The organism is Streptomyces humicola (assembly GCF_024436035.1).
In the GTDB taxonomy this organism is placed as follows: domain Bacteria; phylum Actinomycetota; class Actinomycetes; order Streptomycetales; family Streptomycetaceae; genus Streptantibioticus_B; species Streptantibioticus_B humicola.
The window spans coordinates 1-97,549 of the sequence record NZ_JANFNG010000023.1; the positions used below are offsets into that span (position 1 = coordinate 1).

The following is a 97,549-nucleotide window of genomic DNA, read 5'->3' on the forward strand; positions in this document are numbered from 1 at the left end:
GGAACGGAAGCTTCCATCGAGACCGTCTCACCGGCCCCTCCGGGCTTTCCCTTCGATGTTTCCGACTCTATCAGATTTCTCCGGCCGGAATTCCGCGCTGCTTCGACAGCCCTTTTGGCGCACGTCGCCGCCGGGCTCTCGTTCAGGCGGTTGGGACAACGTACTGGACGGGAGGGGCCGAAGCAAATCGCCTCGATCGGTCCGGCCGTGACGGCGCCGCTACGGCTCATCGAGCATCTTGGGTCCGGATGCGACCGGTTCCGGGCATGCGGAATCCGTAGTTGCCATGACTTAGGCTGCTCTAGCGGTACCGCCGTCCGGGACAGGTGGGGACGGCGCATCTGAACTCCGCATCTAGGAGGCTTCCCCCATGACGACGACTGTCACCTCCCCGTTGGCCGGGCGCGCCATCGGGCTGGCCGCGGTGCCCGATCCGGTGTTCGCCGGTGCGATGGTGGGCCCCGGCACTGCGATCGACCCGGTCCGCGAGCCTTCGACCGCGGTTGCGCCCGTGGACGGGGTGATCGTGTCGCTCCATCCTCATGCGTTCGTCGTCGTGGACGAGCAGGGCCACGGAGTGCTCACTCACCTGGGCATCGACACCGTGCAGCTGAACGGGGAGGGATTCGAGCTCCTTGTGAACAAGGGCGATACCGTCCAGCGCGGTCAGGGCATCGTCCGCTGGGACCCGAGCCGGGTGGAGGCCGCGGGCAAGTCGCCGATCTGCCCGGTCGTGGCGCTTGAGGCCGGCGCCGAGGCGCTCGGCGAGCTTGCGGAGGACGGCGACCTCAAGTCCGGCGACCAGGTCTTCCTCTGGAACTGACCCCTCACAACGGACCGGAGACTGGTGAGATGGAGACAACGCTGCGAGGCGTCGGCGTGAGCCACGGTGTGGCGATCGGCGAGGTACGGCACATGGGTACGGCCGTGCTGGAACCGCCGGCAAAGCAGATCCCGACCGATGAGGCGCCCCGTGAGCAGGCGCGTGCTCGGCAGGCTGTGGAGGCGGTGGCCGCCGATCTGATCGCGCGGGGCAATCTGGCGGGCGGTGAGGCGCAGGCGGTGCTCGAAGCGCAGGCCATGATGGCTCAAGATCCAGAGCTGATGGCGGATGTCGAGCGCAGGATCGCCGTGGGGAGTACGGCGGAGCGCGCGGTGTACGACGCCTTCGCCGCGTACCGTGCGCTGCTGGCGGGTGCCGGGGAGTATCTGGCCGGGCGCGTGGCCGACCTGGACGACGTGCGGAACCGGATCGTGGCGCGCCTGCTCGGTGTGCCGATGCCCGGGGTTCCGGACAGCGACGAGCCGTATGTGCTGATCGCGCGGGATCTGGCCCCGGCGGACACGGCGCTGCTCGATCCGGCGCTTGTGCTGGGTTTCGTCACCGAGGAGGGCGGGCCGACCAGCCACAGCGCGATTCTGGCGCGGGCGATGGGCGTTCCCGCCGTGGTGGCCCTCCCGGGCGCGAGCGAGCTGGCCGAGGGCATCGTGGTCGCGGTGGACGGCAGCACGGGTGAGGTGTTCGTCGAGCCCAGCGAGGAGCGGCGGGCGACATTGGAGGAGGTCGCTGCCGCGCGCAAGGCCGCGCTTGCCGCGTCGACCGGGCCCGGCGCCACCTCCGACGGGCACAAGGTGCCGCTGCTCGCCAATGTCGGCGGTCCCGGCGACGTGGCAGCGGCGGTCGCGGCGGGTGCCGAGGGCGTGGGTCTGTTCCGTACCGAGTTCCTGTTCCTGGACGACAGCAAGAACGCGCCGTCGGAGGAGAAGCAGGTCGAGGCCTATCGCAAGGTGCTCGAAGCGTTTCCCGAGGGCCGGGTCGTGGTGCGGGTGCTGGACGCGGGTGCGGACAAGCCGTTGGAGTTCCTGACTCCGGCTGACGAGCCGAACCCGGCGCTCGGTGTGCGTGGGCTGCGGACGCTGCTGGACCATCCCGATGTGCTGCGTACGCAGTTGCAGGCGCTGGCGAAGGCCGCCGCCGGCCTGCCGGTGTACCTCGAGGTGATGGCGCCGATGGTGGCGGACCGGATCGATGCCAAGGCGTTCGCCGACGCGTGCCGTGAGGCGGGTCTGCAGGCGAAGTTCGGTGCCATGGTGGAGATCCCGTCGGCGGCGCTGCGGGCGCGCTCAATCCTTCAGGAGGTCGAGTTCCTGTCGCTGGGGACCAACGACCTGGCGCAGTACACGTTTGCTGCGGACCGGCAGGTGGGTGCGGTGTCCCGGTTGCAGGACCCGTGGCATCCGGCGCTGCTCGACCTGGTCGCCACCTCTGCGGAGGCGGCCAAGGCCGAGGGCAAGAGCTGTGGTGTGTGCGGTGAGGCGGCCTCCGATCCGCTGCTGGCTTGTGTGTTGACGGGGCTGGGGGTGACCAGCCTGTCGATGGGTGCTGCGTCGATTCCCTATGTCCGGGCCACGCTGGCGAAGTACACGCTGGCGCAGTGCGAGCGGGCGGCGGCGGCCGCGCGCGCCGTGGACACGGCGGACGAGGCACGGCGGGCGGCACAGGCTGTGTTGTCCGGCGAGTGACGGCACCGGCCATGTTTGGCCTGTGGTCCGTGTGAGGGGCGTTCCGCGCGGGCGGAGCGCCCCTCCCCGCATGACGTCGTCCCTTCTTTACGGCTTTACGGCTTTTCTTTACGGCTTTGCGGCTTTATTGCTTTATGGCGCGTCGGGTGTGCAGGGCGGGATGTCCGTGCCCGCGGAGTAGACGACACCTGGTTCCGGCGGCACGGGTTCGCCGGTGTCGGCGTCGGTGCAGTAGGCGTTGAACACCTCGGCTTCGGTCAGCGGCTGGAGTCGGCCGTCGCGCAGGGTCCAGCCACGGACCCGGTCCGGCTCGTCGGGGCGTGACGTTCTCATCACCACGCCTCCGGGGCTGTCGATGGCCATGCCTGCGGCCAGCACGGTGCAGAACACCAGCGCCTCCGATTCGGCGAGCCGGACCGATCCGTGCTGGTCGCACTCGGCGTGCAGCACGCCGATCAGCTGCTGTTGTTCGGCCGGGATGCTGCAGACGATGTGGTGGATGCCCGAACCGACTGATTCGAGCAGTCGCATGAGCGCGTGCGATGCGCGTTCGAACATGTCATGCGGTTTTCTGCTGCTCCCATCACCACAGCGCTCACAGCGTTCGAAGCGGCCGTCGCGTGCGAGCAGCTGTGTGGCGCGCTCCCAGGTGGCTCGCCGTCCCGACTCGGTGACGAGTTCGGCGATGAGGCGGCCGACCGGCTGGCCCCGGTAGCGGACGGCGGCTCCGAGCGCCGCCACCTCGGCCGTGTAGCGCGTCCGCGTCGCGGGCGTGTCCGGCTCCTGGCCGGTGTCCTCGCAATAGTGGGCGTACTCGGCCGGGTCGAAGAGCGTCGCCGTGACGTGGATGCCCTGAGCGGTGAGCGACCGCATGAGCTGGTGCATGCGTTCGAGGTACTCGTCGTGGTCTGCGAAGGCGAAGGTGGTGTATCTGCGCATCGCGGCAAAGTCGTCCCCGTCCGCCAACAGGGCTACGGTGCTCGGGACTTCACGGCGCAGAGCGCGTGGTGACACGGTGCGGTGGTTCCTGCTGCGTGACATGGCTCCCCCTCGGCACAGCAAGTCCAGCCCTACGGTCGGTGACGACCTTCGGGACCCTTTACTCACTCACCGTAACCAGTGCCACTGACAACGGGCCTGCCGTCAGTCCTTGCCGTCAGCCCTGGGTTCGCCGGTCGGCGGCCATCTTCTCGTAGTAGCGCAGCAGTCCGATGTCGTCGACAGAGCCGGGGTTCACCGCCTTGTCCAGCGGCGTGCCCTGGAGCAGACGCTTCACCGGGACCTCGATGCGTTTGCCGGTGAGGGTGTGCGGTACACCGGGCACGGCGATGATCTCGTCGGGTACGTGCCGGGGCGAGAGTTCGGAGCGGATGGCCTGCTTGATGCGGTCGCGCAGTCCGTCGTCGAGTGCCGCGCCCTGCGTGAGCTGGACGAACAGCGGCATCCAGTATCCGCCGTCCGGCTGCTCGATGCCGATGACGAGGGATTCACGGACCTCCGGGAGCCGTTCGACCACCTCGTAGATGTCGGCCGAACCCATCCGCACACCCTGCCGGTTGAGGGTGGAGTCGGAGCGCCCGTGGATGATCACGGTGCCGCGTGAGGTGATCGTGATCCAGTCGCCGTGCCGCCAAGCGCCCGGGAACATCTCGAAGTAGCTCTCGCGGTAGCGGCTGCCGTCCGGGTCGTTCCAGAAACGGAGGGGCATGGACGGCATCGGCTGGGCGACGATCAGCTCGCCTACCTCGTCGACCAGCGGCTTGCCGTTCGGGTCCCACGCCTGCAGATCGGTGCCGAGACACGGCGCCTGCAGCTCGCCGATGTAGACGGGCAGCGTGGGCACACCGCCGGCGAAGCAGCTGCACACGTCGGTGCCGCCGCTGACCGAGGCGAGCCAGACATCCTCCTTGACGGCGTCGTGGATCCAGCGGAATCCGTCGGGGGGCAGTGGGGAGCCGGTGGTGGCGATGCACTGGACGGAGGACAGGTCGTAGTCGCGTGCCGGCGCGACCCCGGCCTTGCGGCAGGCCATGACGTATGCGGCGGAGGTGCCGAAGACGGTCGTCCCGGTGCGCTCGGCGACCTGCCACTGGGCGCCGGTCTCCGGGTAGCCGGGGCTGCCGTCGTAGAGCACCACCGTGGATCCGGCGAGCAGGCCGGAGACGAGGAAGTTCCACATCATCCAGCCGGTGGAGGTGTACCAGAAGAAACGGTCTCCCGGCCCGAGGTCCATGTGCAGGCCGGTCTGCTTGAGGTGCTCGATCAGGATGCCGCCCTGGGACTGGACGATGGCCTTGGGCAGGCCCGTGGTTCCGGAGGAGTACAGCACCCACAAGGGGTGCTCGAACGGCACCTGCTCATAGACCGGCTCCGGATCGCCGCCCGTGAGGGCGGACCACTCCAGGGCGCCATCGGGCGCCGGGTTGCCCAGCAGCGGGATGTGCACGACGGCACGCACGGTGGGCAGTTCGCGGCGCAGCTCCGCGACGATCTGTGTGCGGTCGTGCTCCTTGCCGCCGTAGCGGTAGCCATCGACCGCGAACAGGACGACGGGCTCGACCTGTTGGAAGCGGTCGAGGACGCTGCGCGCGCCGAAGTCGGGGGCGCAGGAGGTCCACACCGCGCCGACGGCGGCGGTCGCCAGGAGTGCTACGACGGCCTGCGGGATGTTGGGCAGGTAGCCGCTGACTCGGTCCCCGGGGGTGACGCCCATGCCGCGCAGCTGCGCGGCGAGGGATGCCACCTGCCGGCGCAGTTCGGCCCAGCTGATCTCCTGGATCTCATGGCGCTCGTCGAGGTGGAGCAGGGCGGCCTCACCGGCACGTGAGGCGTCCTCGGCGCTGCGCAGTGCATGCTCGGCGTAGTTGAGCGTGGCGCCGGGGAACCACACGGCGCCGGGCATCGACGCATCGGCGAGCACGCTGTCGTACGGGGTGGCGAACCGCACGTCGAACCACTCGGCGACGGCCTGCCAGAAGCGCTCCGGCTCGCGCACCGACCAGGTGTGCAGCGCCTGGTAGGAGGCGAGCGGCCCTGCCGGGTCCGCGGCGGGGGCGCCGAAGCGGCCGGCCGCCCAGCTCTGGAATCGGGTGACCTGGGCGCGCGCGATGCGGTCCGGGCCGGGCCGCCACAATGGCTCCTGGGGGCCCAGGCCTGGGGTGGACTGCGCTGCGCTGCTCATGTGACGGCTCCTGGCTCCCGAATACGCCTGTGTGCGTTGTACCGCGACCGGGCGGAATGTGCACGGGCACGGCTGGGCAGGACGATGCCACGTGATCGTTCGCGGCGCCAGGGGTGGCATGCCATATCCGGCGGCCGCGATATGTGCCCGAGCCACAGATGCGATGGGGAGACGGGTGAACACCGGTTGAACGTGCATCGTGGCGGGCGCGTCCAGTGGGAGGGTGAACGGCATGGAAACGCGGGAGCTGGGACGGTTCTTGCGCGTGGTCGGGACGAGCGGGGGGCGGCGGGAGCTGCGGGCCGCATGGCGCAGGCGGCGCGCGGACGCGCGTGATCTGCCGCGGCGCGGGTCTGAGCGGGCGCGGGTGCCGGGGCCGGCGCAGGGCGCGGAGCCGCTGCCGGGCGGAGGGGTCGTGCGGTTTGCGCGCTCGGCGCTGTGGATCCGTGTCACGATGGGCGGCGCGGTGTTCTGCGGGTGGGACGGCGCGGAGCCCGAGCCCTCGTACGCGTTGGCAAACGGCTGTCCCGACCCGGACGCGCGGACGACGCTGGAGCCCGACCCGGGCGGCGACGGCTGGCGGGTGGTGTCGGAACGGATCACGGTGGTGGTCTCGCACCACGGCGCCGTGGAGTTCCGCACGCCCGGTGGTGCGCTGTTGCGGCGCGAGTTGCCGCCGCGGTGGTGGGACTGCCCGGGGGACGAGTCGCGCTGGGTGCAGCGCTCGCAGACGCCTGCTGACGCCCGGGTGTTCGGCCTCGGCGGACGCGCCGCGGGGCCTCGTCTTGCGGAGGGCTCGTACCGTCTGTGGAACACCGACCCCCTGGGCTCCTTCGAGCCGGGGGACGATCCGCTGTCCATCACCATGCCCGTGCAGCTGGTGGTGGCCGATGCGGGGTGCCACATGGTCTTCCACGACAACACCTGGGACGGACGGGTGTGCCTGCGCGAGGGCGAGGAGGGGGCCGGTTCCGGGCACGACCGTCCGGGCAGCTGCGAGTTGCGCGTTGAGGGCGGTCCGCTGCGGTACTGGGTGATGGCGGGGGTGCCGGGACGGTTGCTGCGGACCTGGACGTCGCTGACCGGGCGTCCTGCGCTGCCGCCCCGCTGGGCGCTCGGCCACCACCATGCGCGGTGGGGTTTCGGGGACGCGCGCGAGGTGCGACGGGTTGCGGACGGCTACCGGGAACGCGGTCTGCCGCTGTCGGCGGTCCACCTCGACATCGACCATCTGGACCGGCACCGAGTCTTCACCGTCGACGAGGAGCACTTCCCGGATCTGCCGGGCCTGGCGGAGGAACTGTCGCGGTCGGGGACGCGGCTGGTGTCGATCGTCGACCCGGGGATTGCGGCGCAGCCGGGCCTTGCCGCATACGACAGTGGGACGGCTGCGGACGTTTTCGTGCGGGATGCGCGCGGCCGTGTGGTACGCGGGGTGGTGTGGCCGGGCGAGGCGGTCTTCCCGGACTTCACCGATCCGCAGGTGCGCAAGTGGTGGGCCGGGTTGTATGCGGAACGGCTGGGGAGGGGTTTCGCGGGGTTCTGGCACGACATGAACGAGCCCGCCTCGTTCGCCGCCTTCGGCGACAGGTCGCTGCCCCGCTCCGCGCGCCATGTACTGGAGGGGCGCGGCGGTGACCATCGTGAGGCGCACAACGTCTACGGTCTTGCGATGGCACGCGCCGGGTACGAGGGACTGCGGGAACTGCGGTCCGAGGCACGGCCGTTCCTCTTCTCCCGCTCCGGTTGGGCCGGTATGCAGCGTTACGGCGGCACCTGGTCCGGGGATGTGGCGACGAGCTGGGCCGGGCTGCGTGCATCGCTGTCGCTGGTGCTCGGGCTCGGATTGTGCGGTGTGCCGTATTCGGGGCCCGATGTGGGCGGGTTCAGTGCGGTGCCGAGCGCCGAGCTGTACGTGCGGTGGTTCCAGCTCGCGGCGTATCTGCCGTTCTTCCGTACGCACTCGGCGATGGGCGCGGGGCGCCGTGAGCCGTGGGAGTTCGGTGCGCAGGCACTTCAGTGCGCGCGGGCGGCGCTCGTGGAGCGGGTGCGGCTGATGCCGTACCTCTACACGCTGGCTCATCTCACGCATCGCACGGGTGCGCCGTATGTGCGGCCGCTGTGGTGGCACCACCCGCAGGACCGGGCGCTGCGTGATGCGGGGGATGCGTTCCTGCTGGGTGACGCGCTGCTTGTGGCGCCCGTGCTGGAGCAGGGCGCGCAGGTGAGGAGCCTGCAGCTGCCGGGCGGGCGCTGGTACGACACCGCGACGGGCACCGCGTACGAGGGGCCTGGGCAGGTGCTGCTCGATGCGCCGCTGCACCGGATCCCGGTGCTGGCACGGGCGGGCGCGGTGGTGCCGGTGGTCGGCGAGGACGGGCGGACGGAGCTCGATGTGTGGCGTCCGGCGGCAGGGCGGCAGGGGCGCGGTGTGCTGATCACCGACGACGGGGACGGCTGGGACGAGCCGCGCACCGAGCGCTTCACCGCGCGTTGGCAGGACGGTGAGGTGGTGGTGGAACGCGAAGGGGGTGTGGGTGAGCCGCTGGGCGAGCCCGGTCACCGGGTACGGCTGCACGGGGAGGTGCCCGGCTGACCGGCCCGTCCTGAGCAGCCCGGCCCATTCCCCGTTCACGGCGGACGTGGCAGACTTCTGACGGTTCGTCAGTTGTAGCTGTTCGGGGCGTGGAGGAGTGTGGCGGGTGGCGCGGGAGCGGGTGCCGGTGGTGGCCGGCTGGTTCGGCGGCGAAGGCGAGGAGTTCCGGCTGACCGGGACGCGATGCCGGTCGTGCGAGGCGGTGTTCTTCCCGAGGGAGGACGCCTTCTGCCGCAACCCTGAGTGCGGCGGGCGGGAGTTGGACGAGGTGCCGCTGGCGCGCCGCGGCCGGGTCTGGTCGTACACCGATGGCCGCTACCGTCCGCCTGCGCCGTACGTCTGCGACCCCGAGCGCGAGTGGCAGCCGTACACGCTGGTCGCCGTGGAGCTCGCGGCCGAGCGGATGGTGGTGCTCGGCCAGGCCGCACCCGGCGTCGGCGTGGCGGATCTCGCCGTGGGGATGGAGGTCGAGCTGGTGCCTGGGGTGCTGAACGAGGACGAGGAGCACCTCTGGATGACGTGGCACTGGCGACCGGTGACGGAAGGTGCGCTGTGAGTGCGCACGCGAGCAGGTGGAGGGGGGCGGCCGAGGCGCCCATCGAGGGGCGCCCCTCCGGCGCGACAGGCCGGCCGCGGAGATTGCGAGCGGGCGGAGAAGCGATTGCAGAAGCGATTGAGGAGGCCGAGTGAGCGACGATGTGGCCGTGCTCGGGGTGGGGATGCATCCCTGGGGGAAGTGGGGGCGGCGGTTCACTGAGTACGGGGTGGTGGCGGCCCGCGCGGCACTGGCCGACGCGGGGATCGACTGGCGGGCGGTGCAGTCTGTGGTGGGAGCCGAGACCGTCCGCGGGGGCTACCCCGGCTATGTCGCGGGCGCGAGCATCGCTCAGGCACTCGGCTGGCAGGGCGCGCGCGTGACCAGTGTGTACGCCGCATGCGCCTCCGGTGCCCAGGCGATCGGCACCGCACGCGCCCAGATCCTGGCGGGGCTGGCCGACGTCGTCCTCGTCGTGGGCGCGGACGCGGCGCCCAAGGGCTTCTTCGCACCGGCCGGGGGCGATCGGCCCGACGACCCGGACTGGCTGCGCTTCCGGGTACTGGGGGCCACCAACCCCGCGTACTTCGGGCTCTATGCGCGCCGCCGCATCGCCGTCCACGGCGACACGCCCGAGGACTTCGCACAGGTGAAGGTGAAGAACGCGGCCGCGGGCTCGCTCAACCCCAACGCCCGTTACCGGGCACGGGTCTCGGCCGAGGACGTCGCCCGCTCCCCGGTCGTCGCCGACCCGCTGCGGCTGCTCGACATCTGCGCCACGTCGGACGGGGCCGCGGCGCTCGTCCTGTCCGGCCTCGACTTCGCGCACAGTCACGGCGTTTCCGAGCCGGTGCGCATCCGGGCCGTCTCCACCGTCACCCCGCGCTACCCGAGGACGGAGCTCGATCTGCCGGACATCGCGACGGACTCGGCGGCGGCCGCCGCCCCGCCCGGGCTCGGCCTCCGTCCCTCGATCGCGGCCGCGGCCTACGAGGAGGCGGGCACGGGCCCCGAGGACCTGGACGTCGCGGAGGTATACGACCTGTCCACCGCGCTTGAACTGCAGTGGTACGAGGATCTCGGCCTATGCCCGGCCGGAGACGGTGCGAAACTCCTCCGGGAGGGAGCCACATCGCTCGGCGGGCGGATCCCCGTCAACCCCAGTGGTGGGCTGGCCTCCTTCGGGGAGGCGGTGCCTGCGCAGGCCATCGCGCAGGTCTGCGAACTGACGTGGCAGTTGCGCGGCCGCGCGGGCGATCGCCAGGTGGCGGGGGCCAGCTGCGGGATCTCGGTCAACCAGGGCCTGTTCGGACACGGCTCCGCTGTGATCGCGGTCCGCTGAGCGGGCGCTCGATATACCCGCGGGTCCCGCCCACCGCACCTCGCCCTCACGCACCGAAATCCTTCATGAACGATGCGTTAATCATACTCCGACGTAGCCAGGGCTTCGCCATTCTGGTCAGGTGCCCTCCTGGACGGACCAACTGCGCTTCGCCTTCCAGCCCGTGGTCAACGTGGTGACCGGTTCCATCGTGGCCCTTGAGGTCCTCGCCCGCCCGGAGGAGGGCGACATCCTGGGCAGAGCGCAGCGTCTCCCCGACCTTGACGTGGAGTTGGCGGCCCGCGCGGTGCGAGCCGCTGCCCCTCAGGAGACGCTGCTGCCGTTGCACGTCAACCTCTTCGCCGCCACCCTCGCCGGGCTGCCGGAGCCGACGGCGCTGCTGAAGGCGGTGCGGGAGGCGGGCCGCCGCCCATGGGAGGTCACGGTGGATGTGGGCGCGCCGTTCGCCGGGCTGTGGCACGACGCGCTGCGCGCAGGGGTGCGGGCGCTGCGGGACGAGGGGTACCGGATCTGCGTGGACGGCGTCGGGGACGGGGACGTGCCCATGCGTCTGCTCGCCGAACTCGCCCCGGACATCGTCAAGATCGATGCGTCGCTGACCCGCGCGCTGCCCGACGACGGGGCGCGCCGTGCGATGGTCTCCGGAATGCGGAGGTTCTGCGAGGCGTGCGGCGGGCGCCTTGCCGTCGAAGGCGTGGAGACCGAGCGGCAGTTCGCCGCCGTGCGGGAGCTGGGCGTGCATCTGGCCCAGGGCAACCTCTTCGCACCCGCGACCCGACGGGCCACTGCGGATGTGTACCGGCCGCCGGTGCCGCCGGCGGCGACGGCCGCGCCCTCGACCGCGCCGGCCGGGCCTTCCGTGGCGCAGTTCCTGCGGCCGGCGGCGCTGCTTCCGCTGACCGTCTCGGCCGACCAGGTGCGTGCCCTGTTGACCCGGACCCCCGACGCGTCGGGCGTGGTGCTCGTCGACGACGACGGGATTCCGGTGCGCACCATCGACCGGGACCGGTTCCTGCTGTCGCTGTCCGGGCGGTACGGGCACGCCCTCCACGCGGACCGTCCGGCGCTTCGCCTCGGCGACCTTCCGCGCACGATCGCGGTCGGCGCGACGGCGTGGGAGGTGCTCGACGTGGTGGCGGCCGATTCGACGCGGCGCACCGGCGACGACGTGGTCGTGGTCGACCCCTTCGGGCGGTGTGTCGGAGTGGTGCGGCTCGCCGACATCGTACGGTCGCTCGCCGAGAGCCGGGTCGAGGAGGCGGCGAGCCTCAATCCGCTCACCCGCCTTCCCGGTTCCGACGCGGTCAACTCCGAGGTGGAGCGGCGGATCCAGGAGGGGCTCGGCTTTGCACTGAGCTGGCTGGACGTCGACGGTTTCAAGCAGGTCAACGACGGTGCCGGCTTCGCGGCCGGGGACGAGCTGATCCGTGCGGTGGGACGTCAGCTGGCCGATGCGGCCGCCCGGCTGCCGGGGATCCGCGTCGGCCACATCGGGGGTGACGACTTCCTCGTCCTGTGCGACCCGGCTGAGGCGGAGCAAGTGGCGGCCGCAGTGCTCGACCGGCCGTGGTCGGCCGGCGGCCGCCCGGTGACGCTCTCGCTCGCAACGCTGGTCTGCGGCAGCGGACGAGTCGCCGATCATCACGAGGCCGCTGCGCACTTGGCCCCGCTGAAGAAGGAGGCGAAGGCGCAGAGCGGCTCCAGCTGGGTACGGGGGTATGCGGGTTCCGCAGGCCGTCACGTGCTGCGCGGCGGCACCGGCGAGTGCCTGTCCAGGGGTTAGCGGGTCGTGGCCGGCTCGCGCTGCGCCGAGGCGCGTTCCATTGCATGGGCGACCACAGTGACCAGTACCTCTTTCGCCGATTCGCGCTGCCTCGCGTCGCACAGCACGACCGGGACCTGCTCGTCGATGTCGAGTGCATGGCGTACCTCCTCGACGGGGTAACGCCGGGCGCCTTCAAAACAGTTGACGGCGACAGCGAAGGGCATCCCTCGCCGTTCGAAGTAGTCGATGGCACCGAAGGATTCCTGCAGCCTGCGGGTGTCGGCGAGCACCACCGCGCCGAGCGCGCCCTGCGCCAGCTCGTCCCACAGGAACCAGAAGCGGTCCTGGCCGGGGGTCCCGAACAGGTAGAGCACGAGGTCCTCGCGCAGGGTGATGCGGCCGAAGTCCATTGCCACGGTGGTGGTGTGCTTCGTCTCCACCCCGGCGATGTCGTCGAACGGCCTCCCCGCCTCGGTGAGCGACTCCTCCGTCCGCAACGGCCGTATCTCGCTCACCGCAGCCACCAGTGTGGTCTTGCCGACACCGAAGCCGCCCGCCACCAGGATCTTGAGCGCTACGGGCTCCGCGGTGACGGCCTTGCGCCGGCGGTCAGAGCGACCGAAGACCATGGATCTCTTCCTCCGATGTGCTGTTCATCCAGGCAGGATCACCCAATCGTGCTGGGGCGGCCGGGAACAGTCAGTATCGAAAAGATATCGGTACAGGATGCTCACAAAACGCACGTGACACCGGCCGATTCACGCCTGCTGAGTGACGAGCTCCTTGAGGAACTGGACGGTCTCGTCCGGGGTGGCCGATTCCGCACACAGGCGGTCCATGACCGCCAGATAGTTCTCCACGTCCTCCTGCTTGTCCATGTAGAGCGCGCTGGTCAGCTGCTCCAGGTAGACGATGTCGGGGAGGTCGCGCTCCATGAAGCGCAGGATGGTGACCGGGCCTCCGGCCGCGGCGAGGCCGCCGACGCTGAACGGCGCCACCTGCAGCGTGACATTCGGCCGCTCGGCCACCTTGAGCAGGTGTTCGAGCTGGGCACGCATCGCGTCCCGGTCGCCGAGCGGGCGGCGCAGAGCGGCCTCGTCCATCACGGCCCACAGCCTGGGCGGGTCCGGAGCCTCGAGCAGCTTCTGACGCGTCATGCGCAGGGCGACCCGGCGTTCGACCTCTCGGGGCACGGCGTTGGGATGGCCGAGTCTGGTGACGGCGCGTGCGTACTGCTCGGTCTGCAGCAGGCCGGGGATGAACTGGACCTCATAGGTGCGGATCAGGGAAGCCGCTTCCTCCAGGCCGATGTGCGTCTCGAACCAGTGCGGCAGGACGTCGCCGTACTGGTTCCACCAGCCGGGGGTGCTGGCCTGCCGGGCCAGCGCGAGATAGTCGGCCCGCTCCTCCTCGTCCACCACCCCGTAGAGGGTGAGCAGGTCGGCCACGTCGCGCTCTTTGAAACCCACACGTCCCAGCTCGAGGCGGCTGATCTTCGCGTGCGATCCGCGGATCGCCTCGCCGGCCGCTTCCCGGCTGATCCCGTTGGCCTCACGGAGCTTGCGCAGCTGGGTGCCCAGCACGATACGCAGGACGGTGGGCCCGCCCCGGGGCTGCTCGAGATAGCGCCTTATGGCCGGTTCGCCACTCGGCCGCATCTTGGCCGTCATGCCAACTCCCGTGAGTGACTGCGTGTGTACTCAGTCTCGCATTTGCGACCCCTCTTAGTACAGTCGCGTGCCTGTGCGGCGCAACACCTCAGCCGGCGATGTCTCCCACGAGGGCGTCGAAGTCGCCGTCCTTGGCGCCGCCGATGAAGGCGACCATCTCCTCGCGCGTGTAGATCAGCGCCGGGCCCGAAGGGAAGCGCGAGTTGCGGACGGCCGCGCCCCCGCCGGGCAGGGCTGCCACCTCGACGCAGTTCCCGCTCGGGTTGCTGCGGCGGCTCTTCCGCCAGACGACGCCGTCGATCCGGTCGGCCTGGATGCCGTTGTCGAACTGCTCCATCACAGCTGCTCCTTGCTGCCGTCGCGCGCGCATCCCGCTCAGCTGACATCTTATCAACTCTGCGTGCACGTGCATCCGTTCTTGCAGATGTGCTTACCGTTGCACTTACTGCTGTGCTTGCGACTGTAATTGCAGATGTGCTTGCAGCGCCAGCAACGCGCGGGGATAGTAGGTACCGGCAGGCCCCATTGGTGACGACCGCCCCTACAGGCTCCGCGGAGAGCGTGATGACAGCACATCCGGCCCCTTCACCCGGCTCCGGTGATGCACCAGCCGACGGTCCCGGCAAGCACTGGCTGTCGACGGCCGCGCACGGGGCCTTTCCACTCGACGGGGACGGCCGCGGCCGCTCCGGAGCCTCCGGGTTCGCCGCCTGCGCCCTTGAGGCGGACCTCCAAGCGGCGAGCGAGGCACGGCACTTCGCGCGTTCCACGCTCTACGCCTGGGGAATGGCGGAGTTGGTGGACAACGTCGCCGTCATCGTCTCCGAGCTGTTGAGCAATGCCATCCGCTACGGACTGGCCAGCCCGCGCCGCCTCCCGGCCTCACCGCACCCGGTGTGGCTGGGCCTGCTGCGCCGGGGGGAGACGACGGTGCTGTGCGCGGTCTCCGACCCCAGCAGTGATGTGCCGGTGCTCAGGGAACCCGATTACTTCGCCGAGTCCGGGCGAGGGCTCCACGTCATCGACTCGCTGAGCGACTCATGGGGATGGACACCGCCCGACCACGCCGGCAAGACGGTTTGGGCGGCGGTCTCCATCCCCGAGTGATCGTTTCCGCAAGCCCGGTCAGTAGGCCGAGTTCACGTTGTCGATCGAACCGTACTGGTGGTAGGCGTAGTTGCATGCGGCGACGATGTTGGCCACGGGATCGGTGATGCTCCAGGACGTGCCCGCGATGTGGTACGCCTCGAACGTCGGCTGGATGACCTGCAGCAGGCCCTGTGACGGGGTACCGGCGGTGGCGTTGGAGTCCGTCAGGTTGACGGCGTTGGGGTTGCCCGACGACTCGCGCATGACGTTGCGGTATATGCCGTCATAGGTACCGGGGATGCCGTGCTGCTGCATGATGGCGAGCGCGTGCCGGATCCAGCCGTCGAGGTCGTCGGCGTAGCTCGAGGCCGCGGCAGCGGCCTGGGCGCGCGCCTCGGCTGCGGCCTTCGCCTTGGCCTCCTCCGCGGCCTTGGCGGCCGCGGCCGCCTTGGCGCGGGCCGCGGCGGCCGCCCTCTGACGGGCCGCCTCGGCGGCCTTCGCCTTTGCCTCGGCGGCGGCCTCGGCCCTGGCGAGCGCCTCCGCCTTGGCCTTCGCGACGGCCTCGGCCTGCGTCTGCTGGGCGATGACCTGAGTGGAGAAGGTACGGACCAGGTTGTGCTGGTAACCTTCCGCCTGCGCAAGGCCGGTGTCGGCAACTGCGGTGGCCGACGAGGACGGCGTGTCGGCGGACGCCGCACCGGAGAGACTTCCCGCACCGGCGGCAGTCAGGACCGCGACCGAGGCCAAGGTGGGACGGGAGCGGGCGGAACGACGCGGGCGGCGGTGCTTGCCGCGGGCAGGGCTGTTCGACGCCATGGGCTGGCGCACTCCTTTCCTTCCCTCTCGCCTACCGGGTTAGCTGACGGGTTCGGAGCAGGAAGGTCTCCTACGGGCACACGGAAGGCCCGATTCACCCCAGGGACGTAGTGGGTCCCCGGCTCCCCTGGCTCGCGCCTGACGGGGACTCGGCGATGGCTGCCCGTGCCGCGGTTGCGGCGGGTTCTTGCAGGCAGCAGACATGGACGCTATTCGCTCCCCGTTGACATCAGCAAACACATGCCGCCACATGTAACGCACGCCACACACGGGTTTCCGACGAAGGGCGAGAGACTCAGGAAGACTTAGGACATAAGGGGATTCGCCATCAGCGACGCCACTTCGTTCTCGGCCCAGTGGCCGGCAGCACCAGGGCGGTCGGCGAGATATGCGGCGATCCGCCGCGCGCTCCAGGCTCCCGCTTCCTCCAGCCCCGACGCGATCTGCATCAGATACAGGGCGGACGGCTTGTTCCAGGCGACGTCGCCCATGCCCCACGGCGCGGTGAAGGTGAGCATCGGACGGCCCTCAAGCTCCCCCACGTACACCAGAGTTTCGTAGCGCCCGGGACCGAAACGGGTACGGCCACCCCCCAGGACCTCTGTGAGGTCGAGGTCGGCGTCGGCGCCGGGGTCGCGGTACATCTCCTGAGCGACGAGATCAGGGATTTGACCTGTCGCCAGCAGATGGGCGCGCGCCCAGACGGTCCCCGGTACGTCCGGGTCGTAGAAGGCACGGCCGCCGGTCCATACCTGCGATTCGAGCGCGAAGTACATCTCCCCGTCGAGTTCGACGGGCGCCGACCGCTGGGGCCCGCGGGGATCACGGCACCCCGGGTACGTCCTCGCACCACCGGGAGGGCAGCCGCCCGCCAAGTAGTGGCGCAACCGCGACAGGCGCATGTTGGAGCCGTAGGAGACGTACCAGACGAGGTCGCCCCCCTCGGGACCGCCCCGCCGGCCCGCCCCGCAGCTCTCCGACATCCGAGTCACCGCAGCCACCACCCGCATATGCCGTCCCGCCGAGCCTAGCGCGCAGCCGCCGTTCCCCCGACATGAACACTCAGCGTGAATTTGGTACAAATGGTCTCGTGACCACGCCCGCAGGGGATCCGATCCCGCTGCCGGTCGAGGTGATGCTGGCACGCCAGGTGGAGCACATCCCCGCTGCCGACCAGCTGCCGGGCGGGTGCGCCTACGAGCCGAAGTTCGACGGCTACCGGCTGATCATCCTCACCGGGCCGGTCCGGCTGCAGACCCGGTCGGGCCGGATCGTCACCGAGATCTTCCCCGAGGTGGCCGGCGCTGCGGCACGGCTCCCCGGCGGTTCGGTGCTCGACGGTGAGCTCGTCCTGTGGCGCGACGGCAAGGTGGACTTCGCCGCGCTGCAGCGCCGCGCGCTCTCCGCTGCCGACTCGCAGGAGATGCGGCTGCCCACGAACGTCGCGCTCTTCGACCTGCTGGCGTACGAGGGCACGGACTGGCGCGACCGGCCGTACGAGGAGCGCCGCAGCGGCCTGACCGCGCTGCTCGCGCCGATCGGGCCTCCGCTGCAGGTCACCCCGGTGACGACGGATCCGCAGGAGGCCGCCGACTGGTACCGGAACATGCACGCCGTCGGCATCGAGGGCCTGGTGGTCAAGGGGCTCGCCCAGCCGTACCGGCCGGGCCGGCGCGAGTGGCTGAAGCTGCGCCACGCCGAGCCACGGGAAGCGATGGCCATCGGGTTCACCGGGCCGCGCGCCCGCCCGGACGCGCTGGTGCTGGACCTGGGTGAGGGGCCAGTGGTCTCCGCGCCCCTGACGCAGCCGGTGCTCGGCCAGATCGCCCGCATCCTGGCGCGCGAGCCCGCGGCCGGCGCTGCGCTCTCCGGAGTGGCGATGGCGTACACACCGCTGCTCGAACCGCTGCCCGTCGAGGTACGGCAAGGCACCACGCGCTACACCCGCACCGTGGTGACCCGGCTGCGCCCCGACCTGTAGCAGCGGCTCAGTCACAGCGCGCGCAGCCCGCTGATCACCTCGCGCAGAATGCTCTCGTCGGGCAGCTCCGCCGGGGGGACGGGCCGGGTGACGCGGACCAGACCCGCGTCGAGCAGATCTCCGATGAGCACGCGCACCACGCCCACCGGCAGGTCGAGTTCCGCGGCGAGTTCCGCGACGGAGGACGGTTCGGCGAGACACTGCTCGACGATGGCGAGATGCTCGGGCGCCAGGGAGTGATCCATGGCGCCCGCGTCGTCCGGGTGTGCGTCGGCGATCACCAGCGCGATCAGATCGAGGCGGTCCTCTGCGGCGTGGCTCGTGCGACCGCGCGTCATGGCATACGGCCGCACCACCGGTCCCGCCGCGTCGTCGAACCACCGGTCCGCTTCGGAACTCATGCGTCCATTATCCCGTGGTGCGGGGAGCCGTTCCCAGGTGCGCTCCGACGCGCTTGACGAGCAGCGCCATCTCGTAGGCGATCAGGCCGACATCGGATTCCGCGTCCGCGAGCACGGCAAGGCAGCTGCCGTCCCCCGCCGCGGTGACGAAGAGGAACGCCTCGTCGAGCTCGACCATCGTCTGGCGGACCTGGCCGGCGTCGAAGTGGCGGCCGACGCCCTTGGCCAGGCTGTGGAACCCCGACGCGACGGCCGCCAGGTGTTCGGAGTCCTCCCGCGTCAGATCCTTGGACGCGCCCGTCGCCAGGCCGTCGCCGGAGAGCACAAGTGCCTTGCGGACACTGCCCACCCGGGCGACCAGGTCGTCCAGCAGCCAGTTCAGCTCGCCCGCAGTGCTCGATGGTGCGGTCATCGACCGTCCCCCTCCGATGTCGTTCCCTGTTGTTGCTCTATGGGGCCTTGCTCGATGGAGCATTGCTCACCGGGACCGCCGTCGGGGCGGTCCGCGGTCCTGGTGTCGTCCGTCTCGGCACGGCCGCGCTGCCAGCCGCGCTGCAACGAGCTCATGCGCGCGCGGACTTCGTCGGCGTCCCGGTCGTGGGCGGGTGCCGGCGCGGTCGCCGGTTCTCCGGGGCCTTGCGGGGCTCCGTCGCGGCCGGGGTCCTCGCAGCGCAACTGCGGGGCCAGACTGGCCTGGCGGACCCGGCGGGGCAATCCCTCGGATGTCTGATCCGAGGGAGAGGCCGCGGCTGCGCCTTCGGTACGGTGCCGGCGCGTGGTGTCCACCGTGCGGCCGCCGTCGGCGACCAGCACCGGGGTGCCGCGACGCCGGCGCGGGAGGGGCGCGGGCCCGTCGTCCGGCGGCGACGGCTGTGCCGGCCCGGCGTCGGGTGAGGCCTCGTCCGGGGCCTGCTGGTGCTGCTCGGCGAACTCGAACGGGCGTGGACGCGGCACGGGTTCGGGGTACGGTCCCGGCCGAGGTTCCCGCTCCCCCGCGCCCTGCGGGAGGGCCGGAAGGATCCCCCAGGCGCGGAATGCGTCATCGGGGTCGTTCTCTGCGGCGCCGACGAGGTCGCCGGGCGCCATCCGCATCGCGTCCGCTCCGGGTTCGCCGTCGGGGGCGTCAGCGGCGTCGCTCCCGTCGCCGACGAGCCGCTCGGCGGTGAGCCGTGCCAGCACCCCGGTTGCCGGCTGCTCGCCGGTGTCCGGCGGCTCCTGCCCGCCGCCGTCGGTGAGCAGCGCTGCGGGGACGAGCACGACGGCGGTGGTGCCGCCGTACGGGGAGTGGCGCAGCGAGACGCGTACGTCCTGGCGCTGGGCGAGGCGGCTGACGACGAAGAGGCCGAGCCGGTCGGTGTCGGAGAGTTCGAACTCCGGGGTTTCGGCGAGGCGCAGATTGGCGTCGAGCAGCGCGTCGGGCGTCATGCCGAGCCCCCGGTCGTCGATCTCGAGGACGAAGCCGTTGGCGACCCGCTGGCCGTGGACGTGCACGGTGGTGTGCGGGGGCGAGAACACGGTGGCGTTCTCGATGAGTTCGGCGAGGAGGTGGGTGAGGTCGGCGACGGCAGCACCCGATACCGACAGCCGCGGCAGCCGCCTGACCTCCACCCGTTCGTAGTCCTCGACCTCGGCGACGGCGGCGCGTACGACGTCCATCAGGGGAATGGGTTTGCGCCACTGGCGGGAGGGTGCCGCGCCGGAGAGGATGACGAGGCCTTCGGCGTGGCGGCGCATGCGGGTGGTCATGTGGTCGAGGCGGAACAGATCGGCGAGTTCCTCACCCGCCTCCGTACGGCGCTCCATGGCGTCGAGCAGGGTGAGCTGCCGGTGGAGCAGCACCTGGCTGCGGCGCGCGAGGTTGACGAAGACGTCGGAGACGCCCTTGCGCATGTCGGCCTGGCGCACTGCGGCCTCGACGGCCGCCCGTTGCAGAGTGTTGAGCGCCCGCCCGACCTGCCCGATCTCGTCGTCCGGGTACTCCAGGCGCGGCACTTCGGTCTCGACGTCGACGACGTCGCCGGCGGCGAGCCGGCGAATGACGCTGGGCAGCCGGGAGCCGGAAGCCTCCTGCGCCTCCCTGCGCAACGCGGACAGGTCGCGCGCGAGTGAGCGCCCGATGCGCAGCGAGATGACGACGGATGCGAGAACGGCGAGAAGTCCGGCGCCGCCGGCGATTCCCGCCGCGAGCACGATGTGTACGGCGAACGGTTCGACGCGCTTGTTGTAGTGGTCGTAGGCCTGGCGGTCGAGGTCCGACAGGTCGCCGAGGACGGAGGAGGCCGTGGACTGCCAGATGGCGGGGGTGACGGCGGTCGGCGCCCGGTCGGCGTCGGCGGTAATGATCTGCTCCTCGGCGTTGTGCAGTGCCAGGCCGGTGCCGCTCTTCCAGTACGTGTCGAAGAGCGCCGCGTCGGATGCGGGGAGCAGGTCGGGGTAGGTGGCGTAGATGGTGCGCTGTTCGGCGACGGCGTCGGAGAACTCCCGCTGTTCGGGGCGGCTCATCCGGCCGGAGACCAGTGCGGCGGCGTACAGCGCGTCCTCGCGGGAGATCAGCTCGCGGGCGCGGTCGAGCTCGGTGAGTACGCGCGCCTGGCGGTCGAGGTCGACGCTCTGCAGCGGGTCGAGGCCGAGGAAGAAGGTGTAGTAAGGGTCGATCGCGTCGTTGTACGCAGTGAACGCGTCGGCGCGGGTGATCTGGTTCTCGTCGACCTGGCGGCGCAGCGTGTCGAGGTCGCCCGCCTGTTTGACGAGGACGTCGAGGCGCTGCAGGGAGGTGGCGTCCAGCTTGCTGCGGATGCTCCGGTCGGCGCTGTGGTCGCGCATCACGGTGACGGCCTGGTCGGTGTTCTGCTCCGCGGTGCGAAGATCGGGTCCGGCGTCGGCGCGGCGCGGGTCGGCGAGGTAGACCAGGGCGGCGAGGCGTTCCTTGGAGAGCGCTTCTGCGGTGTCCTCGACGGGATAGGCGATCTTGTCGGTCACCTGCTGGACGTCGAAGAGTCCGAAGACTCCGCGGCTGGTCATCCATGCCGCGAATGCCCAGATGGCGACGAGGGAGAACAACGGCACCAGCAGCAGCGCCACGATCTTCCGACGGATCGTCGTACCGCGAAAGCGCATGGCCTCCCCAACGTCGGCCCCGGGCAGGGCGATGGACCGTCAAACCGGCCGCGAGCCTACTACTGAGGGGCGACCAACTCGAAAGCGCTGTGACGAGAGCTGGCCGAAAAAATCCCGCCCGGCCGGGAACTCCGGCCACGGCCCAGCGTTACCTCCGTACGAGCGGGTGTGCGGAATACCCCGCCTCAAAGCGGGCAGTCAGTTGTAAGTCGGGCGTGCATGTCGGGCTACCGCCTGCGGTAGGGAGCGCAGCATCATGGAGACCGGGTCGCGCAGATCGCGCCTGTTGTGGACTGAGGAGCCGGTCGGCCGGAGGCGCATGCCCGATCCCGTCCGCGCCTCGGCGGTCCGCGCGGGCCTGCTCGTGTCGACGACCATGATCGAGGCGATGGTCGCCGTCCTCGGCACTCTCGCACACACATGGATTGCGCCACCGGCGGCACTGTGCACGGTCGTCAGCACGGTGGTCACCACCTGGGCCGTGCTGGATGTGTGGATCACCCGGCAGGTGTGGAACCAGCGCAATGGCGTGGTCTCCGGCCCGAGCAGCGCGGCGCGTGCGCTGCGGCGGGAGCGGCGCCGTGCACGCAAGGCCCGACGTGCCGAGGCCCGACTTGCCCGGCGGGTTCGCCGGCCGCCCGATGTGCTGCCGGGGCCGGACGTGCTCTCCGGGACCTGAACCCGCCGTCACTCCCCCGTGGTCATCCCGCCTGCTCGGCCGGGCGCCGGAACATCCTGGTGGCGGTGATCTCGCCATGCACCGGCTCGCTGTCCGGATCCTGTTGGGGCAGCCCCGGCCGCAGGTGCTCCTCGACGCTGATGTACTTCAGCCCTGCCCGCAGATCCGCGTCGTTGCGCAGCCGTACCACCAGCGGGAACTCCGCGAGCGCGGTGGTGTCGAACAGGCCCGTTGTGTAGATCAGCTGGACGCCGAGCGCGTCCGCGACGGCGCGCTGCAGCTCCAGCAGATAGGTCGCGTTGGCCCGGCCGATCGGGTTGTCGAGGAAGAGGGTGCCCGCGTGCTTCTGGCGGTCCCGGCCGCTGTCGTTGCTGCGCAGCGCCGCCATCGTGCAGTACAGCGCGATTGCCGCGGTGAGCAGCTGCCCTCCGGAGAAGACGTCCCCCATCTGCCCGACCGGTACCCGCTCTGCGCGCAGTACGGCATCGGGCTTGAGGATTTCGACGCTGACCCCGCGTGGCTCCAGGGCCGCCTGCACCCCGCGCAGCAGCAGCGTCATGCCGTCGCGGCGCAGGTCGGAGTTCTTTCGGACGGCCGCGCGCGTCGCCTCGTCGATGACCTCCCCCAGGCGTCCGCTCAGCACCGCGTGGTCCGGATCGTCGAAGCGGATGCGCAGGAACTCCTGGCCCGACCACTCGCCCAGGCCCTCCGGCAGCCGCGAGAGCCGCTGCGCCGAACGCAGCGTGGCGAGCGCCGCCTCGACCAGGCCGCGCAGCCGGTCGACGATGGAGTCCCGGTTGCGCTCCAACTGCTCCAGCTCGTCGGAGAGTACGCGAAGGCGTGGTGCGAACGCGGCGGCCCAGGCGGCGGCGTGCTCGGACAGGGACGCGGCGGGCAGTTCGCGGATCTGCTGCCGGGCGGGGGTACGGACCTGCTCGAAGCAGGTGGCGTTGGCGTGGCGCACGAGCTGGTCGGCCGCCTCGCGCAGCTGCGACTCGGCCGACGACAGGTCGGCCGCGCAGCCGCGCAGCGAACGCCGTGCCTCCGCGGCCGCGTGGCGCGCCTCCTCCAGGCTCCCTGGGTACGGATCGGGTTCGTCGTCCGCCGCGGCGTCGTGCGCTGTGTCACGCAGCAGGTCGCGCAGGAGCGCGGTGAGCTCGTCGAAGCCGCTCGCCGCGTCCTCGGCGGCCCGGTGGGCGCGCTGCAGTTCGGTGAGGCGGTCGCGTGCCGTCGCCAACGCGTCGGTGTGCTCGGCGAGTTCCGCGGTCACGGTGCGCAGAAGTGTCTGCGCCTGTCCGGCGCCGTCGGGGACAAGCTCCTCGGGCAGTTCGGTGTGGGTGTCGCCGTCGGCCGGGGCGAGGCGCTCCGCCTCGCCCCGCAGTCTGCCGAGCTGCTCACTGGCGGCCGCTGCCCGCGACTCGATGCGCTGTACGAGTGCCTCGGCGCGGGCGGCCGCCGCCTGACGTGAGGGGCCGTCGGCGCCGTCGGGGCCTTCGAGCAACTGGGCGGCGCGGGTACGGACCTTGTTGGTGAGGCGGTCCAACTCGGCAAGTGCGGCGCTCTCGTCGCTCTCCGCCCGCGCCTGCTCGGCTCGCAGGTCGGCGCCGACGCCCACCTTCTCGTACACCTGGGACGCGGCGCGGTAGGCCTCGCGCAGCGCGGGCAGAGAGGCGCCCGGGGCGGGGCCCGTGTCATCCACTGCGGCCGCCTCGGCATCGGCGCCGGCGATCTCGGCGCGCTCGGCGCGCAGCGCGCGCACGGTACGGCGCGCGTCGTCGGCTGCGCGCTGAGCGGCCCGGCGGTCCTCGTCCGCGGAGCGGGCCCTGGCGATCCAGGACTCGGCGCGTTCCTCGGCCTCGGCTGCCTCCTCGGCGAGCTCGCGCATGCGTCGCTGCCATGCGGCGCGTTCACGCAGCCGGAAGGCGAGCCCCGCGAGGGCGTCGGCGCGGCGGCGGGCTCGCTGCGCCGCCTCCTGGCGCTGGTCGCGCACGCGGGACGCCTCGTCCGCGGCCCGGTCCGCCTCCCCGCGCCGGGCCCGGGCCTCGGCCAGTTGCTGCTGGGCGCCGGCGGCCGCGGCCCGCGCCGATTCGACGGCGGCGGCGAGTTCCGCCAGACGCCCGGCCGGGCAGGAGGCGCGCCATGAGCCGAGGCGGGCCGCCAGCTCCCGGTCGTGGCCGAGGCGTGCGGCGAGGGCCCTGATCTCCTCCTCGCGGGCGGTGGCGCGGGCCCGCAACGACTGGCGCTCACCGTCGGCGGCCTGCTCGTCGTGCATGGCCGGGTTCGGCGGTACGAGGAAGACGTCGTCGGCGGCGGCCGTTGCCGTGGGCGGCGCCAGCAGTGCGGCAGCGGTGCCGACGGCGACGGTGGAACGCGGCAGCAGCGCCGCCTCGGCGAGGACGTCGCGGGCGCGCTGGTAGGTGCCGGGATCGGTGACCACGACGCCGTCGACGAGTTCGGGGCGGGCGGCGAGCACGGCCGCGTGGTCGGCGGGGTCGACGGCCTGCGCGAGATAACGCCAGCCGGGGAGTGCGGGCACGCCGTGCTCGCCGAGGTATTCGACGGTCGCCAGCACGTCGGGGCCGGGCGGCAGCAACCCACCGTCACCGAGCGCGGCGAGGATCCGCGCGTCCTCCGCGGCCGAGGTCCGCAGCTCGAACAGCTGGCGTTCGGCGCGTGCGACGCAGTCGCCGAGCAGCTCGGTCAGGGTCTCGGCATTGCGGTCCAACTCGGCGACGGTGAGCTGTCCTTCGGGTGCGGAGCCCGCGCGCGGCGCCGGGACCGATGCCGCTGTGCCGTCGGCTGCGGCCGGCGGCAGGCCGATGAGTTCGGCGAGACGGTCGTCGGCCGCCAGGGCCTCGGCTGCCCGGCGCTCCGCCGCGTACCCGGTCTCCGCGGCCTGAAGGGCGTCCGTGGCACGGGCCGCAGCGAGAGCGGCGCGGCCCTCGGCGTCCGCGGCGTCGCGGGAGCGTTCCGCGGCCGCCGCGGCGGCGTCCCGCGCGCTCTCCCATTCCGCGACCGCCGCCTTCTCCGCGTCGCTCGCGTCGAGCGCCGCCCGCGCCGGGTCGGCGTCGGGGGCCGCGTCGTCGAGCCATCCGGCGCCAACCGCCTCCGCCGTCTCCTGTTCGACCTCGGCAAGCCGCTGCTGCAGATGGCCGGCCTCGCTGCGGGCGCGCTGCGCCGCCGTGGCGGCCGATGTCGCGTCGCGGTGCGCGCTGTCGGACTCGCCTTGCAGGGCGACCGACCGCTCCTCTTCGGCGTCCGCCTGGCGTTCGGCGCTCTCGGCCGCCGCGTGCAGGGCCCGTACGAGGTCGGCGGCGGCCTTGGCCCGCGCGGCGAGGGCAGGTGCGGCGTCGCGTTCCGCCTCGCGGATGGCGGCGGCGACCCTGGCGGAGCGGTCGGCGGCGGCGCGGTGGCGCAGTACGGTCTCGGCCGCCTGCCATGCGGCGTGCAGCGTCCGCGCCTCGGCGAGCTCCCGGCGCAGGCCGGCCGTGTCCTTCTCTGCGGCGGCGAGGCTCAACGACGCGTGGCGGTAGGCGAGTTCGGCGCTGATACGCGCGGTGCGGCCGCGTGCCGCATCGGCGTCGGTGACCGACTGCGCGGCGTCGCTGACGCGCCGGTCGAGCTCGGCGGCGCGGGCGCGTTCGGTGGCGGCGCGGGCGGAGAGCCGTCGGGCCAGTTCGCGGGTGCGGCGCTCGCTCTGCGCGTGCACGGCGCGTGCGCTGTCGCGGCGCTCGGTGTGGTCGGCGATCCCTTCCAGGTGTTCCAGGGAGCCCGCGGTGAAGTCGCGCTCGGCGGTCAGCTCCGCGCGGCGTCCCAGCTTGTGGGCGAAGCCGTGGACGAGGTCGGCGAGGCCGTCGGTGTCACGCGTGTCGGTGACCGCGCGCAGCAGCAGGTCGGTGAAGTCGGAGTCCTTCTTGACCGAGAACAGGCCGGCCGCCTCGCCCTCGTCGGCGTTCATCTCGCGCTGGTAGCGGAAGAGTTCGGGATCGAGGCCGAGGTCGCCGAGGTGCTCGTTCCAGCGGTCGTGGATCTCCTCCCACACCACGTCCAGGTGGGGGTAGGCCTTTCCGGCTTCGATGAGGGCGTCGCGGAAGCCCTTCATGGTGCGGCGGCGCCCCCGCGCTGCCGAGATGCCTTCCGCGGCGGGCCGTACGGACGCGGACTCGGCGACGGGCAGCGAGTCAAGGCAGAGACCCGGGCCGGGGCGGAAGGAGTACCAGGCCTCGGCGAACTTCCGTGGGTCGGAGGAGACCTGACGGCCGCGCCATTCACTCACCTTGCCGACGACGACGAGTTCGCCGGTGACGGTGTGCTGCCACTCCAGTGCCACATGCCCGCAGTCCTCGGCGAGCAGGAACTTGCGCAGCACGCCGGAGCTCGCGCCGCCCAAGGTGTTGCGGTGGCCCGGCAGCATCACCGAAAAGATCAGCTTGAGCAGCACGGACTTGCCGCCGCCGTTCTCCAGGAAGAGCACTCCGGCCGGTGCGGGGCGGCGCGGCGGGCCCACCGGCTCGTCCTCAAAGAACTCGCCCTGCGCGGGGGCGGGCTGCGGGACCGGGTCGCCGACGCCTCGCAGGTCCAGGACGGTGTCGGCATAGCGCGCGCCGGCCGGTCCGATGGAGTAGAGGCGGACCCGGGACAGCTCGTACATGGCGGACGACTCTCGTTTGTCTTCTTGTGTGTGGTGTTGTCTGTTATGTCTTGTCTGTTGTGTCTTGTCTGTGGTGTCGGCGTGGTGTTCAGGAGTGGAACGGCAGCCCGGCGTCGGCGACCAGGTCCAGCTCCTCGGTTCCGTCCGGCGCCACCAGCGACGGAGTGCCGTCGGCGACCGGGACGACGCCGAGGGCGAGGAGTTCGGCCATGGCCGCGCTGCCGGCCATGTCACGCACTTGGAGCTGGTAGCGGGCGGTCGTGCGGTAGGTGCCGCCGGACTCGTCGCCGGTGCGCTGCAGGAACCCCGAGTCGACGAGGAACGCGACGGCCTTGCCCACGATGCCGGTGGTCGAACCGGCGAGGCGGCGGGCGTCCTTGGTGGCTCCTGTCGCGCTGCGTCGTGCGTAGACCCGCCAGGCCGCTTCCAGGCCGGGCGCCTCGCTCGCCGGGTCGGTGTTCTCGCCCTGCTCCTCGGCCCGCTCCTCCAGGCGGCGGCACGCTTGGCGGACGAAGGCGTCGACACCGTTGACGGTGATACGGCCGATGTAGCCGTCGTCGGCGAGATCGGCGGGGCGCGGGAACGCCATGGCGGCGACGGCGAGATGGGCCAGACCGTGCAGGAAGCGGTCGGTGGAGTCGGAGGCGGCACGGCGCGAGTAGTCGCCCATGCGGACGGCGAACACCGAGTCCTCGGCGGCGGCGAGCGCCATGCCGGCGCGCGCGGAGACCTCCAGTATCACCAGGCCGAGCCCGGCGGCGACGGCGTCGGCGAGCCGTGCGAAGGCGGGGTCGTCGCGGTGGCGTCGGATCAGCTCGGCGTACTCGGCATCACGCGCGGGCAGCAGCTTCGGCTGAAGTCCGCAGGCGACCAGACGCGAGGCGTCGGCGACATCGGCCGGCGTCATGCGGTCCGGGGCGCCGGCGCCCTGCTGCGCCTCGGCGCCGTGCTCGTGTTCGTCGCTCATCTGCGGCCTGTCTGCTCGCTTCTCCGCCCGCGAGGCGAGAGGTGCGGGCATCATCGCCGTCTGCGGCCCGGAGGCCTCGCGCGCGTCGCTCACGTGATCTCCTCTGCCGTCCGTCCGGCGGCCATCTCCGCCGCGTCGAGCAGTGCCGAGCCGACGATCAGGTCGGCGCCGCCGAACTCCGGGTCGTCCAGCTCGGTGCCGTCGTCGACAGCGAACAGCAGCCGCTGCTCGCCCTGCCGGTACGCCGTGCCGACCGGCGGGCTGGCCGCGTGGACCGCCAGCAGGGCGACCAGATAGGGCAGTTCAGGGTCGCGGCGCCGGGCCTCGGCGAGGAGCCCGGACAGCCGGCGGGGCGCGTCGTGCGGGAGATCGAGCAGTTCGAGGGCGGCGTCGAGCTGCTCCTCGGTGAACCTGCTGTCCTCGGGCGTCGCGACGAGATCCGGCTCGGGCATCCGCGCGCCGAGGTGCTCACGTTCCACCGGCGGCGTGAGCAGCGCCTCGACGAGATCGCCCACCCGCACCGCGGGCGGGGTGCGCAGCCCGGCGCCGCGCGCGAAGAAGGCGTCGGTGACCCGGGCCGCCTGCTCCACAGGGAGCAGCAGCACGGGGGCGAGCAGTTGCCCGTACAGGTCGAGGCCGGCCCGCGCGGGCGGCGCGGCGAACGCCTGCCGGTCCTGTTCGGCGCGGAAGAGCGGCCCGGCCTCCAGCAGCCGGGACTGCAGCTGCGTGTGGCGGCGGATGCAGTCCTTGACGATGTCGACGAGTTCCGCGGCGCGCCGCTTGTGCTCGGGCTCCTCCGACTCGTCGCGCGCCTTGCGGATGTTGGTGAGGATCGCGTTCTCGTGGCGGTAGCGGTCGGCGACGTGGTCGAGCGCCTCGTTGATCAGGTCGGGCACGGCGCGCAGCCAGTCGACCGCGCGGACGTCGCGCCGGGTCGCCTCCAGGGCGCGGCGGAGCGACTCGGCGTACTGGACGGTGCGGTACCTGGCCTGTTCCGCGGCGAGTTGGGCGTCGGCGAGACGGCCGCGGTTGATCAGCACTTCCAGCTTGACCTCGGCGGCGATCTGGGCGCTGGTGACGTCGGTGTCGAGGGCGCCGACGAGCACGTTGACGGCCTCGTCGGTGGCGCGCAGATAGACCGTGCCGCCGGGCCCCGGCACCTCCTCGATCAGCTTGAAGTCGTAGTCACGGCGGACGTAGACGCCGTCGGTGCCGAACGTTCCGTACACCGCGCGGAATCCGCGGTCGACGCTGCCGACGTTGATCAGGTTCTCCAGCGCCCAGCGGGCCACCCGCTCGTGCTCCTCCGCGCTGCGCTGGGGGGTCTGGGCGGCGACGCGCGGCAGCAGGCGGGCGATTATCTGATCGTGGTCGGCGCCGGTGTCGAAGTCCATGTTCAGCGTGACCAGGTCGATGGCGGCGAGCGCCACCTCGGCCATCGCGTACGTGGAGTACTCCCCGGCGAGATTGGCCTTGCGTACGTCCAGGTCGTGCAGCGGCGCGGTGCAGGCCAGCGCCTTGAGCCGACGGGCCAGGCCCTCGTCGGCTGCGGGCCCGGGCGCGACGGGGCGCGCCGGGCCGGCGGTGTGCTGCGCAGGGGTCCGCGCGGTGGACGTACTCACGACGGACACATTAGGCGGTCCCACCGACATTGATCTAAATCGGCTCGGTCAGGACGGGCTGCTCCCGTACCCGCCGCCGCCCGGCGTCCGCACGACGAGCACATCCCCGGCGCCGACCTCGGCCGCGTCGCACCCGCCCAGCTCGTCGACGGCGCCGTCCGCCCGCTCGACGAGGTTGGCGCCGAGCGCTCCCGGCCCGCCGCCCGCCATGCCGTAGGGCGCCACCCTGCGGTGGCCGGACAGCAGCGCCACCGTCATCGGTTCGAGGAATCGGATACGCCGCTCGACGCCGCATCCGCCGTGCCAGCGGCCGCTGCCGCCGCTGCCGTTGCGGATCCGGAACTCCTCGACGCGCACGGGGTAGCGCCATTCGAGGATCTCGGGGTCGGTAAGGCGCGAATTGGTCATATGGGTCTGCACCGCATCGGCGCCGTCGAAGCCGTCGCCCGCGCCCGAGCCGGAGGCGACGGTCTCGTAGTACTGGACGCGGTCGTTGCCGAAGGTGACGTTGTTCATGGTGCCCGATCCCTCGGCCTGGGCACGCAGCACGGCGTAGAGGGCGCCGGTGACGGCCTGGGAGGTCTCCACGTTCCCTGCGACCGTGGCGGCCGGGTAGCTCGGTGCGAGCATGCAGCCCTCGGGCACGCGGACGTCGAGCGGCTTCAGGCAGCCGCTGTTGAGCGGGATGTCGTCGGCGACGAGGGTGCGGAAGACGTAGAGCACGGCCGCCATGACCACCGAGCGGGGGGCGTTGGTGTTCCCCGGCTGCTGCGGCGAGGTGCCGGTGAAGTCGAGGACGGCGCTGCGCGAGGCGCGGTCCACGCGCAGCGCGACCTGGATGACGGCGCCGCCGTCGGTCTCGTAGCGGTACTCGCCGTCGTCGAGGTCGGCGATGATCCGGCGCACCGATTCCTCGGCGTTGTCCTGCACGTGCCGCATGTAGGCGTGCACGACGTCGAGGCCGAACTGGTCGACCATGCGGTGCAGTTCGTGGATGCCCTTCTCGTTGGCGGCGATCTGGGCGCGCAGGTCGGCGAGGTTGGCCTCCGGGTCGCGCGAGGGGTACAGCGCGCCGGTGAGCAGCGCGCGCGTCTCCGCCTCGCGCAGCCTGCCGTCGCGTACCAGCAGCCAGTTGTCGAACAGCACGCCTTCCTCGTCGATGGTGCGGCTGAACGCGGGCATCGAGCCAGGGGTGAGGCCGCCGATCTCGGCGTGGTGGCCGCGTGAGGCGACGAGGAACAGCAGCTCCCGCCCGTCGGCGTCGAAGACGGGGGTGACCACGGTGACGTCCGGCAGGTGAGTGCCGCCGTGGTAGGGGTCGTTGATGGCGTAGACGTCGCCCGGCCGCATACCCGCCCGTCTCCCGCCACCCCCCTCGTCCGAGGCGCTGCGCGCCGCTGTCACTCCGGCATTGCGCCGCAGCACCTCCTTGATGGACTCGCCCATCGAGCCGAGGTGGACCGGGATGTGCGGGGCGTTGGCGATCAGATTGCCCTCGGGGTCGAACAGGGCGCAGGAGAAGTCGAGCCGCTCCTTGATGTTGACTGAGTGCGCGGTGTTCTCCAGGCGGACGCCCATCTGCTCGGCGATCGCCATGAACAGGTTGTTGAACACCTCCAGCATCACCGGGTCGACGCTGGTGCCGACCGCCGTCGTGCGCGGGCGTGGCCGGGAGCGGGTGAGGACGAGGTCGCCGTGCGGATCGCCGGCGGCGCGCCAGCCGGGGTCGACGACGGTGGTGGCATCGGCCTCGGCGATGATCGCCGGGCCCTCGACGACGTCACCGGGCCGGATGTCGTCCCGCCGGTACAACTCGGTCTCCTGCCAGCGCCCTTCGGTGAAAATCCGCACCGTGGCCGCCGGGCGAAGGGTCCCCTCGGGCTGCTCGTGCACGGCAGGGGGCTGTGCGGGCGGCCCCGAGGAACCGGTGGCCTCGACGGAGACCGCCTCGACGACGAGTGGCTTGTCCATGACGAAGCCGTAGCGGCCGCGGTGGTCGCGCTCGAATGCGGCCTGCATCCGCTCGGGGGTGTCGAGTGCGACGGGGAGGGAGGAGTCGGTGCCCTCGTAGCGCAGCAGCACCCGGCCGGTGGTGCGGACGGTGTCCGCCGGCACGCCGTCGTCGTGCAGCTGCGCTCGCGCGAGCCGCTCCAGTTCGGCGCACGCCTCCTCGACCTTGCTCATCGTCCCGGCGGCGAGCCGGGACTCCACGGACCGTTCGCGCAGCGCCACCGCGTCCGCCATGCCGATGCCGTACGCCGACAGCACCCCGGCGAGCGGCGGTACGAGGACGGTGTCGATGCCGAGCGCGTCGGCGACCGCGCAGGCGTGCTGGCCGCCCGCGCCGCCGAAGCTGGTCAGCGCATAGCGGGTGACGTCGCGGCCGCGCTGGACGGAGATCTTCTTCACCGCGTTGGCGATGTTGAGCACGGCGATGTCGAGGTAGCCCGCGGCGACCTCCTCCGGGGTGCGGCGGTCGCCGGTCGCCTCGGCCGACTGTTCGGCGAGCTCTTCGAAGCGGCGGCGTACGACAGCGTCGTCGAGCGGCTGGTCGCCGTCCTTGCCGAACACCCGTGGGAAGTGGGCGGGTTGGATGCGGCCCAGCATGACGTTGGCGTCGGTGACGGTGAGCGGGCCGCCGCGCCGGTAACAGGCGGGTCCGGGATCGGCGCCTGCCGAGTCGGGGCCGACGCGGTAGCGCATCCCGTCGAAGTGGAGCACCGAGCCCCCGCCCGCCGCCACGGTGTGGATGTCGGTCATGGGTGCGCGCATCCGCACCCCCGCGACCTGGGTGCCCAGCACCCGTTCGATCTCGCCCGCGTAGTGCGAGACGTCGGTGGACGTGCCACCCATGTCGAAGCCGATTGCACGGTCGTAGCCCGCCCTGGCGGCGGCGCGCGCCATGCCGACCACACCGCCGGCGGGGCCGGAGAGCACCGCGTCCTTGCCGCGGAAGTGACCGGCCTCCCGCAGCCCGCCGCCGGACTGCATGAACATCAGCCGCACGTCGCGCAGTTCGCCGGCCACCTGGTCGACGTAGCGGCGCAGGATCGGGGAGAGATAGGCGTCGACGACGGTGGTGTCGCCGCGTGGCACGAGTTTGATCAGTGGGCTCACCTCGTGCGAGCAGCTCACCTGAGTGAAGCCGAGCCGTCGTGCCGCCTCGGCGACGGCGCCCTCGTGCTCGGGATGGCGGTATCCGTGCAGGAAGACCACGGCCGCGCTGCGGATGCCGTCGCGGTGGGCGTCGCGCAGCGCCTCGGTGGCCGCGCCCAGGTCCAGGGGGCGCACCGTCTCCCCGTGCGCGCCGACGCGTTCGGGTACCTCGATGACGCGCTCGTACAGCGCCCCGGGCAGCACGATGTGCCGGTCGAAGAGGCGGGGCCGGTTCTGGTAGGCAATGCGCAGCGCGTCGCGGAAACCTTCGGTGACGACGAGGACGGTGGGTTCGCCGGTGCGTTCCAGCAGGGCGTTGGTGGCTACCGTCGTCCCCATCTTGACCACGTCGATCCGATGGGACGGGATCGGCTCATCCGGCTCCAGGCCGAGGACGAGCCGGATTCCGGCGACGGCCGCGTCGCGGTAGGCCTCCGGGCGCTGGGAGAGCAGCTTGCGGCTGACCACGTGTGCGTCCGGGGTCACCGCCACGACGTCGGTGAAGGTGCCGCCACGGTCGATCCAGAACTGCCAGCGCCCGGTCATGTGCTCATTGTGCGCCCGGAGCATCCCGCCGCGCCCGGGTCAGTGCGTGGCACCGCCGGCCACCACGATGTCCTCGGTACGGGAGGCGGCAGCGGTCACGACGGCGCGCAGCCCTTCGGCGGCGAGGGTGACCGGCAGCGACGGCTGTGCCCGGTCGGTGACCTGCTCGGGCGCGTACGGCAGATGAACAAAGCCGCCGCGCATGTGCGGTCGCTGCGTGGCCATCAGATGCATGAGGCCGTAGAAGACGTGGTTGCAGACGAAGGTGCCCGCGGTCTGCGATACGGAGGCGGGCACCCCTGCGGCGCGGGCCGCGGCCACGCACGCCTTGACCGGCAAGGTGGAGAAGTACGCGGCCGGCCCGCCCTCGACGACGGGTCTGTCGACCGGCTGCCGTCCGGCGTTGTCGGGGATGCGCGCGTCGTCGACGTTGATGGCGATGCGCTCCACGGTCACGTCCGGGCGCCCTCCGGCCTGGCCGGTGCAGATCACCACGTCCGGCTCGGTGCGTGCGACCGCCGCCGTCAGCTCGTCGAGGGCGACGGAGAAGACACAGCTGAGCCGTGATGAGACCACCTCGACACCCGGCGGATGGACGGCGACGACGTCGGCGACTGCCCGCTCCGACGGGTTGACGCTGTCGCCGCCGAACGGTTCGAAGGCGGTGAGCAGGACACGAGTCATCTCCATCCCCCTCAGAAAGCGAAGACTCAGAATACGAAGACTCAGAAAGCGAAGAGCGCCATGATGAGCATCGTGCACACCAGCAGCGCGCCCGCGGTGGGCAGTTGGGCCTTGATCGGCCCGTATTGGTCCTTCAGTTCGAGCAGCGTGGCGGGCACGATGTTGAAATTGGCGGCCATCGGGGTGCACAGCGTCCCGCAGAAACCTGCGAGCATGCCGGTGGCGAGGACGGCCGCGGGGTTGCCGTGCGCCTGCTGGATCAGCACAGGCCAGCCGACCGCTGCCGTCATCACCGGGAAGGCCGCGAAGGCGTTGCCCATGATCATGGTGAACAGCGCCATTCCGAGGCAGTACACGACCACGGCGGTGTACGTCTGCCCGTGCGGCAGCAGTTGCGAGGTGATCCCGCCCACCGCCCTGCCGACCCCGGCCTGCTGGAATATGGCGCCGAGCGTGGCGAGCAGCTGCGGAAGCAGCAGCGCCCACCCCATCGCCTCGAGCATCCCGCGGCCGGCGTGCAGGGGCTCGGCCGGCCGCCGCTCGCGCAGCAGGACCATGGCGACGACGAGGGCGATCACGGCGCCCGCGCCGAGGCCGAGGATCGTCTCGCTGCCCGGTTCGAGCACGGGCGTTCTCCCGATGCGCCAGCCCTTCACGACAACGGCGCAGAGCATCGCCACGACCGGAATGGTCAGCGCCGGTAGGAAGATGCGGTTGCCGAGCCGGGCGGCGGATGCGGCGCGCTGGGCGTGGTCGGTGCGCACCGCGCCGCGTCCGGTGAAGCCGAACCCGGCAAGGACAGCCATCAGCAGGACGGCGGCGCCGAGCGGTTCCGCGGGTGCGGTCTTGTCGACCACGAAGGTGCTGTAGACGAAGCCGGCGCCGATGAGGCCCCAGAAGGCCGCCGTGCCGCGGCGCTTGGGGTTGGTCCGGTCACGCAGCATCTGCACGGCCATGGTGAGGAAGACGGCGCCGATCAGCCAATAGAACCATTCCGCCTTGATCATGACGCGGCCTCCCCCGCGGAGCGGCGGGCCTGTGGTGCGCCCACGGCCGCCGACTCGCGTTCCAGCGCGCGGTCCAGGCACAGCAGCCGGGCGCCGTGGATGACGAAGGCGCAGGCTGCGGTGGGGATCGCCCACAGCGCGAGCCGCACGGGCTCCAGATGGGTGCCGTATGTGGTGTTGACGAATCCGGTGATCAGCAGGATCGAGCCGACCGCGAGGAAGCAGTCCTCACCGAAGAAGAGTCCGACGGTGTCGGCGCTCGCCGCGTAGGACCGCACGCGCTCGCACACCCGCTCCGGGAGGGTGCCATGCCGGCGCTCGGCGGCGCCCTCCGCGATCGGGGCGACCATCGGACGTACCGTCTGGGCTGGGCCGCCGACGCTCTGCAGGCCCACCGCCGCGGTCAGCTGACGCAGCAGCAGGTAGAGCGTGAGGAAGCGCCCGGTGGTCAGCTTGGCGAACCGGCCGATGAATGCACGGGCCTGTTCCTGCAGCCCGTGCCGTTCGAGCAGGCCGATCACCGGCAGGGTGATGGCGAAGATCGTGACCGAGCGGCTGCCGGCGAATCCCGTGCCGAAGGCTGCGAGGACGTCGCGCAGTGACAGTCCGCCGAGCAGGCCGGTGACGACGCCGGCCACACCGACCACGAGCAAAGGGTTCCGCTTCGTGGCGAATCCGGCAATCACCACGAGGACGCCGATCAGAGTGAGCATGCGTCCGCCTTCCACACTGGGGACCCCTGGACGGAGGGGGCTTGCCGAGGACGGTAGAGTATTGTTGAACAATCCCACAAGGGGACGAGGGCAAGGAGCGGTGAAGAGCGTCATGGAACGCAGCGAACGCAGCGATCCGTTCGGCGGGGTACCGGCCGAACAGCTGGTCCCCGGCCGCGCCAGCGCCGCCCAGCTCGTCGCCGGTGTGCTGCGCGACCGCATCGCGGCCGGAGCGCTGCTTCCCGGCGACCGGCTGTCCGAGGAGTCGCTCGGCGAACGGCTCGGTGTCTCCCGCAACACGCTGCGCGAGGCGTTCCGCATGCTCGCCGAGGAACGACTCGTGGTGCACGAGATGAACCGCGGCGTGTTCGTGCGCGTCCTCGCGCCGGACGACGTCAGCGACATCTACGTGGTGCGCCGTGCCCTGGAAACCGCGGGCGTACGGGCGGATCCGCCGTCGCCCGGCGCTGTGCAGGCCGTCGCCGCTGCCGTCGCCGACGGTGAGGCCGCGGCCGAGGCCGGCGACTGGACCGCGGTGGGCAACGCCGACCTCCGGTTCCACCGGGCGATCGGCGCCCTCACCGGGAGCGAGCGGGTCGACGCCGCCCTCACCGGCGTGCTCACCGAACTGCGTCTCGCCTTCGCCGTCATGCCCTCGCCGCGCCCGTTCCACGAGCCCTTCCTGCACCGCAACCGCGAGCTGTCCGAGCTGCTGTCACGAGGCGAACGCCGACGGGCGGAGCACGAGTTGACCACCTATCTCGAGGACGCCCGCGTAATGATCACAGACCGCATGACGGAGGCCGAGGCATGACCACAGCCGGACCGGCCATCGATCTCAACGCCGATCTCGGCGAGGGGTTCGGCCGCTGGACGCTCACCGACGACGAGGCCCTGCTCTCCGTCGTCACCAGTGCCAACGTCGCCTGCGGCTTTCATGCAGGCGATCCCGCCACCATGCGCCGCGTCTGCGACCGGGCCGTCGAGAACGGGGTGCGCATCGGCGCCCAGGTCTCCTACCGCGACCTGCTCGGCTTCGGCCGGCGGGCGATGGACGTGCCACCCGAGGAGCTCGCCACCGAAGTCGCCTACCAGATCGGGGCCTTGGACGTCTTCGCCCGCGCAGCCGGCGCACGCGTGGCGTACGTCAAACCGCACGGCGCGCTGTACAACCGCACCGTCAGGGACGAGCAGCAGGCCGCCGCGGTCGTCGACGGGGTGCTGCTCGCGGGCGGGGCGCTGCCCGTCCTCGGACTGCCCGGCTCCCAGCTGCTCAAGGCCGCCGAGAAGGCCGGATTGTTCGCCGTCCCCGAGGCGTTCGCCGACCGTGCGTACACCAGTGACGGCAGGCTCGTGCCCCGCGATCAGCCGGGCGCTGTGGTCCACGACCCGGACACGGCGGTGGCGCGGTCGGTGCTGATCGCCACGGACGGATCGGTCACGGCCGCCGGCGGGGAGCGCATCGCCGTGCGCGCCCGGTCGCTGTGCCTGCACGGGGACACACCGGGCGCGGCACGGCTCGCCGGCCGGGTGCGCCGCGAACTGGAGGCCGCGGGCGTGGTCCTGGAGGCGTTCGCGTGACGGAGACGGGAACGGGAGCGGGAACGGGAACGGGAACGGGAGCGGGGACCACCGCGGTGCTCCCGGCGGGGATGCGGGCCGTGCCCGTGGGCCGGCGCGCCCTGCTCGTCGAGGTGGAGACGTCCGAGGAGGTCGCCGCGCTCCACGGCGAACTGCTGCGCCGCCGTGCGGTGGGCGCGCTGCCAGGGGTGGACGACATCGTTCCCGCGGCACGCACCGTCCTGGTGGACGGCCTCGACGACCCGCAGGCGCTCGCCGCAGAACTGCCGCACTGGACGATCCCGCGCCCGCGGGCCGAGGACGGGCCCGAGCGCGTGATCCGGATGCGTTTCGACGGGCCGGACCTCGACGAGGTGGCACAGGTGTGGGGCATCGCCCCGGGCGAACTCCCCGGTCTCTTCGAGGAGATCGTCTTCCGGGTGGCGTTCTGCGGATTCGCCCCCGGCTTCGGCTACTTGACGGGCCTGCCCGGGCATCTGCGCCTGCCCCGGCGGGCCACGCCGCGCACCTGCGTACCCGCGGGATCGGTGGCCCTCGCCGGGCCGTATGCGGGTGTCTACCCGCGGTCCTCCCCCGGTGGCTGGCAGTTGATCGGCAGCACGGACGCGGTGTTGTGGGATCCGTCGCGGGAACCGGCTGCGCTGCTGGCCCCCGGGGCCCGTGTCAGATTCCGCAGGGCGGCCCGGTGACCGTGCGACATGTCGACGTCGTACGGGCCGGGGCACTGACGACCGTCCAGGACCTGGGACGCCGCGGCCACCGGCATCTCGGGGTGCCGCGCGCCGGAGCGCTCGACCTGCCCGCGCACCGGCTCGCCAACCGTCTGGTGGGCAATCCGGACCATGCCGCGACGCTCGAGACGACTTTGGCCGGCCTCGCCGTCCGCGCGGGTTGCGCGCTCACCGCGGCGGTGACCGGAGCGCCGTGCCCGGTCCGCGTCGACGGGCGTCCGGCCGCGTGGGGTGCTCCCGTACGGGTGGAACGCGGTGCGGTGCTCGAACTCGGCGCCGCCACCCACGGAGTGCGCAGCTACGTGGCGTTCGACGGCGGCGTCGGCGTGGCGCCCGTGCTCGGCAGCCGCTCCCGCGACCTGCTCTCCGGCCTCGGCCCGGCGCCGTTGCGCGAAGGTGACACGCTGCCGCTGGGCCGGCCCTGCGGACCCGCGGCCGCGGTCGACACGGTGGCGTCGCCGGGCGTGCCGAGGGAACTGGTCCTGCCTGTCGTGCCGGGCCCGCGCGACGACTGGTTCGCCAAGGACGCCCTGCGCACCCTTGCCATCGGTGCGTACCGGGTGGCCCCGGCGAGCAACCGGATCGGCCTGCGCACCGAGGGGCCCGCCCTGCCGCGTGCGCGCAGCGGTGAACTGCCCAGCGAAGGGATGGTCCTCGGCGCCGTGCAGGTCCCGCCGGACGGCCGTCCCGTCGTCTTCCTCGCCGACCATCCGACGACGGGCGGCTACCCCGTCATCGGCGTGGTACCGGAGGATCGGCTGGCCGCGGCCGCCCAGGCCCGGCCCGGAACGCCCGTGCGGTTCGTGCCTCTGCGGCGGGGGGCGGTGGCTCAGCCCGTCCGCACCGTCCCCGGCGCCGGAGCCGTCATGCCGTCCTGACCTCCTCGGCCGGTGGCGCCTGCTCGGCCCGGGGAACCGGCAGCGCGGCGAGGGCGCGTACCGTCGCGCGGTGCACGGCCAGGTCGAGTGCGGCGTCGGAACCGGCCGCACGGTGACGGCACTCGGCGGCAGCGAGCCGCAGTAGATCCGGGAGCAGGTCGCGGCAGCGGTCGACGACCCAGCGGGTGCCGCGCGTCGCCATCCACCACACGCTCGCCGCCGGTCCGGGCCCCGGACCGTCCGGGACCGTTCGCGGCGGCTCACCGGTGGCGAGCCCCCGTGCGGCGAGCAGGGCATGGAACTCCCGGGCGAGCAGCCGGTGTCCGAGCTCGCTGGGGTGCAACCGGTCGGCGCTCCACGCCGCACGGTCGGCGACCCACGGATGGTCGGCGGCGTGCAGATGGATTGCGCCATGGCGGGCGGACAGGGCGTGCACGACGTGGTTGAGGGCCCGCATCCGCCGGCCGAGCGGCCGGGCCAGCGGCCAGGGCAGGCCGAGCATACGGCCCGGATCGGGCAGGCATGCGGTGAGTGGTACGGTCCCGTCCGCGCGCAGCGTGCCCAGCACGGTGTCGAGCCGTGCGGCGACGGCGGCGATGTCGTACGAACCCCGCAGCGTGTCATTGGCCCCGATGATGACAGAGGCCAGGTGCGGGCGGTGGCGCCGTGCCTGCTCCAGCTGTTCACCGGCGACGTCGCCCGACAGCGCGCCGCTGCGCGAACAGTTGATCAGCAGCGCCGCGCCGGGCGGAGCGACAAGCCCCTCCGTGAGCAGCGCCGCCCAGCCGCGCCACCCTCCCGGCGCGCCGGGCACGGGATCGCCGAGCCCCTCGGTGAGCGAGTCGCCGAGCGCGGCGAAGCGGATCGTCTCCGGCCCGCTCTGTTCGGGGCGTTCCTCATAGTGGGCGTGACGGACCGTCATGGCAGATCCGCGGCGACCGGGGCCGCGTCAAGCGCGGCGAGGAACGCGGTGACGGCATTGCGCCACCCGTAGCGCTCGGCATGCGCACGCGCGACCGCGCGCCGGGCCGACTCGGGGCGCGCGAGCAGCGATCCGACGGCATCGGCGAAGCAGCCGGCGTCGTCGGCGGCAGCCGCACCGGCCGGACCGATCACCGCGGGAAGCGCCGACGATGCGCTCACCACCACCGGCGTGCCGCAGGCCAGCGCTTCGAGCGCGGAGAGCCCGAAGGTCTCCACCGGGCCGGGAGCGAGGACCACGTCCGCACAGGCCATCAGCGCATGCAGGGCGTCCTTGTCGGCGACGTGGCCGAGGAACCTCACGGGCAGCCCGTCCTGCCGGGCACGTCGTTCGAGGCGGACGCGGAGCGGCCCCGCGCCGGCGACCACCAGGACCGCGTCGTGGCCCCGGGCCCGCAGTTCGGCGAGCGTGTCCAGGGCTCGGCCGGGCTGTTTCTCCACCGACAGCCGGGTGCAGACGGCGAGCAGTATCTGGTCGGGCCGCGCATACCAGAGCCTGGTGCGGGCGGCGTCCTCCTCCGGGGGCGGTGCGCACGACTCCAGGTCCACGCCGAGCGGCGCGTGCACGACGTTGCGCGCGCCGATGCGTTCGAACTCGGCCGCGGCCCACGCCGTGGTGCAGACAATGCGTGAGTACGCCCGAGCGGTACGGGTGTTGAGCAGGTCGGCGGCCCGGCGGGCGGGGCGCTGCGGTATCCCGCACATGCGCAGCACCCCGTCGACGCTCTCGTGCGAGACCATCACGGACGGCACCCGGCGCCGCCGTGCCCACTCCCCCGTCCAGCGCAGGGTCGTGCGGTCGGAGACCTCGATGCGGTCCGGGTCCAGCATCTCCAGTACCGCGGTCACGGCGCGGCGGTCGGCGAGCACCCGGTATCCGCCGGTGCCGGGGACGACGGGACCGGGCAGGGTGATCACCCGGCCCTGTTCCGTGTCTTCGTCCAGCTGCCTCGGTCCGGGGACGATCAGCACGGGCTCGTGCCCGGCCTCGCGGTAGCCGGCCCCGAGGTGGTGGAGCGCGGTGCGCAGGCCCCCCGAGACGGGTGTGACGAAGTTGGCGAGCCGGACGATGCGCAGCGCCCCCTCGGCACGTGTCGCTGTCATGCTGCCACGCTCCTGCGGTTCCGCCGTTCGGCTCCCCCGACTCCGCCGAGCACCTGCTCGTAATGGCCGAGCAGCAGGTCGCCGACGGCCTCCCAGGTGCGGCCCTCGACGGCCGAACGGCCCGCCGCGCCGTACGAAGCGCGCAGCGCGGGGTCCTGGACGAGCCGGGCGACTGCGTCCCTGAGTGCGTCCGCGTCCCCCGGCGGCACCAGCAGCCCGGTCCTGCCGTGGTCGACGAGGTCGAGCGGACCGCCCGAGGCGGGAGCGATCACCGGCAGTCCGCTGGCCATCGCCTCCTGCACGGTCTGGCAGAAGGTCTCCAGGGGCCCGGTGTGCACGAAGAGGTCCAACGAGGCGTAGATGCGGGCGAGTTCGAGGCCGGTCCGGCGGCCGAGGAAGAGTGCCTGCGGCAGTGCGTGCCGCAGTGCGGAGTCGCTGGGCCCGTCCCCGACCACCACCAGCCGGACGCCTGGCAGCCGGGCGGTTGCGGCGAGCAGTTCGACGCGCTTTTCCGGTGCGAGACGGCCGACGTATCCGACGAGGAGTTCACCGCCCGGCGCGAGGGTGCGGCGCAGCGCCTCGTCCCGGCGTGTGGGGTCGAACCGTACGGCGTCGACGCCACGCGGCCACAGGTGGACGCGCGGTATGCCGTGCCGCTCCAGATCGGCGGCGGAGGCCGTCGACGGGGCGAGGGTGCGGTCGGCAGCCGAGTGCAGCGTACGCAGCCGGTGCCAGGCCGCGGCCTCGCCGAGCCCCAGGTAGGTGCGGGCGTAACCGCCCAGATCGGTCTGGTAGACGGCGACGGCCGGCAGCCCCAGGCGACCGGCGGCGGTGACGCCGTGGGCCCCGATGACGAACGGGCTGGCGAGATGGACGAGATCGGCGCGGTGTGACGCGATGGCGGTGGCGACACGCCGCCCCGGAAGCGCGACTCGCACCTGCCGGTAACCGGGCAGAGGCAGGGAAGGGACACGGACCACGGGACAGGGCGCGTCGGCGTCGGCGCCTTCGGCGGCGCGATCGCGTGCCGCGCCGGCCGGAGCGATCACCAACGGTGCGCAGCCCCGCCGTGCGAGATGCTCGGCGGTGCGCAGCGCGCAGTGGGCGACCCCATTGACATCGGGCGGAAAGGATTCGGTGACGAGTGCGACTCGCATACTGCGGTTTTCGGCGCCGCCGAAGATGACAGGGCCACGACGACCTTTCCCCCCGGGAAACGTTGCGTGAGCTTCTGTCCCCGCCTGTGCCGCGGCTGCGGTCGCAGGTGCGGTTGCGGCACCCCGCGGGCTACCGCGTGGGCCTCGCGCCCAGCCTGCCGCGGACCGCGGTCTGGACCTCGGCCTCCTCCGCCGGATCGGCGGCGAGCCTGCGCAGCTGGGCGAGCACGCGGACATCACCCGTCGCCGCGCGCCGCGCCGCGAGCTCGCGCGTGGCCTCCTCGCAGTCCCACAGGCACTCGATGGCGAACCCCTCCGCAAAGGACGGATCCGTCACGGCGAGCGCCCTCGCCGCACACCCGCGCACATGCGACGAGGATGTCTCGCGGTAAATATGGCGCAGAACGGGCGCCGCACAGCCGATGCCGAGCCGCCCGATCCCCTCGACCAGAACGGCAAGGCCCTCCGCGTCGGCGCCCGAGGCGCGGACCAGGCGGCGCAGCGCGGCGAGCACCCGCCCCGCGTCCCCGGCCTCGCCGCGGACGGCCAGCACACGGGCGGCGGCGGCGCCGAGCGCGTCCTCGCGTGCGGCCCATGCTCGGGCGCGCTCCAGGGCCGCGGCGCCGCGCATGCGCGCGAGGGACTCCAGAGCGGCCCGTGAGACGACGGGCGAGCCGTAGGCCGCCGCTTCGATCAGGTCGAGCACCTGCCCGTCCTGGCGGTCGGCGAGGAAGCGCAGCGCGGCGGCGCGTGCAGCCTCGGGCCCTCCCTTGGCCGCGGCGAGCAGCTCCTGGCGGTGTTCGGGTCCCGCGACCGCCGCCAGGCAGCGTGCGGCGGGCGCGTCACGGTGCTGCGCGGGGTAGGCGTCGAGTCCCTGCTGGGCCCAGTCGAGGACGTCGTGCACGCTCCAGCCGGGAGCCGGGCCCGCCGGACGCAGTTGCCGCTGCCAGCGGTCGAAGGCGTGCCGTTCTTCTGCGGCGCGCACCCGATCGCCGTGCACCGGGTCCTCGGCCCACAGCCGCCACGGCCGCCTTTCGTACGCCTCGCGCAGCGCACGCGCCAGCGCGGCGTCGCCCTCGGGCGTGCACGGGAAGCGCGCGAGCACGGCGGGGGCGAGTGAGCGGAGCCCCTCGTCGTCGTCACGGAGCGCGAGCTCGTCCAGGGCCCAGGCCCAGTTGGCGCCCTTGGCGGCGTAGTCGCGCAGCAGCCGCAGCGCGTCGCGGCGGCCGTATCCGGCGAGGTGGCCGAGGACGGACAGGGCCAGCCCGGTGCGCTGCTCGTCGTCGTCGAGAAGGTCGTCGGCGTGGAAGAGATGCTGTTCGATCCCGTCGAGCCCGCCTTCGAGCTCGGAGTACAGGCGCGCGTAATACAACGAGCGTGATTCCACTTGCCAGTCTCGGCGGGGATCGCTCAGGACGCACTGCTCCAGCGCGGCGAGGGCCTCGCCCCGCTGCTCCGCGAGGGCATGCAGGGTCCCGTCTCCGCGTCCTCTCTGGAGGAGGCCGAGAAGGGTGCCGCTTGGCGCTATGACCGGGTCGAACATGAGGGCAATCCTCGCTTGAGGTGTGCGGTGTCGACAAACGAAAATCCGCAGGTCGGTGCAAACCCGCCGCGGGCGGCACCACGGGCCATGATGCCCCCGGGCGCGGTGCGGGGGCCACGGTATTTGTCCCATCCACCGGTGCCATCGCGCCAGTACGCCTTCACAGGCGATCACCGGACGCAGGTTGACGCCGTACCGCCATGACCAGAGATGAACCATTCCGGCGCCGCTTCTGGGCCACCCGGCCACTGGAATATGCCGGAAGCACCACCGGATCGGGTATTGCGGAAACCCTTACGGACCATCGCTCACTGTGCAACAGTCGTGACTGGCCCAACTACCGCTCGCGCCGCGTCGAAGCACGTTCGGAGAAGTCATGCCGTCCCACCCGCATGCGGACCATGCCGCTGTCCCATCGCCGGATCCCGGCGTTGTCGACGCGCTGATCTCCCAAGCACGGGAACTGCGCGGGCAGCTGGACGCCGTACGCGTCGTCCCGTCCGCCGACGAGGACGACCCCCACCGCCGGTGGCAGCGCGCTCTGTGCGATCTCGCCGTGCACCACCTCGACAACCTCGGCGAGCACCTCGGCCAGCTCAAGGAGGAGCTCGCCCCCGAGGAGGGCGTCGCGTACCCGGCGTACGCGCCCGACGAACCCGGAACCGAACTGCCTCCGGGCCCCGCAGGCGTACGGGCGCTCGGCCGCGCGGGCAGCGCGGAGTGGAACCTGCTCACCGACGAGGTCACCTGGTCCGACGAGCTGTACCGGATATTCGGCCGCACCAGGAAGGACGGGCCGCTGACCCTGGACGAGCTCCCGTCCTGGCTCTTCGCCGAGGACCAGCAGTCGCTCACCACGATGGTCACCGCCTGTCTGGTCGACGGGCGGCCGATCGACGGCGAGTTCCGCATCGTGCGCCCGGACGGCTCGGTGCGCACGGTGCACATGGTGGGCGAGCCGGTGCTCGACGCCGACGGCGGGACCGCCTCGATGTGGGCGGTACTGCGAGACGTCAGCGAACTGCGCCGCAGCCAGCGGACGTTGCGCGAGACCCGTGACTCGCTGCAACGGCAGCGGCAGATCGCGCAGGCCGAGCACCGGCTGGCGGTTGAGCTGCAGGAGGCCGTGCTTCCCCCGTGGCGCGGCCCCCTGCGGTTCCCGCTGGAGGGCGGGTCCGTCGCGCTGGACCTCGCCGCCCGCTACTTCCCCTCCGCCACCGGCGCGTTGATCGGCGGCGACTGGTACGACGCGATGCAGCTGCCCGACGGCGCCACGCTGCTGACCGTCGGCGATCTGACCGGGCACGGGGTGGCGGCCACCTCGGGAATGGCGATGCTGCTCGGCGCGCTGCGCGGGATGGCGGTCACCGGCATGGCACCGGGCCCGCTGATGAACGCCCTCAACCAACTGCTCGACCGCTCGGCGCAGCCTGCTCTCGGCAGCGCGCTGTGCTGCCGCTACGAGGCTGAGACGCATGCGCTCACCTGGTCGCAGGCCGGCCACCCCGCCCCGCTGCTGTTCCGCGACGGGGCGGGGCGTGCCCTCGACGCGCCGGAGGGCGTGCTGCTCGGCGCGACGTCCGGCGCCGCGTACGGGCAGGCCAGGGCGCAGCTGCTGCCCGGCGACCTCCTCGTGCTCCACACGGACGGCATCGCACCGAGGCGCGCCTCGCTCGCCGACCCGGTCGGCGCGGCGGACGGGGACACCACGCGACTGCTCGGGCTCGCGACGCGGTTCGCCGAGTGCCGTAGCGCCCAGGACTGCGTGCGTGTCGTCGTCGAGGAGCTCGACACGCCCGAGCGCGAGCGCGACGCCTGCGTGCTGATCGCCCGCGTCTCATGAATCGACCGAAGCGACGAAGCGACAACGGTCGGCGATGGTGATTTGACGGCAATGGCGAATTGACGGCGCTGCGACCTCACACCGCGGCACTCCCGCCCTTCGGTTCGATTTTGGTCGGCAAGGCGATGCGGATCTCGTCCCGCAGGTCCTGGATCTGGCTGTACTGCGCATACCGGCCGGTCAGCCGGTACATCTCACGCAGCCGGTCCCAGGTGCGATGGGACGAGTTCTGGCCGATGCTCAACAGAGCAAGCCGGGCATAGCGGTCCCCCTGCTCGGGATCGTCGGCGATGAAGCACGCCGACGCCATCGAGATGTGGTCGAAGATCTTCGAACGGTCGTGTCCGGCGCGCCGCAGATCCAGCGCCCGCTGGGCGTGCTGCTGCGCCGGCGACGCCGCCGCGGGGTCGTGCTCGGCCAGCATGCGGTACGCGAGCGCCTGCATGCCGTGGAAGTCGGCCTCGTCGAAGTTCTGCATCCAACTCGGGGACGGCACATCGCGCTTGTCGGAGACGAACAGGTCCTCGGCCTGGCCGAGGGTGCGCCGCATCGCCTGGCCGCGCCCCATGGACGCCTGCGCCCAGGCCTCGATGGTCTGCAGCATCGCGCGTGTGCGCGGCAATGTCTCGTCACCCGAGCCCGACTGGGCGAGGTTCATCAGATCGAGGGCGTCGTCGGGACGGCCGAGATGGACCATCTGACGTGCGGCACGCGAGAGCGCTTCGCCGGCGCGCGGGCGGTCACCGCCCTCCCGGGCCGCATGCGCGGCGATCACGAAGTACTTCTGGGCGGTGGGTTCGAGGCCCACGTCGTGGGACATCCACCCGGCGAGCACCGCCAGATTGGCGGCCACGCCCCACAACCGCCGTTGCAGGTGCGGCGGATGGCGGTAGGAGAGCATCCCTCCCACCTCGTTGAGCTGGCCGACCACGGCCTTGCGCTGGAGTCCGCCGCCGCGCGAGGCGTCCCAGGCGCGGAAGACCTCGACCGAGCGCTCCAGCGCTTCGATCTCCTCCGAGCCCACGGGCGCGGCCTCGTAGCGGTCGTACCCGGCGGCGACGGCGGATGATGCGGGATGCAGAGGATTGTCGAGTTGGGGGGCGTCGGCCGCGAGAGCCGGGTCGGTGTGCAACCAGTCGTACATGGCGCTGCTGAGTGCGGAGCCGGCGGCGAGCGCGGCACCCGCGCCCACAAGACCGCGTCGGTTGAGCATGAGGTCCATTCCCGTGAATTCGGTGAGGACCGCGGCAGTTCGCTCCGGTGCCCAGGGCAGGCCGTCAGGATTGCTCACGGCTTTTCTTCCCGTACGCCGTTGCCGGTCGAACCCGAGATCCTCGATGGTCACGACACGGCCGAGGCGCTCGGTGAACAGGGCCGCCAGCACCTTCGGCACGGGATCGCGCGGCGTCTCGCCGGTCTCGATCCAACGGCGTACCCGTGAGGTGTCGGTCGACAGCTGCGGGTGGCCCATGGCCGCCGCCTGCCTGTTGACCATCCTCGCGAGCTCCCCCTTGGACCATCCGGTGAGGCCGAACAGGTCCGCGAGACGGGTGTTGGCTTCCTTGGTCATCAAGCCCCCAGGTTCCTCGGCACAGTTGACATTAATGGCCCCCAGAGGCGGTCGCGAGCATTCGCCATGGTTCGCCAGGGTCCGCCACATGGTCTGCCACCCATCGACGGGTGTGATGTAGGAACGCGCCACCCCGCCCCGCCCGGGCCCCCCTCCGGAATCTCACGCCGGGATCTCACCCCGAGATCCCGGCCGGATCCCGGCCGGGGCCAGGCCGGATCCCGGCCGGGGCCAGGCCGGGGCCCGGCCGGGGCCCGGCCGGGGCCCGGATCGGGATCCGGGTCCGGCAGCCGCATTCCCCAGGGTGCGGCTGCCGGTTCACCGGATGCGACGGTGGCGTGCGCCGCCCCTGAACGAGTCCTGCACGAGCCAGAAGCGCTTTACCAGGCACACGAAGGGATCTGTTACCACCTCATGTACTCAGCATCGTCCTCCGTGTCCGCCCCGACCCGGCCGGCCGCCTTCCGCGGCACCGGCCTCGCCCCGCGCCCCCGTCCGGTGTCCGCCGAGCCGTACCTGGACCCCTCCCACGCGGCCGGTGCGGGCCGCGCCATCGGGCGGTCGCGCAGCGTCCCCGCGGGCACCTCCCATCCGCTCAGCGGCAGGCTCGACCTGACCGGCCCCCAGGGCGCCCAACTGCGGTCGGCGATCGCCTCCGTGCAGCGGATCTGCCCCGAGTTCACCCCGGCCCAGGTGCTGCGCCGCAGCAGCCGGTCGGTGCTGCTGGTCGGCACGGCGGGCCGCAGCCCGGCCGTCGCGAAGTGCCTGATCGACCACTCGTCCGCCTGGGCCGAGCGGTTCCGTCACGAAATAGCGGCATACCGGGCGTTCGTCCGACACCGCCCTCCGGTGCGCGTACCGCGGCTCATCGCGGCCGATCCGGAGAGCTGCACGCTCGTGGTGGAACGCATGCCAGGACGCGTGGCAGCGGTGCACCGGCACCCTTCCGAGGCACCACCGCGCAGCGATGTGCGGGCGGCGCTCGGGGCGTTCTGCCGCATCAATCTGTGGCGTCCGCCGGCCGGGGTCTTCGACGCCCCGGTCGACTATCCGGCGCGGATCTCCCGCTACCACGAACTGGGGCTCCTTACCGACCGGGATCTGGGCGATCTGCAGAAGCTGCTGCACGGTCTCGCCCACGCCCAGGGGCAGTTCTGCCACGGCGACGCGCTGCTGCAGAACGTGCTGCTCTCCCCCGCCGGGCCGGTGCTCGTCGACTGGGAGCACGCGGGGTGGTATCTGCCTGGGTACGACCTCGCCGTGCTGTGGTCCGTCCTCGGCGACGACCCCGTGTCGCGGCGGCAGATCAGCCAGATGGCCCAGACGGCCGGCCCGACCTCGCGCGACGCGTTCCTGGTGAACCTCATGCTCGTGCTGACGCGTGAGATCCGCACCTTCGAATCGGCCCTGCAACGCTCCCTGCACGCCGGCGGCCCTGCCGCTTCGGGGACGGCCGAGACGGGCGAGGAGCAGCGGCTGCTGCTGCGACGCCTGCACGACGACTGCGGAATGGCGCGCCGGGCCGTGCGGGCGGCGGTGGGCACCCGCTGACCGTCCTCCCCGCGCCCCCTCAGGCCCCGACGCCCGTGCCGGGTGGCTCCCCGGTACGGGCGTTGACATGCCGATGACAGGGAAGATGACGGGGCGTATGACGGTTGGACGACATGCCATGTGGGCCGGACGGGTTGGTCATTGACCGACCGTCGGATGAACGGTACGTCTGGGATCCGGCCCGGACGGGTCCGGCCCGCACGAGGAGGCTGTCTTGCGAGCATCCGGCATCCGGCCAGTCGCATCCCAGGCATCAGCGTCCCGGCGGTCCCCGCTGCGAGCGGTCACCGCCACGGCCGCTGCCGCCGCGTTGCTTCCCGTGTGCGCCGCGGCTGCCTCACCGGCCCACGCCCGGCCGCGGGAACCCGGAGCGCTGCAGGCCGCGTTCGCGGCGGCTGCCCGCCGCTACCACGTCCCGGAGAGCGTGCTGCTCGGTGTGGCGTACATGGAATCGCGCTGGGACACGCACAAAGGGCGGCCGAGCGTGAGCGGCGGCTATGGCCCCATGCACCTCACCGACGCGCAGACCGCGATCGAGCAGTCGGTGTGGAAGACCGACGGTGACGCGCTCGGCGACCCGCGCGGCGACGGTTCCCGCCCGATGACCATCCCCTCCACCGTGAGGATCCCGGAGCTGCGGGCGATTCCCGCGGCCCTGCAGACCGCCGACCAGGCTGCCGCCCTCACCGGCATCGGCAACGAGCAGATCCGCGAGGATCCTGCCGAGAACATCGCGGGAGGCGCCGCGCTGCTCGCCGCCGCGCAGCGTGAGCTCAAGCAGCCGGTCAGCGACGATCCCGGCCAGTGGTTCGGCGCGGTCGCCCGCTACTCGGGCGCCGACGACGCCTCCACCGCCGCCGACTTCGCGGCCGACGTCTTCCAGGCGATCAGGGACGGCGAGTCGCGCGTCACGGACACCGGGGAACGGGTCACCCTCGCGCCCGAGCCTCGGGTCAAGCCGCTCACCGCCCAGACGGCGACGATGGGGCTGCGGGCCGCCGAGTCCTCCGGCACCGAATGCCCGAGCAGCGTCGCCTGCGAGTGGGTTCCGGCACCGTACGAGAAGTACGGCCGGGCGCGGAAGGACTACGGCGACTACGACGTCGCCGACCGGCCCTCCGACGAGACGATCGACTACATCGTCATCCACGACACCGAGTCCACGTGGGACACCACCATGCGGCTGGTGCAGAACCCGAAGTACCTGGGCTGGCACTTCACCGTGCGCTCCATCGACGGCCACATCGCCGAGCACATGCACACCAAGGACGTCGGCTGGCACGCAGGCAACTGGTACGTCAACGCCAAGTCCATCGGTGTCGAGCACGAGGGCTTCCTCGCCGATCCCGACGCCTGGTACACGGAGGAGATGTACCGCGCCTCGGCTCGACTGGTGCGGTACCTGGCGCACAAGTACGACATCCCGCTCGACCGGCAGCACATCCTCGGCCACGACAACGTGCCCGGCATGAACACGGCCGGGATCAAGGCCCAGCACACCGACCCCGGCCCCTACTGGGACTGGGCACACTACTTCGAGCTCCTGGGGGCGCCCTTCCGCGCGACCGCGGACGCTGACGGCGGCGAGGTGACCATCGATCCGTCGTACGAGGACAACGAGCCCCGTTACACCGGCTGCGGCGAGCCCGGCAAGCCGTGCTCGCCGCACGGCTCGGACGCGGTGCGTCTGTACACCGAGCCGAGACAGGACGCCCCGCTCGTCGACGACGTGGGCCTGCACGGCGACGGCCCGAGCACGGAGGGCCTCAACGATGTGGGCGCCCGTGCCTCGACCGGCCAGCAGTACGCGGTCGCCGGTCGGGACGGCGACTGGACGGCGATCTGGTACCTCGGCCAGAAGGCCTGGTTCTACAACCCGTGGGACGACCCGGCGGCGGTCGACGCGCAGGGCTGGGTGGCCAGGCCCAGGCCGGGCGTGCGCTCGGTCCCGGTCTACGGCATGGCGTATCCGGAGCGGTCGGCCTACCCGCGCGGCGTCCGCGCCCAGCCGGTCACTCCGCTGCCGTACGCCATGCCCGCCGGGCAGTCGTATGTGATCGGCGGCGTGGAGCGGGGCGAGTACTTCTCCGCGAAGTCCTTCGATCCCGCGCGGCACAAAGTGGTGCGCGGCAAGCAGCGGTACTACGAGATCCAGTTCGGCCACCGGGTGGCGTTCGTCAAGGTGAACGACGTGACCGTGGCGCCGTCCCGCGGCACTGACCGGGTCAGCCCTGCTGGAACATCGTCGCCGGGAGCGGCTTGAGCAGCTGGTACAGGTCGTCGGTGATCGGCCGGTCCCAGGTGGCGATGGTGACCTGCACCCCGTCGTCGCGGTCGAACTGGGCGCAGGAGATGCGCTCCTCGCTGACCTTGATCCGCCGCACGATGAGGAGACTGTCGCCGTGCATCACGGGGATGTCCTCGCGCTCCACCTCGTGCACGGGCTCGTCGTTGCCGAGCGCCACGAGCAGCTGGGCCACCTCGAACGGGACGTGTCCTTCGCCCGGCTCACGGGCGGGTGAGCCCTGCGGCAGATTGCCGATGAGCATGGCGGGCCCGCGGCCGCCGAACAGGTCGTACCGCAGGAAGATCCCCTGACAGCTGCCGTCGGGCCCGGGAAGCAGGCCGGCACCGAGGTTGCCCGGCCAGTCGCCCGGATCCATGGCCAGGACATCGAAGTCCGGCCCTGCGGGCGTGGCGGCGCTGCGACGACGGAGGAAGGACATGCGGCCATCGTACGTGTCCCTGCCGACGAGGTCCGACACGGAGGCGGCCCGACCGGCGCAGGTGCCTCAGGCAGGCCTCAGATGAGGTCGAACTCGCCGTCGCGTGCGCCGAGTACGAAAGCGCGCCATTCCGCCGGAGTGAAGACCAGCGCGGGTCCCTCCGGATTGCGGCCGTGACGCATGGCGATGTAGCCCTCGACGAAGGCGATCTCGACGTCACCCGTACCCTGACCGCTCGACTGCCACTGTGCGGCGTCGAGGTCCAGCTGCGGTTTCGGCTCGCTCACCATACGCTGCGGGGCGGTGCCTTCGGCCACGTCCGTTCTCCTCCCGTCGGTGCCCACCCGACCAGCGTATCCACGGTGAGCGGCGCCGAACAGGGCGAGTGCCCAGCTGATCGTCCACGGTCGGAAACGGATTGGATCCAGTCGCAAACCATCAGCTCGTGGGCCGCTCGGCACCCACCACCCACATCGAGAAGAACTGGGATCCTCCCCCGTACGCATGCCCCAGCGCGCGGCGCGCGCCGTCCACCTGATGTTCCCCGGCCTGGCCGCGCACCTGCATCGCCGCCTCGGCGAAACGGATCATCCCGGATGCCCCGATGGGATTGGTGGACAGCACACCACCCGAGGGATTGACGGGCAGATCTCCCCCGATCTCCGTCACGCCGGACTCGGTGAGCTTCCAGCCCTCGCCCTCTGCCGCGAAGCCGAGGTTCTCCAGCCACATGGGCTCGTACCAGGAGAACGGCACGTACATCTCGACGGCGTCGATCTCGCGTCGCGGATCGGTGATCCCCGACTGGAGGAAGACGTCGGCGGCGCACTCCTTTCCCGCCCGCGGCGATACATAGTCCTTGCCGGCGAACATCGTGGGCTCACTGCGCATCGCCCCGCCGAGCACCCATGCCGGCCGGCGGGGTGCACGGCGCGCGCCGACGGCGTCGGTGAGCACCATGGCGCAGGCGCCGTCGGAGGAGGGACAGGTCTCGGAGTAGCGGATCGGGTCCCACAGCATCGGCGAGGACTGCACCTTCTCCAGCGTGATGTCCTTCTCGTGCAGATGGGCGTACGGGTTCTTCAGCGCGTTGCGCCGGTCCTTGTAGGCGACCAGCGATCCGATGGTGTCTGGTGCGCCGCTGCGGCGCATGTAGGCGCGCACATGCGGGGCGAAGAAGCCGCCCGCCCCGGCGAGCAGCGGCTGCTGGAACGGAATGGGCAGCGACAGACCCCACATGGCGTTGGACTCGGACTGCTTCTCGAAGGCGAGGGTGAGCACCGTGCGATGGACGCGGGCGGCGACGAGGTTGCAGGCGACCAGCGCCGTGGAGCCGCCGACCGAGCCTGCGGTGTGCACCCGCAGCATCGGCTTGCCCACCGCCCCGAGCGCATCGGCGAGATACAGCTCCGGCATCATCACGCCCTCGAAGAAATCGGGCGCCTTGCCGATGACCACGGCGTCGATGTCGGCCCACGTCAACTGCGCGTCGTCCAGGGCGCGTACCGCCGCCTCCCTCACCAGGCCCGCGATGGACACGTCCCGCCGGGCCGCTACGTGCTTGGTCTGGCCGATCCCGACGACGGCCACCGGCTCCTTCACCATCACCGATCCCCCTCCAGGACGGCCACCAGGTTCTGTTGCAGGCACGGGCCCGAGGTCGCGTGGGCGAGCGCCCTGCGTGACGCGCCGCGGTGGATGCACGCGGCGGCCTCGCCGATGCGGATCAGCCCCGCGGCCATCACGGGGTTGGCGGCGAGCGCACCGCCCGACGGGTTGACGTCCACCTCGTCGCCGAGGCGCAGTGCCTTGCGCAGCACCACCTCCTGGGAGGTGAAGGGCGCGTGGAGCTCGGCGGTATCGACGGGGGCGTCGAAGGCTCCGGCCCGCTCCGCCGCCAGCCGGGTGGACGGCGAGTCGGTGAGGTCGCGCACGCCCAGGCCGTGCGGCTCGGTGCGGTGGTCCATACCGCGGATCCACGCAGGGTGCGGGCACAGCCGGCGGGCGGTGTCGCCTGCGGCGAGTACGACGGCGGCAGCGCCGTCGCCCACCGGCGGGCAGTCGTGGCGCCGCAGCGGCTGGACGACATAGTCGGCGGTGAGGAGTTCGGCCGTCGGCGGTGAACTCGCGAGCTGCGCATGCGGGTTGTCCTGCGCGGAGCCTCTGCTGCGTGCGGCGATGCCGGCGAGCCGGCGTTCGTCGGTGTGGCCCGCGTCGATGAGCGCCTGCGCTTGGAGCGCCGCCAGTGAGACCGAGTCCGGCCACAGGGGCGCGACGTAGTACGGGTCGAGCTGGCGGCTGAGGACGTCCCGCAGTTCGCCCGGCGAGGACTTCCCGTAGGAGTAGACGAGTGCCGTCTCCGCCTCGCCGGTCAGGATCTTCACCCATGCCTCGTAGAGCGCCCACGCCCCGTCCGTCTCGACGTGGGATTCGGAGATGGGCGGCCAGGCACCGACGCCGTCGAGCGCCATGGTGAACGAGAAGGCACGGCCGGCGAGATAGTCGCACGATCCCGAACAGGTGAAGTCGATCTCGGAGGTGGTCAGCCCGACCTGTCCGAGCGCGTCGTGCAGCACCGGCATCAGCATCTCCACCTCGGACGTCTCCTCCGAGGTGCGGGTGTGCCGGCTCTGCGCGAACGCGACGACCGCAACGTCCCTCATAGCAGCTCCCTGTACGAGTCGTAGTCGGCGTCCGGCTCACCGGTGGGGCGGTAGTGGTCCGGATGGCGGCCGCCCTCGGTCCACACCGGTTCCACGCGCATCCCCATGCGCACCTGGTCGTAAGGGATTCCGCCGATGCGGCCGTGCAGGGCGAGATCGGCGCCGTCGAGCGCGATGTGCACGTAGACGTACGGCACCTCGATGTCCACGTTCTTCGCCTTGATGTTGACGACGCAGAAGGTGGTGACCGTGCCGCGCGGTCCGACCTCGACCTGCTCGTCGGTGGCGACCCCGCAGGTGGGGCATGCGCCGCGGGGCGGGACGTAGACCTTGCGGCAGGAGGGGCAGCGTTCGCCGATGGTCTTCCGTCCGGCGAGCGCGGTGATGTAGCGGGACTGCGCGCGGCCCGGGAAGTAGGTGTAGTCGAGCCGGGCGGGGGCGGTGATGCCGGTCACCGGATCGGCGAACTCACCGCTGTGCGGCCGCGCTTCATGCGTCGTCGGGCCATCGTCGTCCGGCTCGAAGCACGCGATGTCGGTGATGGCGCCTTCCCGTTCCAGCGCCCAGCGGATGCGCACCCGCATCCCGGTGCGCACGCTCTGCGCACCGCCGGGCGCGTCCAGCGCGTGCAGCAGGGCGGTGTCGGCGCCGTCCAGCCGGACCAGCACCCAGGCGAACGCCCGGTCCAGTGGCTGACAGGGACGCGGTTGCGGGTTCCAGGCCCAGGCGGTGACGGTGCCGGCGGTACCGACCTCGACGAGTTCGCGGATCTCCTCGGCGGTCACCGGGTCGTATTCGGCGGGTGGTACGAGCACCCGTCCGTCGGCCGTGCGGACTCCCAGCACGCTGCGTTCACGCAGCCCGGTCAGGAATGCGCTCTGCACCGGCCCGAGGGAACGGGTGAACGGGAACTCGACGACCAGCGGGGCACTCAGGACGTCCGGCATGGGCGTATGCCCTCCTCTCATCAGGCGCGGCGGAAGACCGGGGGCCGCTTCTCCGCGAAGGCTCTGGAGCCCTCCTTGGCGTCTGCCGTGTCGAAGACCGGCCAGCCGCGCTCCAGTTCGCGCTCCAGCCCCTCGGTCTCGGTCAGTTCGGCGGTCTCGTAGACGGACACCTTGACCGCCTCGACCGCGAGCGGGCCGTTGGCGTTGACCAGCTCGGCGGTCTCCAGGGCCTTCGCCAGCGCCTGGCCGTCCGGGACGACATGCCCGATCAGGCCGATCCGCTCCGCCTCCGCCGCCGTGTACGGACGGCCGGTGAGCAGCATCTCCAGCGCATGGGTGCGCGGGATCTGCCGGGCGAGGCGCACGGTCGACCCGCCGATGGGGAAGAGCCCGCGCCGTACCTCGTACAGGCCGAAGACGGCGCTCTCGGCCGCGATGCGGATGTCGGTGCCCTGCAGCATCTCGGTGCCGCCCGCGACGCAGTGCCCCTCGACGGCCGCGATCACCGGTTTGCGCGGGCGGTGGTGGCGCAGCATCGCCTTCCAGTGCAGATCCGGGTCGGCCTTGAGGCGGTCGCGGTGGGGGTCGCCGTCGAGGCGTCCTCCTCCGGCGAGAGCCTTGAGGTCCATCCCGGCGCAGAAGGTGCCGCCCGCCCCGGTGAGGACGACGGAGCGTATGGAGTCGTCCTCGTCCGCCTCGGTCCAGCCGTCGTACAGTCCCACCAGCATGGGCAGCGACAGGGCGTTCTTGGCCTCCGGCCGGTTGAGGGTCAGTACGAGCGTCGCGCCCACGCGCTCCACGGTGAGGTGTTCGGTGCCGCCCATCGCGCCTCGTCTCCTCCGGTCGGGCCGTCCAGACCTAGAACAGGTTGCAGTAGGCGCAGGTCAAGTTCAATAGTTTTCTGACTATGAGTCAGATTGGCTCGCTGGTGGCTCTTCCCACCTCGCGCGCCGGGGGTTCTAATGGCCGCCACGCGGAGGCGGGCCGGAACCACGAGCGCAGGGGAGCTGATGAGCTGTGGAATACAACCTTGCCGACCTCTTCGAGTCGATCGTCGACACGGTTCCGGACCGTGAGGCGCTGGTCCACATCGACCACCCCGGCACGGGCACGGAGCGCCGGCTCACCTACGCGGAGCTCGACGCGGCCGCCAACCGCATCGCCCACCACCTGGCGGCGAACGGCATCCGTTCGGGCGACCATGTCGGCCTGCACCTCTACAACTGCGTCGAATACCTGCAGACCGCGCTCGCCTGTCTGAAGATCCGCGCCGTCCCGGTCAACGTCAACTACCGCTATGTGCAAGACGAACTGGTGTACCTCTACCGCGACGCGGAGCTCGTCGCCCTCGTCTACGACGCGGAGTTCAGCGAACGCGTCGCCGCCGCGGCACCGCAGGCACCGACGCTGCGCCATCTGCTGCGCGTCGGCGCGCCGCCGCCCGGGGGCGCCGCGCCCGCGCCGGCTCCCGTCGACTTCGCGGACGCCGCGGCGTCGGCGTCCGACGAGCGCGACTTCGGGCCGCGCTCGCCCGACGACCAGATCGTCATCTACACGGGTGGGACCACCGGCATGCCGAAGGGGGTGATGTGGCGGGCCGAGGACCTGTTCTTCTCCGGTCTCGGCGGCGGCGCGCCGACCGGCGAGCCGGTCAAGCGCCCCGAGGAGCTCGCCGAACGCGTCGCGGCGGGCGGTGAGGGCATCGTCTTCTTCCCCACCGCGCCGCTGATGCACGGCACCTCCATGCTCACCGCGTTCATCGGCTTCTTCTTCGGCCAGAAGGTCGTCCTGCACTGCAAGTACGTCCCGGAGGAGGTGCTGCGCACCGTCGAGCGCGAGCGCGTGACCAGCATCTCGCTCGTCGGCGACGCAATGCTGCGGCCGCTCGCGGACGCGCTGGCAGGCGCGTTGAAGGGCGTCGACTGCTCATCGTTGTTCTCGATCTCCAGCTCCGGCGCGGTCCTCTCGCAGACGGTGCGCGACCACGTGCAGCAGCTGATCCCGAACGTGATGCTGCTCAACAACTTCGGCTCGTCCGAGTCCGGTTTCAACGGCACCGCGACGGACGACTCCGGACCCGGCAGGGGATTCCGCCTGCGGGTCAACTCCCGGACGGCGGTGGTCGATCCGGCGACATACGACCCGGTGGCGCCGGGCCAGGTGGGCCGGCTCGCCCAGCGCGGGCACGTACCGCTCGGCTACTACAACGACCCGAAGAAGACCGCTGAGACCTTCTTCCGCAGCGAGGACGGCGAGCGGTGGGTGCTGCTCGGCGACATGGCGACCGTGGACGCCGACGGCATCGTCACCGTGCTCGGCCGCGGCTCGCAGTGCATCAACACCGGCGGCGAGAAGGTCTATCCGGAGGAGGTCGAGGAGGCGCTCAAGGCCCACCCTGACGTGTACGACGCACTGGTCGCCGGCGTCCCCGACGACACCTGGGGCAACCGTGTCGCCGCCGTCGTCCAGCCGCGCGACGGGGCCGAGCCGCCCACCCTGGAACAGATACAGGCGCACTGCCGCACCAGGCTCGCCGGATACAAGATCCCGCGCACCCTGGTGGTCACCGAGCACATCCAGCGCTCGCCGAGCGGCAAGGCGGACTACCGCTGGGCGCGGGCCGTCGCCTCCGGAACGCTGCGGGCCTGAGCCGGTGCCGGCGCCATCGGGTATCTGCTTCTCGTCCGCAGGTGGAGCACGGTCAGACCGACCAGCGCCGTGCCGGCGAGCCAGGCCGCGGCGAGTGCGGTGTACGGCCACGGGGTGTGCCGGGTGAACCCCGCGCCCACGGCGGACTGCATGGGCCCGTAGGCCGGGAAGTAGCGCAGCACGCTCTTGTCCGCTGCCGGATTGCCCATCGGGTTCTGGATGGTGGTGTCGACGAGACTGGTCATGACGATCACGAACATCCCCTCCAACTGGCCGGGAAGGGCGACCGCGACGAGGATCCCGAGCCCGCCGTAGGCGAAGGCCGCGGCGAGCAGGCTGAGGCCGAGCGGCAGCAACTGCTCCGGCGTCCAGAACATCCTCACCAGCGCGGTGGTGTAGGCGGTGGTGAGGAAGGCGACGACGGTGAGCATGGTGAGCTTGGCGGCCAGCAGCGACCTGGCCGGGAACCCGCAGTGGATCAGGCGGCGTTCGAAGGGCGCGCAGCGGCGGGCCGCGGAAAACATCATGAACCCGACGATCAGGGTGACCGCGTTGAGGGCTCCGGTGAGCAGCGACAGATGCTGCCCGTCGACGCCGAGCGTCCGATCGCCCGCGCGGTAGTGGAAGGCGACCGCCGTATGCGGGACGACCCAGTCCATCAGCGCCACCCAGAGCGGCACGAAGGCGGCGACGAGAGTGAGAGCGAAGCGGTTGCCGGCCTGCTCGGCGAGCGCGTACCGGGTGGCCAGCCGGTAGGGGCGCATCACCGGGCGAGCTCCCGCCGGGAGCTGGGCGCCTCGGGCTCCGCCTCGTGCAGCGTCCCGTCGGCGAGGTGGTGGATCCGGTCGAGGCGGCTACGGTCGAAGACCAGGTGCGAGACGACGAGGACGGCGGTGCCCTGAGCACGCAACTCGTCGGCGAGCCGCCAGAACCGCAGGTAGGTCTCCCAGTCGAAGCCCTGGTACGGCTCGTCGAGGAGCAGCAGACCGGGGTTGTGCATCAGGGCGAGCACGAGATGGAGTTTCTGCCGGGTTCCTCCGCTGAGGGTCCGCACGCGTGAGCCGAGCCGGTCGGTGAAGGCGAACCGGTCGAGGAGCGCCAGGGCGCGGTCGAGGCCGGGGAGCCGGTAGGCGAGCTGGAAGTAGCGCAGGTGCTGGTCGACGGTGAGGGAGGGATTGAGCACGGGTTGCTGCGAGCAGTAGCCGAGCGTGGCTCGACGGACCACGGATCCGCCGTCGGGGCGCTGACGACCCGCGAGGATCCGCAGCAGCGTGGACTTGCCCGCGCCGTTCTCACCCACCACTCCCACCAGGCTCCCGGCCTCGACGTCGAAGCGCACTCCGCGCAGCACCTGCCGTCCCCGGTACGAGGCCCGCAGCTCGTGGGCGGTCAGAACGGTGTCGCCCACGCGGTACCCGCCTTCTCGGCCTCGGGTGACTGCGCCGGCACGGCGGGCCGCGCGGGTTTGCGATACCGGGCGCGGATGTTCTGCGGCCCGCGGCGTACGGACTGCGCTTCGAACAGCGCCGCGGCGATCGCCTCGGTGGCGATGCGGCGCCGCCCCCGCATCACCGGCCGCCAGAGGAAGAGCACGAGGTGGCCTCCGGGCCGCAGCACCCGGTGGGCCTCGCCCAGCGCGCCCGGCGGATCGGGCATCTCCTCCAGGCTGTAGCCGTAGAAGAGCACGTCCACGCTCTCGTCCGCGAGCGGCAGCCGCTGCCCGTCGCCGCCCAGCGGCGCGACGCGCGCGGCGGGACGGCCGCGCAGCCGCCGGCGCACCGCCTTGGGTACGCCCGCGGGTTCGGGGTCGAGGGCGACCAGCAGCCCGCCGCGGCCCAAGTGGCGGGCGAGGCGGGCGGTGTAGAAGGCGCCGCCGCTGCCGACCTCGACGCAGCGGGTGCCCGGCGCGACCGGCACCCAGCGCACATCACGCCGTACCAGGTCCCACCCGAGCAGTGCACGCGGCAGCGGATGGCTGATCAGCGCATACAGGGCCGCGGGGGTCCGCCACCGGCGGCGGCCGCGCTTCTGCACGGGCCGCGGCCGCCGGGACGGCGGTTGGAGCAGTCCCGCACCGAGAATGCCGAGGAGGATGCTCAGGGGGCGGCGGAGGCGCATGGCGGGGCTCACACCCAGTCAATCGAGGCCGATCCCGTGGGGACACCCAAAGTCACCCGATCGGCGGCCAGGATTTCACACTGCGCTGTCGTGCCCCTCCCAGTACGGTGCGCGCAGCCGCCGCTTGTACAACTTGCCGTTGGGGTCGCGCGGCATCTCGGCGATGAAGTCGACGGACTTGGGGCGCTTGTAGCCGGCGAGCCGTGCCTCGCAGTGCGCCAGGATCGCGTCGGCGAGCTGCGGGCCCGGCTCGTGGCCGGGCGCCGGTTCGACGACGGCCTTGACCTCCTCGCCCCAGTCGTCGTGCGGGATGCCGAAGGCGGCGGCGTCGGCGACGGCCGGGTGGGTGAGAAGCACCGATTCGATCTCGGCCGGGTAGATGTTGACCCCGCCGGAGATGATCATGTCGATCTTGCGGTCGCGCAGGAAGAGGTAGCCGTCCTCGTCGAGAAGGCCGAGGTCGCCGACGGTGAAGAAGTCGCCGATGCGGTTCTTCCTGGTCTTGGTCTCGTCCTTGTGATAGCTGAAGCCGCCGGTGTTCATCTTCATGTAGACGGTGCCGAGCTCTCCCGGAGGAAGCCTGTTCCCGTCGTCGTCGAAGATCGCGATTTCGCTGATCGGCCAGGCCCTGCCGACCGTGCCCGGCTTCTTCAGCCAGTCGGCCGCCGGGGCGAAGGTGCCCCCGCCCTCGCTCGCCGCGTAGTACTCCTCGACACAGCTCCCCCACCACTGCAGCATCGCCCGTTTGACGTGCTCGGGGCAGGGGGCCGCGCCGTGGATGGCGTGCCGCATCGAGGAGACGTCGTAGCGCGCCTTCACCTCCTCGGGGAGGGCGAGGAGGCGGTGGAACTGGGTCGGGACCATGTGGGTGTGGGTGCATGCGTATCGGTCGATGAGCCGCAGCATCTCCTCGGGCGTCCACTTGTCCATGAGCACCACTGGGTGCCCGATGTGCAGCGCCGCACCGGCGAACTGGAGCACGGCGGTGTGGTAAAGGGGCGAGCAGACGAGGTGGACGTTGCCGTCGAACGGCTTGATGCCGAAGATCCCGAGGAAGCCGCCGAGGTAGGTCTCCTCCGGGAGTTTGCCCGAAAGGGGACGGCGGATGCCGCGCGGCCTGCCCGTCGTGCCCGAGGTGTAGTTCATCACCCCACCGCTGGTGCGGCCCTCCGGCGGCGCAGCCGGCTGTCCCTGCGACAGCCCCGCATAGGGCGCGAATCCGTCGATCGTCCCGACGGCGCGGCGGGCGTCCGCGGGCAGCCCGGCCTCGTCCGCCGCGGCGCGCGCCTGGTCCGCGTACCGCTCGTGGGCGATGAGGACCTTGGCACCCGAGTCCGAGACGATCCAGGCGATCTCAGGGCCGACGAGATGGTGGTTGACCGGGACGAGATAGAAACCGGCCTGGAAGGCGGCGAGATAGGCGGTGAAGAACTCCACACCGTTGGGGAGGACGACCGCGAAGGCGTCCCCGGTGCGCAGCCCTGCGGCGCGCAGGCCGTGCACGAGCCGGTTGGCGGCGGCGTGCAGGCGGCCCGCGGACCACTCCTCGCCGTCCGGAGCGGCGAGCACGATCCGTTCCGGGTCCTGTGCGGCCTGCGCCCAGAAGCCGTTCGATGGTTGCGACGCCTCGGGGTGCAACGTCATACGGACCTCCCTGCGATGCGGTTGATGCGGGCGATGGTGCGCTCGAAGCCGCGCGTGAGGTCGTCGACGACGGCCTGGACGCTGCGTTCTTCGGTCATCCGGCCGACGATCTGGCCTACGGGCGTGCCGAGCAGCGGCTCCACCTCGTACTTCTGGATCCGCGAGACCGCATCGGCGACCAACAGCCCCTGCAGGGGCATCGGCAGCGGGTCGGGCCCGGACGGGTCGTCCCACGCGTCGGTCCATTCGGTGCGCAACTGGCGCGCGGGTTTGCCGGTGAGGGCGCGTGAGCGGACGGTGTCGCCGGATCCCGCGGTGAGCAGTTTGCGGGTGAGGGCGGAGGAATGCAGTTCGGCCTCGGTGGTGGTGAGCCAGACCGAGCCGAGCCAGACGCCCTGTGCGCCCAACGCGAGGCCCGCGGCGACCTGTTCGCCGGAGCCGATGCCGCCGGCGGCGAGCACGGGGAGCGGGTCGACGGCGGCGACGATCTCGGGGGTGAGCACCATGGTGGTGATCTCGCCGGTGTGACCGCCGGCTTCATATCCCTGGGCGACGACGATGTCGATCCCGGCGTCCTGGTGGTGCTTGGCGTGGCGGGCGCTGCCGGCGAGCGCTGCGACGAGGATGCCGTGGTCGTGGGCGCGCCGGATGACGTCGGCCGGTGGTGAACCGAGGGCGTTGGCGAGGAGTTTGATGGGGTAGTCGAAGGCCACATCGAGCTGGGAGCGGGCGACCTGCTCCATCCATCCGGTGATGCGCCAGTCGGCCCGGTCGTCGGGGGCGAGCTCCGGTACGCCGTGTTTGGCGAGGGTCTCCTGGACGAACGCCCGGTGTCCTTCGGGGATCATCGCCTCGATGTCGGTGACGCTCACCCCGTCGACCTTCTTGGCGGGCATCACCACGTCGAGGCCGTAGGGCCGCCCGTCGGTGTGTGCGTCCAACCAGTCCAGATCGCACGCGAGTTCGTCGGCGGCGCCGTAGCGGACGGCGCCGAGTACCCCGAGGCCGCCCGCGCGGCTGATCGCCGCGGCGACGGCGGGGAACGGCGTGAAGCCGAAGATGGCGTGGTCCAGTCCCAGGCGTGTGCTCAGCTCCGTCCTCATGAGGGGCAGGATGCCGTACGCCGCATGCGAGGGGAAGAGATTTTCTGACGAATCGTCAGTTCGGTTCGGGTCCGCCCGCGGTCGCCGCCTTGCTCAGCCGGTACGCCGAGGGGTGGCTCCCGGGGCCGAGCCTGCCGACGGCCTTGAGAATGTGACCCGGCGGCAACTGCCAGCGCAGCGCGGCCGGGACGGCGCGCAGCGCGGAGCCGGTCAGGCGCAGCCGCCGGGTGACGGTCGCCTCCGCGGGGGCCCGTCGTCCGTAGAGCTCGTGTGCGAACGCCGGGAGCGCGGCGTAGGCGAGCCGGCTCGCCCGGCGCCAGACGACCTCGCGCGCCGGCACCACCAACGGCGAGACGGGCGGGGCCTGCAGGAAGGCGAAGACCTGGTAGGCCTCGGTGGTGGCGGCGAGATCGGGCAGCGTCTTGTCGAAGTAGGTGGCGAGGGAGGCGGTGTCGCCCGGTACGTCGCTCGGGTCGAGGCCGACGAGACGAGCGGACTCACGCTGCTCGTCGACGTAGGCGTCGGCCTGGGCGTCGGTGAGCGGAAAGCCGGAGCGCCGGGCTGTCTGGAGATAGGAGTCGATCTCGGCGCAGTGCACCCACAGCAACAGCTCGGGGGCGTCGACCGGATAGCGCTCGCCGTCCGGGTCCGCGGCGCTGAGCCTGCGGTGGATCGAGCGCACCTTGGCCGCAGCCGCTTCCGCCTCCAGCGTCGTGCCGTAGGTGATGGTGCCGACGAAGTCGGCGGTGCGCAACAGCCGCCCCCAGGGGTCCCTTCTGAAGTCGGAATTCTGCACGACACCGCGCACCGCACGCGGGTGCAGCGCCTGCAGGTAGAGGGCGCGCACCCCGGCGATCCACATCATCGGATCGCCGTGCAGCTGCCAGGTCACCGAGCCGGGGCCGAAGAGTCCGGGATCCACGCCGTCAGGCTATCGGTGGTCGGCGACCCTCGTATCCCCCTCGGCGAAACCCCTCGGCGAGAATCGGTCAGCGCCTGACGCGCGGCATGCCGAGCCCTATCCAGGAGATGATCTCGCGCTGGATCTCGTTGTTGCCACCACCGAAGGTGAAGATGACCGCACTGCGGTAGCCGCGCTCCAACTCGCCGTGGAGCACTGCGCCCGCCGAGCCCTCCTTGAGCGGTCCGGCAGCGCCGACCGCCTCCATCAGCCAGGCGTAGGCGTCGCGTCGCGCCTCCGAGCCGTAGACCTTGACCGCGGATGCGTCCTGCGGGGTGAGCGTGCCCCGTTGCAGGGCGTCGACCATGCGCCAGTTGAGAAGCTTCATCGCGTCGAGGCGGGCGTGCGTACGGGCGAGGCGGCCGCGCACCCATCCGAGGTCGATGACCCGGCGGCCGTCGGCGAGCTTGGTGTCGGCGGCCCAGCGCTGGACGTCATGCAGCGCCCGGATCGCCATCGTGCCGTGGGCGGCGAGGGTGACGCGTTCATGGTTGAGCTGCGTGGTGATCAGCCGCCAGCCCTTGTTCTCGTCGCCGACCCGATGGCTCACCGGGACCCGGATGTTCTCGTAGTAGCTGGCGGTGGTGTCGTGCGAGGCGAGGGTGTTGATCACCGTGCAGGAGTAGCCGGGGTCGCGCGTCGGCACCAGCAGGATGGAAATGCCCTTGTGCGCGGGCGCCTCCGGGTCGGTACGGACCGCGAGCCACACCCAGTCGGCGGTGTCGCCGTTGGTGGTCCAGATCTTCTGGCCGTTGACGAGGTACGAGTCGCCGTCGCGCACCGCCCGCGTGCGGAGCGAGGCGAGGTCGGTACCGGCGTCCGGCTCGGAGTAGCCGATGGCGAAGTCGATCTCCCCGGAGAGGATCCTGGGCAGGAACTCCGCTTTCTGCTCCTCGGTGCCGAACTGCATGATCGTCGGCCCTACGGTGTTCAGCGCCATCAGCGGCAGCGGCATGCCAGCCTGCGCCGCCTCATCGAAGAAGATGAACTGCTCCATCGGGGTCAGCCCGCGACCCCCGTACTCGGCCGGCCAGCCGACCCCCAGCCAGCCGTCGGAGCCGAGCCGTCGGATGGTCGAGCGGTAGAAACGCTTCGCCTCCGCCCGGTCGGCATACCTGGCGTATGCGTTGTCCGGCACCAGGGCGGAGAAGTAGGAACGCAGTTCGGAGCGCAGCTGCTGCTGCTCCGGGGTGTAGTCGAGGTGCACGGCCCCTCCCGAGGTCTGCCGGGCATGACGGCGCACAGAGTAGAACGCGTTACAGAAATGTGGAAGAGCCGGGGACGCGGTCGCCCGGCCGCCGCTTGACCCGCCCGTCGGCCTGTACGGCTGGAGCACCTGCCGGCCGGCGTGATCACCACCGGCATCGCCGCGGTGCGCGATCTCCTGTCGTGACCGCCCCCGGAACGGGCGTGTGCGGTTCTCCCGAATGGCCCACACGACCTGCGCGCTGCCCTCGGCCAGTTCAGGATGCTCCATGGGAGGAGGCCAAAATGTCTGGTGACGACAGCGCGATATTGCTGGATACGGTCCTCGACAGAGCCAAGAGAAAGCTCGAAGAGGAGTTCGGTAAGCAGGGGTACCGCGAGCTCAAAGTGGCAACTCTCAAAAAGGCCGAGCAGCTCAAGAGGCGGAACGCAAGAAGGTCTGCCAACGCAAGGCGGCGAACCGAGGACGAAAACGACCAGGAAGACGAAGAATAGCCGTCTAACGACAGTACTCCGCCAACCGATCCAATACGGCCATACCGCAGTAATTGCCGCATTCCCTCGTAGCCGTGACGCGCTCGCGCCACGGACGCGGACAGCGCCACGCTCCACGCTCCACGCCCGGCCCGGCCCGGCCCGGGCCCATGAGCATCGCCTGGACGCCGGACAGCTGACGCGACTCGACACGCACTGTTCCATCCATCACACCATGACGCTAACCATCGTTACAATCGAATCGTGATGGAGTCGACGCGGGATCTCGGATGGCCGGCACACTCGTGGGGACATGCGGCCGCGCCGGCCGCATGTCATGCCGACCGGCGACGCGCCGCCCGGCACCTGCGTGAACACCGCCGCGGCGCGCGCCGGCCATCGCTCGCATCAACTCTCCGGCGCTCGCATCAGCTCTCCGGCGGTGGCATTGCCCTCGTCCCCACGCCCAGGGAGGATTCATGAGATTGCATCCGTCGTCTCCCGTACGGGACGGAGGCCTTGCGTGAGCGCGTGGATTCTGTTCCTCACGGTCTTCGTCGCCTGCGCCGTGGAGGCCGTCGAGGCGCTCACCATCGTGCTGGCCGCAGGCACCAGCCGTAACTGGGCCTCGGCCCTTCAGGGCACATTGGCCGCCGTGGTCGCACTCGCCGTGGCTGTCGCCGCGCTCGGGCCCGCGATCGGACTCATTCCGCTGGGCGCGCTCCGCCTGGTCGTCGGCGCGTTGCTTTTGGTGTTCGGACTGCAGTGGCTCCGCAAGGCCGTGCTCCGGGGGTCCGGCTACAAGGCTCTGCACGACGAGGCCGAGTCGTACCAGAAGGAGGTCGCCGCCGCCCGAGCGGCCGAGAGCGGGAGCCGCGGCGTCATCGGCGACTGGTACGCCTTCACCCTCTCGTTCAAGGGTGTCTTCCTGGAGGGCCTGGAAGTCGCCTTCATCGTCGTTACTTTCGGCAACAACCAGGGCAATGTGCCGATGGCCGTCCTTGGTGCAGCGGCCGCGATCCTGATCGTTGCCGGCGTCGGCGTTGCCGTGCGCGCCCCCCTGGCCCGGGTGCCGGAGAACACCATGAAGTTCGCGGTCGGCACCATGCTCACCTCCTTCGGCATCTTCTGGTCCGCCGAAGGAGCCGGGGTCTCCTGGCCGGGATCCGACACAGCCCTGCTGGGCCTCGTCCCGGCGGTCGCGTTGCTCGCCCTCGCTTACACCGCGCTCCTGGGCCGCACCACCGGCGGGCCGGCCAACCCCGTCATCAAGCCCGGTACCGCTCCGGTGGAAGGGAGCGCACGATGAAGTGGCTTCGCTCGTTCGTTTTGTTCTGGTACGACTTCATCGTCGGTGACGACTGGCGAGTCGCGGTCGGTGTGGCCGTGACGCTGGCCGTGACAGTGGGACTGGTGCACAGCGGCGTGAACGCCTGGTGGCTGCTTCCGCTGGTGGTGGCGGCACTGCTCGGCGCCTCGTTGCGCCGCGTGGTGACGGGCAGCCGGCATCAGGGCCAGGGCTGAGGCTGAGGCTGAGTAACTCACTTGCGGAGGAGGGGAAGACGCATCAACGGCTCTCCCCCTCCTCCGCGTAGACACGGGATGCGTATTCGTCCAGCACTTGCTCGCACCGCTGCAACGCCGAAAGGGCCTCCGCCTTCCCCGAAGCACCCAGCACATCGCGGGCTTCCACCTTCGCCAGCCAGTTGCGCAGCTTCACCAGATCCTCGTCGTTCTCCTCCAACTCGGCATAGGTGAAGTGCTCTGCGGTGTATTCCTTCTCGATCTGTTGAAGGAAGTCCTGGCACCGGTCGACGATCTCCTCGTACTCGTCGTCCCGCGCCGCATTGAACGCCTGCTCGATCTCCGCATTTCCGGCAAGGACGTCATTCACCAGCAGGTACGCGCTGCCGCCCATCTCGGCGATCTCGTTGCGCAGCACCCGGAACGACCGCTCCGCAGCCGGACTGTGCGGCAACGCGGCCACCGAGTTCTGCAGATAGATGGCGCCCAGCCCTTTGATCTTCCGCCACACGGATGCGCGCAACCGGGTCGGCTCGGCAGGCACCTTGTAAATCAGTACGAGCCAGCGCAGCCCGGAACCATCTGCACCCACACTGTCCACGTCAGCAGCCTATCGGGGCGCGTCGGCAAGCTTTATGAACGGGCGGTCTCTTCGACCTCACAGCCTTCCCTCTCACACTCGCGCGCCACACACCGCCGGACGCCTGCAGACGCCGGAGCGGTGTGTGGTCGCCAGCCGCACGCCCACCGCGCCGGCCAGAGTCGCCGTCACGAGGAGCACGATCGAGGTGAGGAGGAGCGCCGTGCGGTGGGGCCGGGGCAGGCCGTAGCGGGCCGCCGTCGCGCACCACCCTCTCCACTGCGCGTGCGCGGTGACGGCGACCGGTGCCGCGGCCGAGACGCAGACCAGGCCCACGACGCCACGCAGCTCGCGAGCCGGCAGCAGCGGAAGCGAACTGACGGCGGCCCCCGTGGCCAGCAGCGTGAAACTGGTCCGGATCCAGGCGAGGAACGTGCGCTCGGCCGCCATCACGTTCCGGGAATCCAGCCCTTGGGGCGTGACCGCCCAACGCGTTGCGGCTCCGTCCCTGGCATGACGGGCATCGTTTGGTGACCTGAGCACGTCGGCCAACCCTCCCATGTCGCTCCCCGGCAGGCCGGCAGTGCCGGGATGCCCACCCTTCACCCGATTCGCTACCTATAGCATGCGATCAACTACTGAGTGGTGACAAGGGTTTCTTGCCATATGCGTCGCCTGCAGGCCTGAGCAGCCTCAGTCACGGACGGGAAGATGACACCGCGGCAGGCCCCGTAGCATCGTCGACCGCCGATGCGCCGTGCTGGACGCGGCGCCGCTGCAACAGCGCGAACCAGACCAGGCCTGCGAGCGTCCCGGCGGACGCGATGTAGAAGTTCAGCCGCAGGCCGAAGAAGTACTGCGAGTAGTCGACGCGCAGCGACTCCTCGACAATGCGGAAGGCCGAGTAGCCGGCGACGTACAGGGCGAACAGGCTCCCGGGCCTGACCTTCCCGCGGCGTCCGAGCCAGACCAGGAATCCGGCGAGCAGCACGTCCCAGACGAGTTCGTACAGGAACGTGGGGTGGAACGTCGCGTCCTGCAGGTAGCCGGGCGGGCGATGGGCCGGGGAGATCTGCAGCGCCCAGGGAAGGCTGGTCGGTCCGCCGAACAGCTCCTGGTTGAAGTAGTTGCCTATGCGGCCGACGGCCTGTGCGATCAGAAGACAGGGCGCCAGCGCGTCCATCATGCCCGTGACGTCGGCTCCGGCCCGGCGCAGCCGCCACACGCAGACCACGAAGGCCAGCGCGACGCCGCCCCAGATCCCCAAGCCGCCGTCCCACACCGCCAGGGGCCCCCACCAGTGCGGCGGTATCTGACTCGGCGTGGTCAGGTCGAAGTAGATGCGCCCTCCGATGATGCCGGCGGGCACGCCCCACACGGCCATCTCCTCGATCAGCACCGGGTCGCCGCCCGTGGCCCGCCAGCGGCGTCGGCCGACGAAGACGGCGAGGGCGATCCCGACGATGTACATCAGACCGTAGAAGTGGATGTAGACCGGCCCCAGGTAGAACCCGTTCACCGACGGGCTCGGGATCGCAGCGAGAAGCATGTCGCCGAGGATATGCGCTGCACCTGTCCGGCCGGAGCCGGGAGAGTGCGGACCCAGAGCCTCGGCAGGGCCTGACCGGCACGTCACGCGGCGTTCCGCGGCTTATAGTACATCGGGCTCAAAATATTTTTGTATCCGATGTATTCTGAACGGAGATGGGGGAAGGGACCGGAGAGGAACCGGAGGGGAGATGACCGGCCAAGTGACGCCGCCGTCGACGGAGCCCTCGACACCACACCGCTTCCTGCCCACGGTGCTGTTCCATGAGCGCCCACGGCCCGTGTGCATTCGGACGCTGCCCGGCGGCTGGTGGCTGGCCGTCGCCACCGTGTGCTTCGGCGCCTTCATGGGCCAGCTTGACGCCAGCATCGTCACACTGACCTATGGCAGCCTGCGCACCGAGTTCCACACCTCGCTCGCCGCCATCGAATGGGTCTCCCTCGCCTATCTGCTCACCCTCGTCGCGCTGCTCATCCCGGTGGGCCGGCTCGCGGACGCGCACGGACGGAAGTTGTTCTACCTCTACGGGTTCGTGGTCTTCACCGCTTCCTCGGCAGCGTGCGGGCTCGCGCCGACCCTCGCGGCGCTCGTCGGCTTCCGGGTGGTCCAGGCCGCCGGCGCGGCGATGATGCAGGCCAACAGTGTCGCCCTGGTCGCCACCAGTGCCCCGCGCGAGCGGATGCGCGCCGCACTCGGCGTACAGGCCGCCGCCCAGGCGCTTGGACTCGCCCTCGGCCCCACGGTCGGCGGCGCCCTGGTCTCCACCATCGGCTGGCGCTGGGTCTTCGGCATCAACGTCCCCATCGGTGTGATCGCCCTGATCGCGGGCCACTACCTGCTGCCCAGAACGCACAGTCGCGACCGCGGCCAGGGCTTCGACTGGCCCGGCCTGGGACTGCTCGCCCTCACCACCACCAGCGGCCTGCTGGGAGTGTCGGCCGCATCCGGCCTCGCCGTTCCCTCGTGGGCGGTCGGCGCACTGTTCGCCCTGTCCGCGGCCTCCGGCTGGGCCTTCGTCCGGTGGCAGGGTCGGACGGCGACCCCGCTGCTGAATCTCACGCTGCTGCGCATACGGGCGATCTCCACCGGCCTGGTCGGCGCGCTGAGTGGCTACCTCGTTCTGTTCGGCCCCCTCGTCCTGGTGCCGATCGCGCTTACCGCCGGCGGCCACTCCGAGCTCACAGCGGGCCTTGTGCTCACAGCGCTCCCTGCGGGCTTCGCGCTCGCCGCCACCAGTGCCGACCGGGTGCTGCCGTCTTTCCTGGCCGACAGGGGGCGCTGTCTTGCCGGCGCCGCCGTCTGTACGGGCACTCTGTGCGCGATCCTGGCCGTACCGCTCACCCCTGTTTGGCTCACGGTCCTTCTGGCCGTACTGGGACTCGGCCTCGGCATCTTCACCCCGGCGAACAATGCCCTGATCATGGGCGCCATTCCGGTCAGCTCGTCCGGCACCGGCGGCGGGCTGGTCAACATGGCCCGGGGCCTGGGAACCGCGCTCGGCGTCGCGCTGGTCACCCTTGCCCTCCACGTCGCCCCGCAAGGCGGTCAACTCGGCTCCCGCTGGGCGGCGTTCGTCCTGCTCCTCGCATCACTGGTCACGGTTGCCGCTGCCTGGTCCGGCCCCCGAAGCGGGTCCGCGGGACAGGGCCCCCGGCTGGAGTTGTAAACCCCGCACTTCCGGGGCCCTGCGGGCAACTCCCCCCTCAGAGCTTGAAGCCGGGGGCTGACCCGGCCCCGCGGCACTCGCGCCCGAAACCATACGTGCAGCGCAGGCCGCCCGCGCACGTCGCACGTACTCTGGAAGCGCTCGCGTACTGTGACCTCACACGCCGTGCAGGAGGCATCTCGGACCGTCCCCAAGCCCCGATGACGGGCTGTCAGCGGCCACAGCCGAGATTATTGAGCTACCCCTGGAGTGCCACGTGAAGATGCTGATCAATGTGCCAGAGACCGTGGTCCCCGACGCGCTGCGCGGCATCGCCGCGGCTCACCCCGAGCTCAACGTCGACGTCGCCACGCGAGTCGTGGTGCGGCGCGAGGCGCCGGTCGAGGGCAAGGTGGGCCTGGTCTCCGGCGGCGGCAGCGGGCACGAGCCGCTGCACGCCGGATTCGTCGGGCGCGGCATGCTGGACGCGGCCTGCCCGGGCGAGGTGTTCACCTCTCCGGTGCCCGACCAGATGACGCGGGCTGCGGCCGCCGTGGACTCCGGCGCAGGAGTGCTGTTCATCATCAAGAACTACACCGGTGACGTCCTCAACTTCGAAATGGCCGCGGAGCTGGCCGAGGACGAGGGCGTCCAGGTGGCCACCGTGGTGGTGAACGACGACGTCGCCGTCACCGACAGCCTTTACACGGCGGGGAGGCGGGGCACCGGCGGCACGTTGTTCGTGGAGAAGCTCGCGGGCGCCGCGGCCGAGGAGGGCGCGCCGCTGGACCGGGTCGCCATGATCGCCCGCCAGGTCAACGAGCGCTGCCGGAGCTTCGGCGTCGCGCTGAGCGCCTGCACCACTCCGGCGAAGGGAAGCCCGACGTTCGATCTGCCGCCCGGTGAGCTGGAGTTGGGCATCGGCATCCACGGCGAGCCGGGCCGGGAGCGGCGCGCGATGATGACCTCGCACGAGATCGCGGACGTCGCCGTGGAGGCGCTGGTGGAGGACCTTCGTCCGGACGGCCCGGTTCTCGCGCTGGTCAACGGCATGGGTGCAACCCCGCTGCTGGAGCTGTACGGGTTCAACGCCGAGGTCCACCGGGCACTGGGCGAACGCGGGGTGCCCGTCGTGCGCACCCTGGTGGGCAACTATGTGACCTCGCTGGACATGGCCGGGTGCTCGGTGACGATCTGCGAGGCGGACGAGGATCTGCTACGGCTGTGGGACGCCCCGGTGCGCACCCCCGCGCTGCGCTGGGGCTGCTGACATGAACGCATTCGAACCGGCGCTCGACGGGGAGTATGTGCGCCGCTGGCTCGCCGCCGCAACAGCCGCGATCGAGCGGGAGTCCGACCATCTCACCGAGCTCGACTCGCCGATCGGCGATGCCGACCACGGTGCCAACATGCGCCGCGGCTTCACCGCCGCCTCGGCCGCGGTCGGCAAGGAGCCCCCGCAGACCCCCGGCGCGACGCTCGCCCTCGTCGGACGGCAGCTGATCGGTTCGGTCGGCGGTGCGTCGGGGCCGTTGTACGGGACGTTGCTCCGCAGAGCGGGCAAGGCGCTGGGCGACGGGCCGACCGTCACACCCGGCGAGCTGTGCACCGCACTGCGGGCCGGGGTCGATGGCGTGGCTCAGCTCGGCCGCTCCGAGCGGGGCGACAAGACGATGCTCGACGCGCTGTATCCGGCAGTCGAGGCGCTGGGTTCCGCGCTGGATTCGGGAGCCGGATTGGTCGCGGCGCTGGCCGCGGCGCGGACCGCCGCCGAGGAGGGCGCGGTCGCGACCGTGCCGATGCAGGCGCGCAAGGGCCGGGCCAGCTACCTGGGCGAGCGGAGCATCGGCCATCAGGACCCGGGGGCCACCTCGGCAGCTCTACTCATCGCCGCCCTCGGCGAGGCGGCCGGGGAGGGCGCCGCATGAGTGTGAGTGAGCCGGTGGGCCTCGTGCTCGTCTCGCACAGCGCATCGGTCGCGCAGTCGGTCGCCGAGATGGCGGCCGGGCTGGCGGCGGGTGGCGCCACGGCCCCTGTCGCCTTCGCCGGCGGCGACGGGGAAGGCGGTCTCGGCACCAGTTCCGAGCTGATCCTGGCGGCGGCGCGCTCGGTGGACCGCGGTGCCGGGATCGCCGTGATCGCCGATCTGGGAAGCGCGGTGCTCACCGTGCGGACGCTGCTCGAGGACGACGAACTGCCGCACGGGACGCGGTTGCTCGACGCGCCGTTCGTCGAGGGCGCGGTGGCCGCCGTGGTCACCGCTTCGGCCGGGGCGGATCTGGATGGGGTCGCCGCCGCGGCGGAGGAGGCGTACACCTACCGCAAGTTGTGAGACGCAAGTTGTGAGACGGCCGTCGGAAGGGGTGTCAGTGCGCGAGCCGGTCCCTGATGGCCCGCACCGCCCCTTCCGCGTCGTCGACCGTCACCGTCAGGCGCCGCCCGTCGCCGAGCACGACGACGAAGCCCGGCCCGCGCCGCACGACCACGGCGGTGCCCATCCCGGGACGCCAGCGGTATCCCCAGCCGCCCCAGTTGCGCGGGCTGATCCACGGCGCGAGCCGGGCCGAGTCGACCTGGTCGAGGGTGATGCGGCGGCGTGGCAGCCCGTAACCGCAGCGGATCTCCAGCGCCTCGCGGTCCACGCGCACCCGTACCCGGGTGAAGGCGACCGTTCCGAACAGCACGAGCAGTCCGGCTGCGAGACAGCCGACGACCGACATGACCAGTGGCGCGAGTCCGGGGCTCCAGGACGGCTCGACGGCGAGGTCGATGCCGAGCGCCACGCATCCGGCGCCGATCGAGGCGAGCACCCACTGCCCCCGGTTGGTGGCGTGCCCGGTCCACACTTCGGGTGTGTCCGCCGGATCGCCGGGCGCGTCCGCGCCCCGGGTGTCGCCGGTGCCGGTGTCGTGCATAGTCCGGAGCGTACTCGCAGCACGCTGTGACGGCACTGTTACCGGCGCCGCACGGGTCGCGTCGGGCGGTACGGGCGCGACAGGGGCATCGTCAGCGGTCAGCGGACGGGCGCTGCGGCGGAGATCGCCCGGCCCTCCGCGTAGGCAAGTGCGGCATCGGGCAGGGCGGCGATACGGCCACTGAGGATCACCGTGAGCGAACCGGACGGCTCGGCGTCGGGCGCGGGGGCTGCTCCGATGCGCCTCAGCGCCTGGGCGGCGACGGCGTCCGCAGAACCGTGCAACACGATGGGCGGAGCGTCGGCGGGCTGCACTGCAGCACGGATCCGGTCGGCCACGAGTTCGTAGTGCGTACAGCCCAGCACCACCGAGCTGACGTCGCGCGGGGTGCGGGCTGCAGCGGATGCGATGGCCTCGTCGATCGCGGCCTCGTCGGCCTCCTGCAGGGCGTCGGCGAGACCGGGACAGGCCACCTCGGTGACCCGGGCTCCGTCGGCGAACTCCTCGATCAACCGGCGTTGGTAGGCGCTGCCCGTGGTCGCCGCAGTCGCCCACATCGCCACGGGACCGCCATCGGCGGCTGCCGGCTTGATCGCCGGGACCGTCCCGATCACCGGGATCCCGGGCTCCAGCGCAGCGCGCAGCGCGGGCAGCGCATGGACGGAGGCGGTGTTGCAGGCGACGATCAGCGCGTCGGGGGCATGGGCGGCGGCTGCTTCGGCGCAGGCCAGCGCGTGGGCGGTGACGTCGTCGGCGGTGCGCGGCCCCCAGGGCATGCCGTCCGGGTCGGAGGAGAGGACGAGCTCGGCGTCCGGGCGCAGCGCCCGCAGTGCGGCAGCGGCGGCCAGCAGACCGATGCCGGAGTCCATGAGCGCGATCTTCAGTCCGGCTCGCTTCACTGCGGCATGCCTCTCGGTCTCGCTGTCGTCGCTGTCGCTGTCGAACGGCATCCGGCCGTGCGCGGCCGGCGTCGCACGCCGCACGCCTCGCTCCGGCAGCCGACGCAACTTTAACTGGGCCCGCGCCAGGGTGTCGTTCCGGGCCGCGCATGTGGGGCAGACTGCCGCGCGTGACCATCTCGATCGTGATCGCCCTCGTGTCGCTGCTCGCCTGGGGGTGGCTGCTGGTGGGGCAGGGCGGGTTCTGGCGCACCGATGTGCGGCTGCCGCCGCGCGCGCCGGGCGGCGACCCGGCCGTCTGGCCCGCGGTGGCGGTCGTGGTGCCGGCGCGGGACGAGGCCCATGTGCTGCCTGACAGCCTTCCGTCATTGCTGGCTCAGGAGTACCCGGGCCGTGCCGAGGTGTTCCTGGTCGACGACGGCAGCACGGACGGGACGAGCGCGCTGGCGCGGGCCATCGCCGAGGAGCACGGAGGGCTGCCGCTGACCGTCTGCTCCCCGGGCGAGCCCCCTGCGGGCTGGGCCGGGAAGCTGTGGGCGGTGCACCACGGGATCGGTGTCGCGGCCGGGGCGTATGAGCACGGTTATCTGCTGCTCACCGACGCCGACATCGCCCACCGGCCGGGCTCGCTGCGCGAGTTGGTGGCCGCGGCGCTGGCGGACGGGCGTGATGTCGTCTCGCAGATGGCGAGGCTGCGCGTGGAGACGGGTTGGGAGCGGCTGATCGTCCCGGCCTTCGTCTACTTCTTCGCGCAGCTGTACCCGTTCCGGTGGATCAACAGGCGCGGCGGGCACACGGCGGCAGCGGCGGGCGGTTGTGTCCTCATCAGGCGCGAGGTGGCGGAGCGCGCCGGCGTTCCCGCCGCGTTCCGGCATGCGGTGATCGACGACGTGGCGCTGGCACGGGCGGTGAAGCGCAGCGGCGGCACGATCTGGCTCGGCCTCGCCGACCGGGTGGACAGCGTGCGGCCCTATCCGCGGCTGTCGGAGCTGTGGCGGATGATCTCGCGCAGCGCCTACGCGCAGTTGCGGCACAACCCTGCCCTGCTCATGGCGACGCTCGCTGGTCTCGCGCTGGTCTACGCGGTGCCTCCGGTGGCGGCGGTGGCAGGCGCGGTGACCGGCGACGGCCTGCTCCTCGCGGCCGGGTCGGCGGCGTGGGCCGTGATGACCGGCACGTATGCGCCGACGCTGCGCTACTACCGCCAGCCGCTGTGGCTCGCACCGCTGTTGCCGTTCACGGCGATGCTGTACGCGGCGATGACGGCGGACTCGGCGCTGCAGCACTACCGGGGCAGGGGGGCGGCGTGGAAGGGCCGGACATACGCGCGTCCGCAATCGGGGGAACAGGCCCCCGGCCCGGCTGCCGACTGAGGACTGACGCTCCGGCAGGCGGAGGGATCACTCGCGCGATGCCGCCTGGACCGGCCCGCGACACGCCATCGGCACGGACCCGCCTTTACACCATCGAAACACCGCCCGATGGCCGTTTTTCGCGGATTCGATCGTATTGGGGAACTCACTTCACTGGCGACGCGCCAAACAACCCTCTTATCGGTCTCCCCTTCCAGCACATCGTGGGCTTAACTTATGGAGCATGACCACCCCCCGCGGTTCTTACGGCGGCGGCTACTACGCCTCGCCGGCCTTCCCGGACACCCCCATCTACGACAGCCTGGTCGCAGAGCGGGGTACCCCCCAGATCGCCCCGATCCGGGTAACCCCGCCGTACGACATGGGCAGCAGCCTGCCCGCGCTTCCGGCGCTCCCGGCGCTCCCCTCCGCGTCGACCTCCCATACGCCGCTGCACGGCACGTACACCGGCTATGTGCCGGCGCCGCAGCCCGCCGCGTACCCGGTGCAGCCGGCCCCCGCCGCGTACATCCCGCAGCAGGCGAGCGGACCGCGCGGCTATGCCGGCGGCTACCCGCAGCAGGCCCCCCAGGCGCCGTACCAGGGCGGCCCGACGGGGTACGACGCGGTGCGGCCGGTGCCGCCACGCCCGGCGGCCCCGTATCCCGCCCCGCCCCGTCCTGCGGCGCCCGGCCCGTACGGCGAGGACCCGTACCGTCGCCCCTACAACGGGCAGGGCTACTGAGCCGCGCGAACTTCGCCGCACCGGCGGGAGTCCGGTTGTCACAGGCGGCTGGCAGCATGGCCGTATGAGGACACCACGACTGAAGGCTGTGCATATCTATCCGGTGAAGTCGGTCGCGGGACCGGCGCCCGGCGAGGCGGCCGTCGAGCCGTGGGGGCTCGTCGGGGACCGGAGGTGGATGCTGGTCGACGGGGACAACCGTTTCCTCACGCAGCGTCAGTGGCCGCGCATGGCGCTGATATGCGCCGAGCCGCTGGCGGACGGCCGTCTGAGGGTGGCCGCGCCCGGCATGCCGCCGCTGGACGTGGCCGTCCCGGAGCCGGCCGCCACCATGCCGGTGCAGATATGGCGCGACAAGGTGGAGGCGGTCGCCGCGGCGCCGCAGGCCGCCGAGTGGTTCGGGGAGTTCCTCGGTGCGCGCGTCACCCTTGTCCATCTGGACGACCCGGCGCGCAGACGGCCGGTCGACCCGGAGTACTCCCTGCCCGGCGACATGGTCACTTTCGCCGACGGCTACCCGCTGCTGCTCACCTCCGCGGCCTCGCTCGACGCCCTCAACTCTCTGATCGCGCAGGGCGGCCGTCCGGACGAGGGGCCGCTGCCGATGAACCGCTTCCGTCCGAACGTGGTGGTGGAGGGCACGGAGGCCTGGGCCGAGGACGGCTGGCGCCGGATCGCGATAGGAGAGGTGAGCCTCCGCGTCGCCAAGCCATGCGGCCGGTGCATCATCACCACCACGGACCAGCGGACGGCCGTGCGCGGCAAGGAGCCACTCGCCACCCTGGCCCGGCATCGGCGCTTCGGCGACTCTCTTGTCTTCGGGCAGAACCTCATACCGGAAAATCGCGGAACCCTGCGCGTCGGTGACGCGTTCACCATCCTGGAGTAGCGCGTCAAGGCAGCGCTGCGGCCGACCCCTCGCGCGGGGTGTTTTCGGGCGCTTTCGGGCCGCCCCGCGCATGTGTTGTGCCGTTTGCGGTACTTGGACGTGCGAGGGGGTGAGGTGCGATGCGGCCGACGGGACCGATGCCCGCGATGCCGGGCGCCTGGCGGTGGCGGCCCAACCCGCTACGGCGCCGCAGCGACGTGGTCGAGGCCTGGGCCGGTCTCGCCACGGCCGCCGTGGTGGCGGTCGGCGCGCCCGCGGCAGGGCTCGCCACCGGCCGGACCGTCGGGTACGAGCTGCAGCGGACGGTGCGCCTCCAGCATGCCCAGCGCCACCTGGTGCCGGCCACCGTGCTGAGCACCTCAGCCCGCACCGTCCCCGCCGTCAGCGCGGACGGCGACTCGACGGACGGTCAGGACACCGTCCGCTCGGCCGTCGTGCGCTGGACAGCACCCGACGGAACGGTCCGCACCGGGACGATACACATCGTGCTGCCCCGCCAGTCCGGTGACCGCGTTCCGGTGTGGATCGACACAAGGGGCGTGCTGACCGGCCGCCCCATGGACCGGTCCACGGCCACCACCAACGCGGTCGCCGCCGGCCTCGGTGTAGCCGCGGGCGTCGCATCGTTCGCGTGCGGGATGCGCCAGCTCCTCGGCTGGCGGATCCTGCGCCGCCGCCTCGCGGACTGGGAGCGCGCATGGGCTCGGCTCGGCCAGGACTGGGGCCGCGCCGGCGCCGGAGGCTGACCGCTATACCACCGATTGCTCCGCTACGGCGCTTTCCGCCCGAACCGCCGCACGGGACAAGGCTTCTGGGCTCGTCGGTGCAGGGGCGCCCCCGGCTCGCGCTACCGTGGAGCCCCGGTCCGCAGACCCAAGAGGTGGGGGCAGAACAGCACCATGGCACAGGGCGTGGCTCAGGTGACGCACACCGGTACGTCGCGGTGGCGGCGCCGCACGGGCGAGTACGACACCCTCGCCGCCGCCCTGGAGGCGGCAGGCGACGGCGATGTCGTCGCGGTCGTCCCCGGCACCTACCGGGAGAACATCGTCGTCCAACGCGCCGTGACGCTGCGGGGAGCCGAGGGCCCGGGTTCCGTGCGCATCGCCCCGCCGGGTGGCGTCGCCCTGACGGTGCGCGCCGCTGCCACCGTGCAGGACCTGCACATCGAGGGCCAGGACACTTCCGCCGCAGCCCTGCTCGTCGAGGGGTCGACACCCGAGTTGCAGGGGCTGAAGGTCGTCACCCGCTCGGCCGTGGGCATAGAGGTCCGCGACCGCGCCCGCCCCACCGTACGCCGCTGCACCGTGGACAACCCGGCGGGTCTCGGCATCAGCGTGCTCGACTCGTCCGGCGGCCTGTTCGAGGAGTGCGAGGTGGTCGCGGCCGGCCAGTCGGGCTTCGCCGTCCGCAGCGGCGCCTCACCGCGCCTCGACCGCTGCCGCATCCACCATGCGAGCGGCGCCGGCCTGGCCGTGACCGGTGACGGGACGGTCGCCGAGGCCGTCGGCTGCGAGATGTACGAGATCAAGGGCACCGGTGTGCAGGTCACGGCACGGGCCGCAGGCCATCTCACCGACTGCCAGGTGCACCGTACGACCGGCGACGGCGTCACCCTCGACACCGACGCCGTCCTCACCCTCGCCGACTGCGACATCCACGACATACCCGAGAACGCGATCGACCTGCGGTCGCGCTCGGTGCTGACCCTCACCCGCTCGACGGTGCGCCGCTTCGGCCGCAACGGCCTGTCCGTATGGGACCCGGGCACCCGCGCCGACGCCAACCAGTGCGAGATCCACGACAGCGAGGGCGACTATCCGGCGGTGTGGATCAGCGACGGCGCCGCGGCCGTGCTGGACTCCTGCCGCGTGCACGATGTGCCCGATGCCCTGTTCGTCCTCGACCGGGGCTCGCGCGCCGACGTCGTCGACAGCGACATCGCCCAGGTGCGCAACACCGCCGTCTCCGTCAGCGACGGTGCCACCGTGCAGATCGACGACTGCCGCATCCGGGAGGCCACAACCGGCGCCTGGTTCCGCGACCACGGAAGCGGAGGCACCCTCGCCGCCAGCACCATCGACGCCGTGGCGACGGGCGTCATCGTCACCAAGGGCGCGGATCCCACGATCGAACGGTGCACCGTCGCCTCCCCCGCCGAGGCCGGGTTCTACGTCTCCGCGGGCGGGCGCGGTACGTTCACCGGCTGCCGGGTCACCGGCAGCCGCGGCTACGGATTCCACATCATCGACGGGTGCCGTACCACGTTGACCCGGTGCCGTACCGAGCGCTGTTCGCGCGGCGGCTACGAGTTTGCCGAACCGGGACCGGTCGCCAAGGAGTGCACGAGCGACGAGAGCGCCGAGCTGCGCGTCGTCCCCGATTCCGCCGGCCGTCCCGGCCCGCCCTCGGCCGCCCGGACGGAGGGCCTGCCGCCGCACCCCGCAACCGCCCCGGCCGCGATGACGGCCACCGGGACGGGCTCGTACGGTCTGCTGGGCGGGGTGCCCGAGCCGCGCCCTGCCGAGGGCGCCTCCGGGGCCGAGGCCCCGGCCGCACGCCCCGCCGAGGCCGTGCTCGGTGAACTCGACGCGCTGGTGGGCCTGGAGAGCGTCAAGCGCGAGGTGCGCGCCCTGATCGACCTGATCGCCGTCGGCCGCCGCCGGCGGCAGGCCGGTCTCAAGGCCCCCTCCCCCCGCCGTCATCTGGTCTTCACCGGCTCTCCCGGCACCGGCAAGACGACGGTGGCCCGGCTGTACGGCGAGATCCTGGCGTCGCTAGGCGTCCTGGACACCGGGCACCTCGTCGAGGTCTCCCGCGTCGACCTCGTCGGCGAGCACATCGGCTCGACGGCGATCCGCACCCAGGAGGCGTTCGAACGCGCGCGTGGAGGTGTGCTCTTCATCGACGAGGCATACGCGCTTGCGCCCGAGGATTCGGGGCGGGATTTCGGCCGCGAGGCGATCGACACCCTGGTGAAGCTGATGGAGGACCACCGGGACGCGGTCGTGGTGATCGTCGCCGGGTACACGGCGGAGATGAAGCGCTTCCTGGCCTCCAACCCCGGTGTGGCGTCCCGCTTCTCACGAACCATCACCTTCGGCGACTACACGGCCGAGGAGCTGCTGCGGATCGTGGGCTCCCAGGCCGACGAGCACGAGTACCGCCTCGGGGAGGGCACCGACGAGGCGTTGCTGAAGTACTTCACGGCACTTCCGAAGGGCCCGTCCTTCGGCAACGGGCGCGCCGCGAGGCTGACCTTCGAGGCCATGGTCGAGCGGCACGCGGGCCGGGTGGCCCAGCTCTGCGAACCGACCCATGACGACCTGCAGCTGCTCTACGCCGAGGACCTCCCCGAGCTTCCCTGACCGGGCCGCCGTCCCGACGGATCACGATGTCGTATCCCCGTGGGAAGATGGCACGGACGGCGCAGAACGCAGACGACGCAGACGACGCAGACGACGCAGACGACGGAAGGGACGGGCGCGGGTGGGCGACAACCAGAACCTCCTGGCTGAGCAGCGGCGTGCCCTGATCCTCGACGAGGTCAGGCGGCGCGGCGGGGTGCGTGTCAACGAACTGACCCGCAAGCTCAACGTCTCCGACATGACTGTGCGGCGTGATCTCGACGCGCTCGCGCACCAGGGCATGGTCGAGAAGGTGCACGGCGGAGCGGTCCCGGTCGCCGAGGCGAGCAGCCACGAGCCGGGGTTCGAGGCGAAGGCGGGCCTCGAACCGGGTGCGAAGGAGGCAATCGCGCGCGCCGCCGCCTCCATGGTCGTGCCCGGCAGCGCCATCGCCCTGTCCGGCGGCACGACCACCTACGCGCTCGCGCACCATCTCCTCGACGTGCCCGATTTGACGGTCGTCACCAACTCGGTGCGCGTCGCGGACGTCTTCCACACCGGGCAGCGCCGGTCGGGCAGTGGCACACAGCGGGCGGTCCGCCCCGGGGCCGCGACGGTGGTGCTGACCGGCGGCGTGCGGACCCCGTCCGACTCCCTCGTCGGCCCGGTCGCCGACCGCGCGATCCGCTCCCTCCACTTCGATCTGCTCTTCCTCGGTGTGCACGGCCTGTCGGTCGAGGCAGGCCTGTCCACGCCGAATCTCGCCGAGGCGGAGACCAACCGGCAGTTCGTGCGCTCGGCGCGACGCGTCGTGGTGATAGCCGACCACACCAAGTGGGGTACGGTCGGGCTGAGTTCCTTTGCCACGCTCGACGAGGTCTCCACCCTGGTGACCGACGCCGGCATACCGCCGCAAGTGCGCGCGGAGATCTCCGAGCATCTGGCGGATCTGGTCGTCGCTGGCGAGACGGACGAGGCCACGGAGGCCTGAGCAGGCTGCGCACACAACGGGACTGACATACCGTCAGCTATCGCGTACCGTACGGCTTGCCCGGCCGTTCCGATCAGGAGGTGCCCGTCATGCCGCGCCGACTCCGCCCCGTCGGTCTCGACTTCGTCGGCAGCGCTCCGCTACGTCTGGTCTTCGCCGACGAGATCTCCGCCGGACCCGCCGAGGTGTTCCACGCCCTCGCCCACGACACCGCCGGCTGGAAGGAGTGGTTCGGCGCGGTCACGCTGGCGCGCCCCACCGACGGAGGCCGCGAGATCGGTCTCATGGGCGGCGTGAGGTTCAGCGAGACGGTGCTCGCCTCGGACGACCCGACCCGTTATGCGTACCGGGTCGACACCACCAATGCCCCCGTCGTCCGCGCTCTTGCGGAGGAGTGGCTGCTCTCCCCCACCGCTCCGGGCGGCACGCGCGTCCAGTGGACCTTCGCCGTGGACGCTCCCGCGGGCGCCCGCGGTCTGCTCCGGGTGGCGCGTCCCGGCCTGGGTCACGCCTTCCGCGACGCCGTGCGCTCCCTGGACGCTGCGCTCGCCGCCGCCCGCGGCTGACGGACGGGTTCAGTCCGACCAGGTGCCGGTGGCGAGGAACCCGTCGATCGCGGCCGCGTAGGGAGCGATGTCAAGGCCCTGTTCCGCCAGCCACGCGTCCGAGTAGTACTTGTCGAGATAGCGGTCGCCCGGATCGCACAGCAGCGTCACCACGCTCCCGGTCCGCCCCTGGGCCAGCATCTCGGCCACGATGCGCAGCGCCCCCCACAGTCCCGTACCCGTCGAGCCGCCCGCCTTGCGGCCGATCGCCCGTTCCAGCGCACGCACAGCCGCGACCGACGCCGCGTCCGGCACCTTCATCATCCGGTCGATGGAGCTCGCGACGAAGCTGGGCTCCATCCGTGGCCGCCCGATCCCCTCGATGCGGGAGCCCCGCTCGCAGACCACATCGGGATCACCGGTGACCCAGCCGTCGAAGAAGCACGAGTTCTCCGGGTCGGCGACACAGACTCGCGTGTCGTACTGCATGTAGTGCACATACCGGGCGATGGTGGCCGAGGTACCGCCCGTGCCGGCCGTGGCGACGATCCACGCCGGTTCGGGATGGCGCTCCTTGTCGAGTTGTTGATAAATCGATTCGGCGATGTTGTTGTTGCCACGCCAGTCGGTCGCCCGTTCGGCGTAGGTGAACTGGTCCATGTAATGACCGCCGGACTCCGCCGCCAGGCGGGCGGAGATCTCGTAGATCGTCCGCGAATCGTCCACCAGATGGCATCGACCGCCATGGAACTCGATCAGGCGCTGCTTCTCACGACTGGTCGTGCGCGGCATCACCGCGATGAACGGCACGCCGATGAGCCCTGCGAAGTACGCCTCGGAGACGGCCGTCGAGCCGCTCGACGCCTCGATCACGGGCCGGTCCGGCCGGATCCAGCCGTTGCACAGCCCGTACAGGAACAGCGAACGTGCGAGGCGATGCTTGAGCGAGCCCGTGGGGTGGGTCGACTCGTCCTTCAAGTACAAGTCGATTCCCCAGTGTTCGGGCAGCGGAAAACGCAGCAGATGCGTGTCGGCGCTCCGGTTCGCGTCGGCCTGGACCTTGCGCACGGCTTCCTTCAGCCAGGCGCGGTAGCGCTCGTCCGAGCGGTCGACATCCACGGTGGCGGCAGGCGCGTCGCCTCCTGCGAGATGGCGGTCGCCGGCCTGTTCGACGGTGTCCACGTGCTTCCCGCCTCCCGCTCGCCCCGCTCCCGGCCACCGTGCCGGGCACGGTTCGATCATAGGCAGCCACCGCACGAACAGCGCGCGCACTGGTGCGCGGACCGCGGGCGCGGCACACTGCGCTCACGCGGCCATGCACGGCCACACGCGGCACTGCGGGCGAAGGGGGTGCACCGTGGCGGAGTCCGATTTCAGCCTCAGCGGGGTCCAGATCAGAAGATGGCTGCGTTCACTGACCCGGGCGGGTGAGGTGCAAGTGGGTGAAGGGCGGCTGGTGTTGCGGACCAGCCGTGGCCAGGAGATCGACAGCGCCCCGCTGGCGACGGCGCATGCGAGCGCGCCACGCTGGTATCCGGCCAAGGGCCGGACCCGTGTGGTGCTCGACGGCAGGCATTATCTGCTGCGGCTCGGAGAAGCCGAGTCGGACGCGGCGCGGCGTTTCCTCGACGCGCTGGGCTCTGCACGCGGGCACGCCGGGCCGCCCGGACGGGGGCGTACACGGGGCTGAATCAGGGGGCTGAATCAGGAGGACTCCCCGCGCCGGGAGTTGCAGATTTCAGCTCGTGGGGTGACTCTGGTCACACACACGGAGTACATGCGTCGTCACCGTATGTATGTCCTGCTCAGGCTTTCCCATTCGAGCGGGCCGGGGCCGGGCCCCGGACACGAGGTCGGCCCCACCCCGGAGGGAGTCGTAGCCGTGATCACCCACCATCACACACGGCAGTGCTCGCTGGAACTGGAAGCACTGCCGCATCGGATCGGCCAGGTGCGCAGAATCGTCTCTGCAAAGCTCAGGTACTGGGATCTCCACCCGCTCATAGACGCCACGCTGCTCGGCATCACGGAACTGCTCGCCAACGTCCACCAGCACGCTCAGCCGGACAAACGCTGTTCCGTCGAGATGGTCTTCAGCAGCGGCCGGCTGACTGTCTCGGTGACCGACAACGACCCCAGGCCACCGCGGCTCGGCAGCCCCATCGAACCGCTCGCCACATCCGGGCGCGGCCTCGCGATGGTCGCCGCGGTCAGCGAGAGCTGGGGCACTCGGCCCAGCTCCGCCAACGGCAGCGGCAAAGCCGTGTGGTTCACCCTCTCCGCACCGGTCGTTCCACCTGCCGCCGCCCCCGCCGAAGCGGCTGTCCCCGCAGCGCTCACCATCAAGCGTCGCAGGACCCGACCGCAGGCCATCGCGGTCTCCCTCGCCTGACCGGCCCGACACCAGGCTGCGCGCGCGTCCGGGGCCCACTCCCCTCCGGGGCCGCGCGCAGCACACGCAGGGTGGGCCGGCCGGATCAGCGGCCGGGACCGGGCCGACTGCCGAACTCCTGGTCGAGCACGGACATCCGACGCCAGTACTCGTCCTCGTCGATCTCTCCCGCAGCGAACCTGCGGCCCAGCAGGGCGACCGGCGACTCCCCGGACGGCTGCGGCGGCCCGAAGCGGTTCCAGGGGCCGCGTCCCCGCCACACGGTGCGGCGCAGCAGCGTGACGACACCGAAGACGACCACCGCCCACACGAGCGGGACGAAGAGGATCCACGGACCCGGCCCGCCGTCGTGCCAAGGGCCTGCCAGCATGTTCATATCGGTCAACTCCTCGAAGGTTCCGGTCCGGTGCGGATCCGGGATCTCTCCCGGGTCGCTCCGGTTCTGACACCATCGAGAGTCGCCGTCCATCGCGCCCGCGTCGTCGTACGGCCGGTGCGACCTCGCATACCCCAGCGGAAGTACGCCCCGGGGTGCACCGCTACGCCACTACGTCGCGAGTGCGGCCAGCGGGTCGTCGAGGACCGGCTGCCAGGCGAGCTCGGCGGCGCCGACGAGGCTGTTGTGGTCGAGCGTGCACCCGAGGATCGGTACGGAGCCGCTGCGCCCCCACAGGCTGCGGTCGGCGACCACGGCGCGCAGCCGCTCGGGATCGGCGTCGAGAAGATGGCGGTGGAGCCCGCCGAGGACGATACGGTCGGGGTTGAACACGTTGACCAGGCCGGCGAGGCCGAGCCCGAGCCGGTCGATCAGCGCCTCCGCCGCAGCCCGGACCGAAGGGTCCGCGTACTCCTCGCGCAGCAGGGCAGCCGACTGGTACAGCAGCGAGACCTCGGGGCCGGGATCGCGCCCCGCGGCCTGGAGGAAGGCGAGCGGGTCGACCTCGACGTCCAGGCAGCCGCGCCCGCCGCAGTGGCAGGGCCGGCCCTCGGGGTTGACGGTGAGATGGCCGACCTCCAGGGCGAGACCGGAGCTTCCGGTGTGCAGCCGGCCGTCGAGCACCAGCGCACCGCCGACGCCGCGGTGCCCGGTGGCCACGACGAGCAGATGACGCGCGCCACGCCCCGCCCCGTGCCGGTGCTCGGCGAGCGCGGCGAGGTTGACGTCGTTCCCGACGAAGGAGGCCACCGGCACGCCGTCGGGGGTCGTGATGCCGTGCGCGAGGACCTGTTCGGCGAACACCTGCCGAACCGGTGCCCCTGCGGGCCAGGCGAGGTGCAGCGGGTTGAGGGCCGTTCCCTCGGGCTCGGCCACCGCTGACGGCACAGCCAGGCCTGCCCCCAGACAGCGCCGGCCCGTCGACTTCAGCAGATCGGCGCCTGCCTCGACGACGGCGCCGAGGACGTGCGCCGGGTCGGCGGGCACCGTCATGCAGCCGGGTGTGGTGGCGACGATGCGCCCGCCGAGCCCGACGAGCGCGGCCCGGAAGCCGTCGGAGTGCACCTGGGCGGCGAGGACGACAGGTCCGTCGGGGTTGACGTCGAGCCGGTGGGAGGGACGGCCCTGAGAACCGGCGACGACGGTGGGCCGGGTGTCCACCCGGATCAGACCGAGCACTTCCAGCTCGGCGGCGACCGCACCGGCGGTCGCGCGGGTCACTCCGAGCTCCGCGGTGAGCACGGCGCGGGTGGGAGCGCTGCCGGTGTGGACGAGCGTCAGGGCGGGACCTAGCGCCGAGCGCCCTCGTTCGAGCCTTGTACGGGTCTGCGTCACAGCCCTATTCTTACTTTGTGCCGAGCCGAAACAAAATACGGACTCCACGGGTCACCGACGACTGCGGCCCGTCCGGCGACGACACCTCTGCGGCCCGCTCCTTGACGGCACTGCGCATCGCCATCACCGCCTTCTTCGCCGTCGACGGTTTCACCTTCGCGGGCTGGGTGGTGCGCATTCCAGCCATCAAGAAGCAAGTGGGCGCATCCTCCGGCGCCTTGGGCCTCGCGCTGCTGGGTGTCTCCGCAGGCGCCGTGGCCACCATGGTCCTCACCGGGCACCTGTGCCGGCGCTTCGGCAGCCACAAGGTGACGGTGTGGTGCGCGATCCTGCTCGGGCTCAGCGTGGCGCTGCCCCCGCTCACCCATTCGGCGCTCGCGCTCGGTCTCGTCCTGCTGGTCTTCGGCGCGGCGTACGGCGGGCTCAATGTCGCCATGAACAGCGCCGCCGTCGATCTCGTCGCGGCGCTCCGACGGCCCGTCATGCCGGGCTTCCACGCCGCCTTCAGCTTCGGCGGCCTGGCAGGCGCGGGGCTCGGCGCGCTCCTCGCACCGCACCTGAGCCCCACGAGGCATCTGCTGCTCCTCACCCCGATCGCACTGCTGGCGACCACCGGTGCCGGGCGGATCCTGCTGACCCATCCGGCACCGGTCCATCCGGCACCGGTCCGTCCGGCACCGACTGAACAGTCACCGCCGCGTCCGGCACCGGCGCGGGGCGGGGTGAACAGGCTGGTCGTCGTCTTCGGCCTGATCGCCCTGTGCACCGCGTACGGCGAAGGTGCACTGGCCGACTGGAGCGCGCTGCACCTCACTCAAGACCTGCACAGCGGACCGGGGCTCGCGGCCGCCTCGTACGCACCGTTCGCCCTGGCGATGGCCGTCGGCCGGCTTACCGGCACCGCCCTGCTCGAACGCCTCGGCCGCACGCGCACGGTCGTGCTGGGCGGCGCGACGGCAGCGGCAGGAATGCTGGTCGGCGCGCTGGCGCCGTGGGTATGGCTGGTGTTCGCGGGGTTCGCGGTGACGGGACTGGGCCTGGCCAACGTCTTCCCGGTCGCCATCGCCCGGGCGGGCGCACTCGCCGGGCCCGGCGGGGTGGCCGCTGCTTCCACCCTCGGCTACGGCGGCATGCTGCTCGGCCCGCCGTCGATCGGATTCCTCGCCGAGGTGACGGGGCTGCCGATCGCGCTCACCACGGTCGCCCTGCTCGCGGCGACCGCGTCGGCGATCGCCCTTGCGGTGCGCGACGCCGGGCACCACTAGTTACCGGCGAGTAGCGAAGAATGCTAGCGTCGAAGCATGGCTCGTCGTTCCTTCACCCCCACCTCGCTGCGGCGCGCGATGAACCTGTGGCCGCCGTACCTGTGCACCGGGATCCGGGTGCTGGAGATCGCCGACGACTGGAGCACGGCACGCGTGCGGCTGCGGATGAACCGCTTCAACCGCAACTACGTGGGGACGCACTTCGGCGGGTCGCTGTTCGCCATGAGCGACCCGTTCTGGATGCTCCTGGTGATGCACCGTCTGGGCCGTGACTACCTCGTATGGGACAAGTCCGCCGAGATCGACTTCCTCGCGCCCGGCAGGGGCTCGGTGTTCGCCGAATTCACGCTGGCCGAGGAGCGGTTGGAGGAGATCAGAAAGCTGACGGAGGACGGCCGGAAGGCTCTGGTGTGGTTCGAGAACGACGTCGTGGGCTCCGACGGCGCCCTCGTCGCCCGGATCCGCAAGCAGCTGTACGTCCGGCGCAAGGGCGCCGCACGCTGACGGACACTGCCGGCTCCACCGGGCGCGCCGCCGCGCGCGTTCACCCCAACCAGCCGGGCCGGACCAGACCGGACTCGTACGCGAAGACGACGAGTTGGGCCCGGTCGCGAGCCCCGAGCTTGACCATGGCCCGGCTGACGTGCGTCTTCGCGGTCAGCGGGCTGACCACCAGGCGACGGGCGATCTCGTCGTTCGACAGCCCGATGCCGACCAGCGCCATCACCTCCCGCTCCCGCTCGGTGAGCTGCTCCAGGCCGGCCGCCATGGCGGGCTCCTTGGAGCGGGCGGCGAACTCCGCGATCAGGCGACGCGTCACACCGGGCGACAGCAGGGCATCCCCGGCCACGGCGGCCCGCACCGCACGCACCAGGTCGGCGGGTTCGGTGTCCTTGACCAGGAACCCGGTGGCTCCGGAGCGGATCGCCTCGAAGACGTACTCGTCGAGTTCAAAGGTGGTGAGGATGACCACCTTCACCCGGCCCAGTGCCGGGTCCTCGCTGATCCTTCGGGTCGCGGCGAGGCCGTCGAGCACCGGCATGCGGATGTCCATCAGAACGACGTCGGGCTCGAGACGGGAGACCTGACGCACCGCCTCCTCGCCGTCCGCGGCCTCTCCGACCACCTCGATGTCGTCCTGGGCGTCGAGCAGCGCACGGAAGCCGGCGCGCACGAGCACCTGGTCGTCCGCCAGCACCACCCTGGTCATCTCTCCTCCTGCAGGGGATCCCCGGACCTGCCGGGGACCCACACGCCACCCGTGCCGGGCACGGGCAGCCTCGCATCGACACGGAAGCCGCCGTCGTCGCGGGGGCCCGCGGTCACGGTGCCACCGAGCGCGGCGGCGCGCTCCCGCATGCCGACCAGGCCGTTTCCGCCGCCGCTCGTGCCGCCGGTGACGGCCGGCCCGTCGTCGTCCACCCGCAGTTCGACGGCGCCGGGCAGGTAGCCGATCAGCACCCGGGCGGTGCGGGCCTGCGAGTGCCGGATGATGTTTGTCAGCGCCTCCTGCACGATGCGGAACGCCGCCAGATCGGCGCCCGGCGGCAGCGGGCGCTCCTCGCCCTCCACCGTGATCTCGACGTCGAGTCCGGCGGCGGTGGCGTGGCCGGTGAGCTCGCGGAGGCGGCCGAGTCCGGGTGCCGGCTCGCGCGGTGCGGCGTCCTGCGCACGCAGCGTTCCCAGCACCTGCCGTACCTCGCCGAGCGCCTGCTTGCTCGCCGCCTTGATGGTCACCAGTGCGGTCCGGGCCTGTTCAGGGCGCTCGTCGATGAGTTCGAGCCCCACCCCTGCCTGCACGTTGATGACCGAGAGGCTGTGCGCGATGACATCGTGCAGCTCCCGGGCGATCCGCAGCCGTTCCTCGTCGGTGCGGCGGCGCTCGGCCTCCGCGCGCTCACGGCGCATGCGGGCGAACTGCTCGCGCCGCACCCTCACCAGTTCCGTCGCCGCTCCCAGGACGAAGAGCCAGCAGGCGATGCCCCATTCCGGGCCCCACGCGGCAGGCGCGCTTCCGGGTGGCGGCAACCACCGGTAGAGCCAGTGGCCGATGAGCAGATGGCCTGCGTAGACGATGCCCATCCCGATCCACGCGTCGCGCCGCCGTCCACGGATGATCGCGGAGTAGACGGCCACGATCAGGCTGAGGAAGACGGGCCCGTACGGAAAGCCGGCGGCGATGTAGATCACAATCGCGGCTGCCGTCCCGTAGACGGCGAGACCGGGCGCCCGCTGCCGCACGGCCAGGAACGCGGGGCCGATCAGCAGCAGGAGGTAGCCGAGGGCATCGAGGTGCACCCGGCCGGTCTGGTGGCGTCCGACGGCGGTGGAGCCGATCAGCTGCGCGAACGCGACGGCCAGCGATGACACCACAGGGAACCGGCGTGCGTCGCGCCGCCGGCCGCGCAGCCATGGAGGACCGCCCCAGTACGGCCTGCCGCCGTCCCATGGGTGCTCCGTGCCCACCGGGGGCGGCTGCTCCTCGCGCATGGCGCCACGCTAACCGCCTCAGGGACGGCCGGCGTCACTCCGCAGCAGTGATCGTCCCTACTCCCGCGGGAGTAGCCGCCCGTGAGCTCCATGAGTCCCGTGGGCGGATGACAGGCCCACCTGATGGGCGAGCGCGGCACACGAGTGGTCGAAGAACTCGTCACGGGCCTCGACAACGTTGTTGAAATGGCCGAACACCTCGAAGCCGACGAGCCCGAACAGCTGCGACCAGGCGGCGGTGAGCCCCGCTATCACGGGCTGCGGAAGATCGGCGGCGAGTTCGGCGGCGATCCGCTCCACATCGGTGCGCACGCCGGGCGGCAGCGGGCCGTCCGCGGGCTCACCGAGTTCGCCGTCCTCCTGGGCGTCGAGGGCGACGGCGAGCAGCGCCCGGCCCACTCGGGCGGCGGGGGCTGCGGTGTCCCGCGGGGCGGTGTAGCCGGGCACGGGCGAGCCGTAGATCAGGGCGTACTCGTGCGGATGGGCCAGCGCCCAGCGGCGAACCGCCTGGCACACGGCCCGCCAGCGGTCGGCAGGTGGTACTCCCTTCGATTCGGCGAGAGCCGCCTCCGCTGCCTCGCCGAGAGCGTTGTAGGCGTCGATGATCAGCGCGGTGAGCAAGTCGTCGCGGCTGGGGAAGTAGCGGTAGAGCGCCGAGGAGACCATGCCGAGCTCGCGGGCGACGGCCCGCAGCGAGAGCCGGGCGGCGCCTTCGGCCGCCAGCTGCCGTCTCGCCTCGTCCTTGATGGCGGCTGTGACCTCGATTCGCGCTCGTTGCCTGGCTCCTCGGATGACGCTCATGCCGGAAGTCTGCCATCGACCGGATCAGCAATCAACAACGTGAGCAGTGCTCTTGCGAAGGCGGGTGCAGGGTGTCAGACTGATCTGGAACGAGAGCACCGCTCACACTTACCTAGCCCACTGGGGTCCGCCATGACTCAGCACGTCCAGAAGCCCGGCTGGTTCACCGTCAATGTCCTCAACCGCACGGTCGCGCTGCTCACCGAGCGCGGGATCAGCCTGCGCGGGTCCCGAGTGCTCGCCGTGCGCGGCCGCAAGACGGGGGAATGGCGGCACACACCGGTCAACCCCCTCACGCTCGACGGGGCCCAGTACCTCGTGGCAGCCCGCGGTCACGTGCAGTGGACACACAACATGCGGGCGGCGGGCGGCGGCGAGCTCCGACTTGGCAAGAAGGTCGACGCCTTCACTGCCGTGGAGGTCCCGGACGACGAGAAGCCGGACATACTGCGGGCCTACCTGAAGCGGTGGAAGGCAGAGGTCGGCGCCTTCTTCGGCGGCGTCGGCCCCGACTCCTCCGACGAGGAGCTGCGCCGCATAGCGCCCGACCACCCCGTCTTCCGGATAACCACGGTCGGATGACCGCGGTGTCGCAGTGACGGCGCGGCCCTGCTAGGCGCGTTCGACGCTCGACAACGCGCGGCCCGCGAGCGGATGGGTGCGCACCAGCTCCGCCAGCGTGGTCGTGCCACGGGTGATCCTCGTGAAGGCGTGCCATGCAGGCGGGAAGGCCGTCAGGGCTGCGTGGAGCACGCCGGGGCGCCGCTCGAAGAGCGTCAGCATCCTGCGGCCCACCGCCATCTCCACGCCGAGCCCGGCCTTCACCGCGAACGCATAGTTGAGGGCCTGGCGGCGAGCGTCCACAGCGTCCTGGGCCTCGGCGATCTGTACCGCCCACTCCCCCGCGAGCCGGCCGGAACGCAGCGCGTACGAGATGCCCTCCCGGGTCCAGGGCTCCAGCAGCCCGGCCGCGTCGCCGCAGACCAGCACCCTGCCGCGGGAGAGGGGGGAGTCGTCCGCGCGGCAACGCGTCAAGTGGCCGGAGGAGATGCTGGGTTCGAATCCGGCGAGGCCGAGCCGGGCGGTGAAGTCCTCGAGGTAGCGCTTGGTCGCCTCGCCCTCGCCGCGCGCCGAGATCACCCCGACCGTGAGGGAGTCGCCCTTGGGGAAGACCCATCCGTAACTGCCGGGCAGCGGGCCCCAGTCGATCAGAATCCGTCCCGCCCAGTCCTCGGCGACCGACGGCGGTACCGGGATCTCCGTCTCCAGGCCGAGATCCACCTGGTCGAGCTTGACGCCGACATGGGCTCCTATGCGGCTCGCGCTGCCGTCCGCGCCGACGACGGCCCGGGCGAGCACCATCTCCCCGGAGTTGAGCACGACGGCGACGGTCCTGCGGTCCGGGACGGCCGGACCGTGCTGCTCGACGCGCGAGACGGCGGCTCCGGTTCGCACCTCGACCCCCGCGCGCTTGGCCGCCTCGACCAGACCTGCGTCGAACTCCGGGCGGTTGATCAGCCCGAAGAGCATCTGACGGGAGCGGCGGGTGCGGGTGAGCCGTCCGTTGAGGCTGAACGTGACCGCGTGCACCCGGTCGCGCAACGGCAGCTCGAAACCGGGCGGCAGGGCGTCGCGGGACGGGCCGATGATGCCGCCGCCGCAGGTCTTGTAGCGCGGCAGCTCGGCCTTCTCCAGGAGCAGCACCCGGCGCCCGGCGGCGGCCGCCGCATGCGCCGCGCTCGCCCCGGCCGGCCCGGCGCCGACCACGACGACGTCCCACACGGTGGTGTCCCCGCTCTCCGCCGTCCCGCCGTTCCCCCGTGCGTCGTCGCTGCTCACGTGTGCGTCCGCTCCCGTTCGTCTTGCCGCCTCCCCGCATCCTAAGGCGCCCTCTCCGCGGAGTCGCTGTGGGACCATCGGGGTGACGATCACGGCGTCCATCCGTGATCACAACCGCACCCGAAGGAGCGCTCATGTACCAGGCCCGGCCAACCGCACTCGCCGAGTCGGTCGCCGCCCTGATGCCGAGGGCGAGGAGCGAACTCGCCGAGCTGGTGTCGTACCGCTCGGTCGCGGATCCGCGGCAGTTCCCGGTCGGCGAGTGCGAGAAGGCCGCACGCTGGGTGGCGGACGCCCTGCGGGCGGAGGGCTTCGGTGACGTGGCGCTGCTCGACACCCCCGACGGCACCCAGTCCGTCTACGGCCGGCTCGCCGGGCCTGAGGGTGCGCCGACGGTCCTGCTCTACGCCCACTACGACGTGCAGCCCCCGCTCGACGAAGGGGCCTGGCTCTCCCCCCCGTTCCAGCTCACCGAGCGCGACGGCCGGTGGTACGGGCGGGGCGCGGCCGACTGCAAGGGCGGCATCCTGATGCACCTCACCGCGCTGCGCGCCCTGCGGGAGAACGGTGGGGTCCCCGTCTCGGTGAAGGTGATCGCCGAGGGGTCCGAGGAACAGGCCACAGGCGGTCTCGAACGGTACGCCGAGGCCCACCCCGAACTGCTCACCGCCGACGCGATCGTCATCGGCGACACCGGGAACTTCCGCGTCGGCCTGCCCACCGTCACCGCGACCCTGCGCGGCATGACGATGGTGGAGGTGAGCGTCGAGACGCTCGAAGCCAATCTGCACTCGGGCCAGTTCGGCGGCGCCGCCCCCGACGCTTTGGCCGCGCTCATCCGCATCCTCGACTCGCTGCGCGACGAGTCCGGGGCCACCACGGTCAACGGACTTCAGGAGCAGGAGGCGTGGAACGGACTGCAGTACGACGAAGACGCCTTCCGCAGCGACGCCAAGGTGCTCGACGGGGTCGGCCTCATAGGCACCGGCACCATCGCCGACCGCCTGTGGGCCCGGCCTGCAGTGACCGTGCTCGGCATCGACTGCCCGCCGGTCGTGGGTGCCACCCCGTCGGTGCACGCGAGCGCGCGGGCACTGGTGAGCCTGCGGGTCCCCCCGGGCCTGGACGCCGCCGAGGCGCAGAAGGCCCTGACGGCGCACATGGAAGCGGCGGCGCCGTGGGGTGCGCGGGTCGAGGTCACGCCGCGCGGCCAGGGCCAGCCGTTCCGGGCCGACACCTCCAGCCCCGCCTACGAGGCGATGGGCGATGCACTGCAGACGGCGTACGACGGCGCCGAGATGCAGGTCGCGGGCCAGGGCGGTTCGATTCCGCTGTGCAACACGCTGGCCTCGCTCTACCCGCAGGCGGAGATTCTGCTGATCGGTCTCAGCGAGCCCGATGCGCAGATCCACGCGGCCAACGAGAGCGTGTCGCCCCAGGAGTTGGAACGGCTCTCGCTCGCCGAGGCGCTCTTCCTCGTCAACTACGCGCGCGGCAAGGCCAAGGCCGCCTGAGCTCCGGTGGCGACGGGCACCGGCGGCGCAGCAGCCGGTGCCCGCGGGGCCCGCGGACGGGCGTCACTCGACCGGTTCGCCCGCCTCGAGGTTGAAGGCCCGGCCACGCTCGCGGGCGCGCAGCGCCCAGTGCAAGCGGGCGTAGCGCTCCTTGGGCAGCAGCGAGGCCGCCTCGTCCTCGGTGACGAAGCGGAAGTCCCGCAGTTCGGCCGCGGGCAGCAGCAACCGCCCGCCGTCCGCGGCCGAGAGCAGACCGCCGTCGAAGAGCATCCGCACGCCGCCGAAAGCGGGAGGCCTCGGCGGTTCCCAGTCCACGACGAGAAGCCGCAGGCCTTGCCCGAGCTGCAGCCCCAGTTCCTCGGCGACCTCTCGCACTCCGGCGCGCGCCGGCGGTTCGCCGCGCTCCACGACCCCGCCGGGGAACTCCCAGCCGGGCTTGTAGGTCGGATCCACGAGCAGTACGCGCTCCTGCTCGTCGAAGAGGAGCACCCCGGCCGCCACGGTCTCGCCCGTCGGCTCGGGGGTCTGCACGATGCCGCAGGCGCCGGCGCCCTCCCGTACGGCTGCCGCGGCACGCTCCGCCGCCTCACGCGGGGTGAGGGCGCTGGTGTCGATGACGTAGGCGTCACCCGTCAACCAGGGCAGGGCGGTGCGGTAGGCGGCCAGATGGTCCAGGCACCAGTGGCGTACCGCAGCACTGGCGTCCGGGTCGCCCGGCACCTCCTCGCGGTGCTTGATCCGCTCACGCAGGATCGTTTCCTCAACGTCCAGCAGCACATGCCGCACGGGAATGCCACGAGAGGCGAGCCCCCCGAAGATCCCGTCCCGGTACTCCTGGCGCAGCAGCGTCATCGGCACCACGAGCGGTCCGCCGACCTCCATCAGAAGAGCCGCGGCGGCGTCCGCGACGAGCCTCCGCCATGACGGGAGGTCCTGGTAGTCGTCGACCTCCCCGAGCCGCTTCTCAGGGAGCAGCCGCCGCAGGCCGCGGCCGATCAGCTCCGGGTCGTACAGGGTGCTGCCGGGTATCAGGTCGAGCAGTTCGCACGCGGTACTGGTCTTCCCCGCGCCGAACGCCCCGTTCAGCCAGACGATCACGGTGCCCCCTCCTCGGTCGCGCCCCCTATGAAGTGCCCGGAGCGCCCGGTTGTGCAAACGCATGAGCGGGCGCGTACGGCGCGCGTCCGTCGGTACGCACACGGCGCACAAGCCGTCGCGGCCCCGCCGGCATGCGCCTGACGGTACCCCTGCGGCCGGTGACTCTACGCGCTGAGCACCGCGCGTGGACCGCCCGCCAGACCGTAGGGCCCGGCCGACGGCGGCACGAGGGGGGCGGCGAAGGCCGCGGCCGCCGCCCCGACCAGGCCCGCATCCGTGCCCAGTTGAGCCGGGACCACCTTCACTCCCGCGGCGAACGACAAGGTGGCGTAGCGGCGGAGCTGCTCGCGCAACGGCCCGAACAGCAGCTCGCCCGCGCCGGCGACACCCCCGCCGACCACCGCGACCTGGATCTCGACCAGCGTCGCTGCCGCCGCGATCCCGGCGGCCAGGGCCTGAGCGGCACGTACGAAGGACGCCCTTGCCACCGGATCCCCGGCCCGTGCGGATTCCGCCACCGCCGCCGCGGTCGCCTCCACGCCTTCCGGTGGACGCCACCCGCCGTCCAGTGCGCGGCGGGCGATGTTGGGGCCGCTGGCGATGCGTTCCACGCAGCCGCGGGCGCCGCAAGGACAGGGATCCCCGTCCAAGTCCACGCTGATATGGCCGATGTGGCCGGCGTTACCGGTGGGACCGGGATGCAGCACCCCGCCCAGGACGAAACCTCCGCCGACTCCCGTGGAGACGACCATGCACAGCGCGTTGTCGTAGCCGCGCGCCGCGCCCTGCCAGTGCTCGGCGGCCGTGATGGCGACGCCGTCCCCCGTCAGCACCACCGGCAGGCCGCCGGTCGCCTCACGCACCCGCTGGACGAGCGGGAAGTCGCGCCAGCCGGGAACGTTGACCGGGCTCACGGTGCCGGACGAGGCATCCACGGGGCCGGCACTGCCGATGCCGACGGCCGTCGCCAGCGGCCTGCGCGGGTCGGCCGCCAGTTCGCCGATCACCTCTGACACCGCACGCATCACGGATTCGGCGTCCTCCGCCGCCGGGGTCGGCCGCTGCGCGCGCACCAGCAGCGTCCCGCGGTCGTCGACCAGGGCCCCGGCAATCTTCGTACCGCCGATGTCCAGCGCCACGACAAGCCCATCGGTGGCGGCTGTCCGCGCGGCGGCGGCTTCGATCTGCATCGGTCCGGTGTCTCCCTTGTCCGCGGTGCGCTCCCGGCGTGGAGTGCGTCCAGTGGGCAGTCCATTGGGCAATGGCGAGCCGAGAGTAGTGTTCCCCTTTGTTGACAACGTTGTCCAGTCCTTAGGCTCAGGTGCCCGCGCACCCTACGACAGGAATGCCGCCCGTGCCCGAGTACCACGCAGCAGCCCGAACCATGCCGTCCGCACGCTACGGCAGCCGACCGACGATGAAGGACGTCGCCGCCCGTGCCGGCGTGGGCCTGAAGACCGTATCGCGCGTCGTCAACGGCGAACCGGGGGTCACCCCCGAGACCGAGGCGCGGGTTCGCTCCGCCATCGACGCACTCGGCTTCCGCCGCAACGACAGCGCGCGCATTCTGCGCAAGGGGCGCACGGCCAGCATCGGCCTGGTGCTGGAGGACCTCGCGGACCCGTTCTACTCGCCGCTCAGCCGCGCGGTCGAGGAGGTCGCGCGTGCCAACGGCAGCCTGCTTTTCGCGGGATCGAGCGCGGAGGTCCCGGAACGGGAGCAGGAGCTTGCGCTGGCACTGTGCGCGAGGCGGGTCGACGGGCTGGTGATCGTTCCCGCCAGCGACGACCACCGCTATCTCGAACCCGAGATGGCGGCCGGTATCGCGACCGTGTTCGTCGACCGACCCGCCGGGAAGATCGACGCGGACGTCGTACTCACCGACAACGCGGGTGGTGCGCGCGAGGCCGTGGCACACCTGATCGCCCACGGGCACCGCCGTATCGCCTTCATCGGCGACCGCCCGCACATCCACACCGCGGGCGAGCGCTTGCGCGGCTACCGCGAGGCGATGGCCGACGCGGGGCTTCCGGTGGCGCCGGACTGGGTGTCGATGGGGCCGACGACGCCGGATCACGTCCGAGCGGAGCTGGCCCGCCTACTGGGCGGGACGGAACCGGTCACCGCGATCTTCTCCGGCAACAACCGCGTGACGGTCACGGCGGTGCGGGTACTGGCCGAGCACGTCCGCCCGGTCGCGCTCGTCGGCTTCGACGACTTCGAACTCGCCGACCTGCTGCGCCCCGGCGTGACGGTGATAGCCCAGGACCCGGCGCGGCTCGGGCGGACCGCGGCGGAGCTGCTGTTCCGGCGGCTGGACGGCGTGAGCGAGGCACCGCGCCGCGTCGAGCTCCCCGGGACGTTGATCGCCCGAGGATCCGGCGAGATCCCGCCCTCGTTGGCCCCGTGACCGCGCCGGTCACGCGCGCCCGCCGCTGCGCCCCGCCGGCCCGCTGGCGTGATTGGTCCGGTCGCGTGTCTGGGGTCGCGTTGCGCCGTGGCGTCGTTGGGGGGTCGGCGCCGCTGTGGGGTGCCTCCTCGGCGCTCGAACGTCACGTGGCCTGCGTGTGCGCCGCGCGGCCGTTCTCGTCGCCTGCGGGGCCACCCCTGCAGGTCCCCTCCCATGCCGTCGGGCGGCTGCGGGCCGGTGGCACCTTCCGCCGACACCTCTGTGCGCGGGAGCGCATGAGAATGAACTCTCCCGTGCCGCCGGGCGGCAGGCGCGCAACCGGCCCGGGAGGGGGCGCGCAGGGGTGTCCCCACAGGCGACGAGAACAATTCCACGGTCAGTGTCCGCACGAGGTGACGTTCGAGCGCCGAGGAGACACCCCACAGCGGCGCCCCCCCCCCCCCCCCCCCCCCCCCCCCCCCGCCCCCCCCCCCCCCCCCCCCCCCCCCCCCCCCCCCCCCCCCCCCCCCCCCCCCCC

General features: G+C 71.8%; 87 protein-coding genes and 1 riboswitch. Of the genes, 38 read left to right on the forward strand and 49 right to left on the reverse strand.

All coding sequences use genetic code 11. From position 1 onward, the window contains the following. The first annotated feature begins 370 nt into the window (after window positions 1-370). On the forward strand, window positions 371-823 hold the full coding sequence (locus NGB36_RS23920) for a PTS sugar transporter subunit IIA (protein WP_255922504.1): 453 nt from the start codon (window positions 371-373) through the stop codon (window positions 821-823). A 29-nt stretch (window positions 824-852) separates the two neighbouring features. Continuing rightward, window positions 853-2,523, forward strand: coding sequence for a phosphoenolpyruvate--protein phosphotransferase (gene ptsP / locus NGB36_RS23925; RefSeq protein WP_255922505.1), 1,671 nt, complete (start codon window positions 853-855; stop codon window positions 2,521-2,523). Window positions 2,524-2,655: 132 nt separating this feature from the next. On the opposite strand, the gene NGB36_RS23930 is transcribed toward ptsP, so the two are convergent. Continuing rightward, window positions 2,656-3,564, reverse strand: a complete 909-nt coding sequence (locus NGB36_RS23930; RefSeq protein ID WP_255922506.1) for a DUF8829 domain-containing protein — start codon at window positions 3,562-3,564, stop codon at window positions 2,656-2,658. A gap of 115 nt (window positions 3,565-3,679) precedes the next feature. Beyond that, window positions 3,680-5,704: an acetoacetate--CoA ligase gene (locus tag NGB36_RS23935; RefSeq protein ID WP_255922507.1), complete on the reverse strand. Its 2,025-nt coding sequence runs from the start codon at window positions 5,702-5,704 to the stop codon at window positions 3,680-3,682. A gap of 232 nt (window positions 5,705-5,936) precedes the next feature. Here NGB36_RS23935 and NGB36_RS23940 point away from each other — a divergent pair, with 232 nt between their 5' ends. The 4 genes from NGB36_RS23940 (at window position 5,937) to NGB36_RS23955 (ending at window position 11,960) form a co-directional block, all read left to right on the forward strand. Further along, on the forward strand, window positions 5,937-8,300 hold the full coding sequence (locus NGB36_RS23940; protein WP_255922509.1) for a glycoside hydrolase family 31 protein: 2,364 nt from the start codon (window positions 5,937-5,939) through the stop codon (window positions 8,298-8,300). Between the two features lie 106 nt (window positions 8,301-8,406). After that, the gene (locus NGB36_RS23945; protein WP_255922510.1) at window positions 8,407-8,856 is read left to right on the forward strand and encodes a Zn-ribbon domain-containing OB-fold protein; all 450 of its coding nucleotides are present in this window, start codon (window positions 8,407-8,409) and stop codon (window positions 8,854-8,856) included. A 130-nt stretch (window positions 8,857-8,986) separates the two neighbouring features. Further along, window positions 8,987-10,177, forward strand: a complete 1,191-nt coding sequence (locus NGB36_RS23950) for a lipid-transfer protein (protein WP_255922512.1) — start codon at window positions 8,987-8,989, stop codon at window positions 10,175-10,177. 121 nt (window positions 10,178-10,298) lie between these two features. Further along, entirely contained in the window at window positions 10,299-11,960 is a 1,662-nt protein-coding gene (locus NGB36_RS23955) for a GGDEF domain-containing protein (protein WP_255922513.1), read from the forward strand. On the opposite strand, the gene NGB36_RS23960 is transcribed toward NGB36_RS23955, so the two are convergent. From NGB36_RS23960 to NGB36_RS23970, 3 genes are all read right to left on the reverse strand, one after another. Beyond that, entirely contained in the window at window positions 11,957-12,571 is a 615-nt protein-coding gene (locus NGB36_RS23960) for a GTP-binding protein (RefSeq protein WP_255922514.1), read from the reverse strand. The two genes, NGB36_RS23955 and NGB36_RS23960, sit on opposite strands and share 4 nt — an antisense overlap. Before the next feature lie 129 nt (window positions 12,572-12,700). Next, window positions 12,701-13,612, reverse strand: coding sequence for a Sco1979 family transcriptional regulator (locus NGB36_RS23965; protein WP_255922515.1), 912 nt, complete (start codon window positions 13,610-13,612; stop codon window positions 12,701-12,703). Between the two features lie 88 nt (window positions 13,613-13,700). Next, window positions 13,701-13,949: a DUF397 domain-containing protein gene (locus NGB36_RS23970; RefSeq protein WP_255922516.1), complete on the reverse strand. Its 249-nt coding sequence runs from the start codon at window positions 13,947-13,949 to the stop codon at window positions 13,701-13,703. Window positions 13,950-14,176: 227 nt separating this feature from the next. Here NGB36_RS23970 and NGB36_RS23975 point away from each other — a divergent pair, with 227 nt between their 5' ends. After that, a complete protein-coding gene (locus tag NGB36_RS23975; protein ID WP_255922517.1) occupies window positions 14,177-14,719 on the forward strand; it encodes an ATP-binding protein in 543 nt (180 codons plus the stop codon). An 18-nt stretch (window positions 14,720-14,737) separates the two neighbouring features. Here NGB36_RS23975 and NGB36_RS23980 read toward each other — a convergent pair whose 3' ends face one another. Together NGB36_RS23980 and NGB36_RS23985 are read right to left on the reverse strand one after the other, a co-directional pair. After that, complete coding sequence (locus tag NGB36_RS23980) at window positions 14,738-15,517, reverse strand: transglycosylase SLT domain-containing protein (protein ID WP_255922518.1); 780 nt, start codon at window positions 15,515-15,517, stop codon at window positions 14,738-14,740. A gap of 13 nt (window positions 15,518-15,530) precedes the next feature. After that, window positions 15,531-15,682: riboswitch (cyclic di-AMP (ydaO/yuaA leader) on the reverse strand. A gap of 140 nt (window positions 15,683-15,822) precedes the next feature. Beyond that, a complete protein-coding gene (locus NGB36_RS23985; RefSeq protein ID WP_255922519.1) occupies window positions 15,823-16,500 on the reverse strand; it encodes a histone deacetylase in 678 nt (225 codons plus the stop codon). A 107-nt stretch (window positions 16,501-16,607) separates the two neighbouring features. Here NGB36_RS23985 and NGB36_RS23990 point away from each other — a divergent pair, with 107 nt between their 5' ends. Continuing rightward, on the forward strand, window positions 16,608-17,498 hold the full coding sequence (locus NGB36_RS23990; RefSeq protein ID WP_255922520.1) for an ATP-dependent DNA ligase: 891 nt from the start codon (window positions 16,608-16,610) through the stop codon (window positions 17,496-17,498). A gap of 11 nt (window positions 17,499-17,509) precedes the next feature. On the opposite strand, the gene NGB36_RS23995 is transcribed toward NGB36_RS23990, so the two are convergent. From NGB36_RS23995 to NGB36_RS24005, 3 genes are read right to left on the reverse strand one after another with little or no spacing between them, the layout of a single operon-like run. Then, window positions 17,510-17,899, reverse strand: coding sequence for a DUF742 domain-containing protein (locus tag NGB36_RS23995; protein WP_255922521.1), 390 nt, complete (start codon window positions 17,897-17,899; stop codon window positions 17,510-17,512). Between the two features lie 7 nt (window positions 17,900-17,906). After that, window positions 17,907-18,311 (reverse strand): roadblock/LC7 domain-containing protein, encoded by a 405-nt coding sequence (locus NGB36_RS24000; RefSeq protein ID WP_255922522.1) that lies wholly within the window; start codon window positions 18,309-18,311, stop codon window positions 17,907-17,909. After that, a complete protein-coding gene (locus tag NGB36_RS24005) occupies window positions 18,308-21,016 on the reverse strand; it encodes a sensor histidine kinase (protein ID WP_255922524.1) in 2,709 nt (902 codons plus the stop codon). Before NGB36_RS24005 ends, NGB36_RS24000 begins: the two co-directional genes overlap by 4 nt. Window positions 21,017-21,272: 256 nt before the next feature. Between NGB36_RS24005 and NGB36_RS24010 the strand changes: the two genes are divergently transcribed. Continuing rightward, window positions 21,273-21,695 (forward strand): hypothetical protein, encoded by a 423-nt coding sequence (locus tag NGB36_RS24010; RefSeq protein WP_255922525.1) that lies wholly within the window; start codon window positions 21,273-21,275, stop codon window positions 21,693-21,695. A 22-nt stretch (window positions 21,696-21,717) separates the two neighbouring features. Here the strand turns inward: NGB36_RS24010 and NGB36_RS24015 are convergent, their stop codons facing one another. The 7 genes from NGB36_RS24015 to NGB36_RS24045 form a co-directional block, all read right to left on the reverse strand. Beyond that, window positions 21,718-26,346, reverse strand: coding sequence for a hypothetical protein (locus NGB36_RS24015; RefSeq protein ID WP_255922526.1), 4,629 nt, complete (start codon window positions 26,344-26,346; stop codon window positions 21,718-21,720). 88 nt (window positions 26,347-26,434) lie between these two features. Next, complete coding sequence (locus NGB36_RS24020) at window positions 26,435-27,313, reverse strand: hypothetical protein (RefSeq protein WP_255922592.1); 879 nt, start codon at window positions 27,311-27,313, stop codon at window positions 26,435-26,437. A gap of 89 nt (window positions 27,314-27,402) precedes the next feature. Then, a complete protein-coding gene (locus NGB36_RS24025) occupies window positions 27,403-28,965 on the reverse strand; it encodes a hypothetical protein (RefSeq protein ID WP_255922527.1) in 1,563 nt (520 codons plus the stop codon). A gap of 18 nt (window positions 28,966-28,983) precedes the next feature. Further along, entirely contained in the window at window positions 28,984-32,637 is a 3,654-nt protein-coding gene (locus tag NGB36_RS24030) for a hydantoinase B/oxoprolinase family protein (protein ID WP_255922528.1), read from the reverse strand. 39 nt (window positions 32,638-32,676) lie between these two features. Continuing rightward, complete coding sequence (gene pcp / locus NGB36_RS24035; protein ID WP_255922529.1) at window positions 32,677-33,321, reverse strand: pyroglutamyl-peptidase I; 645 nt, start codon at window positions 33,319-33,321, stop codon at window positions 32,677-32,679. A 41-nt stretch (window positions 33,322-33,362) separates the two neighbouring features. After that, a complete protein-coding gene (locus NGB36_RS24040; RefSeq protein ID WP_255922531.1) occupies window positions 33,363-34,328 on the reverse strand; it encodes a DUF979 domain-containing protein in 966 nt (321 codons plus the stop codon). Then, window positions 34,325-35,041, reverse strand: a complete 717-nt coding sequence (locus tag NGB36_RS24045; protein WP_255922532.1) for a DUF969 domain-containing protein — start codon at window positions 35,039-35,041, stop codon at window positions 34,325-34,327. Before NGB36_RS24045 ends, NGB36_RS24040 begins: the two co-directional genes overlap by 4 nt. Before the next feature lie 100 nt (window positions 35,042-35,141). Here NGB36_RS24045 and NGB36_RS24050 point away from each other — a divergent pair, with 100 nt between their 5' ends. From NGB36_RS24050 to NGB36_RS24065, 4 genes are all read left to right on the forward strand, one after another. Beyond that, on the forward strand, window positions 35,142-35,855 hold the full coding sequence (locus tag NGB36_RS24050; protein ID WP_308288917.1) for a GntR family transcriptional regulator: 714 nt from the start codon (window positions 35,142-35,144) through the stop codon (window positions 35,853-35,855). Beyond that, window positions 35,852-36,622, forward strand: coding sequence for a LamB/YcsF family protein (locus NGB36_RS24055; RefSeq protein WP_255922533.1), 771 nt, complete (start codon window positions 35,852-35,854; stop codon window positions 36,620-36,622). The genes NGB36_RS24050 and NGB36_RS24055 overlap by 4 nt, the downstream gene beginning before the upstream one ends. Before the next feature lie 71 nt (window positions 36,623-36,693). Then, window positions 36,694-37,311, forward strand: coding sequence for a 5-oxoprolinase subunit B family protein (locus NGB36_RS24060; protein ID WP_255922594.1), 618 nt, complete (start codon window positions 36,694-36,696; stop codon window positions 37,309-37,311). Then, window positions 37,308-38,231 (forward strand): 5-oxoprolinase subunit C family protein, encoded by a 924-nt coding sequence (locus NGB36_RS24065; RefSeq protein ID WP_255922534.1) that lies wholly within the window; start codon window positions 37,308-37,310, stop codon window positions 38,229-38,231. The genes NGB36_RS24060 and NGB36_RS24065 overlap by 4 nt, the downstream gene beginning before the upstream one ends. Here the strand turns inward: NGB36_RS24065 and NGB36_RS24070 are convergent. From NGB36_RS24070 to NGB36_RS24085, 4 genes are all read right to left on the reverse strand, one after another. Next, the gene (locus tag NGB36_RS24070) at window positions 38,218-39,153 is read right to left on the reverse strand and encodes an SGNH/GDSL hydrolase family protein (protein ID WP_255922535.1); all 936 of its coding nucleotides are present in this window, start codon (window positions 39,151-39,153) and stop codon (window positions 38,218-38,220) included. The two genes, NGB36_RS24065 and NGB36_RS24070, sit on opposite strands and share 14 nt — an antisense overlap. After that, on the reverse strand, window positions 39,150-40,316 hold the full coding sequence (locus tag NGB36_RS24075; protein WP_255922536.1) for a glycosyltransferase: 1,167 nt from the start codon (window positions 40,314-40,316) through the stop codon (window positions 39,150-39,152). Before NGB36_RS24075 ends, NGB36_RS24070 begins: the two co-directional genes overlap by 4 nt. Further along, complete coding sequence (locus tag NGB36_RS24080) at window positions 40,313-41,473, reverse strand: glycosyltransferase family 4 protein (protein ID WP_255922537.1); 1,161 nt, start codon at window positions 41,471-41,473, stop codon at window positions 40,313-40,315. The genes NGB36_RS24075 and NGB36_RS24080 overlap by 4 nt, the downstream gene beginning before the upstream one ends. Window positions 41,474-41,603: 130 nt before the next feature. Next, window positions 41,604-43,016, reverse strand: coding sequence for a HEAT repeat domain-containing protein (locus tag NGB36_RS24085; RefSeq protein WP_255922538.1), 1,413 nt, complete (start codon window positions 43,014-43,016; stop codon window positions 41,604-41,606). Between the two features lie 376 nt (window positions 43,017-43,392). Between NGB36_RS24085 and NGB36_RS24090 the strand changes: the two genes are divergently transcribed. Further along, window positions 43,393-44,859, forward strand: coding sequence for a PP2C family protein-serine/threonine phosphatase (locus NGB36_RS24090; RefSeq protein ID WP_255922540.1), 1,467 nt, complete (start codon window positions 43,393-43,395; stop codon window positions 44,857-44,859). A gap of 76 nt (window positions 44,860-44,935) precedes the next feature. On the opposite strand, the gene NGB36_RS24095 is transcribed toward NGB36_RS24090, so the two are convergent. After that, the gene (locus NGB36_RS24095) at window positions 44,936-46,429 is read right to left on the reverse strand and encodes a DNA-binding protein NsdB (RefSeq protein WP_255922541.1); all 1,494 of its coding nucleotides are present in this window, start codon (window positions 46,427-46,429) and stop codon (window positions 44,936-44,938) included. A gap of 414 nt (window positions 46,430-46,843) precedes the next feature. On the opposite strand from NGB36_RS24095, the gene NGB36_RS24100 reads away from it, so the two are divergent. Next, entirely contained in the window at window positions 46,844-47,980 is a 1,137-nt protein-coding gene (locus tag NGB36_RS24100) for an aminoglycoside phosphotransferase family protein (protein ID WP_255922595.1), read from the forward strand. Window positions 47,981-48,194: 214 nt separating this feature from the next. Next, window positions 48,195-50,243, forward strand: coding sequence for an N-acetylmuramoyl-L-alanine amidase (locus NGB36_RS24105; protein WP_269470520.1), 2,049 nt, complete (start codon window positions 48,195-48,197; stop codon window positions 50,241-50,243). Here NGB36_RS24105 and NGB36_RS24110 read toward each other — a convergent pair. The 6 genes from NGB36_RS24110 to NGB36_RS24140 all read right to left on the reverse strand — a co-directional run bounded on the left by NGB36_RS24110 (window position 50,206) and on the right by NGB36_RS24140 (window position 55,140). After that, the gene (locus NGB36_RS24110) at window positions 50,206-50,706 is read right to left on the reverse strand and encodes a hypothetical protein (RefSeq protein WP_255922542.1); all 501 of its coding nucleotides are present in this window, start codon (window positions 50,704-50,706) and stop codon (window positions 50,206-50,208) included. The genes NGB36_RS24105 and NGB36_RS24110 overlap by 38 nt on opposite strands. Window positions 50,707-50,783: 77 nt before the next feature. Then, a complete protein-coding gene (locus tag NGB36_RS24115) occupies window positions 50,784-50,996 on the reverse strand; it encodes a DUF397 domain-containing protein (protein WP_255922597.1) in 213 nt (70 codons plus the stop codon). 148 nt (window positions 50,997-51,144) lie between these two features. Continuing rightward, entirely contained in the window at window positions 51,145-52,311 is a 1,167-nt protein-coding gene (locus NGB36_RS24120) for a thiolase family protein (RefSeq protein WP_255922543.1), read from the reverse strand. Next, window positions 52,311-53,369, reverse strand: coding sequence for a thiolase family protein (locus NGB36_RS24125; RefSeq protein WP_255922544.1), 1,059 nt, complete (start codon window positions 53,367-53,369; stop codon window positions 52,311-52,313). The genes NGB36_RS24120 and NGB36_RS24125 overlap by 1 nt, the downstream gene beginning before the upstream one ends. Further along, window positions 53,366-54,316 (reverse strand): Zn-ribbon domain-containing OB-fold protein, encoded by a 951-nt coding sequence (locus NGB36_RS33205; RefSeq protein WP_269470521.1) that lies wholly within the window; start codon window positions 54,314-54,316, stop codon window positions 53,366-53,368. Before NGB36_RS33205 ends, NGB36_RS24125 begins: the two co-directional genes overlap by 4 nt. Window positions 54,317-54,336: 20 nt before the next feature. Beyond that, complete coding sequence (locus NGB36_RS24140; protein ID WP_255922545.1) at window positions 54,337-55,140, reverse strand: crotonase/enoyl-CoA hydratase family protein; 804 nt, start codon at window positions 55,138-55,140, stop codon at window positions 54,337-54,339. Window positions 55,141-55,333: 193 nt separating this feature from the next. On the opposite strand from NGB36_RS24140, the gene NGB36_RS24145 reads away from it, so the two are divergent. Continuing rightward, window positions 55,334-56,965, forward strand: coding sequence for an acyl-CoA synthetase (locus NGB36_RS24145; RefSeq protein WP_255922546.1), 1,632 nt, complete (start codon window positions 55,334-55,336; stop codon window positions 56,963-56,965). Here the strand turns inward: NGB36_RS24145 and NGB36_RS24150 are convergent. The 7 genes from NGB36_RS24150 to NGB36_RS24180 all read right to left on the reverse strand — a co-directional run bounded on the left by NGB36_RS24150 (window position 56,920) and on the right by NGB36_RS24180 (window position 63,998). Further along, window positions 56,920-57,732, reverse strand: coding sequence for an ABC transporter permease (locus NGB36_RS24150; protein WP_255922547.1), 813 nt, complete (start codon window positions 57,730-57,732; stop codon window positions 56,920-56,922). The genes NGB36_RS24145 and NGB36_RS24150 overlap by 46 nt on opposite strands. Continuing rightward, complete coding sequence (locus NGB36_RS24155; RefSeq protein ID WP_255922548.1) at window positions 57,729-58,373, reverse strand: ABC transporter ATP-binding protein; 645 nt, start codon at window positions 58,371-58,373, stop codon at window positions 57,729-57,731. Before NGB36_RS24155 ends, NGB36_RS24150 begins: the two co-directional genes overlap by 4 nt. Next, window positions 58,355-59,083, reverse strand: coding sequence for a class I SAM-dependent methyltransferase (locus NGB36_RS24160; protein ID WP_255922550.1), 729 nt, complete (start codon window positions 59,081-59,083; stop codon window positions 58,355-58,357). Before NGB36_RS24160 ends, NGB36_RS24155 begins: the two co-directional genes overlap by 19 nt. Before the next feature lie 75 nt (window positions 59,084-59,158). Further along, a complete protein-coding gene (locus tag NGB36_RS24165) occupies window positions 59,159-60,727 on the reverse strand; it encodes an acyl-CoA synthetase (protein ID WP_255922552.1) in 1,569 nt (522 codons plus the stop codon). Further along, entirely contained in the window at window positions 60,724-61,830 is a 1,107-nt protein-coding gene (locus NGB36_RS24170; protein ID WP_255922553.1) for an NAD(P)H-dependent flavin oxidoreductase, read from the reverse strand. Before NGB36_RS24170 ends, NGB36_RS24165 begins: the two co-directional genes overlap by 4 nt. Before the next feature lie 55 nt (window positions 61,831-61,885). Further along, window positions 61,886-62,752: an oxygenase MpaB family protein gene (locus NGB36_RS24175; RefSeq protein ID WP_255922554.1), complete on the reverse strand. Its 867-nt coding sequence runs from the start codon at window positions 62,750-62,752 to the stop codon at window positions 61,886-61,888. Window positions 62,753-62,819: 67 nt separating this feature from the next. Next, window positions 62,820-63,998 (reverse strand): acyl-CoA dehydrogenase family protein, encoded by a 1,179-nt coding sequence (locus NGB36_RS24180; protein ID WP_255922555.1) that lies wholly within the window; start codon window positions 63,996-63,998, stop codon window positions 62,820-62,822. Between the two features lie 284 nt (window positions 63,999-64,282). On the opposite strand from NGB36_RS24180, the gene NGB36_RS24185 reads away from it, so the two are divergent. The 3 genes from NGB36_RS24185 (at window position 64,283) to NGB36_RS24195 (ending at window position 65,995) form a co-directional block, all read left to right on the forward strand. Further along, the gene (locus NGB36_RS24185; RefSeq protein ID WP_255922556.1) at window positions 64,283-64,492 is read left to right on the forward strand and encodes a hypothetical protein; all 210 of its coding nucleotides are present in this window, start codon (window positions 64,283-64,285) and stop codon (window positions 64,490-64,492) included. Between the two features lie 502 nt (window positions 64,493-64,994). Continuing rightward, entirely contained in the window at window positions 64,995-65,780 is a 786-nt protein-coding gene (locus NGB36_RS24190; RefSeq protein ID WP_255922557.1) for a COG4280 domain-containing protein, read from the forward strand. Further along, window positions 65,777-65,995, forward strand: a complete 219-nt coding sequence (locus NGB36_RS24195) for a hypothetical protein (RefSeq protein WP_255922558.1) — start codon at window positions 65,777-65,779, stop codon at window positions 65,993-65,995. Before NGB36_RS24190 ends, NGB36_RS24195 begins: the two co-directional genes overlap by 4 nt. A 43-nt stretch (window positions 65,996-66,038) precedes the next feature. On the opposite strand, the gene NGB36_RS24200 is transcribed toward NGB36_RS24195, so the two are convergent. The 3 genes from NGB36_RS24200 to lgt form a co-directional block, all read right to left on the reverse strand. Beyond that, window positions 66,039-66,596: a Chromate resistance protein ChrB gene (locus NGB36_RS24200; RefSeq protein ID WP_255922560.1), complete on the reverse strand. Its 558-nt coding sequence runs from the start codon at window positions 66,594-66,596 to the stop codon at window positions 66,039-66,041. Window positions 66,597-66,668: 72 nt separating this feature from the next. Beyond that, complete coding sequence (locus tag NGB36_RS24205) at window positions 66,669-67,025, reverse strand: DUF202 domain-containing protein (protein ID WP_255922561.1); 357 nt, start codon at window positions 67,023-67,025, stop codon at window positions 66,669-66,671. A 247-nt stretch (window positions 67,026-67,272) separates the two neighbouring features. Then, window positions 67,273-68,124, reverse strand: a complete 852-nt coding sequence (gene lgt / locus NGB36_RS24210; RefSeq protein ID WP_255922562.1) for a prolipoprotein diacylglyceryl transferase — start codon at window positions 68,122-68,124, stop codon at window positions 67,273-67,275. Window positions 68,125-68,377: 253 nt separating this feature from the next. Here lgt and NGB36_RS24215 point away from each other — a divergent pair, with 253 nt between their 5' ends. The 4 genes from NGB36_RS24215 (at window position 68,378) to NGB36_RS24230 (ending at window position 72,101) form a co-directional block, all read left to right on the forward strand. Next, a complete protein-coding gene (locus tag NGB36_RS24215) occupies window positions 68,378-69,790 on the forward strand; it encodes an MFS transporter (protein ID WP_255922599.1) in 1,413 nt (470 codons plus the stop codon). A 256-nt stretch (window positions 69,791-70,046) separates the two neighbouring features. Beyond that, window positions 70,047-71,039, forward strand: coding sequence for a dihydroxyacetone kinase subunit DhaK (gene dhaK / locus NGB36_RS24220; protein ID WP_255922563.1), 993 nt, complete (start codon window positions 70,047-70,049; stop codon window positions 71,037-71,039). A 1-nt stretch (window position 71,040) separates the two neighbouring features. Continuing rightward, window positions 71,041-71,697, forward strand: coding sequence for a dihydroxyacetone kinase subunit DhaL (gene dhaL / locus NGB36_RS24225; protein ID WP_255922564.1), 657 nt, complete (start codon window positions 71,041-71,043; stop codon window positions 71,695-71,697). Continuing rightward, the gene (locus NGB36_RS24230; protein ID WP_255922565.1) at window positions 71,694-72,101 is read left to right on the forward strand and encodes a PTS sugar transporter subunit IIA domain-containing protein; all 408 of its coding nucleotides are present in this window, start codon (window positions 71,694-71,696) and stop codon (window positions 72,099-72,101) included. The genes dhaL and NGB36_RS24230 overlap by 4 nt, the downstream gene beginning before the upstream one ends. A 34-nt stretch (window positions 72,102-72,135) precedes the next feature. Here the strand turns inward: NGB36_RS24230 and NGB36_RS24235 are convergent, their stop codons facing one another. Then, a complete protein-coding gene (locus tag NGB36_RS24235) occupies window positions 72,136-72,684 on the reverse strand; it encodes a hypothetical protein (protein ID WP_255922566.1) in 549 nt (182 codons plus the stop codon). Window positions 72,685-72,782: 98 nt separating this feature from the next. Then, window positions 72,783-73,568 carry a glutamate racemase gene (locus NGB36_RS24240; RefSeq protein ID WP_255922600.1) on the reverse strand — a complete coding sequence of 262 codons (786 nt, stop codon included), beginning with the start codon at window positions 73,566-73,568 and terminating at the stop codon, window positions 72,783-72,785. Between the two features lie 164 nt (window positions 73,569-73,732). Between NGB36_RS24240 and NGB36_RS24245 the strand changes: the two genes are divergently transcribed. From NGB36_RS24245 to NGB36_RS24275, 7 genes are all read left to right on the forward strand, one after another. Continuing rightward, on the forward strand, window positions 73,733-74,956 hold the full coding sequence (locus NGB36_RS24245) for a glycosyltransferase (protein ID WP_255922567.1): 1,224 nt from the start codon (window positions 73,733-73,735) through the stop codon (window positions 74,954-74,956). Between the two features lie 223 nt (window positions 74,957-75,179). Then, the gene (locus tag NGB36_RS24250; RefSeq protein ID WP_255922568.1) at window positions 75,180-75,680 is read left to right on the forward strand and encodes a DUF6643 family protein; all 501 of its coding nucleotides are present in this window, start codon (window positions 75,180-75,182) and stop codon (window positions 75,678-75,680) included. A 64-nt stretch (window positions 75,681-75,744) separates the two neighbouring features. Next, the gene (locus NGB36_RS24255) at window positions 75,745-76,569 is read left to right on the forward strand and encodes an MOSC domain-containing protein (RefSeq protein WP_255922569.1); all 825 of its coding nucleotides are present in this window, start codon (window positions 75,745-75,747) and stop codon (window positions 76,567-76,569) included. A 119-nt stretch (window positions 76,570-76,688) separates the two neighbouring features. Next, window positions 76,689-77,315 carry an Rv1733c family protein gene (locus NGB36_RS24260; protein ID WP_255922571.1) on the forward strand — a complete coding sequence of 209 codons (627 nt, stop codon included), beginning with the start codon at window positions 76,689-76,691 and terminating at the stop codon, window positions 77,313-77,315. A gap of 153 nt (window positions 77,316-77,468) precedes the next feature. Beyond that, window positions 77,469-79,937, forward strand: a complete 2,469-nt coding sequence (locus NGB36_RS24265) for a right-handed parallel beta-helix repeat-containing protein (RefSeq protein WP_255922572.1) — start codon at window positions 77,469-77,471, stop codon at window positions 79,935-79,937. A gap of 121 nt (window positions 79,938-80,058) precedes the next feature. Beyond that, entirely contained in the window at window positions 80,059-80,907 is an 849-nt protein-coding gene (locus NGB36_RS24270; RefSeq protein ID WP_255922573.1) for a DeoR/GlpR family DNA-binding transcription regulator, read from the forward strand. A gap of 89 nt (window positions 80,908-80,996) precedes the next feature. Then, the gene (locus NGB36_RS24275) at window positions 80,997-81,473 is read left to right on the forward strand and encodes an SRPBCC family protein (protein ID WP_255922575.1); all 477 of its coding nucleotides are present in this window, start codon (window positions 80,997-80,999) and stop codon (window positions 81,471-81,473) included. Window positions 81,474-81,482: 9 nt separating this feature from the next. Here NGB36_RS24275 and cds1 read toward each other — a convergent pair whose 3' ends face one another. Further along, a complete protein-coding gene (cds1, locus tag NGB36_RS24280; protein WP_308288918.1) occupies window positions 81,483-82,634 on the reverse strand; it encodes an L-cysteine desulfhydrase Cds1 in 1,152 nt (383 codons plus the stop codon). A 175-nt stretch (window positions 82,635-82,809) separates the two neighbouring features. Between cds1 and NGB36_RS24285 the strand changes: the two genes are divergently transcribed. Then, entirely contained in the window at window positions 82,810-83,142 is a 333-nt protein-coding gene (locus NGB36_RS24285; protein WP_255922576.1) for a hypothetical protein, read from the forward strand. 195 nt (window positions 83,143-83,337) lie between these two features. Continuing rightward, window positions 83,338-83,844 (forward strand): ATP-binding protein, encoded by a 507-nt coding sequence (locus tag NGB36_RS24290; protein ID WP_372509515.1) that lies wholly within the window; start codon window positions 83,338-83,340, stop codon window positions 83,842-83,844. A gap of 85 nt (window positions 83,845-83,929) precedes the next feature. On the opposite strand, the gene NGB36_RS24295 is transcribed toward NGB36_RS24290, so the two are convergent. After that, window positions 83,930-84,220, reverse strand: a complete 291-nt coding sequence (locus NGB36_RS24295; protein WP_255922578.1) for an SHOCT domain-containing protein — start codon at window positions 84,218-84,220, stop codon at window positions 83,930-83,932. A gap of 171 nt (window positions 84,221-84,391) precedes the next feature. Next, window positions 84,392-85,615: an ROK family protein gene (locus tag NGB36_RS24300; protein WP_255922579.1), complete on the reverse strand. Its 1,224-nt coding sequence runs from the start codon at window positions 85,613-85,615 to the stop codon at window positions 84,392-84,394. Window positions 85,616-85,632: 17 nt separating this feature from the next. Here NGB36_RS24300 and NGB36_RS24305 point away from each other — a divergent pair, with 17 nt between their 5' ends. Both NGB36_RS24305 and NGB36_RS24310 read left to right on the forward strand, forming a co-directional pair. Next, complete coding sequence (locus NGB36_RS24305; RefSeq protein WP_372509513.1) at window positions 85,633-86,880, forward strand: MFS transporter; 1,248 nt, start codon at window positions 85,633-85,635, stop codon at window positions 86,878-86,880. 36 nt (window positions 86,881-86,916) lie between these two features. After that, the gene (locus NGB36_RS24310) at window positions 86,917-87,384 is read left to right on the forward strand and encodes a DUF4442 domain-containing protein (RefSeq protein WP_255922581.1); all 468 of its coding nucleotides are present in this window, start codon (window positions 86,917-86,919) and stop codon (window positions 87,382-87,384) included. A 40-nt stretch (window positions 87,385-87,424) separates the two neighbouring features. On the opposite strand, the gene NGB36_RS24315 is transcribed toward NGB36_RS24310, so the two are convergent. Genes NGB36_RS24315 through NGB36_RS24325 form a run of 3 tightly spaced genes read right to left on the reverse strand, consistent with a single transcriptional unit; the run spans window position 87,425 to window position 90,171 of the window. After that, on the reverse strand, window positions 87,425-88,090 hold the full coding sequence (locus tag NGB36_RS24315) for a response regulator (RefSeq protein WP_255922582.1): 666 nt from the start codon (window positions 88,088-88,090) through the stop codon (window positions 87,425-87,427). Beyond that, window positions 88,087-89,370, reverse strand: a complete 1,284-nt coding sequence (locus tag NGB36_RS24320; RefSeq protein ID WP_255922584.1) for a sensor histidine kinase — start codon at window positions 89,368-89,370, stop codon at window positions 88,087-88,089. The genes NGB36_RS24315 and NGB36_RS24320 overlap by 4 nt, the downstream gene beginning before the upstream one ends. A 57-nt stretch (window positions 89,371-89,427) precedes the next feature. Continuing rightward, window positions 89,428-90,171: a TetR/AcrR family transcriptional regulator gene (locus tag NGB36_RS24325; protein WP_255922585.1), complete on the reverse strand. Its 744-nt coding sequence runs from the start codon at window positions 90,169-90,171 to the stop codon at window positions 89,428-89,430. Between the two features lie 132 nt (window positions 90,172-90,303). On the opposite strand from NGB36_RS24325, the gene NGB36_RS24330 reads away from it, so the two are divergent. Beyond that, complete coding sequence (locus NGB36_RS24330) at window positions 90,304-90,753, forward strand: nitroreductase family deazaflavin-dependent oxidoreductase (protein ID WP_255922586.1); 450 nt, start codon at window positions 90,304-90,306, stop codon at window positions 90,751-90,753. Window positions 90,754-90,783: 30 nt separating this feature from the next. On the opposite strand, the gene NGB36_RS24335 is transcribed toward NGB36_RS24330, so the two are convergent. After that, window positions 90,784-92,010 carry a geranylgeranyl reductase family protein gene (locus NGB36_RS24335; protein WP_255922587.1) on the reverse strand — a complete coding sequence of 409 codons (1,227 nt, stop codon included), beginning with the start codon at window positions 92,008-92,010 and terminating at the stop codon, window positions 90,784-90,786. Between the two features lie 134 nt (window positions 92,011-92,144). Between NGB36_RS24335 and NGB36_RS24340 the strand changes: the two genes are divergently transcribed. Further along, on the forward strand, window positions 92,145-93,524 hold the full coding sequence (locus NGB36_RS24340) for a dipeptidase (protein ID WP_255922589.1): 1,380 nt from the start codon (window positions 92,145-92,147) through the stop codon (window positions 93,522-93,524). A 63-nt stretch (window positions 93,525-93,587) separates the two neighbouring features. On the opposite strand, the gene NGB36_RS24345 is transcribed toward NGB36_RS24340, so the two are convergent. Both NGB36_RS24345 and NGB36_RS24350 read right to left on the reverse strand, forming a co-directional pair. After that, complete coding sequence (locus NGB36_RS24345) at window positions 93,588-94,622, reverse strand: NUDIX hydrolase (protein ID WP_255922590.1); 1,035 nt, start codon at window positions 94,620-94,622, stop codon at window positions 93,588-93,590. 164 nt (window positions 94,623-94,786) lie between these two features. Continuing rightward, window positions 94,787-95,812 (reverse strand): ROK family protein, encoded by a 1,026-nt coding sequence (locus tag NGB36_RS24350; RefSeq protein WP_255922591.1) that lies wholly within the window; start codon window positions 95,810-95,812, stop codon window positions 94,787-94,789. A gap of 155 nt (window positions 95,813-95,967) precedes the next feature. On the opposite strand from NGB36_RS24350, the gene NGB36_RS24355 reads away from it, so the two are divergent. Further along, complete coding sequence (locus NGB36_RS24355; protein ID WP_372509514.1) at window positions 95,968-97,032, forward strand: LacI family DNA-binding transcriptional regulator; 1,065 nt, start codon at window positions 95,968-95,970, stop codon at window positions 97,030-97,032. The last annotated feature ends 517 nt before the right edge of the window (window positions 97,033-97,549 follow it).

What these genes read in the sequence shown, in the direction of transcription:
- NGB36_RS23920 (WP_255922504.1), top strand. Translation starts at nt 371, where the DNA reads ATGACGACGACTGTCACCTCCCCGTTGGCCGGGCGCGCCATCGGGCTG.
- ptsP (WP_255922505.1), top strand. Translation starts at nt 853, where the DNA reads ATGGAGACAACGCTGCGAGGCGTCGGCGTGAGCCACGGTGTGGCGATC.
- NGB36_RS23930 (WP_255922506.1), bottom strand. Translation starts at nt 3,564, where the DNA reads ATGTCACGCAGCAGGAACCACCGCACCGTGTCACCACGCGCTCTGCGC.
- NGB36_RS23935 (WP_255922507.1), bottom strand. Translation starts at nt 5,704, where the DNA reads ATGAGCAGCGCAGCGCAGTCCACCCCAGGCCTGGGCCCCCAGGAGCCA.
- NGB36_RS23940 (WP_255922509.1), top strand. Translation starts at nt 5,937, where the DNA reads ATGGAAACGCGGGAGCTGGGACGGTTCTTGCGCGTGGTCGGGACGAGC.
- NGB36_RS23960 (WP_255922514.1), bottom strand. Translation starts at nt 12,571, where the DNA reads ATGGTCTTCGGTCGCTCTGACCGCCGGCGCAAGGCCGTCACCGCGGAG.
- NGB36_RS23965 (WP_255922515.1), bottom strand. Translation starts at nt 13,612, where the DNA reads ATGACGGCCAAGATGCGGCCGAGTGGCGAACCGGCCATAAGGCGCTAT.
- NGB36_RS23970 (WP_255922516.1), bottom strand. Translation starts at nt 13,949, where the DNA reads ATGGAGCAGTTCGACAACGGCATCCAGGCCGACCGGATCGACGGCGTC.
- NGB36_RS23975 (WP_255922517.1), top strand. Translation starts at nt 14,177, where the DNA reads ATGACAGCACATCCGGCCCCTTCACCCGGCTCCGGTGATGCACCAGCC.
- NGB36_RS23980 (WP_255922518.1), bottom strand. Translation starts at nt 15,517, where the DNA reads ATGGCGTCGAACAGCCCTGCCCGCGGCAAGCACCGCCGCCCGCGTCGT.
- NGB36_RS23985 (WP_255922519.1), bottom strand. Translation starts at nt 16,500, where the DNA reads ATGTCGGAGAGCTGCGGGGCGGGCCGGCGGGGCGGTCCCGAGGGGGGC.
- NGB36_RS23995 (WP_255922521.1), bottom strand. Translation starts at nt 17,899, where the DNA reads ATGAGTTCCGAAGCGGACCGGTGGTTCGACGACGCGGCGGGACCGGTG.
- NGB36_RS24000 (WP_255922522.1), bottom strand. Translation starts at nt 18,311, where the DNA reads ATGACCGCACCATCGAGCACTGCGGGCGAGCTGAACTGGCTGCTGGAC.
- NGB36_RS24005 (WP_255922524.1), bottom strand. Translation starts at nt 21,016, where the DNA reads ATGCGCTTTCGCGGTACGACGATCCGTCGGAAGATCGTGGCGCTGCTG.
- NGB36_RS24010 (WP_255922525.1), top strand. Translation starts at nt 21,273, where the DNA reads ATGGAGACCGGGTCGCGCAGATCGCGCCTGTTGTGGACTGAGGAGCCG.
- NGB36_RS24015 (WP_255922526.1), bottom strand. Translation starts at nt 26,346, where the DNA reads ATGTACGAGCTGTCCCGGGTCCGCCTCTACTCCATCGGACCGGCCGGC.
- NGB36_RS24020 (WP_255922592.1), bottom strand. Translation starts at nt 27,313, where the DNA reads ATGAGCGACGAACACGAGCACGGCGCCGAGGCGCAGCAGGGCGCCGGC.
- NGB36_RS24025 (WP_255922527.1), bottom strand. Translation starts at nt 28,965, where the DNA reads ATGTCGGTGGGACCGCCTAATGTGTCCGTCGTGAGTACGTCCACCGCG.
- NGB36_RS24030 (WP_255922528.1), bottom strand. Translation starts at nt 32,637, where the DNA reads ATGACCGGGCGCTGGCAGTTCTGGATCGACCGTGGCGGCACCTTCACC.
- pcp (WP_255922529.1), bottom strand. Translation starts at nt 33,321, where the DNA reads ATGACTCGTGTCCTGCTCACCGCCTTCGAACCGTTCGGCGGCGACAGC.
- NGB36_RS24040 (WP_255922531.1), bottom strand. Translation starts at nt 34,328, where the DNA reads ATGATCAAGGCGGAATGGTTCTATTGGCTGATCGGCGCCGTCTTCCTC.
- NGB36_RS24045 (WP_255922532.1), bottom strand. Translation starts at nt 35,041, where the DNA reads ATGCTCACTCTGATCGGCGTCCTCGTGGTGATTGCCGGATTCGCCACG.
- NGB36_RS24055 (WP_255922533.1), top strand. Translation starts at nt 35,852, where the DNA reads ATGACCACAGCCGGACCGGCCATCGATCTCAACGCCGATCTCGGCGAG.
- NGB36_RS24060 (WP_255922594.1), top strand. Translation starts at nt 36,694, where the DNA reads ATGCGGGCCGTGCCCGTGGGCCGGCGCGCCCTGCTCGTCGAGGTGGAG.
- NGB36_RS24070 (WP_255922535.1), bottom strand. Translation starts at nt 39,153, where the DNA reads ATGACGGTCCGTCACGCCCACTATGAGGAACGCCCCGAACAGAGCGGG.
- NGB36_RS24075 (WP_255922536.1), bottom strand. Translation starts at nt 40,316, where the DNA reads ATGACAGCGACACGTGCCGAGGGGGCGCTGCGCATCGTCCGGCTCGCC.
- NGB36_RS24080 (WP_255922537.1), bottom strand. Translation starts at nt 41,473, where the DNA reads ATGCGAGTCGCACTCGTCACCGAATCCTTTCCGCCCGATGTCAATGGG.
- NGB36_RS24085 (WP_255922538.1), bottom strand. Translation starts at nt 43,016, where the DNA reads ATGTTCGACCCGGTCATAGCGCCAAGCGGCACCCTTCTCGGCCTCCTC.
- NGB36_RS24090 (WP_255922540.1), top strand. Translation starts at nt 43,393, where the DNA reads ATGCCGTCCCACCCGCATGCGGACCATGCCGCTGTCCCATCGCCGGAT.
- NGB36_RS24095 (WP_255922541.1), bottom strand. Translation starts at nt 46,429, where the DNA reads ATGACCAAGGAAGCCAACACCCGTCTCGCGGACCTGTTCGGCCTCACC.
- NGB36_RS24100 (WP_255922595.1), top strand. Translation starts at nt 46,844, where the DNA reads ATGTACTCAGCATCGTCCTCCGTGTCCGCCCCGACCCGGCCGGCCGCC.
- NGB36_RS24110 (WP_255922542.1), bottom strand. Translation starts at nt 50,706, where the DNA reads ATGTCCTTCCTCCGTCGTCGCAGCGCCGCCACGCCCGCAGGGCCGGAC.
- NGB36_RS24115 (WP_255922597.1), bottom strand. Translation starts at nt 50,996, where the DNA reads ATGGTGAGCGAGCCGAAACCGCAGCTGGACCTCGACGCCGCACAGTGG.
- NGB36_RS24120 (WP_255922543.1), bottom strand. Translation starts at nt 52,311, where the DNA reads ATGGTGAAGGAGCCGGTGGCCGTCGTCGGGATCGGCCAGACCAAGCAC.
- NGB36_RS24125 (WP_255922544.1), bottom strand. Translation starts at nt 53,369, where the DNA reads ATGAGGGACGTTGCGGTCGTCGCGTTCGCGCAGAGCCGGCACACCCGC.
- NGB36_RS33205 (WP_269470521.1), bottom strand. Translation starts at nt 54,316, where the DNA reads ATGCCGGACGTCCTGAGTGCCCCGCTGGTCGTCGAGTTCCCGTTCACC.
- NGB36_RS24140 (WP_255922545.1), bottom strand. Translation starts at nt 55,140, where the DNA reads ATGGGCGGCACCGAACACCTCACCGTGGAGCGCGTGGGCGCGACGCTC.
- NGB36_RS24160 (WP_255922550.1), bottom strand. Translation starts at nt 59,083, where the DNA reads ATGCGCCTCCGCCGCCCCCTGAGCATCCTCCTCGGCATTCTCGGTGCG.
- NGB36_RS24165 (WP_255922552.1), bottom strand. Translation starts at nt 60,727, where the DNA reads ATGACGTTGCACCCCGAGGCGTCGCAACCATCGAACGGCTTCTGGGCG.
- NGB36_RS24170 (WP_255922553.1), bottom strand. Translation starts at nt 61,830, where the DNA reads ATGAGGACGGAGCTGAGCACACGCCTGGGACTGGACCACGCCATCTTC.
- NGB36_RS24185 (WP_255922556.1), top strand. Translation starts at nt 64,283, where the DNA reads ATGTCTGGTGACGACAGCGCGATATTGCTGGATACGGTCCTCGACAGA.
- NGB36_RS24195 (WP_255922558.1), top strand. Translation starts at nt 65,777, where the DNA reads ATGAAGTGGCTTCGCTCGTTCGTTTTGTTCTGGTACGACTTCATCGTC.
- NGB36_RS24205 (WP_255922561.1), bottom strand. Translation starts at nt 67,025, where the DNA reads ATGGCGGCCGAGCGCACGTTCCTCGCCTGGATCCGGACCAGTTTCACG.
- lgt (WP_255922562.1), bottom strand. Translation starts at nt 68,124, where the DNA reads ATGCTTCTCGCTGCGATCCCGAGCCCGTCGGTGAACGGGTTCTACCTG.
- dhaL (WP_255922564.1), top strand. Translation starts at nt 71,041, where the DNA reads ATGAACGCATTCGAACCGGCGCTCGACGGGGAGTATGTGCGCCGCTGG.
- NGB36_RS24230 (WP_255922565.1), top strand. Translation starts at nt 71,694, where the DNA reads ATGAGTGTGAGTGAGCCGGTGGGCCTCGTGCTCGTCTCGCACAGCGCA.
- NGB36_RS24235 (WP_255922566.1), bottom strand. Translation starts at nt 72,684, where the DNA reads ATGCACGACACCGGCACCGGCGACACCCGGGGCGCGGACGCGCCCGGC.
- NGB36_RS24245 (WP_255922567.1), top strand. Translation starts at nt 73,733, where the DNA reads ATGTGGGGCAGACTGCCGCGCGTGACCATCTCGATCGTGATCGCCCTC.
- NGB36_RS24250 (WP_255922568.1), top strand. Translation starts at nt 75,180, where the DNA reads ATGACCACCCCCCGCGGTTCTTACGGCGGCGGCTACTACGCCTCGCCG.
- NGB36_RS24255 (WP_255922569.1), top strand. Translation starts at nt 75,745, where the DNA reads ATGAGGACACCACGACTGAAGGCTGTGCATATCTATCCGGTGAAGTCG.
- NGB36_RS24260 (WP_255922571.1), top strand. Translation starts at nt 76,689, where the DNA reads ATGCGGCCGACGGGACCGATGCCCGCGATGCCGGGCGCCTGGCGGTGG.
- NGB36_RS24265 (WP_255922572.1), top strand. Translation starts at nt 77,469, where the DNA reads ATGGCACAGGGCGTGGCTCAGGTGACGCACACCGGTACGTCGCGGTGG.
- NGB36_RS24275 (WP_255922575.1), top strand. Translation starts at nt 80,997, where the DNA reads ATGCCGCGCCGACTCCGCCCCGTCGGTCTCGACTTCGTCGGCAGCGCT.
- NGB36_RS24295 (WP_255922578.1), bottom strand. Translation starts at nt 84,220, where the DNA reads ATGAACATGCTGGCAGGCCCTTGGCACGACGGCGGGCCGGGTCCGTGG.
- NGB36_RS24310 (WP_255922581.1), top strand. Translation starts at nt 86,917, where the DNA reads ATGGCTCGTCGTTCCTTCACCCCCACCTCGCTGCGGCGCGCGATGAAC.
- NGB36_RS24315 (WP_255922582.1), bottom strand. Translation starts at nt 88,090, where the DNA reads ATGACCAGGGTGGTGCTGGCGGACGACCAGGTGCTCGTGCGCGCCGGC.
- NGB36_RS24320 (WP_255922584.1), bottom strand. Translation starts at nt 89,370, where the DNA reads ATGCGCGAGGAGCAGCCGCCCCCGGTGGGCACGGAGCACCCATGGGAC.
- NGB36_RS24325 (WP_255922585.1), bottom strand. Translation starts at nt 90,171, where the DNA reads ATGAGCGTCATCCGAGGAGCCAGGCAACGAGCGCGAATCGAGGTCACA.
- NGB36_RS24330 (WP_255922586.1), top strand. Translation starts at nt 90,304, where the DNA reads ATGACTCAGCACGTCCAGAAGCCCGGCTGGTTCACCGTCAATGTCCTC.
- NGB36_RS24340 (WP_255922589.1), top strand. Translation starts at nt 92,145, where the DNA reads ATGTACCAGGCCCGGCCAACCGCACTCGCCGAGTCGGTCGCCGCCCTG.
- NGB36_RS24350 (WP_255922591.1), bottom strand. Translation starts at nt 95,812, where the DNA reads ATGCAGATCGAAGCCGCCGCCGCGCGGACAGCCGCCACCGATGGGCTT.
- NGB36_RS24355 (WP_372509514.1), top strand. Translation starts at nt 95,968, where the DNA reads ATGCCGCCCGTGCCCGAGTACCACGCAGCAGCCCGAACCATGCCGTCC.